This is a genomic window from Planosporangium thailandense, from assembly GCF_011947195.1.
Classification (GTDB): domain Bacteria; phylum Actinomycetota; class Actinomycetes; order Mycobacteriales; family Micromonosporaceae; genus Planosporangium; species Planosporangium thailandense.
The window spans coordinates 57,672-170,210 of sequence record NZ_JAATVY010000009.1; the positions used below are offsets into that span (position 1 = coordinate 57,672).

The following is a 112,539-nucleotide window of genomic DNA, read 5'->3' on the forward strand; positions in this document are numbered from 1 at the left end:
GCTCGCCGGGCTCGCCACGACGATGTACCTCAAACGCCGGGCCACCCGGCGCGCGCGTGAGGAGGCCGATCGCACACAGCCGGAGGAGAAGACGACCGTCGGCTGACGATCGCACTCCCGATCGGCGTCACTGACCGTAAGCACCCGCGACATCGGCCCGGCGAATGATCCGTCACGGCGCCGCAGTGCGTACGCTCGCCATGGCCCGTTCCCGACCGCTGGAGTCACGTTTGTCCGCCCCTGTTTCCGACTCCGACCCCATCCGCCAGTCCGAGATCGACAACGAGCAACGGTACGTCGACCGGGTGTACACCCGCCTCGACGAACTGCGCCGGACCGTCGCCGAGGCGGAGAAGAGCGGCTACAGCCTGGCGCGGGTGGGCACGTACGGCGCGCTGGTCGAGCGCGACGCCATGGTGTTCCACGCGGCGCGCCGCCGGCACGCGCTGGAGGCGGAGTACGAGGGCCTGGTGTTCGGCCGCCTCGACCTGGGCCCGGACGCGCGCCGCAGCGACGAGTACCAGAGCCCCGTGGAGCCGGCGGTGCCCGGCGGCGAGGTCCGCTACATCGGCCGTCTCGGCCTGCGCGACGAGGCGCACGAGTCGCTGCTGGTCGACTGGCGCGCGCCGGCCGCCGCCCCGTTCTACCGCGCCACGCCCACCGACCGGATGGGCGTGGTCCGCCGGCGTACCCTCCGCAGCTCCGGAGAGACCGTCCTCGACGTAGAGGACGACCTGCTCGACCCGGCGGCCGCACCGGACACCATGCCGGTCATCGGCGACGGCGCGCTGCTCGCGACGCTCAGCCGGGCCACCGGCCGCGGCATGCGCGACATCGTCGCCACGATCCAGCGCGAACAGGACGAGGCGATCCGCTCCCCCGCCCTCGGCGTGACGATCGTGCGCGGCGGCCCCGGCACCGGCAAGACGGCGGTCGCGCTGCACCGGGCGGCGTACCTGCTGTACTCCGACCGCAACCGGTTCGAAAGCGGCGGGGTGCTGGTCATCGGGCCGTCGGAGGTGTTCGTCTCCTACGTCAGCCGGGTGCTGCCCTCGCTCGGCGAGGACACCGTGACCCTGCGGTCGCTGGGCCAGGTCGTCGAGAAGGTCAACGCCAGCCGTCAGGACCGCGCCGGGATCGCCGCGGTGAAGGGCTCGCTGCGGATGACCCGGGTACTGGCGCGCGCGGCGCGGGACGCGGTGCCGGGCTCGCCCGACCGGCTGCGGGTGCTCTACCGGGGACAGCTGCTCGAACTGGGCCGTCGGGCCCTCGACGAGGCGCGCCGCGCGATCCTCGTGCCGGGCGCCAAGCGCAACGCGGTGCGCCCGAAAGCCGCCGGGTACCTGCTGGACGCGCTGTGGCGGCAGAGCATGGGGCTGTTGCCGGCGCACCGGCAGCAGCCCCGGGAGGAGTTCGCCACCGAGATCGCCGAGCGCAGCGAGTTCATCCGGTTCATGGGCGCGTGGTGGCCGGTGGTGACCCCGCAGGCGGTCCTGGGCTGGCTGGCCGAGCCGGGACGGCTGCGCCGGTACGGCGACGGGATCCTGTCGCGCGGCGAGATCGATCGGCTGGCGGCCGCGTACGCGAAGTCCGGGGGTGAGTGGACGGTGGCGGATGTGGCGCTGCTCGATGAGCTGGACGACCTTCTGGGCGGGCCGCCCGCGCGCAAAAAGCCCCGTAAAGATCCTTTCCATGTCGTCGACGGCATCCGGGAGGTCACCACGTACGCCGACCGGATGGCCGCGGCGCGCGCGGTGGAGCGGGAGCGGCCCGAGGACTACCGCGACTACGCCCACGTCGTGGTGGACGAGGCGCAGGACGTCTCCCCCATGCAGTGGCGGATGATCGGGCGGCGCGGCCGGCATGCGAGCTGGACGATCGTCGGCGACCCGGCCCAGGCGGCGTGGCCCGACGCGGCCGAGGCCGCCCGCGCGATGGACGCGGCGGTCGGGTCGCGGCGGCGGCACGAGTACACGCTCACCACCAACTACCGCAACGCCGCCGAGATCTTCGAGCTGGCGGCGGCCGTGATCCGGCGGGCCGAGCCGGGGATCGAGCTGCCCACGGCGGTCCGCCGGTCGGGCGTCCGGCCGATCGACCGCGCGGTGGCGGCGGCCGAGTTGGCGGCGGCCACCCGCGCCGCGACCGTCGACGTGCTCGCGGAGGTCGCCGGCACGGTCGGCGTGATCGCGTCGATGGCCACCCGGGACGAGGTCGCGGGCTGGCTCGGCGGGGTCGACTCCGACCGGCTGCAGGTGGTGGGCAGCCTGGAGGCCAAGGGCATGGAGTACGACGGCGTGGTCGTCGTCGAACCCGCGGCGATCCGGGCGGAGGGGCGTTCCGGCGTACGCACGCTCTACGTGGCCCTGTCGCGGGCCACCCAGCGGCTGGTCACGGTCGGTACCGACGACTCCTGGCGGCCCTGACCCCACCCCCATGATCACGGAAACTTTTCCGTGCCGGAACGCGTAAAAGTTTCCGTGATCATGGGTACCGTTGACTTATGTTGACTTGTGCGCGGATACGTTCGAAGCTGTAGACATGCTCGCGCAGCAGCGACAGTCGGCGATCCTGGACCTCGTCCGGCGCCAGGGCGGCGTGCGGGTCAGCCAGCTGGTCCGGAAGTTCGGCGTCTCGGACATGACGATCCGCCGCGACCTGGAGGCGCTCGCCGAGCGCGGGCTGGTCGACAAGGTGCACGGCGGCGCCACGGTCGCCGCCCCCGGCTCGACCGAGGAGCCCGGCTTCGACGCGAAATCGGTCCGTCAGCGCGCCGAGAAGGCCGCGATCGCGGCCCGGGCGGCGCAACTGGTCGAGCCGGGCACGGCGGTCGCACTGTCGGCCGGCACCACCACCGCCGCGCTCGCCGCGCTCCTGCTCGACGTGCCCGGCCTGACCGTGGTGACCAACTCGATCCCGGTCGCCGACGCGCTCTACCGCTCCGGCCGCTCCGACCAGACGGTGGTCGTCACCGGCGGGATCCGCACCCCCTCGGACGCGCTCGCCGGCCCGGTCGCCGAGGCCGCGATCGCCTCGCTGAACGTGGATGTGCTGTTCCTCGGGGTACACGGGATGAGTCCGCGCACCGGGTTCACCACGCCCAACCTGATGGAGGCGGGCACCAACCGGCTGCTGGTCGCCGCCGCCCGCCGGTTGGTCGTCCTCGCCGACCACACCAAGTGGGAGACCGTGGGCATCGCCACGATCGCGCCCCTGGAGGACGCGGACGTACTGGTCACCGACTCGCGCCTGCCGGCCGAGGCGCGGGCACAACTGAGTGAACGCATCGGCGAGGTCATCGTCGCCGATGTGCCGGGAGAGCAAGAGTGAAACGCACCGTCACGCACCTGGCCGACGGCCGGGAACTCATCTACTTCGACGACCGCGACGACGCCGTACGCGACGCGCGGGACCGGCGCGAACTGCCACCGCCGCCGCCCGCCTCGGAGATCCGTTACGACCCGATCCTCGACGAGTGGGTCGCGATCGCCGCCCACCGGCAGACCCGTACGTTCCTGCCGCCGTCCGACGAATGTCCACTGTGCCCGTCCACACCGACCCGGTCCAGCGAGATCCCCGCGGCCGACTACGACGTGGTCGTGTTCGAAAACCGGTTCCCGTCGTTCTCCCATCGCGCGGGAGACCTCGAATCCGTCTCGGGGCTGACCGAGGTCAGGCACGGCTGCGGCCGGTGCGAGGTGGTGTGCTTCACCTCCGACCACAACTCGTCGTTCGCGTCGCTGACGCCATCCCGCGTGCGACTGGTGCTGGAAGCGTGGGCCGACCGGACGGCCGAACTGAGCGCGCTGCCCGACGTCGAGCAGGTGTTCTGCTTCGAAAACCGGGGCGAGGCGATCGGGGTCACCCTGCACCACCCGCACGGGCAGATCTACGCGTACCCGTTCGTCACGCCGCGCACCCGGATGATGCTTTCGTCCGCGCGGCGGCATACGGATGGAAATCTGTTCGCCGACGTGCTCGCCGCCGAGCGCGCGGCCGGCGAGCGGGTGGTGGTGGAGAACGAGCACTGGACGGCGATCGTGCCCGCGACCGCCCGCTGGCCGTACGAGATCCACCTGTACCCGCGCCGCCAGGTGCCCGACATCCCGGCCCTGTCGAGTGCGGAGCGGGACGCGTTCGGCCCGGTGTACCTGGAGGTGCTGCGTCGCCTCGACGGGCTGTTCGGCTTCCCGATGCCCTACATCGCGGCGTGGTACCAGGCCCCCGTGCGCGTCGACCGGGACCTCGCCTACCTGCACCTGCAGGTGTTCAGCAGCCAGCGGGCGCCCGGCAAGCTCAAGTACCTGGCCGGCTCGGAGTCCGCGATGGGCGTGTTCATCAACGACGTACGGCCCGAGCAGGCCGCCCAGCGACTGCGGGAGGTGGCGCTGTGACCCCGGCGCAGCGTGCTTCGCGACTCTTCGGCGAGCGGTTCGACGCCGCGCCGGCGGCGGTGTGGGCCGCGCCCGGGCGGGCCAACCTCATCGGCGAGCACACCGACTACAACGCCGGATACGTGCTCCCCTTCGCCCTCCCCCAGGTGACCGCGGCGGCCGTGGCGCCGGCGGACGACGGCTGGACGGTCTGCTCCGAGGGGCACGACGGGACCGTCTCGTTCGGCCCGGAGAATCTGTCGCCCGGCGGCGTGAGCGACTGGGCCGCGTACGTCGCCGGAGTCGTGTGGGCGCTGAACGAAGCGGGCGTGAAGGTACCGCCGGCGCGGATCGCCATCGCCAGCGACGTACCCATCGGCGCCGGCCTGTCGTCCTCGGCCGCGATGGAGTGCGCCGTCCTGGCGGCGCTGGTCGACCTCGGCGGCGCCACCCTGCCGGCCCAGTACCAGGCCCGGCTCGCCCAGCGCGCCGAGAACGAGTTCGTGGGCGCGCCCACCGGCATCATGGACCAGTCGGCCGCCACGCTGTCGCGGGCCGGGCAGGCGCTCTTCCTCGACTGCCGCACCCTCGCCGTCGAACACATCCCGTTCGACGTCGCCGCGGCCGGGCTCGCGGTGCTGGTCGTCAACACCAACGCGCCGCACCGGCACGTCGACGGCGAGTACGCCGACCGCCGGGCGGTCTGCGAAGCCTCCGCGCGGACGTTGCGCGTACCGGCCCTGCGGGACGTCTCCGTGGCCGGACTGCCCGACGCGCTGGGCCGCCTGGACGAGGTCGCGGCGCGGCGGGTGCGCCACATCGTCACCGAGAACCAGCGGGTGCTCGACACCGTGAAGATCCTGCGCACCGGCGACATCGCCGCCATCGGGCCGCTGTTGACCGCCTCGCACGACTCGATGCGGGACGACTTCGAGATCACCGTGCCGGAGGTCGACACCGCCGTGTCGGCGGCGCTGAAGGCGGGGGCGTACGGGGCCCGGATGACCGGCGGCGGGTTCGGCGGCTGCGTGCTCGCGCTCGTGGACGCGGCCGACGCGGACGCCGTGGCGTCGGCGGTGGCGTCGGCCTTCGAGGCGGCCGGTTTCGCGCCGCCGGACTCGTTCGTGGTCGCGCCGAGCCAGGGCGCGTACCGCGCGCTTTAACTTCGCGATCTTGGACACTTACGGGGGCTATAGCCCTCCTAAGTGTCCAAGATCGCGTGGGATCAACACTCGCCGTCGGCGATGACGTAGTAGTCGGGCCCGGTCTGCCTGAGGGTGTGGACGACGAGCGTGTTCCACAGTCCCATGGGCTGGTCGGAGCCGTTGGCGTACACGTACCCGAGGCTCTGGTGGGCCCGGCCGGCGGCCGTCTGGCGGTAGTTGTCCGCGGTGAAGCACGGCTGCGGGGACGAGGTCGGGCTGGCGGTCGGCGACGGGGTCGGCGGGGTCGGACCGGGCGCCGGTGACCCGCCGTCGAGACCGAAGAACTTCGCGGTGTGGTAGCTGGAGCAGATGTAGTCGAGGTAGTACTGCGCGGCGGCGCCGCACTGGTCGACACCTGACCCGGGGTGGACGGCCAGGCCGTGCTTCATGCCGGAGATCTCGTACGTCTCGACGGCCGGTGTCCCGTGGGCGTCGTTGTAGATGCTCAACGTGGTGCCGCCGGGCAGCGACTGCCGGCTGGACGGCGTCTGACCGATGCCCCACACGTTGGTCCACTGGTCGCGGGACTCGGCCATCGCCACCGGCGCGACCATGGTGTCGGCGGTGCCCTGCCAGATCGCGACCCTCGGCCACGGCCCGTGGTAGCCGGGGTAGGAGCCGCGCACGAGGTCACCCCACTGCTGCGGGGTCTTGTTGTTGGTGTTGGCCGTGGTACAGCTCGTACCCATGATGCCGCTGGTGGAGCACTGCGCCGGCGGGCCGGAGTCGATCGATCCGGCGGCGAACACGTCCGGGTAGTCCGCGAGCAGGTCGGAGGTCATGCCGGCGCCGGCGGACAGCCCGGTGACATAGACCCGGTTCGGATCCACGCCGTAGTGGGAGATCGCATACTGCACCATCTGGTAGATCGACAGGGCCTCGCCGTTACCCCGGGTGTCGTTGGACGGCGTGCCCCAGTCGAAGCAGTTCATGATGGGACTGGTCATGGACGGCTGCTCGGGGAAGACGAGCGCGAACCCCCACAGGTCGGCGTACTTGGGCCAGCCGGAGTGGCTGTAGTAGTCGTTGGCGGACTGCGTGCAGCCGTGCAGCGCCACCACGAGGGGCGCGTGCGCGGGCAGGTTGGCCGGCAGGTAGCTGTACATGTTCAGCGCTCCCGGATTCGTCCCGAATCCGGTTGTCCGGGTGAGGCCACCGGCGGCCCGGGCCGGGTGCGCGGTCAGTGGGATGGCCGCGGCCACCGCGGCGGCGACGGCAACGGCGAGGGCGGCTGTGGCGAGGCGAGGTCTACGCATCGGTGCGCTCCCACGGGGATCAATATGTGACGGCTGTCACACGATGTCATCCCAGGTTAGGAGCGCATATTGATTAATGGAAATGTCTCGCTAACACACAACGTACCTTCAGGAAACGTGGACGTGACCACAGGGAACGTGCTGACCGCCATCCCGGCCGGGCGGGTGACGCTGTCGGACCGACGAACGCAGCGCCGCTGGTCGGTCGAGCTCGCCCCGTACCAGCTCGCGGCGTTCCCGGTCACCCAGGCGCAGTACGCGCAGGTCACCGGCGAGCAGCCGAGCGCGTCCCGGGGAGACCGGCTACCCGTCGAAGGCGTCTCCTGGTGGGACGCGGTCCGGTTCTGCAACGCCCTGTCCCGGCGCGACGGCCTCACTCCCGCGTACGACCTCCACGCCGACGGCGAGGGCGTCGAGTGGGACACCTCCGCCGACGGGTACCGGTTGCCGACCGAGGCCGAATGGGAGTACGCCTGCCGCGCCGGCACGACGGGCCCGCGCTGAGCTCAGCCGCGCAGGATCCCGGCGATGGCCGCCACGACCATGTCGATCTCCTCGGGCGTGACGACGAGCGGCGGGGCGAGGCGGATCGTCGAGCCGTGGGTGTCCTTGGCCAGGATCCCGCGCTCCGCGAGCCGCTCACACGCCTGCCGCCCGGTCATCAGGTCGGGGTCGATGTCCACACCGGCCCACAGACCCCGGCCGCGGACCGCGGTGACGCCGTGCCCGACGAGCGCGCGGAGGCCCTCGTGCAGCCGCTCACCCAGCTCCCGTGCGCGCTGCTGGTACTCCCCGGTCTCCAGGAGGGCGATGACGGCGCGGCCGACCGCGCACGCGAGCGGGTTGCCGCCGAAGGTGGAGCCGTGCTCGCCGGGGCGCAGCAGGCCCAGCACGGCCTGGCTCGACGCGACCGCGGACACCGGCACGACACCGCCGCCCAGCGCCTTGCCCAGCACGTACATGTCGGGCTTGACGCCCTCGTGCTCGCAGGCGAACGTGGCGCCGGTGCGACCTAGCCCGGACTGCACCTCGTCGGCGATCATCAGGACGTTGCGCTCGGTGCACAGCCGGCGGATGCCGGGCAGGTAGTCCGCCGGCGGCACGAGGACGCCGGCCTCACCCTGGATCGGCTCGACGAGTACCGCGACGGTGGTGTCGTCGATGGCGGCCGCCATCGCCGCCAGGTCGCCGTAGGGAACGACCTTGAACCCCGGCGTGTACGGGCCGAAGTCGCGGCGGGCGTCCGGGTCGGTGGAGAAGCTGATGATCGTGGTGGTGCGCCCGTGGAAGTTGTTCTCGGCCACCACGATCGTGGCCTGCCCGTCGGGTACGCCCTTGGCGCGGTACCCCCACTTGCGGGCGACCTTGATCGCGGTCTCGACCGCCTCGGCGCCGGTGTTCATGGGCAGCACCAGGTCCATGCCGGTCAGCTTCGCCAGCTCGCGGCAGAACGGGCCGAACTGGTCGTGCAGGAACGCGCGGCTGGTGAGCGTGACCCGGTCGAGCTGTTCCCGGGCGGCGCCGATCAGCGCCGGGTGCCGGTGACCGAAGTTCAGGGCGGAGTAGCCGGCGAGGCAGTCCAGGTACCGGCGCCCGTCGACGTCGGTCACCCACGCACCCTCGGCGTCGGCGACGACCACCGGCAGCGGGTGGTAGTTGTGCGCGGTCCAGCGCTCGGCCTCGGCGACCGCCTCGGTCGTGAAGTCAGGGACGACAGCCGTCATCGGGCGCACCTCCTTCGTCCAGCGCTTGGCCACGCTCCGGCTTTGCGCAGTTCCGACAAGTGCCGGGAAGAGGCAATTTTCACTCACCGCACAGGCCGGGCTGGTGCCCGGTCGCTCATTCCCCGCCATTCCGCTCGAATGTAAGGGCGCTGAGCAGCCGATGACCATGATGTCGCCTTGCGCGTTCACGGCGATTTGTTGCGTAGATTGGCGCCTGACGCAACGTTGTTGCGCACAGACCCGCTGGAGCGACTCAGCTCATCTGCCGCCAGTGGGGACTGTCGTTAAGCAGGCCACGGACGCACTCCAGCGCGGCGTCCTCATCGGCGTACTCGTACCACCGGCTGCGCCCCTCGGCGCCACCCTCGCGCGCCTCCACCAGCCATCGGCCGCCATCTTCGTACACGTACACGTCCTGCCGGGCCAGTCGGCCCCAGGTCCCGTTCCACCAGTGCTTACGTCGTTCCATTCGATCATTCGAACATACGTACTATCCACTTCGCAGGCGGCGAACGGGTGAATGTGATCAACCCGAGGGCATCGAACCGGTCAGGCGGGCACGAACCGCCCGGTCTCACGCCGGGAGCGGCCGCCGGATGATGGAAGACCGCATCGACACCCGGCACCCGCGTGGCCCGCTCGCACCCCCCGCCACAAGCGGTCAGACAGCGGGCAGGTTCCGCTGGTCACCGGGAACGGGAGGAGTACAAACGGTGTGAGAACAGGCGCCACCGGGTATCTGCATCAGGGTCCCGGTCGGCCACGGATGAGTGGGCCGACCCGACCAATAGGAGCCTGCGATGCCTCTTACTGAGGATCAACAGCCGCTCATACAGACGTTGAAACGGGTGGCATACCACCTCAAGCAGATGAACGTTCCGTTCGCGCTGGCGGGCAGCTTCGCGGTTTACGCCCGCGGCGGTGGCGGCTGTGACCACGACGTGGACTTTCTGATCAAGGAGGAGGACGCGGACCGGGTGCTCACCGGTCTGGTCGAGGTCGGCTTCCGCGCCGAGATCCCGCCCGAGGGTTGGCTGGTCAAGGTCTACGACGAGGACCGCCTCGTCGATCTGATCTACTCCCCCGTCCAGCGCCCGGTCACCGACGAGACCCTCGCCGACACCGACATCCTGTCGGTCAACGCCTGCCACATGCCGGTGCTCTCCGCGACCGAACTGATGATCCACAAGCTGCTCTCGATGGGGCCGCACTACTGCGACCTCTCCAAAGCACTACCCGTTGCCCAATCCATGCGCGAGCAGATCGACTGGGCCCGGGTCGAACGCGAAACGGCGCACTCCCCCTACGCGCAGGCGTTCATGGTGCTGCTGGACCGACTGAACGTGGTGTCGCTGGCGGAGATCAACTCGGCCACCGAGCGCCGGGCGCAGCTCAAGGAGGTGTCGGGATGAAAACCAGAACCGACGTGTACAAGGAAAGCCAGATGCAGCGGGTGCTGACCGAGGACGAACGGGTCTCGGAGCAGGGCATCCGGGTCAGCCGCCTGGAGGAGAACACCTTCGCCCTGTCCGGCGAGGTGGCGAGCTCCAAGCGCCGGGAAGTCATCGAGCAGGTGGTGGCCGAGAAGTTCCCCGATCTGACCGTGGAGTACGACCTCGGCATCACGCGCGTGCACGAGCCGGACGAGGTGGAGGAAGTGTGAGCTCAGCACCAAGCTCCGACCGACCCGCCAACTGCGTACGGGTGGCCGCGGTCGGCGACGTACACATCGACGAGAACGTGCTGGGTCGGTTTCGTCCGGCGCTGGAGCGCATCGGCGAGAAGGCCGACGTGCTGCTGCTCGCCGGCGATCTGACCCGGCACGGCACCGGCGACGAGGCGCGGTGCGTGGCCACCGAGTTCGCCGACCTGTCCGTACCCGTGGTCGCCGTGCTCGGCAACCACGACTACCACTCCGACGCCCAGGACGAGATCACGAAGATCCTCGAGGACAGCGGGATCACGGTCCTCGAACGTTCCGGGGTCGTCTTCGACTGCTTCGGGATCAGGCTGGGCATCGCCGGCGCGAAGGGTTTCGGCGGAGGGTTCGCCGGCAGATGCGGCAGCGAGTTCGGCGAGCCGGAGATGAAGGCGTTCATCCGGCACACCCGGACCATCGCCGAGGAGCTGGGCACGGCGCTGCACGACCTGGACTGTGACGTCCGGATCGCGCTCACCCACTACGCGCCCACACCCGAGACCCTGCTCGGCGAACCGCTGGAGATCTACCCGTTCCTCGGGTCGTACCTGCTGGGCGAGGTGGTCGACGAGGTGTGCCCGGCGCTCGCCGTACACGGTCACGCGCACGCCGGCACCGAGCGCGGCGTCACGCCGGGCGGGGTGCACGTGCGTAACGTCGCGCACCCGGTGATCAAGCAGGCGTACAGCGTGTACCAGATCGCAGGGCAGCCGGCCGCGGCGTAGCCGGCGGTCAGGCGTCGTCGGCGAGCAGGCCGCTGCGCAGCGCGGCGAGCGCGTGCGACAGCAGCCGCGACACGTGCATCTGCGAGATGCCGACCTCGGCGGCGATCTGCGACTGCGTCATGTTGCCGAAGAACCGCAGCGCGATGATCCGCTGTTCCCGGTGCGGCAGCCGTGCGATCAGGGGGCGCAGCGCCTCCCGGTCCTCGACCCCCTCCAGCCGGTGATCGACGTCGCCCATCAGATCGACCAGCTCGGTGTCGGACTCGTCGCCCGCCACCGGCGCCTGCAGCGACAGCGCCCGGTAGGCGTGCGCGGCGTCGAGCGCCTCGACCACGTCCTCTTCCCGTACCCGCAGGTGGGCGGCCAGGTCGGCGACGGTCGGCGACCGGCCGAGCCGCTGCGCCAGCGCACCGGTCGCCCGGGCGACTTCCAGCCGCAGCTCCTGCACCCGGCGCGGGACGCGCACGTCCCAGCCCTTGTCGCGGAAATGGCGCTTGAGCTCGCCCACGATCATTGGGATGGCGTAGCTGCTGAACGCTGCTCCGCGGCTCGCGTCGTAACCGTCGACCGACTTGACGAGGGCCAGGTTGGCGACCTGGACCAGGTCGTCGACGGGCTCGCCCCGGTTGCGGAAGCGCCCGGCCAGGTACTCGGCCAACGGCAGGTACAGCTCGATGAGCCGTTCGCGCAGCCGGGCCCGGTCGGGGCAGTCGGCGGGCAGGTCGGCCAGCCGCGTCAACAGCGCCCGGCCCCGGTCGTCAGTGTCCGTACCGGTGCGCGCCCGCTCGACCGGCGCGGCGACCGTCTCCCCGGATGTCGCCGCAGTGGTGCCTGTGTCGTGGCTGATGGTGGCCGTCACGTTCGCCCCCCGTCCAACCAGGCCGAGGCTGCCGCGACGAGTGCCTCCGGTGGGGGACGCTCGACGGTCAATCAGCAGTCATCATTCGGCGCGGTTCAACATTTAGTCCGAGTGGAGCTCATCCGTTCAGACGATGAAACGCCCCGACCGTACCTCTGGTCACGGGTCTGGGAAAGATTGATTGCCGACGTTCACCCGGAATCCCCACTGAGCAGCGCCAGGACCGCCTGCTCGGCCTGCTCGCGGGCGACGAACCCGTCGGCGTCCCCGGGCAGTGCCGTCAGCGCGGGCGCGATGGTCTCGCCGGCGTGGTACAGGTCGATCACCCGCGGATAGACATACGAGGCCTTCGCCACCGCCGGCGTGTTGCCCAGGTGCTCCGACACCTCCCGGACGGCGCGGGTCACCGCCCGTTTCCGGGCCGTCGTCGACTTCGCGCCGAGCGCCTCCGGGCTGGCCAGCGTCACCGCCGCGAGGACCGTCGCGTGCCAGGTCCGGAAGTCCTTGGCGCTGATGTCGCAGTCGGTGGCCTCCTTGAGGTACGCGTTGATGTCGGCGCTGCGCACATCGCGCCACGGTCCGCGCGCCCCGTCCCGGTAGCCGAGCAGCTCGGGGTTGGGGTCCGGCCGCTTGAGCAGAGCCTTCACGACCGGGGCGACCTCGTCGTCTTCGATGCGCACGGCGCGCTCGACGCCGCCCTTGGCCGGGTACCGGAACTCCATCCTGGCGCCCCGCACGCTCACGTGGTCGCGCTGCAGCGTCGCCAGCCCGTACGTCGGCTCGCCCGAGCCCGAGTCCGCGGCGGCGTAGGCCTCCCCGCCGATCCGGAAGACGCCCCGGTCGAGCAGGCGGACCGCGGCCGCCAGGACCCGGTTGCGGGTCAGGCCCCGGCCGGCCAGATCCTCGGCGACCCGCTTGCGCAACTGCGGCAGATGATCGCCGACGATCAGGACGTGCTCGAACTTCTCCGCGTCGCGCTTGGCCCGCCACACGTCGTGGTACCGGTACTGCCGCCGGCCCGCCTGGTCGGTGCCGACCGCCTGGATGTGCCCGCGCGGGTCCGGGCAGATCCACACGTCCCGCCAGGCTGGCGGGATCGCCAGCGACCGGATGCGCCCCAGCTCGTCCGGGTCGGTGATCGGCTCGCCGTCGAGGTCGTGGTAGCTGAACCCCTTGCCGCGCCGGCAACGGGTGTACCCGGCCCGGTTGGGATCAGATCGCCGCAGCCGCATCGCGTACGTCACCCGGGCGCGCGGTCAGCACCGTCGTGAGCTCGTCACCGGCGGCGGCCGCCAGCTGGGCGCAGGCCGCCTCGTAGACCTCGTCCACCCCGATCCGCTCCAGCCCCTGCGGGCCGCGCCACAGCACCGTGTGCCGCCGCCGCGGCGGCGGTCCCCACAGCGCCGGCGACACCGGCCCGAACAGCAGCACCGAGCGGGTGCCGTACGCCGTGGCCAGGTGCGCGACGCCGGTGTCACCGCAGATGAGCAGCCGGGCGTGCGCGATGAGCGCGGCGAGCGCGCCGAGGTCGGTACGCCCGGCGAGCACCGCGGCGGGCGGCAGGCCGGCCGCCGCCGCCAGCTCGTGCGCGTCGGCGGCCTCCCCGGGCGAGCCCGAGATCAGGACGCGGTGCCCGGCGGCCGCCAGCCGGCGCGCCACGGCCGCGAAGCGCGGCACCGGCCAGCGTCGCTCCGGCCCGCTCGCGCCCGGGTGCACGACGACCGCGCCGGCCCACTCGGGCACCGGCGGCGGCGCCTCCAGCCCGAGATCGCACGCGTCGGCCGGGATGCCGTGCGCGTGCAGCAGCCGGCACCAGCGGACCCGCTCGGCCTCGTTGTCGGCCCACTCCGGGCCGTCCGGCCAGCCGGCCTCGGGTCGGGCGTACCCGATGAACCGGACCGGATCGGTGGCCAGCAGCGCCCGGTGGCTCTGCGGCCCCCGGCCGTGCAGGTTGACGGCGATGTCCGGCCGGGGCCCCGACCAGCGGAGCTCGTCGATCGGCTCGCGGACGAACGACCCGGTCGGGAAGATCCGGTCCACCGCGCCTACGCCCGAGACCAACGGTGTGAGGGCGGCCGGCGCGGCGAGGACCAGTTCGTGGCGCGGAAACGCGCGCCGCAGAGCGCGCAGGCTCGGTACGACCGTCGCCAGGTCGCCGATGCCCAGCGCCCGCAGCGCCAGCAGGACGGGCTTCACGGGTATGACGACTCCACCTCGGAGCAGACGATCATTTCGCGTACCGAGCAGCCGGGCGGCTGGGACAGCGCGAACATGACCGCGCGGGCCGTGTTCGCCGGGTCGTTGAGCGGCGCGTCCGGCCCCGGCTTGTACTTGTCGTCGCGGGTGTCGAAGAACGCGGTCTTCATGCCGCCCGGGATGAGCAGCGTGACGTTGACCTCGCCGGACAGCTCCGCGGCGAGCGCCCGGGTGAAGCCGACGACGCCGAACTTCGAGGCGCAGTACGCGGTCGCGTCGCCGACGGCCTTGATGCCGAGCGTCGAGGCGACCGTGACGATCGAGCCGTGGCTGCGCTTGAGCGCCGGCAGAGCGGCCCGGACGACGGCAGCGGTACCGAAGAGGTTGATGGCGACGATGCGCTCCCAGTCCGCGCCGGAGATGCCCGACAGCGGCGCCGGAATGTCCATACCGGCCGCGGTGACGACCCCGGTGATCGTGCCCGCCTGCTCGATGAGCTGCTCGGTCGCGCGCTCGGCGGCGCGGGTGTCGCTCAGGTCGACCGCGACGTAGGGCACGTCCTCCGCCGGGGGCTTGAGGTCCAGCACGTACGGGGTGCCGCCCGCCTCGCGGACCGCGGACACGATCGCCGCGCCGAGGCCGCTGGCGCCACCTGTCACGATCACCGAACCTGTCATGCGCTCCTCCTTCGTGCTCAAATGATCACCGCCGAGGCGGGATCGTTCGTGCGTTCGTGCAGCTCGGGGCAGAGCGAGAGCACTCCCCCGGCGGCGACGTACGCGGTTGCGGCGGTCACCGCGGTGGTGACGGCCTCGATGGTCGACGAGCCTTCCGACAGCGATGCGAGGGCCGCGCTGGCGAACCGGTCGCCGGCGCCGCAGCTGTCACCCTGTGCGCTGAACGGGGTGGGCACCAGCAGCGGTGGGTTCACGCCGTCGGAGAGGACCGCGCCCCGCTCGTCGAGCGTGACCACGACGGCGCCGGCTCCCCAGTACCGGCGCAGCCGCACGGCCATCCCGGCCGCCTGCGCGAGGTCGCTTGTCTTGGCGTCGCCGCGCACCGCATGGCCGTTGCCGTTGGCGTGTCCGGTACCGGAAGCGGCGTGCCCGTTGCCGGGAGCGGCGTGCCCGTTGCCGTTCGCACGGCCGTTGGTGTGCCCGTTGCCGGGAGCGGCGTGCCCGTTGCCGTTCGCACGGGCGTTGGCGTGCCCGTTACCGGAAGCGGGGTGCCCGTTGCCGTTCGCACGGCCGTTGTCGCCGACGTGCGCGTAGCCGCCGTCCGGCTGATACTGGTGCAGAGCCGCGATCAGCGGCCACTCCCCGCTCGGCGCGCCGCCCGGGTTGGCCGACGCGAAGCCGGCGGCCTCCGCGCGGTTCGGCGTCACCAGGCGGGTCGCGGGCACCGGCTGGCCGCCCCGCGGATGCGGATCCCAGACCAGCGGTACACAGTGGGCGCGCTCGGTCAGCGCGGCCCGGATCTGGGGGTGGGCGCACACACCCCGCCCGTAGTCGCTGGCGAGGATCGCGCCGGCGGACCGGATCGCCTCGATCGCCTCGGGCGGCGCGGTACCGATCTCACTCGGTCCGCTGCCCCGGTCGAGCCTCATCAACAGGTGCCCGCCGGCACGTAGCCGGATCTTCTCCGGGGTGGGGCCGAGCAGCGGCAGCTCGACCAGGCGTACGCCGGCGCGGGCGAGCAGCTCACGGATCCGGTCCCCGGCGCGGTCGGCGCTGACGGCGGCGACCAGCACCACCTCACGCGGGGTGCGGCGCGGCTCGGTGTGGCCCGGTGGGCCGCTCGCGGCCGCGGAGGCCGTGAACAGCGCGGCGAGCCCCGCGCCGCCGGGACGGTCGAGCACCTCGGTCTCGTCGAACACCGGCACCGGCGCCTCCGGGCACAGCCGCTCGACCCGCCCGAGCACCTCGCGGTCGAGCAGCACGTCGCCGACGACCACCAGGGGCGCCCGGCTCACCGCCGCGCTCCCCGGCCGATCCGCCGCCCGGCACGGATCTCGGTGGCGGGCAGCGCGGCTTCGATCTGCTCACAGAGCACATGCACGGCGACCAGATGCAGCTCCTGCGCGGTCTGCGAGTCGCAGGGGATCGCGAGTACGTCGTCGCAACACATTCCGAGGGGGTTGGGTAGGGGGCCGGTCATGGCCCAGGAGGTGATGTCGAGTTCCCGCGCGGCGGCCGCGGCCGCCAGCAGGTTCTTGCTGCGGCCGCTCGTCGAGATCAGCACGAGGACGTCGCCCGGCCGGCCGTGCGCCTGCACCTGCCGGGCGAAGACGTGCTCGTAGCCGTAGTCGTTGCCGATCGCGGTCAGGCTCGACGTCTCGGCGGAAAGGGCGATCGCCGAGTACGCCGGCCGGTCGTCACGCAGCTTGCCGACCAGCTCGGCCGACAGGTGCTGCGCCTCCGCGGCGCTGCCGCCGTTGCCGGCCACGAGCAGCCGGCCGCCCGCCACCAGTACCTCGGCCAGGTGCTCGCCCCAGCGCGCGAGCCGGGGCGCCTCGGCCCGGAACAGCTCCACGGCCTCGGCCAGCCGGTCCAGCTTCGCGTCGACCGTCGACCGTCGCCACACCGTGTCGAGCTGGCGGTCGACGGCCGGGTCGACGCCGAGTACGGCCGGTTTACCGTCGTGACCGTCGGCGTCGTCGGCGCTTCCACTACGTGATTCGTTACCGGACAACAAGGTCATGAGGAGACCTCCGTCAGCGCTCCACCGGCGGCGATCGGTTCACCGGTGACCGAGGCGTACACGCGCTCGATGTCGGCGGCGGTGCGTTCCCACGTGTACCGCGAGCGCACCCGGTCGACAGCGGCGCTCGCGTAGCTCATCCGGCGCACCTCGTCGCCGAGCACCGAGCGCAGCGCGGCCGCCAGCCGCCGGATGTCGCGCGGCGGCACCAGCACCCCGGTCACCCCGTCGATGACGCTTTCGGCGAGCCCGCCCACCGCGTACGCGACGACCGGCACGCCGCACGCCATCGCTTCCAGCGGGGTCAGGCCGAACGGCTCGTACCACGGGGCGCAGGCGACCACGTCGGCCGACCGGTACCAGTCCGCCATGTCCTCCTTCGGCACGCAGCCGACGATGCGGACCCGGTCGGCGACGCCGCGCTTCTCCGCCAGCCGCCGCAGCTGGGTCACCATCGGCTCGCGGTCCAGCTCGCCCGGCTGCGGCCCGCCCAACAGCACCAGCTCGGCCTCGGGCACCAGGTACAGCGCCTGGATCAGGTCGGCGAAGCCCTTGCGTTCGACCATCCGCCCGACACTCAGGATCCGCGGCCGCCCACCCGGGGAGCGCTCCGCGCGCGGGCCGGTCGGGCTGAACCGGTCGGTGTTGACGCCGCTGGGCACGATCTGGATCGACGCCCGCGGGATCCCCATCCGGCCCAGCTCCTCGACCTCTTCGGAGCATTGGGCGATGATCCGGTCGGCCAGGTGGCCCAGCTCGCGCTCCAGGCCCAGCCGGGTGTCCGGGCTGGTGTCCTTGGACCCCTGGTAGCGGCGCTTGATCGAGCCCAGCGCGTGGTAGGTGACCACGACCGGGATGCGGCTGGAGGAGGTCGCGGTGAGCGCCGCGAGGCCGCTCATCCAGAAGTGTGCGTGTACGACGTCGGGTGTGAAGTCCGGCGCGGTCCAGCGCGTCGCCATCCAGCGGCCGAACTCGCCCATGAACGGCAGCAGGTCGTCCTTGGGTACGAACGTGGCCGGCCCGGCCGGCACGTGCTCGACCAGGACCCCGTCGACGAACGGGACCACGTCGGGCAGGTCGGGATCGTCACGGCGGGTGTACACACGTACCTCGTGGCCACGGTTGGCGAGGGCGATCGCCAACTCGGCCACGTGCGTGTTCTGCCCTCCCGAGTCGACACCCCCGATCGCCGCCAGCGGACTGGCGTGCTCGGAAACCATCGCAATCCGCAGTCGCGTCACGAAGTTACCTCCTTCAGTAGCGCGTCCCAGTCGGCAAGAAATCGAGCCAGGCCGTACCTCTTCTGAGCGGCACGGCGGGCCACCTCACCGCAGCGGCGGGCAGCGTCGACGTCGGACGCGAGCCACCGGGCTCCCTCCACCAGCTCATCGACATTGGTTGACAGCACCCCCGCCCCCGGGGGCACGGCCATGACCGTTTCGGTCGTGGCCAGTACGACCACCGGCGCGCCGCAACTCATCGCCTCCAGCAGCGACAGCCCGAGCGAGGTCCAGCGGTGCGGGTGCAGGTACACCCGGCGCCGCGCGATCTCGGCGTGCATCGTCGCCTGCGGCGGATCGTCGACGACCGCCATCCGGTCGTCGGGCAGGCCCAGGCGCTCGGGCAGCCCGGTCACCTTCATGCCGTAAACGTCGACCGGCGCCACCTGGGTGAAGTGCGGCAGCAGGTCGGTGCCGGTCACCCGCCACCGCCGGATGGGCTCGTTGATCGCCGTCGCGATCCGCCGCAGCTCACCGGTCCAGATGGCGCCCGGATCCGGGATGCCGTGCTCGATGACCTCGGTACGGGTCGAGCCGTTGTCCCAGATCAGCTTGTTGTAGTGGGTGACGTGGACGAGCGTGACGTCGTCGCGGTCGGCCATCGGGTGGCGGTTGTTCGGCACGTCGCCCTGCTTGGGGGTGTTGTGCTCGACGAAGACGACCGGGACGTCGACGCCCGGCCGGCGACGCAGCCAGCGCTCCGCCAACTGCCACTCCTCCGGACGCTGCATCAGCACCACGTCCACGTCGGCGTGCGCCAGCGCCTCGGGTGACACCTCCCGCACGTTGTCGGGCCACGGGTACGTGCGCGCCCGACCGAGCCCGTACGGTCCCCGGTCCGGCGTCGTGGGCACGAGATAGTCGTGTCCACCCTGGACGAACGCTGTCGTCCAGGCGCCGTGCACGTGCCAGAGCAGGATCCTCAAACTCCACCGCCATTCCGTGCAGCATCACAGCGTGCTGTCAGGGCCTCCACCGCGGCGACCAGGTCTGCGGTCGCCACCTCGGACAGACAGGGGTGGCCGGGTACGGGGCACACCGCCGCGCGGGTGTCACGGCACGGGGCGTGCGCGTTGCCCAGCCGCCGGACCGGCACGCCGTACGGGTGCCAGCGCTCGTACGGCACGGTCGGGGCGAACAGGCTCACCACCGGGGTGCCGACGGCGGCGGCCAGGTGCGCCGGGCCGGTGTTGGCCACGACGACGCAGCGAGCCCGCTCGAGGACTGCCGCGAGCTGTGCCAGCGTGGTCCGGCCGCCGAGGTCCAGCCCCGCGTCCGCGGCGACGTAGCGGGTCAGGTCCCGTTCGCTCGGCGCGCCGGTGACGACGACCCGGTGACCGGCGGCGGCCAGCGCGGCCACGAAGTCGCGGCAGCGCTCCGGCGGGCAGGCGCGCGCGGGCACGCTCGCGCCCGGGTGGACGACGACGTAGTCGTCGGGAAGCTCCTCCTCGACGGTGGGCAGCGGACGCCGGAGACGCAACCGCCCGTCGTCGCCGGGCGGCAGCGCGAAGCCGGCGGCGCCCGCCAGCGACAGCGCCCGCTCGGCCTCCGGCAGGTTGTCGTCGAGGCCGCGGTGGCGTACGTCGAGCAGCGAGCCCGGGTAGTCCTCGGAGATCGCCGCGACGTACGGCACGCCGGCCAGGCGCAGCAGCAGCGCGAGCGGCAACGGGGACTGGTGGAACGAGGTGAAGATGACGGCCTTGTCGAACTGCCGGGCCTCGATGTCCTTGACCAGCGCGTCGATCTCGGAACTGTCGACCGGTGGCGGCTGCGGGTCGATCCACGGCACCCGCCAGTCGATGAGGTCGTCGACGCCGGGTAACAGGCGGGCCGCGTCGAGTCCGCGCGGCCCGCAGAGCAGTGTCGTGTACGACGCGCCGGCCGCCACCGCCCGGATGGCCGGTCCGGTGACCAGTACGTCGCCGACGGAGTCGCAGCGGGCGACGAGCACGCGTGGCCGGTGTGGCGACGCGGCGAGGATCCAGTCGACGGCGCCGGCGAGATCGGTGGCCACGACGGGCGCGGCGGCGATCTCCTCGGCCCGGGTCACGGGCGTCGGCACCAGTACGGTGGCGGCGCCGGCGGCCAGGCCGGCGGTGACGTCGGCGCCGATGTCGCCGATCATCACGCAGCGCTCGATCGGCACGCCGAGCGCGGCGGCGGCGGACCGGATCATGCCGGGGGCCGGCTTGCGGCAGTCGCAGGCCTCATCGGGGCCGTGCGGGCAGTAGTGCCAGGTGTCGAAGGGGCCGAGAAGCTCCTCGATCCGCGCGTTGACCCGCCGTACCTGCTCGTGGGTGAGCAGTCCGCGGGCGATCCCGGACTGGTTGCTGACCACGCCCAGGCGCAGCCCGGCGGCCCGCAGCCGGTCGAGCGCCTCCCGGGCGCCCGGTACCGGCCGTACCTGGTCGGGGTCGCCGTTGTAGGGCACGTCCAGAACCAACGTGCCGTCCCGGTCGAGGAGCGCTGCCGCGAAGCCTTGGCTCTGCAACACCCGACCCCCGCTCCCCGCCTGAAGTGCATACTTACGGCTAGCGCGACCCCCCGGGCCGCGCCTGATCGATGCCGACTACCTGTGCCGATGCACTACCCGCTGGCCGGTGCGGTAAACATCAATTCGGCGCGGGCGGCGGCGCCGGGCGCGTACCGACTGGTCGCGTCACCGGGCAGTGCGCTGTTACGGCGTTCGCGCGCCGATGAGGCACGATTGGTGGCCGCGGGCGGGCCCGCGAGCGGGCGACAGCGCCCGACGGACGGCCCGGTGCAGCCGTGGTGACCAGCGAGCGAACATGGGGGCGGGACCAGATGCGGGAGCGGCCGGACGAGCAGTGGCGCGACGCCGCCGGGCGGCGGGTGCCGGCCGGCGAAGCCCGCGTGCCGGAGCCGACGGAGGCCCCGGAGCCGGCGGGGGCGCTCGAGCCGGCGGAGGCGCTCGCCGCCGTCGTGGCGAAGCTGCGTACGGAGCTTGCGGGTGTCCGGACCGCGATGCGCAACCGGGCGGTGATCGAGCAGGCCAAGGGGGTCCTCGTCGAGCGGCTCGGCGTGACGCCCGACGAGGGCTTCGACCACCTGAAGCGGCTGTCCCAGCGCGCCAACGTCAAACTGGTCGAGGTCGCCGCGACGATCGTCGGCGCCACCTCCCCGGATCCGCGGGCCGCCCCGGTGACCGAGATCACCGACGAGCAGCTGCGCGCCCGCGCCGGCCGGTCCCGCGGCCGCAGCGACCCGGCCGCGGGCCGCCGGCCCAACCGGCCGGCCGCACGGAGCGCCCTGCAGGCCCAGCACCAGCTCATCAGCGCACGGATCGCCGCGTCGACGACGTTCGACGAGGCGGCCGAGGTCGTCGGCGCCGCCGAGGCGGGCTGGCCGCCGCCCGCAGCCGTGGTCATCACACTGCGGGAGCCGACCGGGGCGCACCGGTTCGTCGGCGGGTACGGGCCGGGCCTGCCGCACCGCGGCGGCTGGCAGCCGGTCCCGCCGCCGCTCGACACCGCGATCGCGGAAGCGACCAGGGACGGCGCGCCGTTGCTGGTCACCGACGACGGGAGGACCTCGGCCGCCTTCGCCGCGCCGCTGCTCGACGGTGAGCGGGTGATCGGCGCGCTCTGCCTGTCCTGGCCGGAACCGGTCGACCTGGACGCCGACACCCGCCGCTACCTGTCCGCGCTCGCCACGCCCGTCGCGAGCAAGGCGGTCGAACTCGCCGAGGAGCTGCCGCCGGAGGCGGGTGCCACCGGCGGGCCGGCCGACCCGGCGGCCTGGCTGCCGATCGTCGGGGAGACGGTGCCCGACCCCGTCGCGCTGCTGGCACCGGTACACGAGGACGGGCGGGTGGTCGACTTCCGGGTCGAGTACGCCAACGCGGCGGCGACGCGGCGGATCTCCCCCACCCGGATCGGCAACAATCCCACGCTGCTCACCATCTATCCCCGGCTCGGCAGCGAGCTGCTGCTCCCCCGCTTCGTCGAGCTGCTGCGCACCGGCCGGCCGCAGCGCCTCGGGCCGGTACGGCTGCGGTCGGCCACCGGCGACGGCGCGCCGACGACCCGGTTCCTGAGTGCGCACGCCAGCCTGGTCGGCGACCGGGTGGTCCTCGCCTGGCGGGTACACGACGAGGCCGAGCTGGTCCACGCCCAGCTGCTCGACGCCGAACGGATCGCCCGGATCGGCTCGTTCCGCTGGGAGCTGGACCGGGCCGAGCCGTACTGCTCGCCGCAGCTGTACCGGATGTTCCACGGCGACGAGCGGCCGCGTCCGATCGCGGTGGACGAGCTGTCCGGGTGCGTGTACTCCGACGACCTGCCGGCCGTCGAGGACGCCGTGCGCCGCACGCTGGTCGGCGGCGAGCAGCTGAGCTGGGAGTTCCGGGGGGCCGACCGGTTGGCCGGACGCCGGCTGCGGATCGTCGCCGAGCCGGAGCTCGACGGGACGGGCGCGGTCACGGCGATCCGGGGCACGGTCCAGGACGTCACCGAGGAACGTGCCATCGCCGACCGGCTGCGCCTGGCCGAGGAGGCGCTGACCGCGCAGCGCCTGCGGGTCGACGCGGAGCTGCGCGCGGCGCAGTCGCTGCACCGGGCGCTGATGCCGAGCGAGCCGGAGCTGGGGGCCACGGAGGGGCTGTGGGTCACCGGCCGCACGCGCTCCTCCCGCGGCGGCACCCGCGTCGACGGCAACTGGTACGACGCCTGCGCGCTGCCCGAGGGAGTCAGCCTGCTGGTGGTCGGGGACGTGGCCGGCACCGGGCTCGCGGCCATGACGACGGCGGCCCGGCTGCGGTACGCGATCCGCGCCTACGCCGCGCTGGACATGTCGCCGGGCCAGCTCCTCGCCTCGGTCAACACCCTGCTCTGCGCGCTGGAGCCGGAGCGCACCGCGACCCTGATGGTCGCCCGCTACGAGGCGAAGGAGCGCCGGCTGCGCTGGGCGGCGGCCGGGCAGGCGGCGCCGGTGCGCTACCGCCGGGACGGCGGGGCCGAACTGCTGCCGGGCCAGCTGGGGCTGCCGGTGGGCGTGCTGGCGGAGGCGACGTACTCCGACGCCACCGTCGACGTGGCGCCCGGTGACCGGCTGCTGCTGTACACCGACAGCCTCGTCGGCGCGCGCGGCACCGACCTGGTGAGCGCGCTCGACGTGCTGCTCGGTGCGGGCGCGCACGCCGGCCGCGACGACGTCGAGGCGGTCGTGTCCCATGTGGTCGGTTCGCTGCACGTCGGCGCGGACGCCGACATGGGCGCGATGCTGGTGCGGGTCGCCTGACCTCAGCCCAGCGCCAGGCGTACGGCCTCCTCGGGGCTGTCGGCCCACAGCACGCCGGCGAGCGGTCGGCCGGCGGCGTCGAGGACGCGCCACCCGCCGAGCGCGACCACGGGTACGCCGCCGCGCCGCATTGCCAGCGCCAACTCGCTGAGCGTGCCCCAGGAGCCGCCGACGACGATGACCGCGTCGGCGGACTGGACGAGGACCGCGTTGCGCGCCTCGCCCAGGTTGGTGACGACCGCTGCTGACAGGTACGGGTTCGCGTCGGTCCGGTCCGCCCCCGGCAGTACGCCGACGACCAGCCCGCCCGCGCGGCTGGCGCCGGCGGCGACCGCGGCCATGACGCCGGCCCCGCCGCCGCACAGCACGACCGCGCCCCGGTCGGCCAGCAGGGCGCCGATCCGCTCGGCGGCGGTCGCCTCCGCCGCCGTGCAGTCGGCCGGGCCGCAGACCGCCACCTGTACGCGTGGGCCGTTCTCGGGAGCCGCCACTACCACGATCGACCACCCCGCCCACGGCTGACATGCCGACACGTCGAGAGCGACTCGGTAGCGAAACGGTTGTACCGCACCGCTCGATCTTGCACCGAATGCACCATTCACTATCGTCGGGAACCATGGACAAAGTGGCCGCGGTCACGATGGACCGCATATCGTTATCCCCATATGAAAGCCAGGTCGCGCAGCGCCTGCAGTACGTGGTCGCCCAGGTGATGACCACGCATGCCGGCGCGCCCCAGGACGACGTCGTGCGGGTGCTCACCGAGCGGCTGCGCGGAATGGGCATCAACCCCAACCCGCGGGAGATCAGCCAGATCGCCGAGTCGATCGCCCAGCTGCCGAAATCCCGATGACCTCGCCGTCGGCGTACCCGGTGAGCTCCTCGAGGCTCGACACGTGCGCCGCGACGGCTGACGGCTCCGCGGAAGCGGCCGCGTGAGGCACGCGCTTCCAAGATCCGGGCAAAGAGTCACTCTTTGCTGGCTCAGCACCGCGGATGACGGCAATAAGTCACTTCTTGTGCGGCAAGTCACTTCTTGTGCGGCCGCGTCACCGATGGCGTGAAACCCGCCCTGCACGCCCCCCGCCGACGCGGGCCACGCCCGCGGCGCGCAGGTAGAGCCGCGGGTCCAGTTTTCCACAATCGACATCCTCGGCCCCGACCATCCGGTCGCGGGCCGAACGCGTACGGTCAGCCGGTGTCCGTCCGTGAGCTGGTCGTCCTCGGCACCGGCAGCCAGGTGCCCACCCGCCATCGCAACCACAACGGCTACCTGCTGCGCTGGGACGGCGAAGGGCTGCTGTTCGACCCGGGCGAGGGCACGCAGCGGCAGATGCTCTTCGCCGGCGTCTCCGCGAACGCGGTCACCCGGATCTGCCTGACCCATTTCCACGGCGACCACTGCCTCGGGGTGCCCGGCGTGGTGCAGCGGCTGTCCCTGGACCAGGTGCGGCACCCCGTCCGCGCGCACTACCCGGCCTCCGGGCGGGACTACTTCGCGCGGCTGCGCCACGCGAGCGTCTACCACGAGACCGCCGACCTGCGGGAGGAGCCGGTGTCGGGCGCGGAGTCGCTCGTCGCGACCGGTGACTTCGGCCGGCTGGAGGCCCGCCGCCTCGACCACCTCGTCGAGTCGTACGGGTACCGGCTGGTCGAGCCGGACGGGCGGCGGCTGCTGCCGGAGCGGCTGGCGGCGGCCGGCATCAGCGGCCCCCGGGTCGGCGAGCTCCAGCGGCGCGGCTCCCTCGATGGGATCGAGCTGGCCGACGTCAGCGAGGTGCGGCGGGGACAGCGGTTCGCGTTCGTCATGGACACCCGGCTGTGCGACGCCGTCTACGCCCTCGCCGAGGGGGCCGACCTGCTGGTCATCGAGTCGACCTTCCTGCACGCCGACGCCGCGCTCGCCGCCGAGTACGGGCACCTCACCGCCGCGCAGGCCGGACGCGTGGCGGCCGAGTCGGGGGTACGCCGGCTGGTCCTGACCCACTTCTCGCAGCGCTACACCGAGCCGGAGCGGTTCGCGGCGGAAGCGGCCGAGGCGTTCTCCGGCGAGGTGGTGGTGGCCGCCGACCTGGACCGGATCGCGGTCCCACCGCGCCGGCTCAGCCGAGGCTGAGCGCGGCGCCCACGAGCGTCGTGTACCAGGGCCCGTCGGTGAAGCCCGGCCCGGTCTCCTCGCCGATGTACAGGTCGATGTGCCGCCTGCCGCCGAGGCCGGGGGTGAACTCGTCGGTGATCGTCCAGTGGGCGCCGCGCAGCTTCGCGCACACGTCGGCCGGCGGCGCCGACCCATCGTCGACACGGCCGCAGTCGGCGATCGTGAACCGGGTGCCCGCCTTGAGGACGTCGGGGTCGGCCGCCGCCGACGCGAAGGGGCGCAGCGGCCGGCCGGCGGTGTCGCGCGGCGCGTCGTCGAGCCAGTACCCGGTGTCGTACGACCAGTTGAGGTACCGGCCGGCGGTGGTGCGGCCGGTGCCCTCGTCCCGGACGGCGGTGACGAAGTCGGCCGGGTACGTGCCGAGGTCGGAGCTGCCGTGCCGGCAGTCCAGGCGCGGGCATCCGGTGACCCGGGCGCCCGGCCCGGAGTGGTACTTCTCGACGGCCGTGTAGTAGACCGTCACCGTCCAGCCGGCGCTGCGCCCCTGCGTGGGCGCGGAGGCGGGCGCGGGCGGCCGGTCCGCACACGCCACCAACGCGGTCAGCGCCATCACCAGAAACCACAGCCGCAGCAGCACCTGGAGATCATCACACCGGCGCGCCGCCCGGGTGGCGGGTTCGGCGTCACTCGTTGGCGTGGATGTACCGCTCCGGGTCCTTGTCCCGGACCCGCAGCCCCATACCGCAGGGGTGCTCGCCGTAGAAGCGCAGCCACCGTGCCCCCAGCTCGGCGCGCAGTTCGAGGCTGGCGTGCTTGCGGAAGTCCGGCAGCGCCTCGTCCTCCTCCTCGGCGAGGTGCTCGCTGTTTTCGGTACGGGCCTGCCACACGGCGGCCCACCACTGGTCGGAGCCGACGGAGTGCTTCCTCGACTCGACGATCGCGTCCCGGATCTTGTTGTGGTCGCGGATCGCGTCTTCGGTCTCGTCCTCGGCGTCCGCGGGATCGCCGCGCTTGAGCAGGTGGGGGTAGAGGATCGCCTCCTCCGCCTCGGCGTGGATCTCGAGGTGGGCGGCCAACGGCTCCCACAGCGCCCGCAGCGCGTCGACGTCGTCCCCGGCGTCGTCGAGTCGGGCGAAGCCGCGGCGGAAGGCGTGGTGGTCGTCGAGGATCAGCGCGGTGATGTCGTCCATGACCGGTACCTACCACCGCCGACCCGTTTCTATTCATCGCCCTCTCCGCGCTTCCACGGATCGAAGTCGACCTCGAGCGCCTCCTGGGGTGGCCGCTCCGCCTCGGGGACGTGGCGCAGGTTGAGCCGGATGCGCGTCCAGGTGCTGCTACGGCCGCGCATCGAGTCGACGAGCACATCGGCCGGTTCGAGATAGGCCCAGACCTTCGGGTACCGGGCCTTCCAGCGCTCCAGGCCGGCGAGCGCCTCGTCCTTGCGGGCCGCCCGCGCGATCTCGATCAGCGGCGCGCTCGGCTGGCGGCGGCCGGGTGCCCGGGTGGGCCGGCCGGCCAGGCTGGCCTGGTGCGGCGGCAGCGGCGCGTCGTCGAGCCCCGCCGCCTTGTGCCGCGCCGCGAGGTCGAGCAGCGCGTCGAGGGAGCCGGCCGTGCCGTCGATCCCCTCCCACGGGTCGCCGACGCGGGCGTACCGGTCGGGCACGGTGTCCACGGTGAAAGCGGCTGGGTCGCAGTCGGGGACCTCGTCCCAGCTCAACGGCGTGGAAACCCGCCCGTCGGGGGTGGGCCGCACCGAGTACGCCGAGGTTGTGGTGCGGTCCTTGGCGTTCTGGTTGAAGTCGACGAAGACGCCGTGCCGCTCCTCCTTCCACCACCGGCTGGTCGCCAGGTCGGGTACGCGCTGCTCGATGTCGCGCGCGAGCGCGACGGCGGCCCGGCGGACCTCGGCGAACGTCCACCGCCGCTGGATACGGGCGTACACGTGCATGCCGCGCGAGCCGGACGTCTTCGGCCAGCCGGTCAGGCCCACGTCGGCGAGGGCCGCCCGGGCCACCAGCGCCACCCGCCGCACGTCGTCCCAGCTCACCCCGGGTACGGGATCGAGGTCGACGCGCAGCTCGTCGGGGTGGGAGAGGTCGTCGGCGCGGACCGGGTGCGGGTGGAGATCCACGCAGCCCAGGTTGACCACCCAGGCGAGCTGCCCGGCGTCGCGTACCACGATCTCCTCGGCGGTACGGCCCGACGGGAAGCGCAGCTCGACGGTCTCGATCCAGTCGGGGCGGGTCTGCGGCGCCCGCTTCTGGAAGAACGCCTCACCCTCGACGCCGTTGACGTACCGCTTGAGCGCCATCGGCCGGTCCCCGACGCCGCGTAGCGCGCCATCGGCGACCGCCAGGTAGTACCGGACCAGGTCGAGCTTGGTGCGGCCGGTCTGCGGAAAGAAGACCTTGTCGGGGTTGGTGACGGTCACCTCCCGGCCGGCGACCTCCAGGATCTCCTTACGGGCTGCCATACCCGGACGGTACACGTCACACCCGCGCCTCCAGACCCACGACGAGCAGCGGCGACGGACAGAGGTGCCGCCGCCGCGGCCGCCCGCCCGGCGGGACCCGCTCGGCCGCGGCCAGGTGGACCGGTACGTCGTCGACGCCGGTCGCCGCGAACTCCAGGACGTCGGCGCTGGCCTCGTCGACCCACTGGAGGTCGTCCACGACGACGAGCAGCGGGCGGGCCCGCGCGAGCGCCCGCCACAGGGCGACCAGCGCGCGCCGCACCTCGGCCGGCTCGACGCCGTCCCCGGCGCCCGCCGCCACCGCGGCCAGCAGTCGCCGGCCCGCCGCCGGTACCTGGTCGAACTGCTCGGGCGTCACCCGGCTCAACAAGTCCGCCAGGGCCGCGTACCGGGTACCCGCGCCGCGCTCGGCCGGGGTGCACCGCAGAACGCGCGACCGGGCCGCCGTGGCGGCGAGGGCGGCGAGCGCCGTGGACTTGCGCGCCCCGCTCGGTCCGTACAGCAGCACGCTGCCCCCGGAGCGCAGCCACTCCCCCGCGGTACGCAGCCGCTGCCGGCGGCTGTCGAGCCACTGGTCACGGTCGGTCTCGGAAGAAGCCTGTGGCGTCACAGTCACAGTCTCGTCGCGCTGAGTGCAGATCGGTCGGAGAACCCCCCGAAAGCGGTACCCCAACCAGCCATCTACCGGCAGAATCGCCATAAGTCGCGTCGACGTTCATCTCTTCGTACGCTGATATTGATCTGGGCTAAGGGACCGGCCGAGGACACGCAGCGAGGTGACGATGACGACCGTGGTTGTCGCAGTATCGGCGGTGGATGCGGTGGAATCCCCGGCCGAAGCGGCGACCGCGCTCGCCGACCTGGCCGTCGATCACGAGGTCGCGATGGTGTACGGGTACGACCCGGCGACGCCGTTCCGGCTGCACCGGTTGCTGCACGCCCTGCGTACCCGCCTGCCCCGGTTCCGGTTCGTGGCGGTGTTCGTCGACCCGCACCCGGACACCCGCCCGGTCGACTGCGACCTCCTGGGCGAGCTGGTGAACGACGGCGCGTTCGCGCTGGCCGTCGTACCCGCCCCGGATCCGACGGCGACGGCCGCGGCGGTCGCCGCGTGCCTGGCGGCGAACGCGGTGCTGCGGCTCGAGCACGACCGCGCGCGCGGCGTCCTGCTGCGGACCCTCGGCGAGCCGACCTCCCGACAGACCCTCGGCGAGCCGACCTCCCGATAGAACGAGGCAACCTCCCGATAGAACCCGCGAACACCGACAACGATCGGCGACGATGTGGGGAGTATTTCGTCGACCGTGGTCCGCCGCGTCGTGCGCGCCGGGCCGGGGAGGACAGGTCACCGTGCCCACCGAAGTCACGACGGTCCTGCTGGCCGGGTTCGTCGCGCTCGCCGTCACCACCGGCATCGGCGCGCTGATGTGGGATCAGATCCGCCGGGAACGCCAGCGGGAACTGGTCGCGGTGGGCCTGGCCCGCTCCCTCGAGCTGCACCGGACCCGGCTGGCGTCGTACCCGGCGGCCTTCGAGGCGATGGAGCCGCTGTCGACGCAGAACCGCGCCGTGCAGACCCCGGAGACAGCCGGCGCGGTGGCGCAGCGGCTGAACGTCTGGCTGTACTCGGTCGGCGGAATGTGCGCGGACGCCACCACGCGCGGCGCGCTCCTCGGCCTACGCGACAGCTGCGCCCGCTGGGCGGGCGTCGGGCAGCGGCCGCCCCAGCTGTACGAGTTCCGCAACCTCGCCGTCGCGTTCCTGCGCCACGACCTCGATTTGTCCGAACTGGACGCATCGGAGATCCGCCGCAACGTGACCCTGCTCGGCCGGTTGCGCGACGACCTGGACGCACTGGACAACCGGGCGGGCGACACGGGTTCCCGCCTGGACGCCGGCACCGCCGCCGGGTCGAGCTCGGCGGCCGGATCGGGCCCGGCGGCCGACGATCCACCGGGCCCGGCCTGGCTATCCGCGGGCATCTGAAATCCCGCTTAAATCTTCCTTGTATTTATCTCAGGCGATCGTCTAGATTCATCGCCGTAAATCAGCCACGCACCCCGTCAACCAGCAAAGACGCGCGATCGAACCGAGCCATGAAGATCAACTCGCGCTATTCCGCCTCGCTTGCACGGCCGTGATACTGCTCCTCGACGAAGCGCGGTGGCGCCGCTTCCCGACCATCGGAGCGGGCCCGCGACGTCACCTGGAGCGTCCCGACGAGCGGGGTGATGAGCACGTGAACAAGCGGGCACGCCCGGCCGGTTCGACCCGGGTACGCCCGGCCGACCCGACCCGGGCACGCCACGCCCACGCCGGTCGCACCGGCACGAGGCGGGCGCTCCATGCGCGTACCCGGCGGGCGCTGCACGCGGGCACGAGGCGGGCGCTCCACGCCCCTTCGAAGCTGGCGCGTCGCGCCCGTTCGACGCGGGCCGGTCGCGCCCTGTCGCGGCGGAAGCGGCTGCTCGGGGCGGCGATGGGGCTGGTCCTCGCGGCGGGGTTCGCCGCCGGCATCCGGAGCGCCGCGGCGACGGAAAACATCGATCCCGCGCTGCAGGCCCTCATCTCGCGACTGCCCGACCGCCATGCCGCCGGTGACCGGAGCGGACCGTTCGCCGACGACTTCGTCCGCATCACCGACGTTCCCGCGAACGCCCGCACCGGCCGCGCCGATCGAGGCCCGTCCACCGGCACCTTCGTCTCGGTCTGCGGCAACAACGCGAACGGCCACCGCAACGCGGACGACTTCATCGTCGCTCCCGGCGTGCGCGGTGGCGCGCACCAGGCGCAGGACTACGTCGGCAACGTCTCGACCGATCGCGCGTCGACGGACGACAGCCTCGCCGCCGCCGACACGACCTGCAAAGGCGGGGACAGGTCCGCCTACTTCTGGCCGGTGCTGCGCGCCCTGGGCGGGGCGGGCCAGGACGGCGCCTCCCCCGGCGCCGACCCCGACCGCAACACCGGCAGGATCCTGCGGCCCTCCTCGGTGCGGCTGGAGTTCCGCGGAAACGCCACGAGCACCGTACGGGCGATGCCGAAGTTCCTGCGCGCGCTGACCGGGAACGACCGGGCCACGTGGACGTGCACCGGGTTCGAGGACCGGACCACCGACCGGTACCCCGTCTGCCCCGGCGGCAGCCGGGTCGAGCGCATCCTCGACTTCCCCGGCTGCTGGGACGGCCACCACACCGACAGCCCCGACCACCGCTCGCACCTCGTCTTCCCCGAGGGCGACGGGTCCTGCCGGCAGAACACGGTCGCGGTGCCGCAACTGCGGGCGGTCCTCACGTACGACGTGCCGGCGAACTCGCTGTTCGCCCTGGACACCGCCCCCGACCGCAAGCACGACCCGCGCACCGACCACGCCGACTTCGCAAACGTCATGCCGAACTCCCTGATGAGGCTGGCCGTCGACTGCATCAACAACGGCCGTACCTGCGATGCGGACGGGCCGGTCCGGGTCGACCCCGCCCGCAGCGCACGCGGCGGCTCCGCTGACGCGTCCCGGGACGCACGCCGCAACCGGCCGGACCGGTCGGCGCCGGCCGCGCCCGCGCGTCAGCAGCCGCCCCAGACCCAGCCACCGGCCCAGACTCCACCGCCGGCCCAGACTCCACCGCCGGCCCAGCCTGACCGGGTTACGCCACCGGCGAAGCCGGCCGGTACACCGGGCACCGGGTCGCCCACCCACGCGCCACCGAACGCGGCCGGCGCGGCGCACGCGGCGACGGGACCGGGCAACGGGAACGGGAACGGGAACGGCCAGGGCAACGGGAACGGGAACGGGAACGGGAACGGCCAGGGCAACGGGAACGGCAACGGGAACGGCAACGGCAATGCCAACGCCCAGGGCAACGGCAACGGGAACGCGCAGGGTGGCGCCCCCGCCGCCGGCCTCGGTGATCTCCTCGGCCGCCTGCTGGGCGCGCTGCCGCTGCCGTTCGGGGGCCCCGGAAAGCCCGGCGACGCTCCGCCGGCCGGTGATGCGGCGTCGCCCTCGGACGCGCCGCCGGGACAGGTCGACGCCGCCGGGCGCCAGGTTGTCGAGCCTCCACTGGCCGACGCGCCACAGCGGGCCGGAACCGTCGGCGACGCGCCACCCGCGCCGAACGCCGCGGGCGGCACGCCGCCCGCCGGTACACCGAACCGAACCGCGACCGGCGCCCCGGCAGCGGCCGGCGGACGGCCGGCGGCCGTGGCAGCCGGGGAGCCCGTGGCCGGCCGGACGGCACCGTCGGCGAAGAGCAACCGGACGACGCTGTACGCCATCGGCGGGGTCGCCGTCCTCGCGCTCGTCGTCTGGTTCGGTCTGCTGATGCTGCGGCGCCGACGCCTTGTCGCGCCGGATGCTGGCTGAACGGCCGTGATCGGTGAAGACTCTCGTTAGCGAGGACGGACCCGTCTTCACTGATCCTGGCTGGAGGCCGGCATGTTCGTGGTGTGCGGAGAGGCGCTGATCGACCTCGTACCCGCAGGTCCCACCACCTGGCGCTCGGCGTACGGTGGCGGCCCGGCCAACACGGCCGTCGCGCTGGCCCGCCTCGGCACACCGGTCGCGCTGGCCTGCCGCCTGTCCGGCGACAACTTCGGGCGGCAACTGCGCCAGCACCTCGCCGAGAACGGGGTCGACCTCCGGCTGGCCGTCGCGGCCGGCGAGCCCACCACCCTCGCCGTCGTCGCCCTCGATGAACGCGGGCGCGCCGAGTACCAGTTCTACGTCGACGGCACCGCCGACTGGCAGTGGTCACCGGACGAGCTTCCGGGCGCGCTGCCGCCGGGTACCCGTGGCGTACACGTCGGGTCGCTCGCGAGCATCCTGGAGCCGGGCGCCGGGGTACTGCGCGAATGGGTCACCGCCCACCGCGACGACGCCGTGGTCGTCTACGACGTCAACGTCCGCACCGCGCTGCTCGGCGACCGGGAGGCCTACCTCCGCTCGGTCGGCGGGTGGCTCACCGCCGCCCACGTCGTGAAGGCCAGCGACGACGACCTGGCCTGGCTGTACCCGGACCGGGCCCCGCTCGACGTGGCGCGGGACTGGCTCGACGAGCACGATCTCTCGCTCGTACTGGTCACCGCCGGCCCGGACGGGGCGATCGCCGTACCGCGCGGCCAGGAGCCGCTGCACGTACCGGGGATCGATGTCGACGTGGTCGACACCGTCGGCGCCGGGGACACGTTCACGGCCGCCTTCCTCCACCGTGTCGATCTCCGGTCCGGCGGGTTCGACCGGTCGAGCCTGGCGTCGGCGATGCGGTTCGCGGTCGCGGCGGCGGCGCTGGCCTGTACCCGTGCCGGTGCGCAGCCGCCCACCCTCGACGAGGTGGAGAAGCTCCTCGCCGCCCAGTAGCGATCAGCCCTTGACGGGTACGACCGCGAGCACCGACAGCGCCTCGTTCACCTCGTCGAGGTCGAACCCGTCGCCGGCGGACGGGAGGGCCCGCCGACCGGCCACGCAGCGCGGGTACGCCACGCCCGGCTCGGCGGCCAGCACCGCCTCGACGAGGATCTCGTGCTGCCCGCCGTCGCCGGTGCCGTACGTGTAGCGGATGAGGTCGCGTACGCGCGGCGCCACGTCCGCCAGCCGTGCCGACTGCGCACTCCGGTGTCCCCGCCTGCGGTCGGCGACGCCGTACGTTCCGGCCGGTGTCCCGAACACCCAGGTGCAACCGTGCTCCCAGCCGAACGCCGACCGGATCGCGCCGTGCAGGCGACGCAGGGTCATGTCGGACGGCACCTCCAGCCGGCGCCAGACCGGTGGCCGCACACCCCGCAACGTGATCTTCACACGGTGCACGGTCGGGGCCGAGCCTCCGCGCGAAGGGCCACTCGTCGCGGTGCCGGCCCCGGGCAGCAGCGCCGTCCGCAACCGCAGCAGCTCCAGGTAGTCCCGGACGTCCTCGACCTGGTCGGGGCCGACCGGGCAGGGTGGCGCGGCGAGCGCGCGGTCGAGGATGGTGCGGGCCTCGCCGGGGTCATAGTCACGCACGTGCAGCCCGTACCGCTCGGCCGCGCGCTGGTAGTCCGCGCGCACCAGGTCCGGGTCATCGGTCGGCCAGCAGTCCCTGACCCCGCCGGCACGTTCGTGATCGATCAGTACGGCCAGGGCGTGCCGCTTGCGGCCGTACGCGAAGGTCACCACGAGGGCCTGCTGGGCGCCTTCGGCGTCGGTGTACCCGAAGCAGGGGCCGACCGCGGGCGCGCCGAGCCCTCGCACCCACGGCGGGTCCGGCACGCCGCTGACCGCGAGGTCGTCCGCGGCCTTCGCGGCCGTCGGCCGGCACTGTGGCGGCCCGACCACCGCGAGGACCCGCAGCATGGCCAGCGCCGCCGGTCCGCCGTGCTCGTGCGCCTGCGAGATCAGGCTCGACAGCAGTTCAGGTACGTCGTCACCGGCCGCCTCGCGCACCATCGCGAGGAACTCGAGCCCGGTCAGCTCCGCGCGCCACTGGTCGCAGCCCCGCTTGAGCAGCGGCTTCCACGTCGAGATCAACCCGGCCGTGGACTCTTCCCGCGACACCAGCAGCCCGGCCTCGACCAGGCGCTCCAGCAGCTTCTCCGTGCCGCCGGGCCGGTCGAGCGCCCGCAGCAGCTCGTCCTCCTGTACGCCGGCGGCAGCCAGCATCTCCAGCAGGTTGGCCAGGTCGCCGTCGTCGGGCGGTGGAAGGTCGTTGACCGTCGTGCGGTCGTTGACCGTCGTGCGGTCGCTGGACGTCGTGCGGCCGGCGTCGCCGGTGGGCCTGGTACGCCGGTTTCTGGCCACGAGGGTCATCGTGCCACGCGTCAGCGCGTCCGGCACATCATGATCCTGGAGGGTCCGCGGGGTCATGGGCCCGCAAACTCTCCAGGATCATGGAAGTTACTTGGTCATGAGCTGGGTGGCGACGGACCGGCACACCGCGCCCCCGTGCGCGAAGCCCAGGGATCCGGGGTAGCGCAGCATCACGGCGAGCACCCAGCCGTCACCGATCGCCAGACAGTTGACGTGCCAGAGCCCGTCGTCGTCGCGCAGCAGCCAGCCGTTCTTCATGGCCGTCGAGGCTGCGACGTCGGCGGGTAGCGCCTCGATGATGCCGAAACGGCCGTCCCCGCGTACGTGGCGCATCTCGTCCAGGATCCACCGCGTCCATTTCGGGCCGGCTGCCCGGCCGTCGGCGATGCAGGCGCCCATCCGTACCGCGTCGGGAGCGGTCATCACGGTGTTGCTCCACAGGCCCGGCACCGCGCTGGTGCCGGTCAGCCCGCAGATGCGGATCAGCCGCTGGATCGAGGCGGTGCTGCCGTTGAGGCGGTAGACGCGTTCGGCCGCGTCGTTGTCGCTGTCGCGGATCATGATGCTGAGGTCGCGCATCCGGGCCGCGGTCGGCTTCTCGCCGCGCTGCGCCGCCTGACGCAGGTAGTCGGACGCCAGCCACGCCTTCACCATGGACGCGGTGTCGCTGGTCGCGGTCGGGTTGTCCGAGCCGCTCACCTTCCCCGTCTTCGTGTTGAGCAGGGCCCACGAGTGGAAACCGGGCGTCGAGAAGGCGACCGGGCGCGGTCGCAGCAGCGGCTGCGGTCCGGCGGCCTCGGCGGCGGCGTCGGACGCCAGTCGGGCGGGGGTCGACGAGATCGGGACCAGCCGGTACGGCGAGATCAGCGCGAACAGCAGCAGACCCACGGTCACCGCCGCGCCGACGATGGCCGCCACCGGCATTCGCACCGTCGCCCTCCTCCTTCGTCCGCCGCCATCCGGTGGTACGTAGGAGATCGGCGCACGGTTCGAGACCGTGCGCCGATGACGGGTGTGGGTGCTGAGGTCGGGTCAGATGAGGCCCTGCGCGAGCATCGCCTCGGCGACCCGCCGGAAGCCGTCGATGTTGGCGCCCGCGACATAGTTGCCCGGCATCCCGTACTCCTCGGCCGTGGCGTAGCACCGGGCGTGGATGTCGCTCATGATCTCTTGGAGCTTCTGCTCCGACTGCAGGAACGTCCACGAGTCACGGCTGGCGTTCTGCTGCATCTCCAGCGCGCTGGCGGCCACTCCCCCGGCGTTGGCGGCCTTGCCCGGCGCGAACCGTACGCCGGCCTCACCGAACAGCCGGACCGCCTCCGGCGTGGTGGGCATGTTGGCACCCTCGACCACCAGGACGCAGCCGCCCTTCACGAGCGTGACCGCGTCCTCGGCGCTGATCTCGTTCTGCGTGGCGCAGGGGACGGCCACGTCGCACGGCACCTCCCACACGCTGCCGCCCGCCACGAAGGTGGCGTGTGGCCGCGACTGGACGTAGTCACCGAGCCGGCCCCGCTCCACCTCCTTGATCCGCTTGAGCAGCTCGACGTCGATCCCCTTCTCGTCGAGCAGGTAGCCGGACGAGTCGGAGCAGGCCACCGCCACGCCGCCGAGCTGCTGCACCTTCTCGATCGCGTAGATCGCGACGTTGCCCGAGCCGGAGACGACGATCCGCTTGCCGTCCAGGCTGTCCCCGGCGGCGCGCAGCATCTCCTGGGCGAAGAAGACACAGCCGTACCCGGTGGCTTCGCGGCGCACCTGCGCGCCCCCGTACGCCAGGCCCTTTCCGGTCAGTACGCCGGCGTCGTACCTGTTGGTGATGCGCCGGTACTGTCCGAACAGAAAGCCGATCTCCCGGCCGCCGACGCCGATGTCACCGGCCGGCACGTCGGTGGTCTCCCCGATGTGGCGGTGCAGCTCGGTCATGAACGACTGGCAGAAGCGCATCACCTCCCGATCCGAGCGGCCCTTGGGGTCGAAATCCGACCCGCCCTTGCCGCCGCCGATCGGCATGCCGGTCAACGCGTTCTTGAAGATCTGCTCGAACCCGAGGAACTTGACGATGCCCAGGTAGACCGAGGGGTGGAAGCGCAGGCCACCCTTGTACGGGCCCAGCGCGCTGTTGAACTCCACCCGGAAGCCCCGGTTGATGTGCACCACGCCGCGGTCGTCCTCCCACGGCACGCGAAAGATGATCTGCCGCTCCGGCTCGCAGATCCGCTCGACGATCTTCGCTTCGGCGTACTCGGGGTGTCTGGCCAGCGCCGGCTCGACGCTCTCGAGTACCTCGCGCACCGCCTGATGGAACTCCACCTCGCCGGGGTTGCGCGCTACGACGCGGTCGAAGATCGACTCGAGCTTCTCGCTTATGGCCACACGGTCCTCCGTAAGGGGCACAACAGGTCCGCGATATCCCGCGGCGGCACGATCGACGGCGAGCGGGTGCTGGTTCCATCCCCGACGATACCGGTGGATCATAGTTCACGCCGCGTAACCGTCGCGCACCCGCACATCAGTGACACCGGCACCGGCACCACCTTCCATCCAGCCACCGGCCGTCCGCCGCTCTCGCGAAGTTGGGTACGCACGGTGACCATGGACGGTTCGAACCGACCGACCTGCCCTGGCCGGCACCCGCCGGATCGTCGAGAAGATCTGGGACTACCACCTACCTGTCGCGGCGCGCCGGGAGGGACCCCACTCTGCCGCTCCTAACAGCGTTCATTCACCCGCGTACGTGCCGAAGCTCCAGTAGACGCCCTCGGGGTCGCGGACGGTGAAGCCCCGCGAACCGTAGTCCTCGTCGGCCAGCCCCTTCACGACGGTCGCGCCGGCCGCCACGGCCCGGGCGAACAGGGCGTCGGGTTCGTCGGGTGCGTCGGGTGCGTCGGTGACGACGTACACCGAGCCGACACCGGCGGGCAGGTCGGCGAGCACACTGTCGGGACGCGCGCTGCCGAGCATGACGCCGCCCCCGGCCGGCCAGCGCAGCTCGGCATGCGCGACAACATCGTCGTCGCCGTGGACGGCGGTCTCCTCGAAGCCGAACGCGTCGACGAGAAACCGGATGGCGGCGCGCGCGTCGGCGTACCGCAACGCGGGCCATACATTGGTCTGCTTGTCGGTCATGACGTCAGCCTGCCGGATCCGGACCGCTGGTGTCTTGTACAAATGTGAGCTCGTCGTCGGCGAGCCAGGTCGACGGCGCCACGCCCGCGAACTCCCGCCACTCTCGCACGAGGTGCGGCTGGTCGTAGTACCCGCACAGGGCGGCGACCCGGGCGAGCGTCGGCCGGCCGGGAGCGCGCAGCAGCCGCTTGGCCCGGTCGAAGCGGGCCACCCGCGCCGCCTCCTTCGGGCTCAACCCGAACTCGGCCGTGAACCGGGCGGTGAGATGCCGCCGGCTCCACCCGATCTCGGCGGCGAGGTCACCGACCCGCGTCGTACCGCCGGAGCCGACCGTGCGACGCCAGAGGTGCTCGAGGATCGGCGAGGCCGGCGCGGCCCGGTCGGTGCGCCGCGACAGCACCTCGTCGAGCACCGCGAACCGGCGCGGCCAGTCGACGGTCACCGCCATCCGCTCACGGAGCTCACGTGCGCCCGACCCCAGCAGCTCCTCCAGGCCGACGACGGCTGCCGCCACGCCGGCGGCCGGCAACCCGAGCAGGGCACGCGCTCCGGCGGGCGTGAGATCCAGCTGTACGCCGAACTGGTCGCCGTCGTGGGGCAACAGCACCGGCCTCGTGTGCAGCCCTCCGACGAGGGCGGCATGGCCGACCGGCGGCCGACCGGCGTCCATCGCGACCAGGGTGGGTTCGCCGAGGCTGACGACGACGGTGAGGTGGGGCGACGGCAGCCCCAGGTGCGTGCCCGGCCGGAACCCGGCGTACCGGTAGCCCAGGTACCGGCGCACGAACGGGCGCAACGCCGCGGCTGGCTGCCCGACGGCGGCGTCCACGGTGCCGGCTGCGCCCGTCACGCAAACGATCGTACGGCTACCGGTACACCGGTACCTGGTGCGTGCCCGTGATGTCGCTGTGGTCGAAGTACCGGGTGGAGCCGGTGACCAGCAGCCGGTAGTCGACCTGGCGTACGACGTCGCTCCAGGCCGACCGCACGCGCACCCGCCCGACCAGGCGGGTGCCGGCCGGCACCTTGAGCTGGATCCAGTTGACCAGGTCGGGCGACCGGCTGCTCGCGAGCAGCTGACCGGCGCCGTCGTAGAGCTCCAGCTCGATCCGGTCGTAGCGGGTGGTGTCCTGGAACAGGTCCGCCTCGGGTAGCGCCAGTACGGTCACGTACTGCGTGTCGTGCGAGGTGAAAGCGTAGTCGTCGTGGTCGCCGACCGCCGCGCTGCCGGCCACCATGAACGAGGTGTCGTTGTCGGTGAGCTGCTTGGCGTACCGCTCGGAGTACCGCTCGTACAGCTCGTACACCCGGGTGCCGGCGCCGAACGGCACCGCGTAGGTGCGTCGGGGTTCGGCGCTGCCGGCCGCCCGGTACACCCCGTCGGCGTCGGCCCGGTAGCCGTGCGCGCCCACCGGCCCCAGCGGGCCGAGCGGCCCCAACGGGCCCAGGGGCCCGAGCGGGCCGAGTACCGTCCAGACCCCACCCGCCTGCAGGTGCGTGGCGAAGTCCCCCATGGTCGGCAGCCGGGTCCGGTACGACTCGCCGAGCGGGCCGTCCGGGCCCAGCGGTCCCAGCCCGCTCATCGGGCCGCCGATCGAGGCGAGCCACGAGGCGTACCGGTCCCACGCCGCGTACCCGCTGATGTACTGCGACGGGTTCCACCACTCGTCGCCCACGGGCCCGAAGCGGCCCAGCGGCCCCCGTTCGCCGATCGGGCCGCCGTGGCCCAGCGGCCCGGTCGGCCCGAGGTAGTCCACCGGCCGGCGGCCGGCGATGGGCTCGTCGACCGGTGGGGCGACCGTACGCAGGTGTCCGGATTCGTCGGCGCGCAGCGCCTCGACGGAGTCCGCGCTGACGTACGTCCCGGTGGGCTCGGCAGCCGCCGGCCGGGTGGCGACGCCGGTGACGAGCGTGGCCGTGACGGCGACGGCCACAGCCATGGCAACCTGCCGACACCTGCGCTGGACGTGCACCGCGAACCCCCGTCGCCGCCGCGAGTAAGTACAGCGACAAGTTTAAATATGTCCTCGGCCGGGCTGAGGACCGCCCCGACCTCCACACGGTGGCCTGCCCGGGTGTCCTCGGCGTCGGCCGTCGCCTTGTTCAGGTCGGCCCTGGCGAGGAACCCGGCGTGACCGTAGCGGGTACCGCCGGCTGGGTCGAGTCTTCATGTACGCGCGTCTTCTCTTCGTCGATGCCGCCGACCGTCAGGGCTGTCCGGATAGCCTGTCGGCATCACCAGTGGCATGGGGAAGGACTGCGGTGAGCGACGAGCTCGAACGGGAGTGGTCCATAGGCGCAAACACCGCCGGCGGCGTTGTGGGCGCTCTGGTCGGCGCCGCATCGGCCCCGGTGCTGGGGCCGTTCGGCGTCGCGGCGGGAGCGCTGGCTGGCGCCCTGGCCGAGGACTACGTCACGCGCTACGCCGAGGATCGAGTGCGTCGTGTCCGGTCGATGGCTGCGGCAGCCGCAGAGGAAAAGGGGCTGACCGTCGACGACCTGGTAGCGGCGTCACTGGAGGATGAGCACAAGCGTGAACTTTTGGCGCGGGCCATCCAGGAGTCTGCTCGGGCGACTGAAGAGCATCAGATCATCGGCCTCGCTCGTGCGTTCGCGACCGGGGCGATTTCCGAGGACCGGGCCATCGTCGACGAATCAATGGTGGCATTGGAGACCATCGGTCAGCTTCGCGGGCCACACTGGCGCTTGGTCAGCATACTGATCCGTCCGTCCCCCTCAGGGGAGTCCGATCACATGAACTTCCGGAGCGGGAAGCCGTACGCACTCCCTTGGCTGCGCCGGGACATCATCGAGGAGGACCCCGGCCTGGCTCCCGTCATCGATTCGCTGATCGCCAAACTGCTTGGCTTGGGCATGATCGAGGATCGTGCCCACAACGTGAGTGACGGCCGACCTCGGTGGGCATTGACGGGGTTCGGTCACGCCTGCGCCGACTACATGCGCATCCTTGGCCACAATCAGGCAGCTTCGTGACGCTCGGCCCCGCCGACGTGGCCGCGTACTTGCCGTGGCCGGCCGGACATGGACGATTCCTTCGCAAGCGTTCCGGGTCAGGTCCGCGGGATCACGCGCGTGTGGCGCGTACGACGGGATGAGCGGGCTGCTGCGCGGTCACCGGCTGGCGGTCGGGACCGGTGTGACGGCGGGGGCGGTCATCCGTAGCGCGATGACGGCGTTCTGCGCGGCGAAGCTGACCGCCAAGGTGCACAGCAGGGCACCGAGGCTGGCGGCCTCCGGGTGGCCGGCCGCCCGGTCGACCAGGTAGAGCAGGCCACGGGCGACGAACAACGCGCCCCACAGCGCCAGCGTGAGCGTCGAGCCGCGCCGCCACCAGATGCCCTGCGGGTCCTGCCAGACCGCGATGGTGCGGCCGCGCCACATCCCGAGCGCGGCGGAGACGACCGCGCTCAATGCCAGCAGCGCGATGTCGGCAGCGTGGTGCCATACCGGCGCGGTCATGGTCCGGACCCCGAAGTAGGCGAGGACGAACGGCGCAAGCACGAGCAGCCGCGCCTTGACCCGCTGGAGCCGGATCTGCCTGGCCAGGATCCAGACGACGGCGGCGACGATCAGGACGAGGTCGGCGGCGGAGTTCACGGGCATCGGGGTCTCCTTGAAGGCTTGGGGGACGCTGAGAAACGGTAGGTGTGCCGGCCGGCTCAGACATCGGAGCGCAAGTGGAGATTGAATAGCGCGGGTCTCCACCCTGGGGTGGAGACGAACACCGGCGCACGTCAACCAGGCACCGATGGGCCCGTGGCGTCTCCGTCGCCGGCCCAGCGAATGCGACCGCCACCGGGAACCGCTCGGTTGCCCGGTACGAAGTGGCGCCCCCAGAACTGGACGAGCGCCCCGGACCGGGTGGCCTGGGGCGCTCGCCGTTGTTCGGTTCTGACCTCCGTCCTTCGAGGAGGCCGGGTGGTCATCGGCTGGATGTCACGGCACCGGCTTGCGGGCCAGCACGACGCGGACGGGAGGCCACATCATCGGGGTCGGGCGGCTGCGGGTCACGTCGACCAGGCCGGCTGCCCGCGCGTCGCGGGCGTACTGGTCGGTCTTGGCGAAGTCGATGATGGCGAGGCGTCCGCCGGGCCGGAGCACGCGGGCGGCGTGGGTGATCGTCGCGCGGCGCTTGTCCCGGTCGTGGATGTTGTGGATCGACAGGCACGCGAGTACCACATCGGCCGAGGCGTCGGGCAGGGGCAGCGCGCTGATGTCCCCGGTGACGACGCGGACCCGGTCGGCGACGCCGAGCGCCTCCGCGTTCGCCATGAACCGCTCCGGCCGGGAGCCCGCCTGGTCGACCGAGCGCCACAGGTCGACACCGGTCCCCGTACCGCGTGGCGTGCGCAGGGCCGCGCCGAGGAGCATCAGCCCGCGGCCCGTACCCAGGTCGACGACGTCCTCGTCGCCGCGCAACGCCAGGCGGTCGAGGACCCGGTCCCGCAGTACGATCTTGCCGCGCAGCGAGCTGTGCAGCATCGCGATCGCGGTCAGCCAGCCGAAGACGAAGAACGCGATGCCCGGACCCAGCAGGTGCGCTCGCGTGAAGGCCGTCAGCAGCAGGAAGACCGTGCCGAGCAGGCCCGCCGCCACGAAGCCGGCGACGACCGGCGGGGCGTCGATACCGTACGCGACCCTGCCGGCCGAACGCGCGCCGTCGGCGCCCGAGGGCACGCGGGCTGGATGGGACATGGTTCCTCACATCTGCCCCGCTGGAGCGGGACGGTCTCGACGGGCATCGGCGTCGCCGATGGCTGGCTGGGCGGCGAACCTCCGGCCGGCAGCCCCGCTCGGCTGGTCGGCGCCGGCCCGCCCGGCCAGCCGCCGGCCACGAAATTTACATGATCAACCAGGCGGGACAGGCGATCTCGTCCCACCCGGTCGCGCGATCCCGGCCGGCTGCGGGGTCGGATTTCGGTGTCCGGGACATCGGTCAGGCGGTGACGCGTCCGGTGCGGTAGGCGTAGCCGACCAGTGCGGCGCGGTCCCGACACCCGGTCTTGGCCAGCAGGTGATTGATGTGGGTCTTCACCGTCGCCTCCGAGACGAACAGCCGGGTGGCGATCTCGGCGTTGGAGTGACCCTCGGCGACCTCGATGAGCACCTCCACCTCGCGGCTGGTCAGCCCGTCGTCGACGGTGGTGGGAGCGTTCGGCTCGGTCACCCCCAGCTTCGCCCCGGCGGCCAGCGCCTCCAGCAGCCGCCGCTGCACGGACGGGTCGAGCTGGGCCTGGCCGGCGGCCACGGTCGTGATCGCCTGCTGGATCTCGTCGGCGCCGGCGTCTTTGGTCAGGAAGCCCCGGGCGCCCGCTTGCAGCGCGCGGAACACCCAGTCATCGTCGGCGTAGGTGGTCAGCACCACCACCCGGGCCCGCGAGCCACGCTCTACGAGCTGCCGGGTCGCCTCGACGCCGTCGACGGCGGGCATGTTCAGGTCCATCAGCACGATGTCCGGGTCGCCGGTGAGCGTCTGGCGGACCGCGTCCGCACCGTCGACCGCGGTACCGACCACCTCTATGCCGTCGAGCAGGCCGAGCAGCGTGGCCAGCCCGTCGCGCACGATCTTCTGGTCGTCGGCGATGAGCACCCGGATCGGGGGCGCGGCCGGCGGCTGGGACGTCATGAGCGTGCCTCCTGTGATTGCGGGGGAACCGGTCCCGCCGTGGCCGGGATCGGCATGGTGAGAGTGACCCGCCAGCCCTCGGCGGTCGGGCCGGCGTCGAGCCGGCCGCCGGCGAGCGCCGCGCGCTCGGCCAGCCCGGCCAGCCCGTAGCCGCCCGACGGCAGACCGGCGGTGACCCGGTCGCCGCCGGCGTCGGTGACCTGTGCGGTGAGGGCGGTGTCGGTCCAGGTGAGCGCGACGGTCACGGTGGCGCCGCGCCCGGCGTGCTTGGCCGCGTTGGTGAGGGCCTCCTGCACGGCCCGGTACACCGCGAGACCGGATTCGCTGGGCAGCGGCCGCGGCCTGCCGGTGACGGCCAGCATCACCGGCAGGCCGGACAGTCGGGTCTGCTCGATCAGGGCGGGCAGTTGCTCGGGGCCGGGCAGTGCCTCCCCGCGCAGGGTGGCCACCGCACGCTTGGCGTTGACCATGCCGTCGCGGGCCAGCCGCTGGGCGTTGATCACCTGCTCGGCCAGTCGCGGATCGGCGCCGGTGCGCTCGGCCAGCAGCCGCGCGCCCTCCAGCTGTACCGCCAGCCCGGACAGGGTGTGGGCCAACACGTCGTGCAGCTCGCGGGCCAGCCGGCCGCGCTCGGCCAGGACAGCGGCCTCCTCGCGCGCGGCCCGGGTGGCGGCCTCCTGCTCCAGCAGAGCCTGGGAATGGGTGTGCGCGTCACGGGACACCGCGGCGAAGGCCGCGGCCAGGTACAGGAAACCGGCTGCCGCGGCGAGATCGAGAACGGCGCCCAGCGGATGGGCACTGGCGCGGGCCTCGGCCCACCCCGCACCCAACATGATCACCGCGACGCCGGCCAGGCCCGGCCGCCGGGGTACACCGAAGCCCAGGCCGGCCATTGCCATGCAGGTCAGCACGATGCCCGGGCCCGATGGGTGCAGCGCGTCGACCGCGGCCCCGGCCAGCCCGGTGCCGACCAGCGCAGCGGTCAGCACAGGCACCGCGGTGACCCGGGGCAGCAGCGCCAGACACCACAGCGCCAGGCCGGCGACGGTGACGGCGACGGTGGCGACGCCCGCCACCGGCCCGGCGGGCAGCCCGGCGGCCACCGTGGCGACCGCCACGGCACCCACGGTGGCCCACCCGGCCAGGCGTACCAGGCCGTGCAGATCGGACGCGGCCACGGACGGCCCACCGTCACGAGCGCTGGTCGGCCGGCGCAGCCGGAGCCGGGCGCTCATCGGGTGGCCGTCATCGCCAGCGCCGGGGCGGCCGGCGGCCGGGAGTACGTCTGGCACCCGGCGGCGGTACCCGGTACGGCCAAGCGCGAATCGGTGGTCATGGGACCCTCCTCGGCGAGTGTCGCCGGACGTTCGAACAGCAAGGGGAAAACGGTAGCCAGCAGGCTTGGTAACGCCGACGGCGGTCGGCCGGCGCGGGCATTCGGATGCTCTCCTTCACGAGGACGGGCACGGCTCCACTGCGAGGCACCACTCCTGGTCACCAGACCGTAGGCAGCGTGCCGGGGCAGCCACATCGGCGCCGGGGTGGATCACGGTTGGCGGTGTCCACCCACGGGTGGAGACCACACCGACGGCGAGATCCACTCACACGCCGATGGCCAGCGTCCGCATCGCTCCTAGCGTCGATACCGACCCGATCGAACCCCTGCGGAGGTATCCGATGAGCACCACTCAGTACCTGCTCAACGCCGGCCTGCTGGCCTTCGTCCTGTGGTCCAACCTGGGCACCAGGACGATCACCCGCTCCCGGTTCGCCCTGCCGCTGCTGCTGGTCGCGATCGCCGGCGTCGTCTTCCTGCGCGATGTACCCACCGCCGGCAACGACGTCGGCCTCGAGGTGGCCGGCGCGGCCGCCGGCATCGTGCTGGGGCTGATCGCCGCGGCACTGGTCCGAGTCGACAGGGACGCCACGGGTCGTCTGGTCATGCGCGCCGGCGCCGCGTACGCCGCCCTGTGGGTCGCCGTCATCGGTGGCCGGATGCTTTTCGCCTACGGCGCCGAGCACTGGTTTCCCGCTGCTATCGGACGCTTCTCGATCGCCCACCAGATCACCGGCGCCGACGCCTGGACCGCCGCGTTCGTGCTGATGGCGCTGTGCATGGTGCTAGCCCGGGTCGCCGCCTCCGGTGTGCTGACCGCGCGGGCCGCCCGCCGTCCCGTCCCCGCCATGGCCTGACGAAACCCCTACCGATCACACCCCGGCGTCGTCCCTGCCGTCGTCCCTGACCAAGGAGTGTCCCGTGACCCTGCTCTCCGCCGCCTCCCCGCGCCGCGTCGCCCTCGCCTTCGGCGCCGCCGATATCGCGCTCACCGTCGCCGGGGCGTTCGGCGTGGCCGCACTGTTCCCGGCCGCGTCGGCGTGGACCGCGCGCCTGGTCGTCGTGCTGGCGCTGGCCGCCGCGGTGACCGCGCTGCTGGCCGCCACCCGCGGGTGGCGGATGGCCGGATTCACCACGGCAGTGCGTGCGCCCGGGCTGCTGTGGCTACCCGCGGCGGTCGCGCTGGTGCCGCTGGTCGGCGGGGTGCAGCTACCCGGCGCCGGGCTGCTGGCCGTGCTCGTGGCCGGGTACGCCGCCACCGGGTTCGTCGAGGAAGCCCTGTTCCGCGGAGTCATCCTCGGCGTGCTGCGCCCGACCGGGGTGCGGCCGGCGGTGCTGGTCTCCTCGGCGCTGTTCGCCGCGGCGCACCTGCCGAACATGCTCTTCGGACAGGCCCCGGCGATCACCCTCGCCCAAGCCGTGGGCACCTTCTGCTTCGGCGTCGGCTACGCCGCGCTGCGGCTGCGCACCGGCAGCGTGTGGCCGCTGATGACCCTGCATTTCCTCACCGATCTGCTGCTGCGCGTGGACGCGCTTCCGGCCTGGGCGCACTGGACGGCGATGGTCGGCGGCGACACCCTGCTGCTGGTCTATGGGCTGGTGCTGCTGCGCGGCAGGGAGCGCACGGCCTCCCGCGTCGATGTCGGACACCCGGCCGCGTTCTCCGCGCAGCCCGCCGACGCCTGACCAGCCGCCTCGGCCTGCCACGGCGACCGACTCCCCCACGAGCCGCCCGGCCGCCGTCCTGCCCCTGCCCCGTGCCCGTCTGCCGCTGAAGCCCACCCACGTCACCCGTTCCAGAAGAAAGGCCTGTCCGTGACCGCGCCCGTGCACCCGCCGACCCGGCATCCGCGCCGCTGGTGGACCCTCGCCGTCCTGTGCCTGTCGCTGTTCATCGCGACGCTGGACAACACCGTCCTCAACGTCGCCATCCCGCACCTGGTGCACGACCTGGACCTGACAGCTGCGCAGACCCAGTGGGTCGTGGACGCCTACTCGCTGGTCTTCGCCGGCCTGTTGCTGACTGCCGGGTCGCTGTCGGACCGGCTCGGTCGCCGCAAGGGCCTGCTGCTCGGCCTCGTGCTCTTCGGCGGCGCGTCGGTCGCCGCCGCGTTCACCGGCGCCGCGACCACCCTGATCGTCTGCCGTGGCCTCATGGGCATCGGAGGGGCGTTCCTGATGCCGGGAACGTTGAGCATCCTGGTGCACGTCTTCGACGACACCGAGCGGCCGAAGGCGATCGGCATCTGGGGCGGCACCTCCGCCCTCGGCGTGGCCGCCGGTCCCATCCTCGGCGGGCTGCTGGTCACCCACTTCTGGTGGGGCTCGGTGTTCCTCGTCAACGCCCCCGTCGTCGCCCTCGCACTGATCGGGGCGCTGCTGCTGGTGCCCGAGTCCCGCAACCCGAACGCGAGCCGGCCCGACGTCGTCGGCGCCGCGCTGGCGACCACGGGCATCGTCGCCGCGGTGTGGACGGTCATCGGTGCACCCGAGCACGGCTGGACCTCCACCCGGGTGCTGACCGCGACCGGGATCGCCGTCGCCGCGCTGGCCGCGTTCATCGGCTGGGAGCGACACACGGCCACCCCGATGCTGAACCTGGCGCTGCTGCGAAACCGCCGCTTCGCCGGTGCCGGCGGGGTCGGCGTGCTACTGCTGTTCGCCCTCGCCGGCACCAGCTTCGGCCTCACCCAGTACCTGCAGCTGGTGCTCGGGTTCAGCCCGCTGGCGGCGGGGCTGGGCACCCTTCCCGTCGCCGTCGCGATCGGGCTCACCGCGCCGATCGCCCCCCAGCTGGCCCGCAGAATCGGTGGCGGCGCCGTCGTCGCGGCCGGACTTCTGCTGATGGCCGCCGGGCTCACCACACTGGCGGCGCTGACCTCCACCGACTCCTACGCCCCGGTACTCATCGGCGGACTGATGGTCGGAGCGGGCATGGGCACCGCGATGGCCCCGGCCAGCGCCGCACTGATGGGATCGCTGCCGCGCGAACACGCCGGCGTCGGCTCGGCGCTCAACGACACCCTGCAGGAGCTCGGTGCCGCGCTCGGCGTCGCCGTCCTCGGCACCGTGCTCTCCGCCGTCTACCGCTCCCACCTGCCGGCAATGGCGCCGGTGGCAGCCCGGGAATCGCTGGCCGGCGCCCTGAGCGTGGGCGACCCGGCCGTCACCGGACCCGCCCGGGCCGCGTTCGACGTCGCGCTGACCCGCGGATTGCTCGTTGCTGCGGTCTGCGCGCTGGCCGGCGCCATCGTCGGCTGGCGGGCGTTGCGCACCCGTACCGCCGCATCGGCCACAGGCGCCCCGCTCACCGGAGCCCCATCCACCGCCGTTGGCGCTGCCGCCGGGGTGGCGGAGCTGACACAGACCGCCGCCGGCTGACCGTACGATGTCGACGACCCGCCCGCCGGAACCACCCGCATTCCAGCAGCTCACGGGCCTGTCGTGACGGTTCCGCCGATACCTGGGCGGGTGGCCCGACGCCACCGTGCGACATGATTCGCGTGCCAGCGGTACCTCTGCGGGCTGGACAGCCTGCGAAGCCGCTGACGTTCGTCCGCCGCCGCACGGCGGCGCTGACGAGGCCACCCCCGCATCAGTATCCGGGTTTGACGAGTCCACACTCGTAGGCGAAGACGACGGCTTGGATTCGGTCGCGCAGGCCCAGTTTGGCGAGGACGCGGGTGACGTGGGTCTTGACCGTCGCCTCGCTCAGGTAAAGCTCCGCACCGATCTCGGCATTGGAGCGACCGCGGGCGATGAGCCCCAGCACCTCGAGTTCGCGTGGGGTCAGCGCCTCGAGTCCGGCGGGGCGGCCGGTGCCCGGCCGCGGGCGCCGAACGTACTCCTCGATCATTCGCCGGGTGATCTCCGGTGCCAGCAGCGCCTCGCCCGCGGCGACCGTACGGGTGGCCCCGGCCAGCTCGCGTGGCGGTGCGCTCTTGAGCAGGAAGCCGCTCGCCCCGGCGCGCAGCGCCTGATAGACGTACTCGTCCTCATCGAATGTGGTGAGGATGAGTACCCGCGCCGGGCAGCGGCCGCCCTCCAGTAGGCGACGCGTCGCCTCGATCCCGTCCATGCGCGGCATGCGGATGTCCATCAGGATGACGTCGGGCAGCAGCGTGAGCGCCTTGTCGATGGCCTCCATGCCGTCGGCCGCCTCGCCGACCACCTCGATGTCGTCCTGACCATCCAGAATGGAGTGGAAACCGCCGCGCACGAGGGCCTGGTCGTCGACGAGTAGGACGCGGATCATCGCTGGGCCGCCTGCAGCGGCAACCGCGCCGTCACGGTGAAGCCCGCCCCAGGCGCGGCTGCCGTCTCGAGCGTGCCGCCGTAGAGCCCGACCCGTTCGTGCATCCCGATGAGGCCGTGCCCGACCCGGTTCGCGCCGGCGCCGCCCGAACCGCCGGTCGGCCCGGTGTCCCGGACGCTCACCCGTACGGACTGATCGTCGTAGTGCAACACGACGTGCGCGGTGGTCGGCGCCGCGTGCTTGAGCGCGTTGGTGAGCGCCTCCTGCACGATCCGGTAGACGGTCAGATCCACGCCGGGTGGCAGCGGCCGGGCCGAGCCCTCCACGGTGAGTTCGACCGGCAGACCGATCTCGGCCATGTGGTCGACGAGGTCGGCCAGGTCCGCCGTCCCCGGCTGCGGCTTGAGCGCGAGCCGGGCCCGTTCTCCGCGCAGCAGGCCGAGCATCCGCCGGAGTTCGCCGACCGCCTGCCGTCCGGTGTCCTGGATCGACTGCAGTGGCGCTCGAGCCTGCTGCGGGTCGCGGTCGAGCAGGTCCTCGGCGGCACCCGCCTGGACCACCATGACGCTGACGCAGTGGGCCACGATGTCGTGCAACTCGCGCGCGATGCGAGCGCGTTCCTCGGCAAGCGCGGCACCGATCGCCTCCTCGCGCTCGGCTTCCAATTGCTGCGCGCGGGCGCGGTCGTCGGACTGGCTGCGGGCGCGAGCACGCAGCACCCGGCCGGCGACGAGGCACACCGCCACCGGCACCCCTACGAACGGGAGGTTGCCGACGGTGCCGGACTCCGGGTTGCGCAGGAACACGACGACCACGGCGGTCACGATCGCGGCCACGCCGATAACGGCCCGCGCCCGTTCACTGTGCCGGGCCACCGAGTACGTGGCGACCAGGATCGGCAGCATGTCGCCCCACAGCGTCACCGTCAGCGGCGTGACCAGCATCGGCCCGGCGATCGCGACCGCGACGATCACGGCAGTGGCCAGCGGCGTCACCCGGCGCAGCGCCAGCACCGCCGTCGCCACCAGGGTGGAGGCGGCCACGGCCGGCATCGGCCCGTAGGGTGTCGAGTTGTCGAGCTGGAACACGAGATTGATCTGGGCGAAGACGGCTATCGCGATCGCGAACAGCGCGTCGGGCAGCACGCCCGCCGGCCGGCGCCGCAGCCATGCGCGCGTCTCCGACTCCACCCGCGCCCCGGAATGGCTCCCCGCCTGGGCCTGCACCGGCGCCGTCAACTGCATCACATCGGCAAGTTACCGGCAGTCGGGCCTGCGCGGCGTCATCCGCAGGTCGCATTTCCAGTCGCTCGGCCGCGACCGGGGTATGACCCGGTGCCGACCGCGGCACGACGACGCCACGGGTCCGCAGGGCCGACGCTGAGGACGCGCCGCCGACGGGCGGCAATCACACGCAGCGCAGAGCGCTGCATCTCGTGGAGGAAGCCATGACCATGAACGTGAGGCGCCTTGGCGGATGGGCGCTCATCGTCGGCACGATCGTCGCGGCGGTGGGCTACCTCGCCGCCAACCTGCTCGCGCCGGGCAGCGGCGAAGAGGTGTTTCGCTACCAGTACTGGCCGCTGTTCGAGTTGATCGCGCTGATCGGGGACGTCATCATCGCGCTGGGGCTGCCGGTGATCCTGACCTTCGCGGGACGCGCGCCGAAGCTGCACATCATCGGCTACACCGGCATCTTCGCCGCGCTGGTGATGCTCAACGTCGGCGAGGGCACGACCGAGGCGTTCGTCAAGCCGTACCTGGTCGATCACGGCGGTATCCCCGCAGAGGAACCGGCCGGCTTCGCAGCCTTCGGGGGCGTCGCGCTACTGGCCCTGGTCGTCGGCTCGATCTGCCTCGGCATCGCCATCCTCAGGGCCCGGACGCTGCCATGGTGGATCGGGGCCGCGATGATCGTCTCGTGCATCGGCGGCGCCCTCGGGCTGCCCGGGGCCTGGTTCCTGCTGCCGGACTGCATCTTCTTCGCAACGCTGTTCGCCATCGGCACCTTCGCCGTGCGGGGGCGTACGGAGCGTGCTTCCGCGACGATCGAGCAGGCAGTGGTCAGCCCAGCGGGGTGATCCTTACCGCCCCGGCGGTCGCGCCTGTTCGCCCCGACATCGACGGGCCTGCCCTCCTCGCTGGCGTTGCGATGCCCGGCCGACGCCGGACGTCTCGAACCAGCGAGGAGGGCCGCCACGGTGATGGCTGGCGCAACGCAAGGTCCTTTCGCCACGGCTTCGCCTGCCAGCCCTCAGCACGCTACGGAAGGCCGAACAACCTTCGATCAACCATGGCGTGCAAAGCAGACGAAATCTCGATGGTGGGCAATCCGGTCGAGGACCGCGGTGTGGTCACCCAATGACGGCAACGGTGAAGGCGAGTGCGGTTGTGGCCCAGGCGAGCAGGCCGTGGCCGCTTTCGGCGAGTCGCGGATAGGTCCAGGCCGGCGGCCCGCCAGCCTCGGGCGTGGGCCGGCCACGGCGGTGGGCACGGTGCCACGGCACGGCCAGGACCGTGCCGATCAGAGTGGTGAACAGCAGCTGCACGGCCGCGGCCCAGGCGAGTATTCGGACGCCGGTCGCCAGATGCAGTGCCCAGGGGATGCCGCTGGCCGTGCCCAGGGTGAAGTTGGCGATCAACGTCACCAGGTAACCGCTGGCCACACCCTCGTCGTGCAGCCCGTCACGGCGGACGAACATCGCGAGCATCCGCGCCCCGGTGACCTCGGTGGCCAGCCACAGCGCCAGCACCGCCCACGGCATCACGTCACACCTCCCTACCGGCACCGTCACCAGAGCGGTTGCGCCCGGCAGCCTCGCGCGACTCGTAGCCTTCCGCCTGGGTGTCCTCGTCGGCCACCCGCACTCCATAGCGGTAGGAAATCCTGGCACCCAACCCGACTCAGGCGATCTGCCGTAGGTCGTTGCCGTAGTCGAAGATGATCCGCATCCGGGCACCCAGCGCTCGTGCGTACCGGCTCAAGGTAGCCACCTCGTTGACGTCGAGGTCACCGTTCTCGATCTGACTGATCCGGCCGGGTGAGACGCCCATGATCTCGGCGACCTGACGTTGGGTCAGCCCCAACCGCTTGCGCTCCTCGGCGAGGTGGTAAGCGCTGGCCCACGCTTCCGTGCGGGCCCTCTCTGCGGCGAGGGCCTCATCGTCCCCGTCGTGCAGCTCGGCGCGGATGTCGTCCCAGTCGTGGAACTCGGTCATGAGCCCTCCCTCCGTTTCCTCTCCACGGCTAACCAAGTGTCGTATGCGGCTTCCGCCATCGGGATCGCCGTCTTGTACCAGCGTGTCCAATCGCCCGCCTCGTTCCCGGCCACCAGCAGGACCGCCTGCGACCACGGGTCGAAGACGAACAGCACCCGGATCGCCGCGGCCTGAGCGCTGTGCGATACCAGCTTGAACGCTCACCGACCAGCAGCGCTGTGCGCCGAATCCTCTGCTGTCGCCTGGAGCGATCGCTGCAGTCCACACCCTAGCCAGCTCACACACGGTGGACTAACCTCTTAGCTAAGGAGGTGCCGCATGACGAGCGACGCCGCAGCGCAGTTCAACATCCACGACGCCAAGACCAATCTGTCTCGCATCATCGACCGGGTGGAACACGGCGAAGAGATCGTCATCAGCCGGGCGGGCACTCCGGTCGCGAAAGTCATCCCACTGAACCGCAAGGTGCATCGCAGCGGGCGCGGGTCACTGCGCGGGAAGCTCCTCGCGACGGAGGATTGGGACTCGCCCGAAGTGAACGAGACCATCGCACTCGACTTCGGCTTGGCGCAGTGAGACTTCTCCTGGACACCCACGTCATCCTCGGGTGGCTGACTGACGATCCCACGCTGTCGGACGAGATCAAGAGTTCGATCGACAGCGAGCCGAACATCTATGTCAGTCCCGCCACCATCTGGGAGATCGCGATCAAGCAGACGCTCGGCAAGCTCAAGGGGCCGATCGACCTACCGGAACGAATCCGCGACTGTGGATTCACCGAGCTGCCGATCAGGTCGCCGCACGCCATTGCCGCAGGCCGGCTCCCGATGATCCATCGCGATCCCTTCGACCGGATGCTGGTGGCACAGGCGCAGTGTGAGGACCTGACCCTGGTGACCAGGGATCCCGAAATCCAGAAGTACGAGGTTTCCGTCCTCGCGGCGTGACCAGAGCCGATGCCGCTATCCAACAGCAACTGCAGCCGCACGATGCAACCACGTGACGACGCCAGGCGAGTCAAGCCACTGGTGGGGCGGGTGGGACTCGAACCCACGACCGGAGGATTATGAGTCCTCTGCTCTAACCGGCTGAGCTACCGCCCCGGCGGGCACAGCTTACCGAGCCGCCCCTGCGCACGTGCACCCACAGCCTTCGCCGCGCGGGTCGCCCCCCTGACGACGATCGCCCGCCGGATGCGGCGGGCGATCGGGTTGGTGGCTCCCCCGTTTGGACTCGAACCAAAAACCTGCCGGTTAACAGCCGGCTGCTCTGCCAATTGAGCTACGGGGGACCGCTGTCGACCTTGCTGGGCGACGCGACAAGAGTACACAACGATTCGGGGGTTCGCGCTACCGGGTTGCCGAAACACGCCGGGAGGAAGTTGAACGAGCCCTTGGAGCCCACTACCCACCGACAAATCGCCCATAGCGCTTCCGTCCGGGCCGCGCGTGTAGAGGCAGGGCCAGACGGGTACAGAAATAGGCACACGCGGGCGGGCGCGAGCGGTCCAGCGCGGACCCACATGTGCTTCGCGTAGAAGGAGGAGGTCGCTATGCGCGGCAAGCTGATGTTCCTCGCTGGCCTCGGAGCCGGGTTCGTGCTCGGTTCGCGGGCGGGGCGGGAGAAGTATGAGGAGCTGGTCCAGACAGCCCGCAAGGTGCGGGAAAACCCGACGGTCCAGGAGGCCGCCGGAGTCGTCCAGGAGCAGGCCAACAAGATCGTCTCCGGCGGCAAGGAGAAGCTGAGCAACAGCAAGCTGGCCGACACCAAGGTCGGCGAGAAGTTGATCAGCGCGATGGAGACCGAGCCGGGCACCCGGACGGAGCGCACCGAATCGCTGGCCACGGCTGGCGCACGGTCCACCGGCACGACGGGCACGACCACCGGCACCGGCACCACCGGCACGACGACGACCGGCAGTGCCACGACGACGCCGCGGACCCCTGGCTCCAACACCACGACGACGACCGGCGAGGCCGCCACCACCGCCGGTGGCGCCACCACCACGCCGAGGCCCGGCGGCACCACCCCGCGTGGTCGCTGAGCCTGACGAACACCGGTTACGGGTGGTCCCGCTGACAGCGGGACCACCCGTAACCGCATTCAGCGTCATCTGCAGAGCAGACGTCCCATGCGGCGGCCGGCGATCGTCAGGCCGACCGACGCGAGCGCGACCAGGTATGCCGTGTGGCCGAGCAGGCCCCAGTTCAGCGTGCCGGTAGTCAATCCGCGCAACAGCTCCACGCCGTGGTAGAGCGGGGTCACCTGCACCAGGACCTGCACGCCCCACGGGTACGAGTCGGCCGGGGCGAACGTGCCGGAGAACAGGAACAGGGCGAACTGCACCACCATGACGTAGTCGAAGTCCTGCCAGCTGCGCACGTACGTGGCGACGGCCATGCCCAGGCCACCGAAGGCGAAGCCGACGATCACGGTCGCCGGGAACGCCACGAGGGCCCAGCCGACCGTCGTCAATTGCATGCCGACCATCATCACGAGGAAGGCGAGCGAGTAGCTCGAGCCGCGCACGAGGCCCCACATCAGCTCGCCGAGCGCCACCTCGAACGGCTGGACGGGCGTGGCGAGCACGGCGTCGTAGAGCCGCATGTACCTCATCTTCCCGACCATGTTCATCGCCTCGGTCAACGCGCCGTTCATCGCCGAGGCGGCCAGCATCGCGGGCGCGACGAACGCCGCGTACGAGATCGTGCGACCGTCGGGCAGCGTGAAGGTCTTGATCAGCGCGCCGACGCCGAGGCCGATGGAGAGCAGGTAGAGCACCGGCTCGAAGAAGCCCGAGACGAGAGCCCACCAGTACCCGAAATGGCGGGCGGCCGCCACGTTGCGTCCGGTGACGGCGGCCGCGCGCCGCACGCGCGCGTCGGCGCGGGCGGCCAGGCGTGGCAACAGGAGGGTGACCATCGCCTCTCCCCTCAGTCCGCGAGCCGGCGACGGAAGCGGTGCGTCGCGAGCAGGTATCCGACCACGCTCCACACGGCCAGGTAGCCGAGGTGGGCCCACACGCCCCACGCGGTGGCCGTGCCGAGCGTCGCCGCGCGGCTCAGCTCCACGCCGTGCCACAGCGGCGAGACGTACGCCAGGATCCGGGCCCACAGCGGCAGGGACCCGACGGGGAAGAACACCCCGGCGAACAGCGTCATGGGGATGACCGCGACGCGCAGGAGCACCGCGAACAGGCCCTCGGTGCTGATGCTGGCGCTGTAGGCGAACACGGGCGCCGCCGTGGCGAGCCCGACCAGCACCGCCACCGGCAGCGCGGCGGGGGCCCATGCCGAGTGCAGCGTGCCGAACAGGCCCATCACGACCAGGAAGCCGGCCGCCGACAGCCCGACGCGCAGGAGGACGTATCCGATGTGCCCGCGCACCATGTCGGTCACGCGTACCGGGGTGGCCTGCATCGCGTGGTACATCCGGTGCCATTTGAAGCCCGAGTACACCGGCCAGGTCGACTCCCCCACGGCGATCTGCAACGCCGTCGAGGCGAGCAGCCCCGGCGCGATGAAGTCGACGTACCGCACGCTCAAGCCCCCGGCCCGGTCGACGTAACCGCCGACCGTGAAGCCCATGGCCAGCAGGAACAGCACCGGCAGCAGGAACGAGCTGAGCACCGAGCCGCGCCAGGTGCGCCGGTAGGCCACGAGCTGATGCTCGAAGACCGCGTACGTCGGGCGGATCATCGTCAGTCCACCAGCGTCCGGCCGGTCAGGTGCAGGAACACGTCTTCGAGGCCGCTGCGGCGCACGAGGACGCTGGAGGGCCGCAGCGCGCGGTCGGCGACGGCGGCCACGGCGAGGTCGCCGTCGGCGGCGTAGAGCAGGATCCGGTCGGGCAGCAGCTCGAGCCGCTCTCCGATCCCCTCGAGCTTGCCGACGTAGGTGTCCAGCGCGGCCTCGGCGAAGCGCAGCTCGACGACCTCCCGGGTGGAGTAGCGCTCGATCAGCTGCCGGGGCGAGCCCTCCGCCACGATCTTCCCGCCGTCCATGACGACGAGCCGGTCGCACAACTGCTCCGCCTCGTCCATGTAGTGGGTGGTGAGCACGAGGGTCACCCCGCGCTGCTTGAGCTGGAACAGCCGCTCCCACACCAGGTGGCGGGCCTGCGGGTCGAGGCCGGTCGTCGGCTCGTCGAGCAGCACGATCGCGGGCTCGTTGACCAGCGCCCGGGCGATCGTGAGACGTCGTTTCATGCCGCCCGACAGCGGCTCCACCGTGTCGTCGGCCCGCTCGGTCAGCTGGACGAACTCGATCAGCTCGTCCGCGCGCTGCCGGGCGACCTTGCGCGGGATGCCGAAGTACCGCGCGTACACGATGAGGTTTTCCCGGACGGTCAGCTCGGGGTCGAGCGAGTCCTGCTGCGGGCAGACCCCCAGCCGGGCGCGGATGGCGGACCCGGCGCGCACCGGGTCCATGCCGAGCACCCGCAGCGTGCCGCCGGTGGGCGGGGACACGCAGCCGATCATGCGCATCGTGGAGGACTTGCCGGCGCCGTTGGGGCCGAGGAACCCGAAGGCCTCGCCGGCGCGGACCTCGAGGTCGATACCGGCGACCGCGGTGAAGTCTCCGAAGCGCTTCACCAGGCCATGGGCGGCGATGAGTGGCTCTGCGACCGACACCTTCGGACCCTAACCCGGCCGTACGACAGAACCGCCACCGATTAACGCTAGTGCTTTGACGACAAACGTTGGCCGGGTTCTGTCGGAACCGTGTGATGGGGTGTGGTCCATGCCACCACCGGGCACCGCGACCTGGTCGCGGCCGCCACCATCGCCACCCGCACCCCGGGCGGCGCAGCCACCACCACCGAGGTTGTGTCGCCGGGGGTGGTCACGCACCGTCGAGCCGGCCGACACCTACCCGGTCGAGGCCGCGCCCGGCGTGACCCCCGCCGTCCGGATCAACGGACGGCGACGCGGGTCGGTTGGCCAGCGGTGGCCCGCCCCACCACCAGCGTGGGGAGTCGCTCGACCACATCCCGTGGCGAGGATCCACCACATGCCACCGGCAAACCCGGTGAACGTCAGTGGACGCCGCACTAGAGGCTGGACCGGCCGTACTCGACGAGCTCGGCGGTGAGCGTCGCGATCTCGGGCCCGCCCGGGTCCACCCCTTCGTCGTAGCGCACCGTCCAGCGCAGCCCGTTCACGCCGGGTACCCGGCGGGCCACCACCCGTACTCCCCCGCCGCCCGGTAACGGGTGGTGCTGGGTGTACGCGATCGACTTCGTCACGCGGGCGTGCACCTGCGCCGGTACCTGATCCGGTTCGAGCAGCGTGTGCACCACGGCCGGCCGGTCGGCCACGATGACGTACCCCTCGCCGGCGCCGACCTCGCCGGCCGGGACCAGTCCGAGCTGGCGGCCCGACCAGGTGGCCTTGTGGACCTCGTGCCAGCCCAGCCGCTCCTGCGCGCCGGGCAGCCAGATCCCGTACGTGGTCAGCACCACCACATCCTGACCGGTCGGCGCCCAGGCGACGATCCGCTCGTCGCCTTCGAGCTTCGGGCGCTGCTCGGTCGGCAGTTTCCGGCGTCGGAACAGTGCCACTACAGACCTCCCGCCGCCTGGTTGCGCAGCGCTTGTGCGTGCTGTTCGAGCGACACCAGCTCACCGAACAGCCGCATGTACTCATCCACATTGGTCACCGGGTTGAGCCGCTGCAGCTTCGACTTGAGATCGGCGATCGCGCGGGTCGCCGAGGGCAGTTGCAGCCGGGCGAGCATGATCGTCACGTACCTCGGGTCGGGCTCACCGGCCAGGTGCAGCGGCTCGACGGCCAGTTCGGCGACGAGCGCCTTCGCGGCGAGGTCGTCGCAGCAGTCCCGGACCTGGTCGACCCAGCCCACCCCGTCGGTCGCGGTGGCCGCCCCACCGGCTTCGGCGATCGCCGTCCGGAGGGCCGCGTGCACCGGGTGGGCGTACGCCCCGGCGTCGACCTCGTCGAACATCGGTCCGGCGAGCACCGGGCACTGCAGCGCCAGCTTCAACGCCTCCCGTTCGACCGTCCGTTGGGGACTGTCGGCGTCCGGCTCGCGGGCGGCCCGCCGGGGCGCCGCCGCGACCGGCTCCTCACCGCGAGCGGCCTGCGCGACGAACCGCTGTACCGTCTCGATCTCCATGCCCAGGTCACCGGCGAGCTTGCGGCTGTACTCCGGCCGCAGCGCCCGGTCTTTGATCTTCGCGACGAGCGGCGCGGTGGCCCGCAGCGCCGCGACCCGCCCCTCGGCGGTGTCGAGGTCGTAGCGCGAGAGCACCGAGCGCAGCGCGAAGGCCAGCAGCGGTTCCCGGCGCGCGACCAGGTCCCGTACGGCGACGTCGCCCTTTGCCAGGCGAAGCTCGCAGGGGTCCATGTTGTCGGGGCTGACCGCGATGAAGGTCTGCGCGACGAACCGCTGGTCGTCCTCGAACGCCCGCAGCGCCGCCTTCTGGCCGGCCGCGTCGCCGTCGAACGTAAAGATGATCTCCCCGCGGTAGGCGTCGGTGTCCATCAGCAGCCGGCGCAGCACGCCGATGTGGTCGGCGCCGAAGGCGGTGCCGCAGGTGGCCACCGCGGTCGGTACGCCGGCGAGATGGCAGGACATCACGTCGGTGTACCCCTCGACGATCACCGCCCGGCCCTGCTTGGCGATCTCCCGCTTGGCCAGGTCGATGCCGTAGAGCACGTGCGATTTCTTGTAGATCGGCGTCTCGGGGGTGTTGAGGTACTTCGGACCGTCGTCGTCGTCGAAGAGCTTGCGCGCGCCGAAGCCGATGACGTCGCCGGAGATCTCCTTGATCGGCCACAGCAACCGGCGGCGGAACCGGTCGATGAGGCTGCCGGAGCGCGCCTCCCGCGACAGCCCCGCCGTGACCAGCTCCTCGCCGGTGAAGCCGCGCTGCCGCAGATGCCGGGTCAGCAGGTCCCAGCCGTCCGGGGCGAACCCGCAGCCGTAACGCTCCGCCGCGGCGCGGTCGAACCCGCGCTCGGCCAGGAACTCGCGGGCCGGCCGCGCGCCGCGGGTACCCAGCTGCTCGGCGTAGAAGCGGGCCGCCTCGGCGTGCGCGGCGATCAGGCGTTGCTTCTGGCCGGTCTGGCGTACCGGCGCCGGCCCGGCCTCCTCGTAGCGCAGCTGCACGCCGGCCCGGCCGGCCAGCCGCTCGATCGCCTCCGCGAACGTCAGGTGGTCGATCTCCATGACGAAGTTGATGGCGTCGCCGCCCGCGCCACAGCCGAAGCAGTGGTAGAAGCCCCGGGTCGGGGTGACGTTGAACGACGGCGACTTCTCGTCGTGGAAGGGGCACAGGCCCTTGAGGTTGCCCCCACCGGCCGGTTTGAGCGTCACATGCTCGGAGATCACGTCGACGATGGAGGTCCGCTCACGTACCAGCGCGATGTCCTCATCCCGAATCCGCCCTGCCAACGCGCGCGTCCCCCCTCTCGTCGGATACATCCTGCCTGACCGCCTCCCCACGGTAGTCGCCGGTCGGCAGCCGACCGGCCGGCGTGCGCCGGCCTGTTAGCGTGCGCGACCAGTAGATCAACGGCGGGGGTGGACGGATGAGCACGCCGATGAGGCCCGACGAGCCGTGCCGGCGCGGCCGCTGGCCACGGCTGGTCCGCAGGTTCGCGCCGCTCGGACTGGCCCTGGCGCTCCTGCTCCTGGCGCCCACGATCTGGCTGCGGCTGGCGTCCCTGGGGCACATCCACGATCAGGGCAGGGCGCCGGTGGCCATCGTGTTCGGCGCGCAGTTGGCCCCGGGCGGCACACAGCCGATGCCGTTCCTGCGGGGCCGGCTCGACACCGCCGTCGACCTGGTCCGCAGCGGGCGGGCGAAGGCCGTGCTGGTCTCGGGCGACGCGCACGGCGGGTCCGGCGACGAGGTGACGGCGATGAGCCGCTATCTCGTCGCACACGGCGTGCCCGCGCACCGGATCGTGGTCGACGGGTACGGCCTGGACAGCTACGACACCTGCCGGCGGGCGCACGACGTGTACGGGGTGCGCCGGGCGCTGCTGGTCAGCCAGGGGTTCCACCTGCCGCGCGCCGTGTCGCTGTGCCGCTCGCTCGGCATCGACGCCGACGGCGTGGCCGCCGGGTGTCGCGGCTGCCAGACGGTCACGATCGCGTACAACACGGCTCGCGAGATCGCCGCGGCGTGGAAGGCCGTCTACGACCGGGTCAGCGACCGCCCGCCGGCCGTGGTCTCGCCGGCGAACCAGCAGCTCACGGCGGCGTTGCAAGGCTAGGTCAGCGGAAGTATTGCCACTTTTTAGACATTCCCCGTCAAGCCGGGCGCCAGCCTGCCGATGAGTCCACCCGGCAACCAACGCGCCACGGACAACCGCACGACGTCCGGACAGGCCCCGACGGGCCGGCGCGCAGCAAGTGAGAGGAACAAATGAACGCCGCGGCACGCTTCGACCAACGGAAGGAGCGTCCCAGCGGCGCTCCCCTCCGAGGACTGCACTTCTTCGACAACCTGGGTATCCGCACCCGCATCTTCGCGATCGTCGCCGTCCTCGCTCTCGGCATCGCCGTCGTGGCCGTGGCCGCCACCGTGGGCAGCAACACCGTCAACAAGCGCCAGGCGGAGTGGAGCCGCGCGATCGCCGTCGAGCAGAGCGTGGACCAGGGTCGGTACAACCTGCTCTGGCTCGCCAACTGGCAGAACATCACCGCGTGGAAGGCCCGGACCGAGGGCGGCGCCGCCGCGGCGGCCGAGGGCGGCGACAACCTGAAGAACTACCAGGACGGCGTGCAGGGCTTCGAGAAGAACATCTTCGGGCTGAACCCCTCCCAACTGACGCCCCAGGGCCGGACCAGCCTGAGCCGCATCCGCCAGCAGTGGGACAGCTACCTCGACTACAACAACCAGATCTTCGCGCTCTGGCGGTCGGGCAAGCTCGACGAAGGTGACGCCGTCTCCGCAGGCCCCAAGTGGAACATCTTCTTCGACATCTCCACCTCGCTGGACAAGCTGCGCGCCTCCGTGCAGGGTCAGGTCGCGGCGAGCAGGACCGCGATCGAGAGCACCCGTACGTCGACGAGCCGGACCACGATGCTGGTCGCCGCGCTCGCCATCCTGATCGGCGGCGGCCTCGCGTGGCTGGTCTCGGGCCGTCTGATCGCCGGACTGCTGCGGGTGCGGCACGGCCTGGCCCAGCTGGCGGGCGGCAACCTCGCCGTGGCCGTTCCGGTGAGCTCGCGCGACGAGTCCGGGCAGATGGCCGAGGCGCTGAACACCGCGGTGCGGAACATGGCCGGCATGGTCAGCGGAATCACGGCGACCGCGCAGACGCTGTCGACCGCCGCCGACGAGATGAACGCCTCGGCCCATGACATCGCCACCTCGGCGGAAGAGGCCAGCACCCAGGCGGGAGTCGTGGCCACCGCGGCCGAGGAGGTCTCGCGCAGCGTCCAGACGGTCGCCACCGGCAGCGAGGAGATGGGGGCCTCCATCCGCGAGATCGCACACAACGCGAACGAGGCCGCGCGCGTAGCGTCCCAGGCGGTCAAGGTGGCCGGGCAGACCCACGAGACGGTCGCGAAGCTCGGTGACTCCTCGGCGGAGATCGGAAACGTGGTGAAGCTGATCACCTCGATCGCGGAGCAGACCAACCTGCTCGCGCTGAACGCCACCATCGAGGCGGCCCGGGCCGGCGAGGCCGGCCGGGGCTTCGCGGTCGTCGCGAACGAGGTGAAGGAACTGGCCCAGGAGACGGCGCGGGCCACCGAGGACATCTCCCGCCGGGTCGTCGCGATCCAGTCGGACACCTCGGGAGTGGTCGAAGCGATCGGGGAGATCTCTCAGATCATCAACCACATCAACGAGTACCAGACCACGATCGCGTCGGCCGTGGAGGAGCAGACGGCCACCACGAGCGAGATCAACCGCAGCGTGACCGAGGCGGCGTCCGGTTCCGGGCAGATCGCGGCCAACATCACCACGGTCGCTTCGGCGACCGCCGCGACGACGACGGGCGCGACGCGCAGCCGCCGGACCTCGGCCGAACTGGCCCGGCTCTCCAACGATCTCAGCGCGATGGTCTCGGAGTTCACCCTGTAGCCGGGATTCGCGGCCAGATCTTGGGGAGTTCGACTCGCATACGGTGTCGAACTCCCCAAGATCCACGCCGTTCAGCCGATGAGCCGCCGGTGCCATTCGACGGCGGCCGGATCGGTCAGGCTCGCCACCTGGTCGATCACAACCCGCAGCCGTCCCGCGTCGTCGCCCGCGGCCCGCCAGCGCGGGGCGAAAGCCCGGTCGAGCGCATCGGGCGCGCGTACCGTGAGCGCCGCCACCAGCTCCCGCAGGATCTCCTGCTGCCGGTCGCGCCAGGCCGCCACCGGGCCGCGTCGCATCACGTACCGCAGCGCGATGCCTTTGAGCAGCGCGCACTCGGCCCGCATCCGCGGGGGCACCTCGAGGTCGCACGCGTACCGCCGCAGCGGAGCGTCACCGTGCCGCTCGCGGGTGGCCGTCACCGCACCGGCGACGAAGCGCCCGGTGAGCACACTGGTCACCCGCTTGAGCCCGACCTGGGCGGCATGGCTGCCGTCGTACTCCTCGAGCGGGTCGAACAGCGGGTTGGCGAGCACCTCCGCGAGGACGACCTCCAGGTCCGCCGCCGACTCGGTGGAGTAGCTCGCGGCGACGTCGGCGCAGAGCGCGGCCCGCTCGCCCGCGTCGCGACGCAACTGCCGGAACGGGACGTAGCCGCCGTACACGCCGTCCTCGACGTCGTGCACCGAGTACGCCACGTCATCGGCCCAGTCCATCACCTGGGCCTCCAGGCAGCGGCGCTGCTCGGGGGCGCGGTCACGCAGCCAGTCGAACACCGCCACGTCGTCGGCGTACACGCCGAACTTGCGCATTCCGGGGCGGCGCGGCCACGGGTACTTGGAGACGGCGTCGAGGCTCGCCCGGGTCAGGTTGAGCCCGGCCGACTCTCCGTCCCCGTCGAGAATCTTGGCTTCGAGCCGGGTGAGCACGCGCAGCGTCTGCGCATTGCCCTCGAACCCGCCGCAGGCCTGTGCGACGGAGTCGAGGGCGTCCTCGCCGGTGTGGCCGAACGGGGGGTGCCCGAGATCGTGCGCGAGCCCGGCGGTGTCGACGATGTCGGGGTCACACCCCAGCCGCTCCCCCATCTCCCGCGCGATCTGGGCGACCTCCAGGGAGTGGGTCAGCCGGGTACGCAGGAACTCGTCACTGCCGGCCGTGTGCACCTGCGTCTTCGTCGCGAGCCGCCGGAAGGCCGCCGAGTGCAGCACCCGGGCCCGGTCCCGCTGGAACGGGCTGCGCCAACCGGCGTCGACCGGCCGCGAAGGGTCCTTGGCCGTCTCCCGGACGTACCGCTCGGCGCCATGATCGTTCACTCCCCGAGCCTAACGGCGAGGTGCGACACCGGGAGCAGTCTCGCCGTCAGGGGACGCTTCGCGCTCGGGAACGGCCTCGGCCGGCGGGGGCGGCTGGTGCATGGTCGCGATCGTCGGGGTGATGACCACCTTGACGGCCGCCGCGATCGGGATCGACATCAGCGCGCCGACGACGCCGAGGACGCTCCCGCCGAGCAGCGCGACCAGCAGGACGGCCACCGAGGGCATGTCGACCGTGTTGCGCAGCACCCGTGGCGCGATGAGGTAGTTCTCCACCTGCTGGTACACGACGAAGAACACCAGCACGACGACGCCGGCCGGCCAGACGTCGACCGTGATGATGGTGACCAGGACTCCGATCGCGGCGCCCAGGGTGGCGCCGACGAGCGGGATCAGGTCGGTGATCGCCACGGTGACGGCGAGCGGGAGCGCGAACGGCACCCGCATCAGGCTCAGGCACATGAAGGTGGAGACCCCGGCGAACAGGGAGATGATCAGGTTTCCGATCATGTACGCGCCGACCTTGTCCACCACCACGTTGATGATGTCGGCGACCTGCGGACGGCGCCGGTGCGGGAACAGGCGGACCAGGCCGCGGCGCATCCGCGGCATGTCGACCATGAAGTAGATGGTCAGCACCAGCACGGTGACCGTGGACAGCAGCGCGCCGAGGAACTGCTGTACGAAGCTGACGGCGCTGCCCGCGATCCGGGTCGGCAGGTCCGCGGCGAGCGCGCTGAGGCGATCGGTGATGTGGTACCGGTCGCTGAGCTCCCGGAACGTCCTCGACTCGGCCGGGAGGTCACGCAGGTAGCCCGGCAGGTTGGAGAACAGCTTGCCGCCCTGCTCCACCAGCGGCGGCACGATCGACCAGATGAACACGCCGAAGAGCGCCAGGACGAACACGGTCACCAGGGTGACCGCGGCCGGCCGGCCCAGCCCTTTGCGGACCAGCCAGCGCACCGCGGGGTCGAGGCTGACCGCGATGAACAGCGAGATCGTCACCAGAACGAGGAGGCTGCGCACCGCGTAGAGGGCGTACCCGCCCAGCAGCACCACTCCGACGCCGAGCGTGGCCGCCACCGCCCACCGGAACACCAGGCCGGGCGACACCCGCCGGGGGCTGGGGTCCGGGGCGGCTGTCTCGTCGACACCGGCCGCGCCCACCGGCTCGCCGTCCCCGGCCGGGGTCTTCGCTTCCAACGCCGTCATCGCGCTTCCAGGGCCGTCATGGCCTCACGATGCCAGTCGGCGTCACGTGCGCGCAAAGCCGCGTTCGGTTCACCGCGCCACATCCAGTACGCCGTTGTCGTCGCGGCGCCAACGGCGGCCCAGCACGTCGTTGAAGCAGATCTCGACCCGCATCTCGGCCGAGGGCAGGAGCTTGATCGAGCCGTCCTTGTTGAACCGGGACGGGTCCGGCGTGCCGATGTGGGCCTCCTCGTCGAACCCGGCGAAGATCTGGGGCTCGTCGGAGGGCGGCACGATGTGCACGCGCCGGATCGCGCTCCAGGCCGCGCCTTCGTCCCGGTACGTGATCTCCACGTTGTAGACGGGCATCGGCGACGAGTTGCGGATCGCCGCTCCGACCACGCCGCGCTCGATCGCCTTCTGGAAGGTCTCGCGTTCGCTGATCGGCCAGGCCGCGACGAGCGTGGCCTGCGCGCGTTCGCGCGCCTCCCGCCGGGCCTCGTCGGCGCGGTCGGCGGCGGCGGCCGCGGTGACGAACGCGGCGTACGCCCACCGGGCGGCCAGGGCAGCGAGGACGAGCGCACCGAGCGAGATCACGACGAGAGCCCAGGAGGGCACATCACCCCAGTCCAACATGGGGCGAAACTAGCAAAATGCCCTAAATGCGTGGGCCAACTTCACGACAATCGGCGAGCGTTGCGCGCCACCCGCGGGTACGCCGCCGACGGCGCGGGTACGCCGCTGACGGCCCCGGTACGCCGCTGACGGCTCCGGTACGCCGCTCACGACTACTGCCCGCGGGCGCGGAGAACGCAGAACTCGTTGCCCTCGGGGTCGGCCAGCACGACCCAGTCCGCCTCGTCGCCCTGCCCGATGTCGACCTGGCGGGCGCCCATGTCGACCAGGCGCTCCACCTCTGCCTCCTGGTCGTCCGGGCTCAGGTCGAGGTGCAGCCGGTTCTTGCCGTCCTTGACCTCCCACACCCGGTTGAACAGCAGCTGCGGGTAGACGTCCGCGGCCGGGCCGATCACGACCTCGTCGAGATCCTCCCGCAGCAGCCGGTAGTCGAGCACCTCCGCCCACCAGCGGCCGAGCCGCCCAGGGTCGACCGCATCGACGACCACCGTGTGCCACCGGCTACTCATCCGTCAACCCCCTTGCTGGCCCGGCGCGACGCCGTTGGATCACCCTACGCCGGGCTACACCCGGGCCAGCAAGACCTGGATGGCCGCCGGTCAGCGGCTGTCCGAGCCCTCCGACGCGACCGCGGCCCGTCCCGCCTCGAGCCGGGCCACCGGCACCCGGAACGGCGAGCAGGAGACGTAGTCCAGGCCGGCCTCGTGGAAGAAGTGCACCGAGTCCGGGTCGCCGCCGTGCTCGCCGCAGACGCCGAGCTGCAGGTCGGGCCGGGCGGCCCGACCTTCCTTCGCGGCGAGGCGCACCAGCCGCCCGACGCCGTCCCGGTCGATCGACTCGAACGGCGAGACGCCGAAGATGCCCAGCTCCAGGTACCGGGAGAAGAACGCGGCCTCGACGTCGTCGCGCGAGAAGCCCCACGTCATCTGGGTCAGGTCGTTGGTACCGAAGGAGAAGAACTCGGCGGCCTGGGCGATCTGGCCGGCGTTCAGGGCGGCGCGCGGCAGCTCGATCATGGTGCCGATCATCACGGGTACCTCGACCCCGGCCTTGGTGAAGACGTCGTGCAGCACCTTCTCGGCCTCCGCGCGTACGGTCTCCAGCTCCTGCACGGCGCCGACCAGCGGCACCATGATCTCCGGGTGCGGGTCGCAGCCCTCCTGACGGCACTGCGCGGCGGCTTCGGCGATCGCCCGGATCTGCATCGCGAACAGGCCGGGGATCACCAGGCCGAGGCGTACGCCGCGCAGGCCCAGCATCGGGTTCTGCTCGTGCATCCGGCGGACCGCGACCAGCATCACGCCGTCCTTGCCCGGGTCCTTGCCGGTCGCCTCGGCGACCGCCACCTTCGCCGCCAGGTCCTCCAGACCGGGCAGGAACTCGTGCAACGGCGGGTCGATCAGGCGCACGACCACGGGCTGCCCGTCCATCGCCCGGAAGATCTCCAGGAAGTCAGCCCGCTGCAGCGGCAGCAACGCGTCCAGCGCCGCCTGCCGGTCGGCGTCGGTCTCGGCGAGGATCAACCGCTCGACCAGCTCCCGCCGGTCGCCGAGGAACATGTGCTCGGTACGGCACAGGCCGATGCCCTGGGCACCGAAGCGGCGCGCCCGGGAGGCGTCCTCGCCGGTGTCGGCGTTCGTCCACACGCCCAACCGGCGGACGGAGTCGGCGCGGGTGATGATCCGGTGCACGGCGGCGACCAACGGATCGCACTCCGGCTCGACCTTGCCCTCGAAGTACTGCACGACCGGCGACGGCTGCACCGGCACCTCGCCGAGGTAGATCTTGCCGGTGGTGCCGTCGATCGAGACGACGTCGCCCTCGGACACGGTCTGGCCGTTGACGGTGAACTTCCGGCCCTCGACGTCGACGTCGAGCGCCTCGGCGCCGCACACGCAGGTCTTGCCCATGCCGCGCGCCACCACCGCGGCGTGCGAGGTCTTGCCGCCCCGGCTGGTCAGCACCCCCTGCGCGGCGATCATGCCGGGCAGGTCGTCCGGGTTGGTCTCCCGGCGTACCAGAATGACCTTCTCGCCCTTCGCCCCGAGCTCGGCGGCGCGGTGCGAGTCGAACACCGCCGTGCCGACCGCGGCGCCGGGCGAGGCCGCCACGCCCTTGGCGACCGGCCGGTACTCGCCGTCGGTGGCGAACGTCGGGAACATCAGCTGCGCGAGCTGGGCGCCGTTGACCCGGTTGAGCGCCTCGTCGAGGTCGATGACGCCCTCGTCGACGAGCTGGGTTGCGATGACGAACGCGGCGGCCGCCGTCCGCTTGCCGACCCGGGTCTGCAGCATCCACAGCTTGCCGCGCTCGATGGTGAACTCGATGTCGCACAGGTCCTTGTAGTGGCCCTCCAGGGTGGCCATGATCCGCATCAGCTCGTCGAAGCTGGCCTTGTCGATGCGCTCCAGCTCCTGCAGCGGGACGGTGTTGCGGATGCCGGCGACGACGTCCTCACCCTGGGCGTTCTGCAGGTAGTCGCCGTACACGCCCTGCTCGCCGGTTGCCGGGTCGCGGGTGAACGCGACGCCGGTACCCGAGTCGGCGCCGAGGTTGCCGAACACCATGGCCACCACGTTGACGGCGGTGCCCAGGTCGGCGGGGATGCGCTCCTGGCGGCGGTACAGCACGGCCCGGTCGGAGTTCCAGGAGTTGAAGACCGCCTGGATGGCCAGCGTGAGCTGCTCGCGGGGATCCTGCGGGAAGTCGCGCCCGGTGTGCTCGGAGAAGATCTTCTTGTACTCGTCGACCAGCGCCCGCAGATCGCCGGCGTCCAGGTCGAGGTCGTTGTGGGTGTTCTTGGCCCGTTTGGCGGCCTCCAGCGCGGCTTCGAACGCCTCGCCCGGCACCTCGCAGACGGTCTTGCCGAACATCTGGATCAGGCGGCGGTAGGAGTCCCAGGCGAACCGCTCATTGCCGCCGGCCTGACTGGCCAGCCCCTGCACGCTGGCATCGGTGAGCCCGACGTTGAGAACCGTCTCCATCATGCCGGGCATCGAGAACTTGGCACCGGAACGGACCGAGACCAGCAGCGGATCGTCGCTGTCGCCGAGGCGCTTGCCCATCTTTTCCTCCAGGGCGCGCAGGTGCTGGCTCACCTCCTCGGCCAGTCCCTGCGGTTCGGCGCCGTCGGCCAGGTAGGCCCGGCACGCCTCGGTGCTGATGGTGAAGCCCGGAGGCACCGGCAGGCCGAGGTTCGTCATCTCGGCCAGGTTGGCGCCCTTCCCCCCGAGCAGGTCCTTGAGGTCCTTGTTTCCCTCTTCGAAGTCGTATACGTACTTCGCGGTCGACTGCTGCTGCGCCACGATTACCTCCCGGGACCCACCGATGACAGGGATATCCGCTGTGCTGCCTACTACCCAGTAGGGCGCGTGCCGGAACGGACAGCCGGACGTGTGGCGTCAGGCTAAATGCGCGCGAACGATCTTGGGGAGAGCCAAGTGACGCGTCACATACTGTTGCTTTTTGAGCAGTCCGAATGCGTTTCGGGAAGCGCTCCCATGCGCATGAACACGCATCAAATTCCAGATTTAGCGGCGATGCCGTGATTTGCATTACGGGCGTCACAATGACCATTCGACAAGCCGTCGAACTGAATACCGGGCCTTTCCGCGCGGCCCCTCGTCACAACCTTGGACCTCAGCCGGTTATCAGCGGCACACGGGTCCAGGATCCCGAAGCGCGGACCGGTGGCCGGCCCCACACCGGCCACCGGTCCGCCCGTCGGGTGCAGATCGGGTGCGGATCGAGGGCGGCTTCATAACCGGCACGAACCTGCCGATCCAGACAAATGTGGAGGATCAGCAAACCGCACGGCTCCGCCGCTGGTGGCGCTCCGCCCGCGCGTACGCCGTCCTGACGGCGGTGGTCGGCGTCTCCGGCTCACTCGCCGGCGCGGCCGCCCTCGCCGGCGCCGACCGGGAGGCCGGTCGCCAGGCCACGTCGCGCCGCGTCGAGCTGGCCCGGCGCGCGGTCACCGACGAACTCCAGCGCTACCTCGACACCGTCCGGCTGGTCGCCGGGGCGGCGGGCACCCAGCCGGCGCTCAGCCGCGACGCCTACCTCGAGCTGACCCAGCCGCTGGTGGACGCGAAACTCGTCGGCGCCACCGACGTCGCCTACGTCGTACCCGCCACCGACGAGCAGGTCGCCGCCGCACAGCGGCAGTGGCGCACCCGCGGTGTACCCGATCTCCAACTGCACCCGGTCGGCAGCGCGCGCGAGCACTTCTTCACCGTCTTCGACCGGCCGCTCGACGGCGCCGGCCCGCCGGTGACCGGCGAGGACCTGTCACAGTCGGCCGAACCCGCCGCCGCGCTGGACGAGTCGCGTCGCGGCGGCGTCGCCACCCTGTCCCGGCCGTACGTGCCGCTACGCGACCGCGGTCTGCCCGCCAACCGCCGGCAGTTGTCGTTCACCCTGGCCGCGCCCGTGCTGAGACCGTCGGACGCGGGCGGCGCCGGGCCGTTCGTCGGCTGGATCCTCATCGAACTGCGTGCGCCTGCTCTCCTCGGCACCATCCTGCGCGGCTCGCCGGATCAGGCCGACGGCCTGCGTGCCGCCGCGCTCTACGCCACCGACGCCGACGGCCACGAGGTACGCGTCGCCGGCCTGAGCCGCGGCCCGGCCGGTCGCTCGGACGTACGGCAGGACGTGGACATGCCGGTCGCCCGACGGATATGGACGCTGCGCGCCACCGTGGCGTCGCCCGGCGCGGGCGGCGCGCCGCTCTGGGTCGCCGGCGGCGGCAGCCTGCTCACCGTCGTGCTCGCCGTACTCGTCGCCGCACTCGTCACCGTCCGCGACCGCGCCCGCAGCCACGTGCTGCGCACGACCGGTCAGCTCGAAGCCGACCTCGCCCGCCGGAAGCTCGTCGAGGCCCAACTGCACCACGCCAACCAGGCCCTCGCCGAGCAGCAGAACTACTTCGCCGCGCTGCTCGACTCGCTCGACATCGTCGTGGTCGCCTGCGACAACGACGGCGAGGTGACGTTGAAGAACGCGTACGCGCGCCGGCTGGGCGGGCCCGCGACCCTCACCCACCTCGACGGCACGCCGCTGCGCGACGACGAGCTACCGCTGGAACGCGCGCTGCGCGCGGGTCGGGTCGACGGAGTCGAGGTGCTCTACCAGGGGTCCGACCAGTGGCCACGCACCATGATCGTCCACGGGCAGGCGCTGTCCGCCACCGACGGCAGCCGCATCGGCGCCGTCATGACCGGGTACGACATCACCGAACTGCGCGACCACGAACGAGAACTGACCGGCTTCGCCGCGATCGCGGCGCACGACCTCAAGGCGCCGCTGGCAGTGATCGCCGCCTACACCGAACTGCTGGCGGCCGACAGCACCGGCGAAGCGGCCGAACTGCTCGAGCGCATCAACGCCGGGGTCGGCCGGATGCGCGCCCTCATCGACGACCTGCTGGCCTACGCGAGCGCCCGCGACGCCGTCCTCGACTCGGTCACTGTGGACCTTCGCGAGGTGGTGGCCGACGTCGTCACCGCCCGTACCGATCACCTGCGCCTGACCCCCGACGAGCGGTTCCCCGACATCTACGTCGGGCCGCTGCCGGCCGTGTACGCCGACGAGGCGATGGTGCGCCAGCTCGTGGACAACCTGGTCGGCAACGCCCTGAAGTACGTGCCCCCCGGCAAGGCCGCGCGGGTGGACATCACCGGCACCGAAGACGACGGATGGGTACGGGTGGAGATCGCTGACCGGGGCATCGGCATCCCGGCCGCGGAGCGGGCCGCCGTGTTCACCCCGTTCCACCGGGTGCAGACCGACCACGCGTACGGCGGGACCGGCCTCGGCCTCGCGATCTGCCAGCGCATCGTGGACCGCCACGGCGGCCAGATCGGAGTGACGGCCAACCTCGGCGGCGGCAGCCGCTTCTTCTTCACGCTGCCGGCCGCGATCAAGTCGCCCGACCGGCCCGTCGCCGCCCGGGTGTCCGCTCCCGGTCAGCTGCCGTCAGCCGCCTGAGTCGGCCAGCTCCGCGCCGTCCGGCACGCCGTCGGCGTCCGGGTCGTCCAGCCAACCCTCGGGCAGCGCCACCTTGCCCGGCGAGTTCGTACGACCGCGCGGCTGACCGAGCGTCTCGCGCGGGTACGGCGCGGCCGGGTCGAGCTTACCGAGCAGGTCGTCCAGCTCCATCAGACTGCTGATCATCGCGAGCCGCTGGCGCAGCTCGCTGCCGACCGGGAAGCCCTTCAGGTACCACGCGACGTGCTTGCGGAAGTCGGCGCAGCCGTGCGGCTCGTCCCCCACCCACTCCACCAGCAGCTCGGCGTGGCGGCGCATGGTCGCCGCGACCTCGCCGAGGTTCGGCAGGACCCGCTCCGGGCGTCCGTCGAACGCGGCGGTGAGGTCGGCGAACAGCCACGGACGGCCCAGGCAGCCGCGCCCGACGACCACACCGTCGGCCCCCGTCTGTTCGACCATCCGCAGGGCGTCGTCGGCCTCCCAGATGTCGCCGTTGCCCAGCACCGGGATCTCCAGCGCCGCCTTGAGATCGGCGATCGCGTCCCAGTCGGCGCGGCCGGAGTAGCGCTGGGCCGCCGTCCTGCCGTGCAGCGCCACCGCCGCCACCCCGGCCTCCTGGGCGATCAGACCCGCCCGCACGTACGTCAGGTGGTCGTCGTCGATGCCCTTGCGCATCTTGACGGTGACCGGCACGTGCTCTGCCGCCTCGACCGCGCCCCTGACGATCCGCTCGAAGAGGCGGTGCCGCCACGGCAGCGCCGAGCCGCCGCCCTTGCGGGTGACCTTGGGCACCGGGCAGCCGAAGTTGAGGTCGATGTGGTCGGCCAGGTTCTCGTCGACGACCATGCGCACCGCCCGGGCCACGATCTCCGGGTCGATGCCGTACAGCTGGAGGCTGCGCGGGCGCTCGTCGGCCGAGAACGCGAGCATCCGCATCGTCTTCGGGTTGCGCTCGACCAGGGCCCGCGTGGTGACCATCTCGCACACGTACAGGCCGGCCCCGTGCTCGCGGCACAGCTTGCGGAACGCGATGTTGGTGATGCCGGCCATCGGGGCCAGCACCACGGGCGGCCACACCTCGTAAGGGCCCAGGCGCAGAGATTTCACGCCGTCAAGCTTGCCATGATCGTCACGGTTCCCGGCGTGGTGCGGTCGGCTCGCCGCCGCCGGCGTCCGCGGAGCGCCGCGGCCCCCACCCGATCAGCGAGGTCCGCGGCGCCCACCCGGTATTCGGAACTACTTCTTGACGATCTGGATGTTGTGCTGGTCCACGACGGTGCGGCAGGTGTCCGCGCAGACCTGCAGCTGCGCCGAACCGAACGCCACGCCCGTGCGGAAGGGCTTCTGGGTCGGGGTCACCGCCACCTTGAAGCCCTGCGCGGAGCCGGTGCACTGCTCGATGGAGGTCGAAGCCTGGCCACTCGCGATCGCGTTGCCGACGTTCTCGGTGACCGCCACCGTCAGGTACGCGAACGAGCCGGGCCGGCAGGCGACACTGACCGGGGCGAACACCACCGCGCCCTTCGCGTCGAGCGTCGCCGTCGAACCCAGCTTGACCGCCTGCACCGGCGGCGATTGCGACTGGACGGCGACGGCGGCACCGGCCGGTACGGCGTACGCGAGCGCCGCGCCGACCCCGATGGCGGCGATGGCCGCGATCTGGATCCGGGGACGAGGTCGGATCATCACTTCTCCTTCTGTCCGGGAGGGGTTGGTTCTTCGCTGGTGGCGGCCGCGGCGAGCCCGATGAACAGGCCGGCGGCGAGCGGCAGGACCGCGATGTGCCACAGGAAGTCGAAGCCGCTGTGAACGGCGAGCGCGGCGAGCGCCGCGACGGCACCGGCCCTGATCCCCGGCCGGTGGGCGTGGGCGCGACCGCGGCGGATGGTCACCACCACCGCGGCGAGCAGGACGGCGAGCAGGAGCAGCCCGACCGCGCCGAGGTCGACGAGGATCTGCAGGTACTCGTCGTGGGCGTACAGCGCGACCGCTCCGGTGCCGTCCGGGGTGGTCCAGAACAGGGCCGAGCGCCCGATTCCGGTGCCGGCGAGGGGGTGCGAAGCGGCGAGTTCGAGCGCGGCGCGGGCCCCACCCGACCGTCCGGAGGAGTCGAGATTCCCCCGGCTGGCGAGCACCGCCTTCAGGTAGCCCGCGTGCGCCTGGGTCGCCGCCGCGGCGGCGACCAGGGCCAGCGCCCCGGTCAACGTCGCCGCGCGGTACCGGCCCGGCAGCCGGGGCGCACCGATCGCGACGACCGCGCCGACGAGCAGGCCGGCGACGGCGAGCGCCGGGTGCGCAACGGCGGTGGCCGGAAACGACGGGGCGAGCGCCCCGACGGCGACGACCGCGCCGAGGGCCGGCGGGGCGGCGGCGCGGACGGTGGCGCGTACGCCGACCCCGACCGTCAGCACCACGAACCCGGCCAGCAGCGCGATCAGGCCGGCCCGGCTCAGGGCGGCGCCGACGCCCACGAGCAGCAGGTACGCGCCCCCGGCGAGGGGCGCCGAGCGCGGCCGGGCGGCCAGCAGGGCCACCGCGAGCAGCGCGAGCGGCACCAGCAGCGCCGCCGCCGCGTTGGGATAGGTGAGCGTGGCGGCGCCGCGCCAGAGCCGGTGCTCGACGAGCACCGCGAACCGGGGCAGCCGCCACGCCACCCCGGCCCAGGCGATGATCGCGACCAGCGCGCCGACGCCGAGTACCGCCTCGGCACACCGCTCCCGCTGTACCGCGCTCGTCCGGCTCAGTACCAACGGCGCGGCGGCCAGGCACCCGAGGGTGGCCACGGCACCGATCGCGGCGGGAAATCCGCCGGCGGTCGCCGCGCGGGTGAGGCTCCACGCGGCGAGCGCGACGCAGCCGTGCACCAGCGGCCCGGCATCCCCGCGCGACGGCGGCCGGGCCGCCAGCGCCAGCACGAGGGCGACCGCCACCAGCGCGGTGAGCAGAATCCGTCCGGCCGCGTAGTAGCCGCCCTGCGCCACCACGCCGGCGGCGAGCGCGGCGAGGAGCGCGGCGACGTGCGCCGGTGTCGTCGTGGACGCCCCGGTGACGACCGCGCCATCCGGCGTCCGCGCAGCGACGGCTCGCATCTTTCCCCCGTGATACATGTGAATCTGACGATCAATGTACGGGGTACACGCGCGAGGACGATCACCGGTTGCGTCGCCTATCCGACACCGGCACCCGACGCGAGGCGATCCGACGGGCAAACGGAAGGGCCCCGCCCACGCCGAACAGACCGGCGGGCGGGGCCCTCGTTCAAACGATCAGCAGGGAGGCAGTCGGTCCAGCAGGTAACGCTCGACGTTGTCCAGCGGGATCCGCTCCTGGGTCATCGTGTCGCGGTCGCGGATGGTCACGGCGTTGTCGTTGAGCGTGTCGAAGTCGACCGTCACGCAGTACGGGGTGCCGATCTCGTCCTGCCGCCGGTAGCGACGACCGATCGCCTGCGAGTCGTCGAACTCCACGCTCCACCGCTTGCGCAGGTCGGCCGCGAGTCCACGGGCCTTGGGTGACAGTTCGGGGTTACGCGAGAGCGGGAGCACCGCGACCTTGACCGGGGCGAGCCGCGGGTCGAAGCGCATCACCGTGCGCTTGTCGACGCCGCCCTTGGTGTTGGGGGCGGTGTCCTCGTCGTACGCCTCGAGCAGGAACGCCAGCACCGCCCGGGTGAGGCCGGCGGCGGGCTCGATCACGTACGGGAACCAGCGCTCGCCCTTCTCCTGGTCGAAGTAGGTCAGGTCGACGCCGGAGTGCTCGGCGTGCGTACGGAGGTCGAAGTCGGTGCGGTTGGCGATGCCTTCCAGCTCGGAGAACTCGCTGCCGCCGAAGCGGAACCGGTACTCGATGTCGACCGTGCGCTTCGAGTAGTGCGAGAGCTTCTCCTTGGGGTGCTCGTAGAAGCGCAGGTTCTGCTCGGACAGGCCGAGGTCGCGGTACCAGTTCCAGCGCTCGCTCAGCCAGTACTCGTGCCACTTCTCGTCGGTGCCCGGCTCGACGAAGTACTCCATCTCCATCTGCTCGAACTCGCGCGTACGGAAGATGAAGTTGCCCGGGGTGATCTCATTGCGGAAGCTCTTGCCGACCTGGGCGATGCCGAACGGCGGCTTCTTGCGCGCCGACGTCTCGACGTTCTTGTAGTTGACGAAGATGCCCTGAGCGGTCTCCGGCCGCAGGTAGTGCAGGCCTTCCTCGCTCTCCACCGGGCCGAGGTAGGTCTTCATCAGGCCGTTGAACATCCGCGGCTCGGTGAAGGTGCCCTTGTTGCCGCAGTTGGGGCAGTTGATCTCGCCGAGGTCGGCCGGCGGCCGGCCGTGCTTCTCCTCGAACGCCTCTTCGAGATGGTCGGCCCGGAAGCGCTTGTGGCAGGACTGGCACTCGGTGAGCGGGTCGACGAACTCGTTCACGTGACCGGACGCCTCCCACACCGGGCGGGCGAGGATGACGGCCGAGTCGAGGCCGACGATGTCGTCGCGCTGCTGCACCATGGTCTTCCACCACTGGCGGCGGACGTTGTCCTTGAGCTCCACACCGAGCGGCCCGTAGTCCCAGGCCGACCGGGTACCGCCGTAGATCTCGCTGGACGGATAGACGAAGCCGCGGCGCTTTGCGAGGCTGACGACGGATTCGATGCGGTCAGCGGCCATCTCGATGAGTCCTCCTACGAACGTCGGATCCGACGCGTGGCTCGTGCCGGTCGCCGAGGAAGGCCGGCGGACCAGAATGATCAAGAGCCAGTCAAGCGTACGGGTGCCGCCGACCGGCCGGCACCAACATTAACGCGCGTGCCGTCGTCGGAACCCGCCTACCCCGGACCCGGTCAGGTACCCCGGCAGATCCGTAGCTCCGACCCGCCGGGCTCCTGTCTCAGCTCGAAGGTCCGCAGGGCCGCGCTGCCGTCCTCGTACCGGACGTCGACCGGCACGATGATCGCGTTGCCGATCTGCACCTGGTGGATGTCGTAGCCGACCGGGCGGGGGCGCCGCTCCTGCACCTGCGCGAACTGGGTCGACGTGACGCGACCCTTCAGGTCGGAGCACAGGTACGAGTAGGCGGTGTCGTACTCGCCGTTCTCGAGCGCATCGAGGTAGCCGCGTACCACCTTGGTCGCGTCCGCCTGGATCTGCCGACTGGTGCCGACCGCGAGCAGCCCGAAGCCGGCGATGCCGCCCACGCAGCACAGGATGAGCACGAGCGCGCCGATGCCGAGCCCGATCCACAGGCCGCGCCGGTTCCGGTCGGCCGGTGGTGCGGTGAACGGCGGCGTGACCCCCGGCCCCTGCGGAGGCGGCGGGGCGCCCTCGCCACCGGGGCCACTGGGACCGCCGGGACCACCGGGGCCAACGGGACCGCCGGCCGCGCCCGGTCCGAAACCCGGGTCCGGCCCGTACGGGGATCCGGCGGGTGCACTCATGGTCGTGATCGTAGTGCGGGGCCGTCGGCCCGGTCGCTGCCGGCGACCACCACCTCGCCGCCCGGCTCGGCGGCGGCGAGCACCTCGAACGCGGACGGCTCGTTGAGCGCCTCCGCGAGCAGCGGCGTGGCGTACAGCTTCACCTCGTACGACGACAGGGCCCGCCGGTACGCCCCGACGGACTCCCACGCCGTGACCATGGTCCACGTGTCGGGCTCGTCGACGGCGCGGGCGAGTTGTCCGCTCACGTACCCCGGCCGGGCGGCGAGCGCGGCGAGCGCCGTGTGGGCGCGTTCCAGGAACGGATCGGGATCGTCAACCACGAACCGGGTCACCACCAGCACGGCCGCCTCCACGCGGGAAAGTAAGGTACGACCTTGAGAATACGGAGGTGCGATGGTGCCGACGCGTGGCACACAGGTCCTACTGGCGCGCCTGAGTCAGCTCAACCCCACGACGGTCTTCCTGAGCACGGCCGCACTGGTGATCATCGGCCTGTTCGCGCCCCGACCGGTCGGCGGCATCCTGCTACTGATGCTGGCCGCCGGGCTGGCGGCCCTACTGTCGGTCACGTGGCGGCTCGGCACGCCCCGCACCCGGACGGCACGGCTGGCGATCCTCGCCCTGCTGGTGGTTCTCGCGATCATCCGCCTCGCGTGAGCGATCATCCGCCCCGCGCGGGCGGCCGTCCTGCCGTCCGCCGCGACCGACCCGCCGTTCGGCTCCCGTGAGCAGCCGTCCCCACCGACGTGTCACCCGTCAGAACCATCGGAACCGATGCGATTTTGACAATGATTGTCATTAGCAGTCAGAGTAGTGGCGTGCTTCGCTCCTGTACCGCCCTCCTCACCGCGGTGGCCGCGGTCGCCACGACCTGTCTACTCACCGGCTGCGGCGCCGGTCCGGCACCGGCCGCGGCCGACGGCAAGATGACGGTGGTCGCCGCGTTCTACCCGCTTCAGTTCGCGACCGAGCAGGTGGGCGGCGACCGCGTCACCGTGACAAACCTCGTGAAGCCGGGCGCGGAGCCACACGATCTCGAGTTGCAGCCCTCGCAGATGGCCGACCTGGAACGCGCCGACCTCGTGGTGTACCTGCGCGGCATGCAGCCCGCCGTCGACGCCGCGGTGGACCAGAACGCCACGAAGAGCGCGCTCGACACGTCGACCGTCACGCCCCTGCGGGACGCCCCGGCCGGCTCCGAGGATCTGGGCAGGGATCCCCATATCTGGCTCGACCCGACCCGCCTGGCCGCCGTCGCGGACACGATCGCCAACCGACTGGCCGCGCTCGACCCGGCGCACTCCGCCGCCATCCGAGCCCGCGCGGCGGCCCTGCGTACGCGCCTGGAGGCGCTGGACCGGGAGTACGCCACCGGCCTCGCGCACTGCCAGCGACACGAGATCGTGACCAGCCACGCCGCGTTCGGTTACCTCGCGACGCGCTACAACCTGACCCAGGTCCCCATCACCGGCCTCGCCCCCGACGAGGAGGCCACGCCGCGCCACCTCAGCGAGGCGGCCAGCCTGGCGCGGCGGTACCACGCCACGACGATCTTCTTCGAGTCACTGGTCAGCCCGAAGATCGCCGAAACGGTCGCCCGGGAGATCGGCGCCAAGGCCGAGGTGCTCGACCCGGTCGAGGGCATCGAGCCGGGCTCCTCCGACGACTACTTCTCGGTGATGCACGCCAACCTCACCACCCTGCGTACCGCATTGGACTGCTCATGACAGCAACTGACCTGGACCTGCCCGAACCCGTTGTCGCGGCCGAGGGCATCGTGGCCGCGTACGGTGGCCGCCCGGTGCTGCACGGCGTCACGCTGCGGGTCGCGGCCGGCGAGGTTGTGGCGATCCTGGGCGCCAACGGCTCCGGCAAGTCCACCCTGACCAGGTCCGTCCTCGGCCTGCTCCAGCCGCGTCGAGGCGAGATCCGGCTGTTCGGCACCCCGCTGCGCCGGTTCCGTGACTGGCACCGCATCGGATACGTACCGCAGCGGCTGGACGCGGGCGGCGGCGTGCCCGCGACCGTCCGCGAGGTGGTCGCCTCGGGTCGGCTGGCCCGGCGCGGCTTCCTGGGCCGTAACCGCCCGGCCGACCGGGAGGCGGTCTCCGCCGCGCTGGCCGACGTCGGGCTCACCGACCGCGCCGGCGACCCGGTACGCACCCTGTCGGGAGGGCAGCAGCAGCGTGTACTCATCGCGCGCGCCCTGGCCGGCGAGCCCGACCTGCTCGTCCTCGACGAGCCCACGGCCGGCGTCGACGCCGCCAGCCAGGAGGCGTTCGCGGCGACGCTGCACCGGTTCGTCGGGCGCGGCGGCACGGTCCTGCTGGTCGCGCACGAACTGGGACCGCTCGCGCCGCTCATCAGCCGCGCCGTGGTCGTGCACCACGGCGAGATCGTCCACAGCGGGCCGGTACCCGAGCCGGCGGGCCACCACGCCGCCCCCGACCACGACCACGTGCATCCGCACGCGCCGTACGACCGGCCCGGCATCTGGGACGCCCCGTGACCGACGGACGTCCCGGCACCGACGGACGCCCCAGCACCGACGTACTTCCCCTGCCCGGCGCACCCGAGGAACAGCTGTGAATCTCTTCGCCTACGACTTCATGATCCGGGCCTTCATCGGGGCCGTGATCACCGGCCTCGCGGCGCCCGCGATCGGGATCTACCTGGTGCAGCGGCGGCTGTCGCTGATCGGCGACGGGCTCGGACACGTCGCCCTCACCGGCGTCGGGCTGGGCCTGCTCACCCGTACCTCACCGGTGTTCATGGCGGTGCTGGTGGCGGCGGTCGGCGCGGTCGCGGTCGAGCTGGTCCGCGAACGGGGCAAGGCCTCCGGCGACGTGGCCCTGGCGATCCTGTTCTACGGCGGCATCTCGGGCGGCGTCGTGCTGGTCAACATGTCGTCGGCGCAGAGCAGTCGCAGCCTCACGTCGTACCTGTTCGGATCGCCCCTGACCACCTCGACCGGCGACCTGGTCGTGATCGGCGCGCTCGGGGCCGTCGTGCTCGCCATCGCGCTGCTGCTCCGCCCGTGGCTGTTCGCGGTGTCCCACGACGAGGAGTACGCGCGCGTGGCCGGCCTGCCGATCCGCCTGCTCAACATCACGCTGGCCGTCGTCACCGCGGTGACCGTGACCGCCGCGATGCGCACGGTCGGCCTGCTGCTGGTCAGCGCGCTCATGGTCGTACCGGTGGCGACCGCCCAGCAGGTCACCCGCGGCTTCAACGCGACGATGCACCTCGCGATGGTCCTCGGCGTCGGCGCCGCGGTCGTCGGCATGGTGGTCTCGGCACAGCTCGACACCGCCTCCGGCGCGACGATCGTCCTGCTCGCGATCGCGGCGTTCATCGTGGTCACCATCGGCGCGGGCGCGGTCCGCCGGGGCCGGGCCCACCCGCCCGTACCCGCGCAGCCGGCTGAAGCCGAACCGCATGAGGTCGTGCTGGACCGCTGATACCGTGACACGCGTGGCAACCGACGGGTACGAGGCCGCGGGAGAGCTGCTCCGCGCGCTCGCCGCGCCGCTGCGCATCGGCATCGTCACCGAGCTGTCCGGCGGCGCCCGCTGCGTGCATGAGCTGGTCGAAGCGCTCGGCGCGCCGCAGCCACTGGTCTCCCAGCATCTACGGGTGTTGCGCGGCGCCGGGATCGTGCGGGGTCTGCGACGAGGGCGGGAGATCGCCTACTCATTGACCGACGAGCACGTGGCGCACATCGTCGCGGATGCCGTCAGCCATAGCCGGGAGGCCCGGGTGGGCATGAACGAAGGCGGTGCGCCGTGACGAACCCGGCACCGCGCAACACGCGGCAGCGCGGCGCGGTCAGCGCGCTGCTGGCCGAGGTCGAAGGCTTCCACAGCGCCCAGGAGCTGCACGCCATGCTGCGCACGCGGGGCGACACCGTGGGCCTGACGACCGTGTACCGGACGCTGATGGCCCTGGCGGACGCCGGCGAGATCGACGTGATGCAGACCCCGAGCGGGGAGAACCTGTACCGGCGCTGCAGCGACGGCCACCATCACCACCTGGTGTGCCGGTCCTGCGGCCGGACCGTCGAGGTGCTCGGTCCGGCCGTGGAGAGCTGGGCGGAGAAGGTGGCCGCGCAGCACGGGTACGCCGACGTGAGCCACACCCTGGAGATCTTCGGTACCTGCCCGGCCTGCAAGGGCTAGGCGCGATCCCGGGGAGCGACCCGGCGGCGTACGTCGGCTACCTCCGAGGGCCCCTGCTGCCACCGCGCGACCCAGTCGCCGTCGTCCGGTGCGGGCACGACGCCCTCTTCGAGCCAGGCGTACCGGCCGGCGACGACCCGCTTGGCCGCGATCACGTCCAGGTCGTCGGTGTTGTCCCAGAGGTCGGTGAAGAGCCGTTCCACCCTCGCCTGAGCCTGCTGGCAGAACAGGTCGGCCAGCTCCAACTCCTCGGCGCGCCCCGAGGTGTGTGCCTTCACGCAGGCGGCGGACATCGCGTACAGCTCCGCGCCGATGTCCACGATGCGGCCGAGGAACGCCTGCTTGCGCTCCATCTTGCCCTGCCAGCGCGCCATGGCGTAGAAGGTCTCCCGCGCCGTCTTGCGCGACGAGCGCTCGACGAACCGCAGGTGCCGGGCGAGCGGCCCGAACGCCGCGTACGCCGACGGCGCCTGGCCGCGGCCGACCACGAGCGTCGGCAACCAGCGGGCGTAGAAGCCGCCGGCGCGGGCTGCTGCCTTGGCCTTGCGTCCGAGCGCCGCCTCCGGGTCGATGATGTCGCCGGCCACCGACAGGTGCGCGTCGACCGCCTCCCGCGCGATGAACAGGTGCATGATCTCGGTCGAGCCCTCGAAGATCCGGTTGATCCGGAGGTCGCGCAGCAACTGCTCGGCCGCGATCGGCCGCTCCCCGCGCGCGGCGAGCGAGTCCGCGGTCTCGTATCCGCGACCGCCCCGGATCTGGACCAGCTCGTCGGCGACCTGCCAGGCCAGCTCGCTGGCGTACAGCTTGGCCAGCGCCGCCTCGATGCGGATGTCGTTGCGGTCGTCGTCGGCCAGCCGGCACGACAGCTCCAGCATGGCCTCCATGCCGTACGCGGAAGCCGCGATGAACGCGATCTTCTTGGCGATGGCCTCGTGCCGGGCGACCGGCAGCCCCCACTGGACGCGCTCGTCGGCCCACTCCCGGGCCACGCCGAGGCACCACTTGGCCGCGCCGACGCACATGGCCGGCAGCGACAGGCGGCCGGTGTTGAGCGTCGTCAGGGCGATCTTGAGCCCCTGCCCCTCGCGGCCGATGACGTTCTCCGCCGGTACCCGCACGTCGTGGAACCGGGTGACGCTGTTTTCCAGGCCGCGCAGCCCCATGAAGGCGTTGCGGCGCTCGACCGTGATACCCGGGGCGTCGCCCTCCACCACGAACGCGGTGATCCCGCCGCGGTGCCCCTCGCTCGGCGGCACCTGGGCCATCACCACGAGCAGGGTCGCGAGCGTGCCGTTGGTGGCCCACAGCTTCACGCCGTTGAGCAGGTAGCCGCCGTCGCCGGTCGGCGTCGCCGTGGTGGACAGCCGGGCCGGGTCGGAGCCGACGTCGGGCTCGGTGAGCAGGAACGCCGAGATCTCACCGGCGGCCAGGCGCGGCAGGAAGCGCTGCTTCTGCTCGTCGGTGCCGAACAGCTTGAGCGGCTGCGGGACGCCGATCGACTGGTGGGCCGACAGCAGCGCGCCGATCGCCGGGCTGGCCGAGCCGGCCAGCATGAGCGCCCGGCAGTAGTCCCAGTGGGACAGCCCGAGCCCGCCGTACTTGGAGTCGATCTTCATGCCGAACGCGCCGAGGTCGGCCAGGCCCGCCAGCACGTCGTCGGGGATCAGGGCGTCGCGCTCGATCTGCGCGCCGTCGACCTTGCTGGTCAGGAACTCGCGCAGGCGCTCGATGAAGTCCGGCGCGCCGGCAGACCGCTCGGTGTCCGACCGCGGTGGTGGATTGATCAGATCAAGCTGGAACCGACCCAGGAACAGCTCCTTGCCGAAGCTGGGCTTGCGCCACTCCGCCTCGCGGGCGGCCTCGGCGACCTGCCTGGCCTGCCGCTCGGAAACCTGGGTCGGACCGCCGTCGGGCGCGTTCGCCGCCGACTGGCTGCGGGTCGTCGTCATGGCCACCCCCTCGCGGGTACGGGAGCCTTGCACGTACCTGACAGGCTACCCGCCGGTATTACCCGCCGGTAGGAGTTCATACACGCAGATCATGACAAGACCCGGTCGAGAACCGCGCCCGCGACCGCCGCCGGAGCCTCGTCGGCCATCCAGTGGCTGACCCCGGTCAGCTCCACGAAGCGGTACTCCCCCGTCACCTCAGCCGCGCACCGGCGCGCCGCGGCCCGGCCGACCGCCACGTCGCCGGTGCTCCACACGTACGTCGTCGGCACGCCCACCCGACCGACGCCGCCGCGCAGGATCCGCACGGCCCGGTACCAGTTGAGCGCCCCGGTGAGCGCGCCCGGCTGGCGCATCGGTTCCACGTACCGGTCGACCGCCGCCGCGTCGAGCCCGGCGTCGGCGAAGATCCCGCGCAGCAGCTTCGCGTCGTCGCGCAGCAGCACCTCCTCGGCCTTCCCCGCACGGCGGAACAGCAGGATGTACCGCGAACGGCGCAGCTGGTCGAAGCTGGTGAGCAGGGCGTGGGCGTACGCCCGCGGGTGCGGCACGGACAGCGCCGTCACGGTCCGCACCCGGTCCGGGTGGCGCGCGGCCAACCCCCAGGCCACGATCGCGCCCCAGTCGTGGCCGACGACGTGGGCGCGGTCGACCCCGAGGGCGTCGAGAACGGCCACGGCGTCGGCGACGCACTCGCCCTGCGCGTACGCCCCGACCGCGGCCGGCCGCGCGCCGGGCGAGTAGCCGCGCTGGTCGGGCGCGATCGTGCGCACGCCGGCGGCGTGCAGCACCGGCGCAACCTCGGCCCACATCGTCGCGTTCTGCGGGAAGCCGTGCAGCAGCAGGACGGGCGTGCCGTCGGCGGGGCCGTCGACGGTCACGTGGAAGCGCAGTCCGCGCGCGTCGATCTCCATGTCAGGACTCGTACTCCTCGGTCGGCGCCGCCACCCGCTCCAGGTCGACGACGTCGAGGTACGGGATGGTCTCGCCGTTGACGTCGTCGGCGACCGACCGGCGGGTGTACCGGCCGGTGACCGCGAGCCACGTATCGGGCTCCAGGTCGGCCGGCACGTCACCGGCGAGGCCCACCTTGACCGGGCGGGCGTCGGCGGCGCAGCAGGACAGGACCATGCGGGCCAGGTACGGTGCGCCGTCGGCGCCCTTGACCACGAAGCCCGTGAGCCGCACCTTCCGGTCACCGAGCGACCGGCCCGCGTCGAACACCGCCCGGCTGGCGTAGTCGAGCACGCCGATCCGTGCCGGGTCGCCGGCCGGCAGCGGCGGGAAGTCCGAAACCCGGGTCAGCGCGGTCCCGGTGCGGTTGGCCGCGTACGAACCGAGCGCCGGCGGGGCGACCAGCAGCAGCGCGAACACCGGCAGGAGGAGCAGCCAGCCGGCCCGCGGCCCGTGCTCGTGGTCGTGCCCGTCCTGGCCCCGGCCGCCGCGGAACTCGTACCGGAGCGTCACGACCGCGGCGAGGACCAGCAGCACCCCGGCGGCGATCAGGAACGGCCGCAGCCCCTGCTTGACGTAGCGCAGGTACAGGTCGGTGAGGCTGCTGCGCAGCACCGCGCCGCCGACCAGCAGCAGCACGACGGCCTGGGCCTGGCGGTTCACCGCAGCACCGCCCCGACCGTGACCGCCACCACGACCGCGAGCCCGAAGGTGGCCGGGGCGAACCGGGTGGCGAACCGCCGGCCGAACGTCCCGGCCTGCATGGCGAACAGCTTCAGATCGATCATCGGCCCGACGACCAGGAAAGCCAGCTTGGCGGTCAGCGAGAAGTCGCGCAGCGAGGCGGCCACGAACGCGTCGGCCTCCGAACAGACGGACAGCACCACCGCCAGCACCGCCAGGGTCAGCACGCCGAGCGCCGGGTCGTGGCCGAGCGCGCGCAGCCACCGCTGCGGCACGAACACGTTGATCGTCGCGGCCGCCATCGCGCCCAGCACGAGGTAGCCACCGGCGTGCATCACGTCGTGCCGGACCGCCGCCCAGAACGCCGCCCACCTGCTCATCCCGTCCAGTTCCGGCCGGTGCGGCAGCCTGATCCACTCCGACCGGCCGAGCGCCAGCCACAGCCAGCCCATCGCGCACGCGGTGATCAGACTCGCCAGCCCCCGCGCCACCACCATCATCGGCCGGCCGGGGAACGCGACCGCCGTGGCGGTCAGCACGATCGGGTTGATCGCGGGGGCGGACAGCAGGAACGCCAGCGCGGCCGCCGGGGTCACCCCGCGCCGTACCAGCGCTCCCGCGATCGGCACCGAGCCGCACTCGCAGCCCGGCAGCACCACCCCGGCCGCGCTGGCGACCGGTACGGCCAGGGCCGGATGCCGCGGCAGCGCCCGGGCGAAGAACGACGCCGGCACGAACACCGCGATCACCGCGGACAGCACCACTCCGAACACCAGGAACGGGATCGCCTGCGTCAGCACCGACACGAAGACGGTGGTCCAGGTCTGCGATCCGGGCGTCGACAACAGCCGGCTCAGCGGCGCCCGGAACACCACGACGAGCACGAGGACGGCCGCGAGGACCTCGACCGAGCCGACCCGGCCGCGCAGCCCGCCCCGGACCGCCGGCTGTGCGCTGTCTCCAGCTGCCACGTGGTGGTCCCTTCTCCTGCCGCGGGGCCGGGCGGACGCCGCCAGCCTACCGGCCGACGGCCCACTTCGGACGACCCTGACCCATCGATAGGGCTACGGGGTCTTACGGCAGGTCAGGGCCGCTGCTAACGTCTATGCCACAACTTCACATCCGACAGGGGAGCGCACAGCGCTGAGAGTGCGGCCACGCCGCAGACCCTTGAACCTGATCTGGGTAATGCCAGCGCAGGAAGCTCGGTCAGACTCCGCGTAGCGCCATGCCCGCCGGGCGGCGGGCATGGCGTGCGTCTTCTCCTGGTTCGCGAGTTTGAACTGGGAGGTATCTCAATGAATTTCCGGTGGCGCACCGTCGACATCGTCGTCGCGTCGGTCATCGCCGTCGCCTTCGGCGTCGTCTTCTGGGCCTGGGACCTGCTCTACAACGGCCCGTTCAAGGCCATCCCGCTGCCCGGCCAGGCCATCCTGTACGGCGTCTGGCTGGTCCCCGCCGTGCTCGGCGCGCTCGTCATCCGCAAGCCGGGTGCCGCCATCTACACCGAACTGGTCGCGGCCGTCATCTCCGCGCTGCTGGGCAACGCCTGGGGCGCCACGGTCGTCCCGGAGGGGCTCCTGGAGGGGCTCGGCGCCGAGATCGTGTTCCTGGTGCTGCTGTACCGCTCGTTCGGCCTGGTCACCTCGCTGATCGCCGGGGCTGCGGCCGGCGCCGCGGCCGGCATCTTCGACGCGTTCGCGTTCTACCCCGGATACTCGTGGGCGAGCTTCCGACTGCCTTACGTCGCGCTCGCCGCGCTGAGCTCACTGGTGATCGCGGGCGGTGGCGGCTGGGCGCTGACCAAGGCCCTCGCCCAGGCCGGCGCGCTGGACCGCTTCCCCTCCGGACGCGAACGGGCGACGGTCTGAGCACGTTAGAGCTTCGCGGCTTCGGCTGGCGCCACGCCGGGCGCAAGGCCTGGGCGGTACGCGGCGTCGACCTGCGCGTCGAGCACGGTGAGCGGGTGCTCCTGCTCGGCCCCTCCGGGGCGGGCAAGAGCACCCTGCTCGCCGCGGCCGCCGGTCTACTGCCTCAGGACTCCGGCGAGCAGGAAGGCCACGTCACCGTCGACGGTCGGGATGCCCGAGCGGCCCGCGACCGGGTCGGCATCGTGTTCCAGGACCCGCAGACCCAGCTCGTGATGGCCCGCGCCGGCGACGACGTCGCGTTCGGCCTGGAGAACCGGGGCGTACCGCCGGCCGAGATCTGGCCCCGGGTCGACGCGGCGCTGACGCGCGTCGGGTTCCCGTACGGGCGCGACCGGCACACCGGCGCACTGTCCGGCGGCGAGCAGCAACGGCTGGCCCTCGCCGGCGTCCTCGCGCTCGCCCCCGGGCTGCTGCTGCTCGACGAGCCGACCGCCAACCTCGACCCGGCCGGCGCGGCGCAGGTCCGCGAGGTGCTCGCCACCCTGGACACCACGGTGGTCCTCGTCGAACACCGCGTCGCCGACGTCGTGCCCCTTGTGGACCGGGTGGTGGTCCTGTCCCCCGGCGGCGGGGTGGTGGCCGACGGCGTACCGGAGACGGTGTTCGCCGAGCACGGCGCCGCGCTCGCGGCACAGGGCGTGTGGGTACCCGGCGTCGCGCCGTCGCAGCGGCGGGCGGGACGCGCACCCGGCGAGGTCGCGCTGTCCGGGCAGGGGCTGACCCGGCGGCACCCCGGAGCCGACCGGGCCGCGCTGTCCGGTGTGGACGTGGAGGTACGCCGGGGTGAGGTGCTCGCCGTCCTCGGCGCCAACGGCTCCGGCAAGTCGACCCTCGCCCTGCTGCTCGGCGGGCTGCTGCGGCCGACCGGCGGGCGGGTCGTGGCAGCCGCCGACCCGGCCGTGCCGCCGCACCGGTGGCGGGCCGCCACGCTCGCCCGCCGGATCGGCTCGGTATTCCAGAACCCCGAGCACCAGTTCGTCACCAACCGGGTACGCGACGAGCTGGCCCTCGGCCCACGGCGGGTCGGCCGGGACCCGGTGCCGATCGTCGACGAGCTGCTCGCCCGGCTGCGCCTGGACCGGCTGGCCGCCGCGAACCCGTACACCCTCTCCGGCGGCGAACAGCGGCGCCTGTCCGTCGCGACGGCGCTGGCGACCGCGCCGGAGGTGCTCGTGTTCGACGAGCCGACCTTCGGCCAGGACCTGCGCACCTGGCGGGAGCTGGTCGATCTGCTGGCCGAGCTGCGCGACGCCGGCCGTGCCATCGTGACGGTCACCCACGACGGCGACCTGGTCGACGCCGTCGCCGACCGGCACGTGCTCCTGTCTCATGATCCTGAAGGATTTTCCGTGCTCCAACACGGAAAATCCTTCAGGATCACGGAGGGGAAGCCGGCATGAGGCTCGCGGAACCCCTCGCCGACACCGACGCTCCCTTGGCCCGGCGCAACCCCACCGCGAAGGTCGCGGCCGGCGTGCTGCTCGCGTTCGCGCTGCTGGCATCGGTCGACCCGGTGGCCCCGGCGGTCGCGATCGGGCTCGAGCTCGCTGGTACGCCGCTGTTCGGCGTCCGGTACCGGGTCCTGGCCCGCAGGTGCTGGCCGCTCCTGGTGAGTGCGGTGGCGGTGTTCGGGTTCACACTGGTCTTCACCACCCACCGAGCCGGCACGGCGCTGCTGCACGTCGGGCCGCTGGCCGTCACCGGCGACACCCTCGTCGCAGCAGCCGGCCTGGCCCTGCGACTCGTCGCCGTGGCGCTGCCCGGGCTCGTCGTGTTCGCCACCACCGACCCGACCGACCTGGCCGACTCGCTCATCCAACAGGTACGCGTACCGCCGCGCTTCGCGATCGGCGCGCTGGCGGCGTTCCGCATGATCCCGCTGCTGGCCGACGAGTGGGAACTGCTGACGCTGGCCCGGCGGGCCCGCGGGATCGACGCCGGACGTAACCCGATCGCCCGGCTGCGGCTGTTCGCCTCGACGGCGTTCGCGCTGCTCGTCGGGGCGATCCGGCGCGGTACCCGGCTCGCGACCGCGATGGACGCCCGCGGCTTCGACACGGGTGTGCCCCGGTCGGTCGCCCGGCCTCAGCGGTTCGGGCTCGCCGACGTGGCGCTGATCGCCGGCGCGCTCGGCGTCGGCGCGGTCGCGATCGGGGCCAGCGTCGTCAGCGGCGCGTTCCGGCCGCTGCTGTGACCGGTCAGGTGGCCAGCGACGCCGCCTCCGGGGACACCGGGTTGGGCAGGGCGCCGCCGTAGCGGCGGTCCCGCTGCGCGTACAGCTCACAGGCGTACCAGAGGTGGCGGCGGTCGAAATCGGGCCACAGGGTGTCGAGCGAGACGAACTCCGCGTACGCGGTCTGCCAGATCATGAAGTTGGAGATGCGCTGCTCGCCGGAGGAGCGGACGAGCAGGTCCACCTCGGGCAGGTCAGGCTCGTCGAGGTAGCGCGCGAAGACCTTCTCGTTGATCTTGTCGGGCTTGAGCCGGCCCGCCGCCACGTCCTCGGCCAGCTTCGCCGCCGCATCGGCGATCTCGGCCCGTCCGCCGTAGTTGACGCACATGGTGAACGTCAGCGCGGTGTTGTGGCGGGTCAGCTGCTCGGCGTACTCCAGCTCGCTGATCACGCTGCGCCACAGCCGGGGCCGGCGCCCCGCCCAGCGCACCCGGATGCCCATCTCGTGGAACTCGTCGCGCCGCCGGTGGATGACGTCGCGGTTGAAGTTCATGAGGAAGCGCACCTCGTCAGGCGAGCGCTTCCAGTTCTCCGTCGAGAACGCGTACGCACTGACGTACTTGATGCCCATCTCCAGCGCGCCCTCGATCACGTCGAAGAGCGCCGCCTCGCCGGCGGTGTGGCCCGCCGTGCGCGGCAGGCCCCGCTGCTTGGCCCACCGTCCGTTGCCGTCCATGATGATCGCCACGTGCTGCGGCACGACCTCCGGCGGCAGGGCCGGCGGGCGCGCCCCGGACGGGTGCGGTGACGGGGGGCGGTAGGCGGTGCTGCGGCGAATCACGCGGGTCCTCTCAGCGTTCGACCAATGGCAGCGAGCGTAGCCCGCGCTCGAGATGCCACTGCAGATGCGCGGCGACCAGGCCGCTGGCCTCCTTGCGCGGGCCGGGGTCGCTCGCATCGGCGACCTCCCAGTCCCCCTCGGTGAGAGCCGTCATCAGCGCGAGCGTGGCCGGCGCGGGGCGGGCGGCGCCGGGCGGGCGGCAGTCGGGGCAGACACAGCCCCCCGCCGGTACGGAGAACGCCCGGTGCTCGCCCTTGGTGCCGCAGACGGCGCACTCCCGCAGCGCCGGGGCCCACCCGGCGATCGCGGCGGCCCGCAGCAGGTACGCGTCGAGCACCAGCGACGTCGGGTGCGAACCGTCGGCCAGGGTCCGCAGCGCGCCGATCGTCAGCAGGTACAGCCGCAGCGACGGGTCGTGCTCGACCGGGGTGAGCCGCTCGGCGGTCTCGGCGATCGCGCTGGCGACGGTGTAGCGGGAGTAGTCGCCCACCAGCCGCTTGCCGTACAGGTCCAGCCCCTCCACCTGGCTGATGACGTGCAGGCTGCGCCCCTCGATCCACTGCACGTCGATGTGACCGAACGGCTCCAGGCGGGCGCCGAACCGCGACGAGGTACGCCGTACTCCCTTCGCGACCGCGCGGATCCGGCCGTGGCGCCGGGTCAGCAGCGTGACGATCCGGTCCGACTCACCCAGCTTCTGCACGCGCAGCACCACCGCTTCGTCGCGGGTGAGCTTGCCACGGAAACCGGTCACCAGACCATCCTGCCTGGTTCCGCCGATCTTGGGGTAGCGGCGCCGGCCTGATCACCCGTGAGAAGCCGGCCTGATCACCCGTGAGAAGGGTCGACGTGCGTGAGCCTGACGCCCCGCCACCGACCGGCGACGAACAGGCCGACCCCTGCCAGCAGCAGGCCGACCCCGGCGGACAACGCGAGCAGCACGGCCGCGGGCAGGCCGGTGACGGGCAGCCAGTTCGGTCCGCCGCCGAGCGGTGAGCCGGGCACCGTCCCGGTCTCCGTGCCGAAGTCACCCTCGAGAGTCAGGTCGAGGGTGAATCCGAGCCGGTCGGTCTGGGTTTCGTTGCCGGACTGGATCGGCAGCCGGACCGCCAGGCGCAGGACGCGCCGTTCATGGGCGGCGAGCAGGGCGCCGGCGACCACGCCGCGCCGGAGACTGGCGAACGCGCCCTGCCAGATCGGCGTGTACGGGCCGGCGGAGTCACGGGCGACGTCGAGGGAGACGACGACCTCGGAGCCGAGCTCACCCTGACCGGGACCGCAGCCGTTGTCGACGAGCCGCTCGGCGCGGGTGCAGCCGTTGTCGTCGTCGCGCACGTCGGTCGCGGTGATGGTCAGCCGGGCCGGCGCGTCGGAGTCGTTGCGCACCGCCACCGTGCCGGCGTCCGACCGCCCGGGCGCGAACCCCGTGGTCTCCAGCAGCGCCGCTCGCGGCCGCCCGGCGAGGTCGCGGGGCGTTTCGACGATCAGGTGGCTGGACGCCGCCGCAGCGGTACCGGCGGCGACACCGGGCCCGACGACCCCCGCCGCGACGAGGACGAACGCGGCGAACAGCGGACGCGGCACGTTCATGGCGTCGGACCGTTCTGCTCGTTGGGGAGCGCGCCGGTGGCGGCGGGCGGGTCGGAGGGCTGCGCTACCGGCGCCGTGCTCTGTGTCGCGGCCGGACCCGGTGGGGGCACCGGGGCCGTTGATGAGGCGGCCGGCGGCACCGCTGACGGCGCATTCGACGGAGCCCCTCCGGACGGCGCTGGTACCGGTGTGCTGCCGACCACCGACCGGGCCACGGGCGCCGGGGCGGGCTGTGGTGCGGGCGCCAGACCCGCGACGTGCCGCGCGTAGAGGCGGAGCGTCACCTCGCATCCGGTGACGGCGGTCGTCGCGGCGCTGACGACGCACACGTCGTGGCCCGGTCCGCCGTCGATCCGTTCGACGCCGGGGCCCGCCACGATGCAGTCGTCGCCGGCGCCACCGCGCAGCACGGTAGCGGCGCCCAGCCCGACGATCAGGTCGTTCTCCGGCCCGCCGGTGAGGGTCTCCGCGTGCTTCGTACCGGTGATGACCGTGGGGTACCGCCTGCCTTCGCAGATCTCGGGTGGCTCCCGCAGCGAACTCCAGGCCTGTGCGGTCACCGTGTTGCCGCGCAGGGTGACGGAGTCGGCGAAGCCGCCGGAGTAACCGCCGGCCGCCGCCACTCCCATCGGAAGCAGCGAACCGGCGACGAGGCAGCAGGCCCCGGCGACCACCAGCGTGTACCTAGACAACGCCGCCCCCGACCTGAGCTTGCGCCCGCGCGCCGTCGGCTGCCGGCCGGTTGGCCGCGGCCCGCCGGTCGCGCCAGGCGCCGACGAGCTGGAACAGCGCGTACCCGATCAGACCGGCGACGGCCACGGACAGCACCGTCGAGCGATTGCCGACCGAGTTCCGGACGAAACCGAGGTAGGGGACGTGGAACCACACCTTGCCACGGATCGCGGTCGACGGTACCGGGTCGATGTCGGCGCCCCGGTTGGCGTCGCCCTTGGTGGTGAAGGTGACCGGGGTGGTCTGCTCGTTGACCGCCACGATCCGGTGGGTGACGTACTCGGCCTTACCCGCGGTCCGCTGGTAGGTCACCACGTCACCGATCCGCAGCGTGCCCGCGTCCACCGGGCGGATGACCACCACCGAGCCGGGCTGGATCGTCGGGGTCATGCTGCCGGTGAGCACGGTCAGCGCCGCGCCGTGGACAGCTCGCGGCAGCACCGCCACGACCGCCAACGCGGCCAGGACCGCGCCGAGAAAGGCGAACAGGAGGGTACGCACGCCCCACCGGGCGGCGATCTGCAGCTTCTTCGTCATCGGACCCTCTCGGGCTTCCTCCGTGGTCGACGGGCACGTCAGCGCGGTGGGCGGGGCCGGACCGGCCCCGCCCACCGATGCGTCAGACCTGGGACAGGTCGAAGCGGATGTCGAACGACAGCGAGTCGCCCTGCGCGACGTTGTCGTTGGCGTTCGCGCCGGACACCTGGTTGCTCGGGTCGTGCGGCCAGTACGCCGACAGGCCGATGCAGACGCCCTCACCGGGAGACAGCACCAGCGGGGAGTTGCTGTTGGGCTCCTTGAGCGTGTACGTCTTCCCGTTGGCGGTGTCGAGGTCGCCCTGGTTGCTCGCCCAGAACGCGTTGTAGCCGCCCTGCCCCGGGTACGTGGCGCAGGTCTTGGAGTCCTTGACCTCCGGGTAGTACGAGCTCTGGACGTTCAGGATGTGCGACAGCTCGCCCTTGTCGTTGGGGTCGCCGCAGGTCGGGTCGGCGACCACCTCGGAGTTGCTGCTGCAGCCGTTCTCCTGGTTCTGCAGGTTGCTGATGGTGATCGAAAGGTTGCCGTCAGGCACGGACTGGCCGTCGTTGCTGGCGATCCAGATCATGCGCTGGCCAGTCATGCCCGGAGCGAGCTTGCCCCAGCTGATCGGCACCGCACCCGTGGTACCGGTCTGGTCGTTCAGGTCGAGCTTGAGGAAGCCCGCACCGATCGAGTTGTTGTTGATGGTGCCGAAGTCCGACCACGCGGCGAGGGTGCTGCCGCCACCGATGAGGCCGATCGCCGCCACCCCGGCGAGCGCTGCCTTGACCAGCTTCTTGTTCACGGTTCTCCTTCTCCCATGGATCACACCCCGCCACCGCGGAACGGTGTGCGCGAGGTGGAGGTACGGCGACGGACCGCCGCAGGGGGAAGCGTGGCGCTGGCCCAGGACCCGGCTCATCGTCAATATTGATGAACCGGGCCCGTGCGGGCGGCGGGAGGGCGGAGAGAAACCGTTGGCACGACAGAAAAACCGGCCGCCCGGAGGAGAAGACCGTCCCGGCGGACGGGTACCTACAGCCAGCCGGCGGTGCGCGCCTTCGCCACGGCGGCCAGCTGCGACTTGACGTCGAGCTTGGTGAGTACGGCGCGCACCTGCGTGCGCACGGTGGCCTCGGACACGAAGCGCTCGCGGGCGATCGCCTCGACGGACTTGCCCTCACCCAGCGCCACCAGGACGTTGCGCTCGCGCTCCGACAGCCGCTGCAGGGGTATGAGCAGCCGCGCCTGCTCCGATCGGTACCGGCGCAGCTCGGTGAGCAGGTCGTCGCGCTCGCCGGGGGCCAGCACGGGCTGCCCCGCCGCAGCGACCAGGGCGCGGTCGAGGAGCGTCTCGAAGGGCGCGGACTTGTGGACGAAACCCACCGCCCCGGCCTCGACCGTCGCCGCGAGCCGGTAGCGGTCGGCGATGCCGCTGACGACCAGTACCACGTTGCCGGCGTCGACCAGCGGGCCGATGAGATCGGTACCGTCACCCAGGCGCCGGCCGAGATCGAGGTCGAGGAGCACGAGGGCGGGTGGGCCGGCTGCGACCTGGGCCAGCAGGCGCTCCCGGCTGTCCAGTTGGGCGATCTCCACGGTGAGCCCCTCGGCCCGCAGCGCCAGCCCGAGGCTCTGCGCGAGCAGCGCATGGTCCTCCACGATGACGACGCGAGCGGTCATCGGCGCCCGCTCTCCGCGCCCGCTGCCGTGGTCAGGCGCTCGCTGGGCGCCACCGGCAAGGTCAGGAAGAACCTCGCACCGCCGCCGCGCCGGCCGTGTACCTCGATCGTGCCGCCCTGTTCGGCCATCAGCCGGCGGGCGACGTACAGTCCGAGGCCGGCTCCCGGAGTGACCTCGCTGCCGGCGCCCCGGGCGCCGCGCGCGAACACCGCCTCCCGTTCCAGGACGGGCACCCCGGGCCCCCGGTCCTCCACCAGTAGGCACAGGTCCGATCCGGACCGCCAGGAGCGGATCGCCACGTCGCTGCCGGGTGCGTACCGGCGGGTGTTGACCAGCAGTTGCTGCACGACGGTCGCGAGGTCCGCCGGACGGCCGTACCCGCGGACGGGCGTCAGGGTCGGCTCGATCACCAGCCCGTTCTCCCTCTCGGTGGTGATGACGGGCGCCAGGGCCTCCGCGAGCGTGAACTCCACGATCGGCTTCCCGCTGTCCGCCTCGACGAGGTACTGGAGCCGACCGAGCTCGTCAACGATGGCTTTGAGCAGGTCATGGCGCCGGCCGTGGTCGAGCCGCCCATCGTACCGGTCGAGTGTGCCGGTGGCGGCGCGTAGCGCGGCGACAGCGGAGCGCAGGTCGTGCACCTGCTCCTCGCGTCGCCGCTTCTCGGCGTTCAGGTGGTCCTCGGTCTCGCGCAGCGCGCTGGTGACCGACCGGAGCCGGTTGCCTTCGGTGACGAACACCTCGAACAACCCCCTGGCCGCACCCCCGAGGGCGATGGCCGCCGCGCCCACCTGCAGCGTCGCGGCACAGGTCAACCACGCCTGCCCGGCGAGGACGGAAACGGCGCGGGTGACGCCCGCGGCGGCCACCAGCCCGACCCAGGCGGCGGTCCACCCGTGTACGGGCCGCTGCCGGTCCGTACACGTGCGCAGGTGGCTGATCGCGACCGCGCTCCACGCAGCGGCCATCCCGAGCTCCACCAGCACCGCCATGCCGGCCGGCGGATCCAGGTCCAGTTGAGCGAACTGATGCAGGCAGACGAAGACGACGTCGAGCGACAGCGCGGGCGCGAGGACCACCCCGGAGACGAACCAGGGCCGGAGCCCGGCGTCCACCGCCGGCGCCCGCACGGCCAGGCAGAGCAGGGCGATCGTCGCGCCCGTCGCGACCAGCCGGGTCAGCGGGGTCAGCTCCACCGCGAACTCCGTGCGGTAGATGAGCTCCGCGGCGAGGTCACGGGGAAAGCCGAGGCTGCCGAAGACGACGAGCGCCGCGCCGTCGAAGGCGGCCGTCCCCTCGCCGGTCAGGCGCCACCGCGCCATCCGGGCCAGTCCCGCCGCGAAGAACATCGCGACGGCCACCGACCGGATCACGTGACCGACGTTGTAGAGCGCCGACGGCTCACCGGCGACCGCGGCGAAGATCAGAACGCCGACGCCGACGCCCCCGACAACGGCAAATGTCCGGACTATCGCCCCTCGACTGATCTGTTCGCCGTCGGCCTTTATGGCGGCCTGCGGGCTGTTTTCCTCGTAATATTCCCCTGCATGGATTCGATATCCATCCACGACCGCGAGTCTGCCCGCTGCGGTCCGCGTACCGGCAGGTACGCTTCGGCGGGCCTCAGGGCCGTACGTCCAAAATCACCATCGGTCGCCCGGTCACCTTAAAAGCCCAGCTTGCGCAGCTGTTTCGGGTCGCGCTGCCAGTCCTTGGCCACCCGTACGTGCAGGTCCAGATAGACCCGGGCGCCCAGCAGCTCCTCGATCTGGGCCCGGGCCCGGCTGCCGACCTCCTTGAGCCGGCCGCCGCCCGCGCCGATCACGATCGCCTTCTGGCTCGGGCGCTCCACGTAGATGTCGGCGTACACCTTGGTGACCCGTTCCTCCGGGATCACCTCCTCCACCAGCACCGCGATGGAGTGCGGCAGCTCCTCACGGACGCCTTCGAGGGCCGACTCCCGGATCATCTCGGCCATGAGCACGTGCTCCGGCTCGTCAGTGATCATGTGATCGGGGTAGAGCTGCGGCGACTCGGGCAGGTAGCGCGCCATCACGTCGGTGAGGACATCGACCTGCTCACCGGAGACCGCGCTGACCGGCACGATCTCGGCGAACTCCCCCAGCTCGCCGACCTGCGCCAGCTGACGCGCGAGCCGCGCCCGGTCGACCAGGTCGATCTTGGTGACAACGGCGATGACGGTCGCCTTGAGCGAGCCGATCTCGCCGGCGATGAACCGGTCGCCCCGGCCGATCTCCTCGTTCGCCGGCAGGCACAGGCCGATCACGTCGACCTCGCTCCACGTCTCCCGTACGAGGTCGTTGAGCCGCTCACCGAGCAGCGTGCGCGGCCGGTGCAGCCCCGGCGTGTCGACCAGGACGAGCTGGGAGTCCGGGCGGTGCACCACGCCGCGGACGACGTGCCGGGTGGTCTGCGGCCGGTTGGACGTGATGGCGATCTTCTGGCCGACCAGCGCGTTGGTCAGCGTGGACTTACCGGCGTTCGGCCGCCCCACGAAGCAGGCGAAGCCCGCACGGTACTCGCTCACTCTTCCTCCGCTACTCGGTGACGGCCGCTACTCGGTGACGGCGCCGAGCACGGTGCCGTCGGGGGCGGCGAGGTAGACCGGCGCATCCACGGCCAGATCACGCACTGTAGCGAGTCCGGCGCCGTCGAGCGTGGACGCCTCGGTGACCACGGCCGCCGCCTCCAGCTTGGCCGCCCCGGCCGACACCGCGTTGGCCACCGCGAGCTGGAGCGCCGTGAGCGTGAGCGACGGCAGGACGATGCTCGCCGCGGCGTACGTGCGGCCGTCGCCGTCGCGTACGGCCGCGCCTTCAACGGCCCCGGTGCGCGCCCGCGCCGCTCGGGCGAGCGTGACCAGCTTGGCGTCCTCGGGGGTGAGCTGTTCAGACATCGGCTGGCTGCCTCTCCTCGTGTCGATCCGGCTCCGCCGCCCGGTCTGCGTCCTCGATGCGGCGTACGAGCACCGTATCGATCCGGTTCCGGCGGCCGGTCGTGCCCTCCGCGATCAGCCGCAGGCCCGCCACGTCGGCGCCCGAACCCGGGATCGGCACCCGGCCCAGCGCCTGCGCGAGCAGGCCGGCGACCGTCTCCACCTCGTCGGTCGGCAGTTCGGTGTCGAACAGCTCGCCCAGGTCCTCGATCGGTAGCCGGGCGGTGACCCGGATGGCGCCGTCCGGCAGGCGCTCGACCGGCGGGCGCTCGGCCACGTCGTACTCGTCGGTGATCTCGCCGACGATCTCCTCGAGGATGTCCTCGATCGTGACGAGGCCCGCGGTGCCGCCGTACTCGTCGACCACGACGGCGATGTGGGTGCGCGCGGACTGCATCTCGCGCAGCAGGTCGTCGACCGGCTTGGACTCGGGCACGTACGTCGCGCCGCGCATCACCTCGGAGACCGGCCGCTCGGCCGCCGCCGGGTCGCTGCCGGCGGTGCGCCGCACGAGATCCTTGAGGTAGACGATGCCCAGGACGTCGTCGACGTTCTCGCCGATCACCGGCATGCGGGAGAAGCCGCTGCGCATCGCCAGCGCCAGGGCCTGGCGCAGCGTCTTGTGCGACTCGATCCACACCATCTCGGTACGCGGCACCATGACCTCGCGCGCGATCGTATGGCCCAGTTCGAACACCGAGTGGATCATCTCGCGTTCGCCGTGCTCCACCACGCCCCGCTGCTCGGCGAGGTCGACCAGCTCACGCAGCTCCACGGTGGTCGCGAACGGACCCTCCCGGTATCCGCGACCCGGCGTGACCAGGTTGCCGATGCCGATCAGCAGCGAGGCGAGCGGACCGAGCGCCCGCCCCAGCCAGCGCACCAGCGGCGCGGTGATCCGGCCCACCCGGTACGCGTGCTGCCGGCCGATCGTCCGTGGCCCCACCCCGACCACGACGTAGCTGACCAGCGTCATGGAGCCGGCGGTGATGAGCGCCGCGCGCCAGCCGGGCCCCAGCTCGTGGGCCAGCACCAGCGCGACGATCGTGGTGGCGGTCAGCTCACAGGCCAGTCGCAGCAGGAGGAGCAGGTTGATGTGGCGCGGCGCGTCGGAGGCGACCGCGTGGAGAGTGCGGGCACCCCGGACACCCTCGCGCGCCATCTCGGCCGCCCGCGCCGGCGACACGGCGCCGAGGGCGGCGTCGGTCATCGCGAAGATGCCCGCCAGCACCACCAGGCACACCGCGGTGACGACGAGAGTGACCGGATGCATCACTGTTTCCCGGCGGCGCGCCAGCTTTCGAGCAGCCGGGCCTGGAGTCCGAACATCTCGCGCTCCTCGTCCGGCTCGGCGTGGTCGTACCCGAGAAGGTGCAGCGCGCCGTGCACGGTCAGCAGCGCCAGTTCGTCCGCGGTGCTGTGCCCGGCCCCGGACGCCTGCCTGGCGGCGACCTCCGGGCAGAGGACGATGTCGCCGAGCAGCGCCGGCTCGTTGCCCGACTCGCCGGGGCCGTGGTCGACGCTCCCCTCGTCCATCGGGAAGGCGAGCACGTCGGTCGGCCCCTCACCGTCCATCCACCGATGGTTGAGCTCGGTCATGTACTCCACGTCGACGAGCAGGATCGACAGCTCGGCGAGCGGGTTGACACCCATCTCGTCGAGCGCGTGCCGCGCGACGGCGAGGATTTCGTCGGAGTCGACCTCGACTCCGGACTCGTTGGCGATCTCGATGGACATTCGACCTCAAGGGTTCAGCGTCGCCGGCCGGAGCGGCCTTGAGCAGCGCGGTTGGGCACGGCGTGGACATTACCGTCAGCCTGCTGGGCGGCGTCGTAACGCGCGTACGCGTCGACGATGTCGGTGACCAGCCGGTGGCGCACCACGTCGGTGCTGCCCAGCTGGGCGAAGTGCACGTCCTCGAGGCCCTCGAGGATGTCGCGGACGACCCGCAGGCCGCTCGTGGTGCCGCCGGGCAGGTCGACCTGGGTGACGTCACCGGTCACCACGATCTTGGAACCGAAGCCGAGCCGGGTCAGGAACATCTTCATCTGCTCGGGCGTCGTGTTCTGCGCCTCGTCGAGGATGATGAACGCGTCGTTGAGCGTACGGCCGCGCATGTACGCCAGCGGCGCCACCTCGATCGTGCCCGCCTGCATCAGCCGCGGGATCGACTCGGGGTCGATCATGTCGTGCAGCGCGTCGTAGAGCGGGCGCAGGTACGGGTCGATCTTCTCGTAGAGCGTCCCCGGCAGGAAGCCCAGCCGCTCCCCCGCCTCCACGGCGGGGCGGGTCAGAATGATCCGGTTGACCTGCTTGGCCTGGAGCGACTGCACAGCCTTCGCCATCGCCAGGTAGGTCTTACCGGTGCCGGCCGGGCCGATGCCGAAGACGATCGTGTGCTGGTCTATCGCGTCGACGTAGCGCTTCTGGCCCAGGGTCTTGGGCCGGATCGTACGACCGCGTCGGGACAGGATGTTGAGTGTGAGAACCTCGGCGGGTCGTTCGGCGGTGCCCTCTTCCAGCATGCCTACGGTCCGCCGAACAGCGTCAGCGGTCAGTGTCTCGCCTTTCTCGATCAGCTCGAGCAGCTCCGCGAAGATGCGCTCGGCCAGCGCGTTGTCGGCAGGGGCACCCGTAATGGTGATCTCGTTTCCCCGCACGTGCACGTCACTTGCGACTGAGCGTTCGACCAGGCGGAGCAGCTCGTCACGGGTGCCGAGCAACCGGACCATCGTGTGCGGGTCCTCGACCGTGATCTTCGTCTGCGCCCGCAGATGCTCGGCGGGCGCACCGCTCACCGCGGGGGAAGGAATCTGCGTCATAGGTCGGCCTACGGGCCTTACGACACCTGCTCTCGCGCTCTGCGGCGCGTTGCTGGCACGCCGCGCCTGAAGCTGTCTGGGTACTCCATGGTATCGGGCGATCCCGACGACGGCTCACGCGATTTACCCCGTGCGTACTTGTTCACGCTGGAGGGATACACCGTTATGCATGTGCACCCGCACGGCCGGTAAAGAACTGGTGAACAAGACTCTTGTGAATAGGCCCGCGTGCCGGTAGACCTGTCCCGGTGAAGGTCCGCCCCGCCTTATCCGTCGCCCTGCTGGCCATGGTCGCCGCATGTGCGCCGGACAGTTCTGATGCACATCCGGTCACCTCCCAGACCCGGAGCGCGCACGGGTCGGTGGGCACCATCGTCGAGACGCTCCCGGTAGCCGACGGGGCGAACGCGATGGCGTTCGACGGCCGGTACCTCTGGGTCGCCGGTGCCGGCGGCGCGGTCAGCCAGGTCGACACCACGATCGGCCAGGTGATCCGCACGGTCAAGCTCGGCGGTCACCCCGACGGCGTCACCGTCAGCCCGGAAGGCGTGTGGGTCGCCGACAGCGCCGGCGGCACCGTGACCCGCCTCGACCTCGGCTCCGGCCGGATCCTGGCGACGGTCAAGGTCGGCCCCGCCCCGGTCTCGTTCGCCCAGATCGACCGCGACCTGTGGGTGTTCAGCCAGTCGGACGCGCGGGCCCGCGTGGTCGACCCGCGCGCCGGTCGGGTCTCCCGTACGGTGGGCCTGCCGGGGCCGGCCGGTGGTGACGGTGCCGTCGCCGGGGGCGCGATCTGGATGCCGGACACGCTGGGCACCAGCCAGTCGGTGTGGCGCCTCGACCCCGCCTCCGGGCAGGTCACCACCCAGGTCAAGACCGGTCCGCACCCGGCGGCCATCGTGTTCGGCTTCAGCGCGGCCTGGGTTACCCACGACGAGGGGGTCAGCCGGATCGACCCGACGGCCGGCCGCGAGACGACCCGGGTCGCCAACCTCGGCCACCAGACCTCCGGCATCGCCGTGACCACGGACGCGGTCTGGGTGACCAGCCCCACCGACAACCGGCTGTCGAAGATCGACCCGACGACCAATGCCGCGGTCGCCTCGCTCGACGTGTGCGGCCTGCCCGGCCCGGTCGCCGTCGTGGGCGACGACGTCTGGGTCGCGTGCCGCGACACCGGCATGCTCGTACAGGTGCACCCCGGCTGAACCACCCCCGGCCGGTCGCCTACCGTGGCGGGCCATGAGATCAGTGCTGGTGACAGGTGGCTCGCGCGGCATCGGCCGGGCCGTGGTCCGGGCCTTCGCGGAACACGGCGACCGGGTGGCCATCCACCACCGCGCCTCGGCCGACCTGGCCGAGCGGCTCCGCGCCGAGCTGCCCGGCACCGGCCACCTCGTGGTCTCCGGTGACGTCGCCGACCCGGAAGCCGTCCGGCGCTTCGTCGACGAGGCCGCCGACGCCTTCGGCGGCCTGGACGTCGTCGTCAACAACGCCGCCGTGTTCCCCCGCCACCCGATCACGGAGACGGCGTACGAAGAGTGGCAGGAGGCCTGGCGGCACACGCTCGCGGTCAACCTGGTCGGCCCGGCCAACGTGGCCTGGTGCGCGCTCCGGCACATGCGCCGCGGCGGTCGGATCGTCAACGTGTCGTCGCGCGGGGCGTTCCGCGGCGAGCCCGGGCAGCCCGCGTACGGGGCGAGCAAGGCCGGCCTGAACTCCCTGACGCAGTCCCTGGCCCGGGCTCTCGGGCCGCACGGCATCGCGGTGACGGCCGTGGCGCCCGGCTTCGTCGAGACCGACATGACCAATGAGCATCTGAAGTCGCCGCGCGGCGACGAGATCCGGGCGCAGAGCCCGTTCAACCGGGTCGCGCAGCCCGACGAGATCGCGGCCGCGGTGCGCTACCTCGCCTCACCCGAGGCGGAGTGGGCCAGCGGCGCGGTCCTGGACCTCAACGGGGCCTCTTACCTGCGTTAGTTCCCTGGATCTTGGACACTTAGCGGGCCAATAACCCCGCCAGGTGTCCAAGATCGCCGAAGAGCGGATCACCAACGGCCGAGCCGCACCGACAGCGCGGCGAGCGCGGCCACGCCGGCCGTCGACGTACGCAGCACCTCCGGCCCGAGCCGGACCGCGACCGCGCCGGCCGCCACCAGCGCGGCCAACTCCTCGGGCGCGACGCCACCCTCGGGCCCCACGACGAGCGTCAGCTCGCCGTCCGCCGGCAGGTCGACCTTTGACAGCGGGGTCTCCGCCTCCTCGTGCAGCACCAGAGTCGGCCCCGGACGGCGGGCCAGCGCCGCGGTGCTCAGCGGCGCGGACACCTCCGGTACCCACGGACGGCGAGCCTGCTTGGCCGCCTCGCGGACGGTGGCCCGCCAGCGCTGCAACGGTCGGTCGTCCTTCCAGCGGGCGACCGAGCGCGCGGCCGCCCACGGCACGATCCCGTCGACGCCGACCTCGGTCATCGCCTGCACGGCCAGCTCGCCCCGGTCCCCCTTGGCGATGCCCTGCGCGACGACGAGCCGGGGCGCGGGCGGTGGAACGTACCCGCGGCCGGTGATCGTCACGTCGAGGACGCCGCGGCCGACGGTCGTGACGGTCGCGCTGGCCGTGCCGCCGCGACCATCGCCGAGCAGGAGCTCCTCCCCGACGCGCAGCCGTTGGACCGTCGCGGCGTGGTGCCCCTCGGGGCCGTCGAGCCGGAACTCGTCACCGTCCGGCAGCGCGTCGACGAGGAAGAGCGGAAAGCTCACGCGTGTCCGTTGAAGGCGTCGCGCATCCGCGAGAAGAAGCCGCCCTGCTTGGACAGTTCGGCGACCTCCTCGCCCCGGGAGCGCGCGAACTCGCGCAGGATGCGCTCCTGCTCGGGGTCGAGCTTGGTCGGCGTCCGCACGTCGAGGTGCACGAACAGGTCGCCACGGCCGGCGCCGCGCAGGTGCGGCACGCCCTTGGCGCGGATCCGGAGCGTGGCGCCCGGCTGGGTACCGGCCTTGACGTCGACGTTCTCCTCGCCGTCGAGCGTCTTGATGGTCAGCCGGGTGCCGAGCGCGGCCGCCGTCATCGGCACGGTCACGCGGCAGTGCAGGTCGTCGCCCTTGCGCGAGTACACGTCGTGCGGCCGCTCGTGGATCTCCACGTACAGGTCACCGGGCGGTCCACCGCCGGGCCCGACCTCGCCCTGCTGGGCCAGCCGGATCCGCATGCCGTCCTCGACGCCGGCCGGGATCTTGACGGTCAGCGTGCGCCGGGTGCGGACGCGGCCGTCGCCACCGCAGGTCTGGCAGGGGTGCGGGATGATCGTGCCGTACCCCTGGCAGGCCGCGCACGGCCGGGCGGACACGACCTGACCGAGGAACGTGCGCTGCACCGACTGCACCTCGCCGCGGCCGCCGCAGACGTCGCAGGTGGTGGGGTGGGTGCCGGGCGCGGTCCCCGCGCCGGAGCAGGTGGTGCACAGCACCGCCGTGTCGACGGTGATCGGCGTCTCCACGCCGAAGGCGGTCTCCTGCAGATCCAGCTCCAGCCGCAGGATCGCGTCCGCGCCGGGCCGTACCCGGGGACGCGGCCCGCGGGCGGCGGAGGTGCCGAAGAACGCGTCCATGATGTCCTGGAAACCGACGAACGGGCCGCCCGCGCCGGGGCCGGGGGCGCCGCCACCGGGAGCGAGGGGGTCCCCGCCGAGATCCACGATCTCCCGCTTCGCCGGGTCGGACAGCACCTCGTACGCGGCGTTGATGTCCTTGAACTTCTCCTGCGCCGCCGGGTCCGGATTCACGTCCGGGTGGTACTCGCGCGCCAGCTTCCGGTAGGCGCGCTTGATCTCGTCGGCGGAGGCGTCCCGACGTACACCCAGGATCCCGTAGTAGTCCTTGTTGGCCACGTGCGTCCTTATGCCCTCGCTCTTTGCGCCTTCTGGATCAGCTGTATCAACTCTGTGCGAGCAGATCGCCAACGTAGCGTGCCACCGCACGTACCGCCGCGATCGTGCCGGGGTAGTCCATCCGGGTCGGCCCCAGCACACCCATGCCGCCCACGACAATCGTGCCCGGCCCGTACCCGGTGCTCACCACGGAGGTGCCCCGGAGGTCCTCGATCTCGTTCTCGTCACCGATGAGCACCCGGGTGCCGCTCGGCTCGACCTCACCGAACAGCTTGAGGAGCACGACCTCCTCCTCGAGCGCCTCGAGGATGGGCCGCAGCGCGCCCTGGAAGTCCACCAGGCCCCGCGCCAGGTTGGCGGTGCCGGCGAGCGCGATGCGCTCCTCCTTGCGCTCCACGAGCGTCTCCAGCAGCACGGTGGACAGGGCGGTCATCGCCGGTCGCAGCAGCCGCGGCACCTCGTCCCGCAACTGCTCGACGAGGGGCGGGGTGTCGGTGAGCAGGCTTCCGTTGAGCTTTTCGTTGATCGTGCGACGCAGATCGGCGACGTCGTCGGCACCGAGCGTATCGGGCAACTCCACGAGACGCTGGTCGACGCGCCCGGTGTCGGCGATCATCACCAGCATGAGCCGGGTGGTCGACAACGGCACGAGTTCGAGGTGGCGCACCCGCGAGCGCGACAGGCTCGGGTACTGCACGATGGCGACCTGTCGGGTGAGCTGCGCCAGGAGGCGTACGGTGCGGTGCACGACGTCGTCGAGGTCGACCGCGCCGAACATGAACCGCTCGATCGCACGGCGCTCGGCCGGCGACAGCGGCTTGACCCGGCTGAGCCGGTCGACGAAGAGGCGGTAACCACGGTCGGTGGGCACCCGGCCGGCGCTGGTGTGCGGCTGGCGGATGTAGCCCTCCTCCTCCAGCACGGCCATGTCGTTGCGGACCGTGGCCGGAGAGACCCGCAGGTTGTGCCGCTCGACGAGGGCCTTGCTACCCACCGGTTCCTGCGTCGCCACGTAGTCCTCGACGATGGCGCGCAGGACATCCAACTTACGATCGTCGAGAGCCATAGCTGCACCTCCCGTCGGGTCAGTGGCCGCCCCGACGGGTCGGCTGGCACTCCGGATACGTGAGTGCCAGTCTAGCGCCGCGGATGAGCGCGGCGCGATGGTTCTTTTGCCCCGATTACACCACATACAGTGCGCTTCGTTACCACCCGACCGGACCATCGAGCCACGGCTGAATGTCGACGAAGGAGTCGCATGTTGCCGCTACCGCCATTTGGTCGATGCCCCTACCGTGACGCACATGACTGAAGCACCTCGCCCTTCCGGGGACGGCACCGACGCCACCCCGGGTCCCGACCCCAACGCCGTGCCACCGCCACCTCCGTCCGCGGCGCCCGGCGGGGGCTATTCCCAGACTCCTCCCCCGCCCCCGCCGGGCGCTGGTCACGGCTGGCCGCCCGGCGCGTACCCGCCCGGCCCCGGCACCGGCGCCCCGCCGCCCGGGTACGCGAGCAGCGACGACAAGACCTGGGCGCTCATCGCGCACTTCGGCGGCGCGGTCGGCGCGTTCATCGGCGGCGGCGTGCTCGGCTTCGTCGGCCCGCTGATCGCCTACCTGGCGAAGGGGCAGCAGTCGCCCACGGTCCGCGCCCACGCGATCGCCGCGCTGAACTTCCAGATCCTCTGGTCGATCATCGCGCTCGTCGGCGCGGTGCTGTCCTGCATCGGCATCGGCGTGATCATCCTCGCGGCGGCCGCGATCATCGAGATCATCTTCGGTGTCATCGCCGGCGTGAAGGCCAACGAAGGGCAGCTCTACCGGTACCCGATGTCGGCCAACTTCATCAAGTGAACCTCCCGACGCAGGTCTCGGGGAGTTTGACATCGAACAAGGTGTCAACCTCCCCAAGATCTCTCAGGGCAGGAGATCCCGGACGACCGCGTCGGCCAGCAGCCGGCCCCGCAACGTGAGCACGGCTCGGCCGGCGGCGAACGGCTCCACGGCCAGCAGCCCGTCACCGACCGCCCGCCGCGCCGCGGCCCGGCCGGCGTCATCCAACGTCGAAAGCGGCAGCCCGGACGACAGGCGCAGCCGAAGCATCACGTGCTCGGTACGCCGCTCCGCGGGCGTCAACCGCTCCCGTGCCTGAGCCGGGGACTCACCGGCCGCCAGGCGGCCGGCGTACGCCGCCGGATGCTTCACGTTCCACCAGCGCACCCCGCCGACGTGGCTGTGCGCGCCGGGGCCGAGCCCCCACCAGTCGCCGCCCGCCCAGTACAGCAGGTTGTGCCGGCACCGGGCCGCCTCGTCCCGGGCCCAGTTCGACACCTCGTACCAGCCGAAACCGGCCGCCGTCAGCGCCGCCTCGGCGGCCAGGTACCGGTCGGCGGCCACGTCGTCGTCCGGGTACGGCAGCTCACCCCGCCGCATCCGGGCCGCCATCCGGGTGCCGTCCTCCACGATCAGGGCGTACGCGCTGACGTGATCCACGCCCGCGTCCACCACGGCCCGCAGCGACGACGCGAAGTCGTCGGCCGACTCGCCCGGCGTGCCGTAGATCAGGTCCAGGTTGACGTGGTCGAAGCCGGCCGCGCGGGCCTCGACCGCCGCCGCGGCGGCGCGGCCCGGCGTGTGCCGGCGGTCGAGCACCCGCAGCACGTGCGGCGCCGCCGACTGCATCCCGAGCGAGATGCGGTTGTACCCGGCCGCCCGCAGCGCCCGCAGCGACGCCGGATCGACCGACTCCGGGTTGGCCTCGGTGGTCACCTCCGCGTCCGCGGCCAGCCCCCAGGTGGAGTCGATCGCCTTGAGGATCCGGCCCAGCTCACCGGCGTCCAACAAGGTCGGCGTACCGCCGCCCACGAACACCGTGTCCACGGTACGTCCACCGCCCAGGACCCGGTCGGCGAGCGCCAGTTCGGACAGGACGGCCTCGACGTAGCCGTCGCGTACCACGCCCTCGCCCGGCGCGTACGTGTTGAAGTCGCAGTAGCCGCAGCGGCTCGCGCAGAACGGCACGTGCACGTACACGCCGAAGCCGGCGCTGTTGTCAGCGGTCAGCGCGGACGGCGGCAAGGCACCGTCGACCGGCACCGGCTCACCTTCTGGAAGTACCCCGGGCATGCCGTCTAGTGTGCCCGCATGCCTGAGCTTGTCCGGTCGGAGACCGTCCGGGGGGTCGCCACGGTGACCCTCGACAGTCCGCACAACCGCAACGCGCTGTCCTCGGCGCTCATCGAGCAGCTGCTCGCGGCGTTACGGGCCGCCGAATCCGACGCCGCGGTACGCGCCGTGGTGCTCAGCCACACCGGCCCGGTCTTCTGCTCCGGGGCCGACCTCAAGGAGACCGCCGCGGCCCTGGCCAGCGGCGGCTCGACCCCGCCCGCGGGCCGGCTGGGTGAGGTGCTGTCGGCGATCTGGAACAGCGCCAAGCCCGTCGTGGCCCGGGTGGCGGGGCCCGCGCGCGCCGGCGGCCTGGGACTCGTCGCGGCCGCGGACATCGCCATCTGCGCGGACGAGGCCACGTTCGCCTTCTCGGAGGTACGCATCGGGGTGATTCCCGCGGTGATCTCGGCCACCGTGCTGCCCCGCCTCGCGCCGCGCGCGGCCGCGGAGCTGTACCTGACCGGCGAGGTCTTCGACGGCGCGCGAGCTGCCGCGATCGGGCTGGTGAGCGCGTCCGTGCCGGCGGACGAGCTGGACGCGGCCGTCGCGCGCCACACCGACGCGCTCGTACGCGGGGCGCCCGGCGCGCTCGCCGGTGCGAAGCGCCTGCTCCACCGCGGCGGCGACATCGACGCCGACCTCGCCGCCCTCACCGAGCTGTCGATCCACCACTTCGGTTCGCCCGAAGGCCTGGAGGGCGTACGCGCGTTCCGCGAGAAGCGCGACGCGAACTGGGTGCCACGAGGCTGAGCCGTTTTCCGGTTCGTCCGATCGGATCTGGGTATTCGCAGCGCCCCGTACCCTGGAGGCGTCGATCGGTGGGGGTGACCGTGCGGATTCGAACGGCTCTGACCACCGTGATGGTGCTCGTCATTGCCATCACGGTAGGTGCTGTGCTGCTCGTGGAACGGGTCAGCAAGCAATTGCCGTTACGGCTGCCGAACGCGCGGGCCTGCGTCGTCGACGGCGACGGCGGCGAGATCTCGCTCGACGCCGACCAGATGGCGAACGCCGCGACCGTCGCCGCCGTGGGCCTCAGCCGGCACGTGCCGCAGCAGGCGATCACCGTCGCGCTCGCGACCGCGTGGCAGGAGTCGAAGCTGCGCAACCTCAACGGCGGCGACCGGGACTCGATCGGGCTGTTCCAGCAGCGGCCCAGCCAGGGCTGGGGCACCCCGGCACAGATCCACGACGCGAGATACGCCGCCCGCGCCTTCTACAGCGCGCTGCTGAAGATCGATGGCTGGCAGGGCATGCGCGTGACCGACGCCGCGCAGGCGGTCCAGCGCAGCGCCCACCCCGAGGCGTACGAGAAGTGGGCCGACCGGGCCGAATCGCTGGCGAGGGCGCTGACCGGCGAGACGGTCGGCGCGGTGGCGTGCACCGTGACCGGCGAGCCGGCCATGCGCGGACCGGCCGCCGCCGCGGAGCTGGCTGTTGAGCTGAGGCGGGACTGGGGCGACACGACCGACACCGTGACCTCCGACAACCTGCCCGGCGTGGCGGTGCCCGTCCGGGATGCGCGCGCCGGCTGGCAGTACGCGCACTGGCTCGTGGCGTACGCCAAGGATCGCGGGATCAAGCGGGTCCGTTTCACCAACCGGGAGTGGACCGCCAAGAGCGGGTCGTGGACGAGGGTCAGCGCGAGCGCCGACGACAGCAGCCGGGTGCTCGCCGAGGTCTACCGGGCGGTGTGAGGCGCTCTGCGCGTGACAAAACGGCGGGCCCCCGGTACTTCCGTGACCGGGGGTCCGCCGTCTGCGGTGAAGCGTTCGATGGTGGGGCGTTAGATCGTGGTGTGGCGACGGCTGCCGATACCGGCGACCAGGGCCACGCCGACGGCCGCGAGAACCACCTGGATGATCAGTTCGATCCAGTCCACGCCGTTGGTGTGAGCCACGCCGAGCGCTGCGGCGATCGCGGTGCCGATGAACGCGGCGACAATGCCGATGACCATGGTCAGCCAGACCGGAATGTTCTGGCGGCCGGGCACGACGAGTCGACCTAGTGCACCGACGATCAGACCGACGATGATTGCGGTGATAATGCCGGTGATAGTCACGGTTTCCCTCCTTGACCGGGGGGCCTCGTTTCTTAAGACGTTCCAGTAATGCCCCGGCTTTCCGTTGCCGGTGTTGTGCCCACGCGCCGCGGGACTCAAACGCCCCGAAACAAAGGTTTCAATGCGGAACGGATAGCGAACCGCATTGGCGTGAATGCCGGTTTCAACCAGTCACGCAACGGGAACCAGCCGTACTCGAAGGTCAGGTGGCCCGAGAGTTGATCGTCACGGTGCGTAGACGCCCACGCCGGAACCACTCGAGTACGGACAGATCTTCGTTCTGACATTGGCGCCGGTCGACTGACATTGGCGCCGGTCGAGCTACCTGCCGGCCGACAGGAAATCCGTGGCGGCCCGGACAGCGGGCCGCCACGGAGGGCCTCAGCACCGGCCGCGGCTACTTCTTGGCGCCCTTGTCGGTGGGCGCGTCCGAGGTCGACAGCGCCGCGATGAACGCCTCCTGCGGCACCTCCACCCGGCCGACCATCTTCATCCGCCGCTTACCTTCCTTCTGCTTCTCCAGCAGCTTGCGCTTGCGGGTGATGTCACCGCCGTAGCATTTGGCGAGCACGTCCTTGCGGATCGCCCGGATCGTCTCCCGAGCGATGACCCGGCTGCCGATCGCCGCCTGGATGGGCACCTCGAACTGCTGGCGTGGAATCAGCTTCTGCAGCTTCGAGGCGATCGTCACGCCGTAGTTGTAGGCCTTGTCCTTGTGCACGATCGCGCTGAACGCGTCGACCGGCTCGCCGTGCAGCAGGATGTCCACCTTCACCAGGTCGGCCTCCTGCTCGCCGCTGGGCTCGTAGTCCAGCGACGCGTACCCCTTGGTGCGGCTCTTGAGCTGGTCGAAGAAGTCGAAAATGATCTCGGCGAGCGGGAGGGTGTAGCGCAGCTCCACCCGGTCGGCCGACAGGTAGTCCATGCCCTGCAGGTGACCCCGACGGCCCTGGCACAGCTCCATGACGGCGCCGACGTAGTCGTTGGGGGTCAGCACCGTGGCGCGCACGACCGGCTCGAACACGTGGCCGATCTTTCCCGCCGGGTACTCGCTCGGGTTGGTGACGAGGCGCTCGGTGCCGTCCTCCATGACGACCCGGTAGACCACGTTGGGCGACGTGGAGATGAGGTCCAGACCGAACTCGCGCTCCAGCCGCTCCCGGATGATCTCCAGGTGCAGCAGGCCGAGGAACCCGCAGCGGAAGCCGAAGCCCAGCGCCGCCGAGGTCTCCGGCTCGTACACCAGCGCGGCGTCGTTGAGCTTGAGCTTGTCGAGGGCGTCGCGCAGCAGCGGGTAGTCCGAGCCGTCGATCGGGTAGAGCCCGGAGTAGACCATCGGCTTGGGGTCGGAGTACCCGCCCAGCGGCTCGTCGGCCGGCCGGGCGTTGATCGTCACGGTGTCACCGACCCGGGACTGCCGGACGTCCTTCACCCCGGTGATCAGGTAGCCGACCTCGCCGACCCCCAGCGCCGACGACTTGATCGGCTCGGGCGAGATGACACCGAGCTCGAGCAGCTCGTGCGTTGCGCCGGTGGACATCATCCGGATCCGGTCACGCGCCTCGATCCTGCCGTCGACCACCCTGATGTACGTGATGACGCCCCGGTACACGTCGTACACCGAGTCGAAGATCATCGCCCGGGCCGGTGCGTCGGCGTCGCCCTTCGGCGGCGGCAGTTGCCGGACGATCTCGTCGAGCAGGTGCCCCACGCCCTCGCCGGTCTTACCCGACACCCGCAGGACCTCGTCGGGCTCGCAGCCGATGAGGTGGGCCAACTCCTCGGCGTACTTCTCCGGCTGCGCCGCCGGCAGGTCGATCTTGTTGAGCACGGGGATGATCTGCAGGTCGTTCTCGAGCGCGAGGTACAGGTTGGCCAGCGTCTGCGCCTCGATGCCCTGAGCCGCGTCGACCAGCAGCACCGCACCTTCACACGCGGCGAGCGACCGCGAGACCTCGTACGTGAAGTCGACGTGCCCGGGGGTGTCGATCATGTTCAGCACGCATGTCTCGCCGGCCCGGTCGCCCTCACGTACCTGCCAGGGCATCCGCACCGCCTGGCTCTTGATCGTGATGCCCCGCTCCCGCTCGATGTCCATGCGGTCCAGGTACTGGGCGCGCATCTGGCGGGCGTCGACCACCTCGGTCAGCTGCAGCATGCGGTCGGCGAGCGTCGACTTGCCGTGGTCGATATGGGCGATGATGCAGAAGTTGCGGATGGTGTCCGGGGGCGTCATCCCGGGCAGCAGAGCACCGGTCGGTGGCACGGTCGTCCGTTCGTGGGTAGTCGGGCGCTTACGTCGGCGGCCGACCCGTACGGTTGAAGGTGCCGGCCGCCTACTCCATGGTCCCATGCCGTCGGCCGTGACCGGCGCTCCCCGGCTGCCCGTCGTCGAACGGACAGCGGGCGACATCGCACCGACCACGGCCGACGCGACGTCGCTTCAGCGCCGCAGGCGCGCCAAGGTTACTGCCAGCGCCGGCAGGACGCACCCAAGGTTACCGACTGTTAGAGAAGGGCCCCTTCGTCGTGCAGCCAGTCGACGAAGCCGAGCGCGACGGCGGCGGCACAGTCGACCAGCTCGACCAGCAGGGCGTCATGCGCCCCCGACCCGAGCGGCACCTGCATTTCGGCGTAGATGGGCAGCTGTCCCCGATCGGTCGGGTCGCCGACGTACGCCTTGCAGAACCGCCGGCTGTGGTTCCACTCGTTGACCACCCGATACGACCGGTCGGCCCAGTCGGGCGGGACGGTGGTGTGCGGACGTGCCCGGATCACCAGGATCTCGTCGTCCGGCCCCTCCAGCGCGAACAACACCGCGTGTCGCTCCCACAGAGCGATCAACGTGCCGCTACCGTCTGTAAGGTAACGAATATCAAGCTTGTCCAGCGCCGCAGCGACCCGCTCCAAGGTCACCGGCGCCACGATCGCCGCCCGGTCCGCCGTGGCCGTGTTGCCCCCGGACCCGACCTGGGCCGAACCATCTGTCCGCGTGTCGGCCTGCCCAGCACGCTTCTGCCACCACGGCATAGACCCGTGCTCCCTGCTCCCCGTGCCTCGCTCCCCTGCGGATCCACAACCGTTTCTGTCAACACCCTCAACAGTGGTGGACCCGAGCCAACAAGTTACCCGTTCGGACGAGTTTCGGCAGCCCCGCACCGGGCCCGCGACGCTGATCGGAGGGGCGTGACCATCATCTCTTTGGATATATCAATTCGATGGGCCCCTGGCGGATGCGACTTCCAGCGCTTTCCTACCCAGCACTTATTGATCCAGATCGTCGCGGCGACCCGGGGGGCCTAACCCGCGACGCGCACCCCGAGACCCCGCTCAGGCCGATACCAAGCTGTGCCAAAAGCGCCCGCGAGACCGACCCAGCCGGGGGCCACCCGTACCTCGACTTCGCTACCCACGGTGGTTGACGGCCTTCCAGGCACGGTGGCGGGGCCTCCGGGCGCACCGGCCGCCGGGCCTCCGGGCGCACCGGCCGCCGGGCCTCCGGGCGCACCGGCCGCCGGGCCTCCGGGCGCACCGGCCGCCGGGCCGACGAACCCCATCCGCAGCACGGCCTGCACCAGCCGCTGCGGCAC

At 72.0% G+C, this 112,539-nt stretch carries 113 protein-coding genes, 2 tRNA genes, 1 pseudogene and 1 riboswitch (2 of these 117 running past the window's edge); of the genes and pseudogenes, 41 read left to right on the top strand and 75 right to left on the bottom strand.

The features are described 5' to 3' along the window. The 5 genes from HC031_RS14910 to galK form a co-directional block, all read left to right on the top strand. On the top strand, positions 1 to 106 hold the 3' end of the coding sequence (locus HC031_RS14910) for a VTT domain-containing protein (protein WP_167925905.1). The gene continues 548 nt to the left of window position 1, outside the view; 106 of the gene's 654 nt are visible here — the last part of the coding sequence; the start codon falls outside the window, past its left edge; it ends in the stop codon at positions 104 to 106. A 124-nt stretch (positions 107 to 230) separates the two neighbouring features. After that, the gene (locus tag HC031_RS14915; RefSeq protein ID WP_420813637.1) at positions 231 to 2,426 is read left to right on the top strand and encodes a HelD family protein; all 2,196 of its coding nucleotides are present in this window, start codon (positions 231 to 233) and stop codon (positions 2,424 to 2,426) included. 115 nt (positions 2,427 to 2,541) lie between these two features. Continuing rightward, on the top strand, positions 2,542 to 3,330 hold the full coding sequence (locus HC031_RS14920) for a DeoR/GlpR family DNA-binding transcription regulator (protein WP_167925907.1): 789 nt from the start codon (positions 2,542 to 2,544) through the stop codon (positions 3,328 to 3,330). After that, entirely contained in the window at positions 3,327 to 4,394 is a 1,068-nt protein-coding gene (galT, locus tag HC031_RS14925; protein WP_167925908.1) for a galactose-1-phosphate uridylyltransferase, read from the top strand. The genes HC031_RS14920 and galT overlap by 4 nt, the downstream gene beginning before the upstream one ends. Continuing rightward, positions 4,391 to 5,536 (top strand): galactokinase, encoded by a 1,146-nt coding sequence (gene galK, locus HC031_RS14930; RefSeq protein WP_167925909.1) that lies wholly within the window; start codon positions 4,391 to 4,393, stop codon positions 5,534 to 5,536. The genes galT and galK overlap by 4 nt, the downstream gene beginning before the upstream one ends. Positions 5,537 to 5,598: 62 nt before the next feature. Here the strand turns inward: galK and HC031_RS14935 are convergent, their stop codons facing one another. Then, positions 5,599 to 6,834: an extracellular catalytic domain type 1 short-chain-length polyhydroxyalkanoate depolymerase gene (locus tag HC031_RS14935; protein WP_167925910.1), complete on the bottom strand. Its 1,236-nt coding sequence runs from the start codon at positions 6,832 to 6,834 to the stop codon at positions 5,599 to 5,601. 117 nt (positions 6,835 to 6,951) lie between these two features. On the opposite strand from HC031_RS14935, the pseudogene HC031_RS14940 reads away from it, so the two are divergent. Next, positions 6,952 to 7,335: pseudogene (locus HC031_RS14940) on the top strand (formylglycine-generating enzyme family protein); the annotation flags it as partial. Positions 7,336 to 7,340: 5 nt separating this feature from the next. Here the strand turns inward: HC031_RS14940 and rocD are convergent. Both rocD and HC031_RS14950 read right to left on the bottom strand, forming a co-directional pair. After that, entirely contained in the window at positions 7,341 to 8,558 is a 1,218-nt protein-coding gene (gene rocD / locus HC031_RS14945) for an ornithine--oxo-acid transaminase (protein WP_167925911.1), read from the bottom strand. A 253-nt stretch (positions 8,559 to 8,811) separates the two neighbouring features. Further along, positions 8,812 to 9,027, bottom strand: coding sequence for a hypothetical protein (locus HC031_RS14950; protein ID WP_167925912.1), 216 nt, complete (start codon positions 9,025 to 9,027; stop codon positions 8,812 to 8,814). Between the two features lie 331 nt (positions 9,028 to 9,358). Here HC031_RS14950 and HC031_RS14955 point away from each other — a divergent pair, with 331 nt between their 5' ends. Genes HC031_RS14955 through HC031_RS14965 form a run of 3 tightly spaced genes read left to right on the top strand, consistent with a single transcriptional unit; the run spans position 9,359 to position 10,982 of the window. Further along, entirely contained in the window at positions 9,359 to 9,970 is a 612-nt protein-coding gene (locus tag HC031_RS14955; RefSeq protein ID WP_167925913.1) for a nucleotidyltransferase family protein, read from the top strand. Then, complete coding sequence (locus HC031_RS14960; protein ID WP_167925914.1) at positions 9,967 to 10,221, top strand: hypothetical protein; 255 nt, start codon at positions 9,967 to 9,969, stop codon at positions 10,219 to 10,221. Before HC031_RS14955 ends, HC031_RS14960 begins: the two co-directional genes overlap by 4 nt. Next, positions 10,218 to 10,982: a metallophosphoesterase gene (locus HC031_RS14965; RefSeq protein ID WP_167925915.1), complete on the top strand. Its 765-nt coding sequence runs from the start codon at positions 10,218 to 10,220 to the stop codon at positions 10,980 to 10,982. The genes HC031_RS14960 and HC031_RS14965 overlap by 4 nt, the downstream gene beginning before the upstream one ends. 7 nt (positions 10,983 to 10,989) lie before the next feature. Here HC031_RS14965 and HC031_RS14970 read toward each other — a convergent pair whose 3' ends face one another. The 9 genes from HC031_RS14970 to HC031_RS15010 all read right to left on the bottom strand — a co-directional run bounded on the left by HC031_RS14970 (position 10,990) and on the right by HC031_RS15010 (position 20,511). Next, on the bottom strand, positions 10,990 to 11,841 hold the full coding sequence (locus HC031_RS14970) for an RNA polymerase sigma factor SigF (protein ID WP_338090665.1): 852 nt from the start codon (positions 11,839 to 11,841) through the stop codon (positions 10,990 to 10,992). A gap of 191 nt (positions 11,842 to 12,032) precedes the next feature. After that, positions 12,033 to 13,073 (bottom strand): DNA topoisomerase IB, encoded by a 1,041-nt coding sequence (locus HC031_RS14975; RefSeq protein WP_167926022.1) that lies wholly within the window; start codon positions 13,071 to 13,073, stop codon positions 12,033 to 12,035. After that, positions 13,054 to 14,037 (bottom strand): glycosyltransferase family 9 protein, encoded by a 984-nt coding sequence (locus tag HC031_RS14980; protein WP_167925916.1) that lies wholly within the window; start codon positions 14,035 to 14,037, stop codon positions 13,054 to 13,056. Before HC031_RS14980 ends, HC031_RS14975 begins: the two co-directional genes overlap by 20 nt. Next, entirely contained in the window at positions 14,034 to 14,714 is a 681-nt protein-coding gene (locus tag HC031_RS14985) for an SDR family oxidoreductase (protein WP_167925917.1), read from the bottom strand. Before HC031_RS14985 ends, HC031_RS14980 begins: the two co-directional genes overlap by 4 nt. A 17-nt stretch (positions 14,715 to 14,731) precedes the next feature. Next, positions 14,732 to 16,009: a PfkB family carbohydrate kinase gene (locus HC031_RS32530; protein ID WP_205862762.1), complete on the bottom strand. Its 1,278-nt coding sequence runs from the start codon at positions 16,007 to 16,009 to the stop codon at positions 14,732 to 14,734. Beyond that, positions 16,006 to 16,737, bottom strand: coding sequence for a D-sedoheptulose-7-phosphate isomerase (locus tag HC031_RS14995; RefSeq protein ID WP_167925918.1), 732 nt, complete (start codon positions 16,735 to 16,737; stop codon positions 16,006 to 16,008). Before HC031_RS14995 ends, HC031_RS32530 begins: the two co-directional genes overlap by 4 nt. Next, positions 16,734 to 17,969: a glycosyltransferase gene (locus HC031_RS15000; RefSeq protein ID WP_167926024.1), complete on the bottom strand. Its 1,236-nt coding sequence runs from the start codon at positions 17,967 to 17,969 to the stop codon at positions 16,734 to 16,736. The genes HC031_RS14995 and HC031_RS15000 overlap by 4 nt, the downstream gene beginning before the upstream one ends. A 5-nt stretch (positions 17,970 to 17,974) precedes the next feature. Continuing rightward, entirely contained in the window at positions 17,975 to 18,943 is a 969-nt protein-coding gene (locus HC031_RS15005; RefSeq protein WP_167925919.1) for a glycosyltransferase, read from the bottom strand. Further along, the gene (locus HC031_RS15010) at positions 18,940 to 20,511 is read right to left on the bottom strand and encodes an HAD-IIIA family hydrolase (RefSeq protein WP_338090667.1); all 1,572 of its coding nucleotides are present in this window, start codon (positions 20,509 to 20,511) and stop codon (positions 18,940 to 18,942) included. Before HC031_RS15010 ends, HC031_RS15005 begins: the two co-directional genes overlap by 4 nt. A 275-nt stretch (positions 20,512 to 20,786) precedes the next feature. Here HC031_RS15010 and HC031_RS15015 point away from each other — a divergent pair, with 275 nt between their 5' ends. Further along, positions 20,787 to 23,276, top strand: a complete 2,490-nt coding sequence (locus tag HC031_RS15015) for a SpoIIE family protein phosphatase (protein ID WP_167925920.1) — start codon at positions 20,787 to 20,789, stop codon at positions 23,274 to 23,276. Positions 23,277 to 23,278: 2 nt separating this feature from the next. Here the strand turns inward: HC031_RS15015 and HC031_RS15020 are convergent, their stop codons facing one another. After that, positions 23,279 to 23,767: a TIGR00725 family protein gene (locus tag HC031_RS15020; RefSeq protein WP_167926026.1), complete on the bottom strand. Its 489-nt coding sequence runs from the start codon at positions 23,765 to 23,767 to the stop codon at positions 23,279 to 23,281. Positions 23,768 to 23,892: 125 nt separating this feature from the next. On the opposite strand from HC031_RS15020, the gene HC031_RS15025 reads away from it, so the two are divergent. Both HC031_RS15025 and HC031_RS15030 read left to right on the top strand, forming a co-directional pair. Further along, the gene (locus HC031_RS15025) at positions 23,893 to 24,129 is read left to right on the top strand and encodes a hypothetical protein (protein ID WP_167925921.1); all 237 of its coding nucleotides are present in this window, start codon (positions 23,893 to 23,895) and stop codon (positions 24,127 to 24,129) included. Between the two features lie 345 nt (positions 24,130 to 24,474). Further along, a complete protein-coding gene (locus tag HC031_RS15030) occupies positions 24,475 to 25,392 on the top strand; it encodes a ribonuclease Z (protein ID WP_167925922.1) in 918 nt (305 codons plus the stop codon). On the opposite strand, the gene HC031_RS15035 is transcribed toward HC031_RS15030, so the two are convergent. Genes HC031_RS15035 through HC031_RS15050 form a run of 4 tightly spaced genes read right to left on the bottom strand, consistent with a single transcriptional unit; the run spans position 25,379 to position 28,460 of the window. Then, entirely contained in the window at positions 25,379 to 26,011 is a 633-nt protein-coding gene (locus HC031_RS15035) for an RlpA-like double-psi beta-barrel domain-containing protein (protein WP_205862763.1), read from the bottom strand. The two genes, HC031_RS15030 and HC031_RS15035, sit on opposite strands and share 14 nt — an antisense overlap. Positions 26,012 to 26,057: 46 nt before the next feature. Next, positions 26,058 to 26,564, bottom strand: a complete 507-nt coding sequence (locus tag HC031_RS15040; protein WP_167925923.1) for a hemerythrin domain-containing protein — start codon at positions 26,562 to 26,564, stop codon at positions 26,058 to 26,060. A gap of 29 nt (positions 26,565 to 26,593) precedes the next feature. Further along, positions 26,594 to 27,850 (bottom strand): non-homologous end-joining DNA ligase, encoded by a 1,257-nt coding sequence (gene ligD / locus HC031_RS15045; RefSeq protein ID WP_167925924.1) that lies wholly within the window; start codon positions 27,848 to 27,850, stop codon positions 26,594 to 26,596. Positions 27,851 to 27,866: 16 nt separating this feature from the next. Then, the gene (locus HC031_RS15050; RefSeq protein WP_167925925.1) at positions 27,867 to 28,460 is read right to left on the bottom strand and encodes an AAA family ATPase; all 594 of its coding nucleotides are present in this window, start codon (positions 28,458 to 28,460) and stop codon (positions 27,867 to 27,869) included. Positions 28,461 to 28,632: 172 nt separating this feature from the next. On the opposite strand from HC031_RS15050, the gene HC031_RS15055 reads away from it, so the two are divergent. The 4 genes from HC031_RS15055 to HC031_RS15070 all read left to right on the top strand — a co-directional run bounded on the left by HC031_RS15055 (position 28,633) and on the right by HC031_RS15070 (position 33,206). Next, positions 28,633 to 29,079 (top strand): hypothetical protein, encoded by a 447-nt coding sequence (locus HC031_RS15055; RefSeq protein WP_167925926.1) that lies wholly within the window; start codon positions 28,633 to 28,635, stop codon positions 29,077 to 29,079. 121 nt (positions 29,080 to 29,200) lie between these two features. Continuing rightward, entirely contained in the window at positions 29,201 to 29,836 is a 636-nt protein-coding gene (locus tag HC031_RS15060) for a hypothetical protein (RefSeq protein ID WP_167925927.1), read from the top strand. A gap of 253 nt (positions 29,837 to 30,089) precedes the next feature. After that, positions 30,090 to 32,213 (top strand): DUF1996 domain-containing protein, encoded by a 2,124-nt coding sequence (locus tag HC031_RS32535; protein ID WP_205862764.1) that lies wholly within the window; start codon positions 30,090 to 30,092, stop codon positions 32,211 to 32,213. Between the two features lie 72 nt (positions 32,214 to 32,285). Then, positions 32,286 to 33,206, top strand: a complete 921-nt coding sequence (locus tag HC031_RS15070) for a carbohydrate kinase family protein (protein WP_167925928.1) — start codon at positions 32,286 to 32,288, stop codon at positions 33,204 to 33,206. Between the two features lie 3 nt (positions 33,207 to 33,209). On the opposite strand, the gene HC031_RS15075 is transcribed toward HC031_RS15070, so the two are convergent. From HC031_RS15075 to HC031_RS15100, 6 genes are all read right to left on the bottom strand, one after another. Then, positions 33,210 to 34,685 (bottom strand): plasmid pRiA4b ORF-3 family protein, encoded by a 1,476-nt coding sequence (locus HC031_RS15075; RefSeq protein ID WP_205862765.1) that lies wholly within the window; start codon positions 34,683 to 34,685, stop codon positions 33,210 to 33,212. Between the two features lie 30 nt (positions 34,686 to 34,715). Beyond that, on the bottom strand, positions 34,716 to 35,552 hold the full coding sequence (locus HC031_RS15080) for a serine hydrolase (RefSeq protein ID WP_338090678.1): 837 nt from the start codon (positions 35,550 to 35,552) through the stop codon (positions 34,716 to 34,718). Between the two features lie 108 nt (positions 35,553 to 35,660). Further along, positions 35,661 to 37,004 carry an NADP-specific glutamate dehydrogenase gene (gdhA, locus tag HC031_RS15085; RefSeq protein ID WP_167925931.1) on the bottom strand — a complete coding sequence of 448 codons (1,344 nt, stop codon included), beginning with the start codon at positions 37,002 to 37,004 and terminating at the stop codon, positions 35,661 to 35,663. 345 nt (positions 37,005 to 37,349) lie between these two features. Further along, the gene (locus HC031_RS15090; RefSeq protein WP_167925932.1) at positions 37,350 to 37,757 is read right to left on the bottom strand and encodes a VOC family protein; all 408 of its coding nucleotides are present in this window, start codon (positions 37,755 to 37,757) and stop codon (positions 37,350 to 37,352) included. A gap of 4 nt (positions 37,758 to 37,761) precedes the next feature. Then, on the bottom strand, positions 37,762 to 38,607 hold the full coding sequence (locus HC031_RS15095; protein ID WP_167925933.1) for a helix-turn-helix domain-containing protein: 846 nt from the start codon (positions 38,605 to 38,607) through the stop codon (positions 37,762 to 37,764). A gap of 16 nt (positions 38,608 to 38,623) precedes the next feature. Beyond that, positions 38,624 to 39,697 (bottom strand): hypothetical protein, encoded by a 1,074-nt coding sequence (locus HC031_RS15100; protein WP_167925934.1) that lies wholly within the window; start codon positions 39,695 to 39,697, stop codon positions 38,624 to 38,626. A gap of 322 nt (positions 39,698 to 40,019) precedes the next feature. Here HC031_RS15100 and HC031_RS15105 point away from each other — a divergent pair, with 322 nt between their 5' ends. After that, positions 40,020 to 40,751, top strand: coding sequence for a hypothetical protein (locus HC031_RS15105; RefSeq protein ID WP_240942526.1), 732 nt, complete (start codon positions 40,020 to 40,022; stop codon positions 40,749 to 40,751). 138 nt (positions 40,752 to 40,889) lie between these two features. Here HC031_RS15105 and HC031_RS15110 read toward each other — a convergent pair whose 3' ends face one another. From HC031_RS15110 to HC031_RS15125, 4 genes are all read right to left on the bottom strand, one after another. Next, positions 40,890 to 41,381 carry a hypothetical protein gene (locus tag HC031_RS15110; RefSeq protein WP_167925935.1) on the bottom strand — a complete coding sequence of 164 codons (492 nt, stop codon included), beginning with the start codon at positions 41,379 to 41,381 and terminating at the stop codon, positions 40,890 to 40,892. A 333-nt stretch (positions 41,382 to 41,714) separates the two neighbouring features. Then, a complete protein-coding gene (locus HC031_RS15115; RefSeq protein WP_167925936.1) occupies positions 41,715 to 42,473 on the bottom strand; it encodes a class I SAM-dependent methyltransferase in 759 nt (252 codons plus the stop codon). Between the two features lie 241 nt (positions 42,474 to 42,714). Next, entirely contained in the window at positions 42,715 to 43,404 is a 690-nt protein-coding gene (locus HC031_RS15120; RefSeq protein ID WP_167925937.1) for a response regulator, read from the bottom strand. Next, on the bottom strand, positions 43,401 to 44,639 hold the full coding sequence (locus tag HC031_RS15125; protein WP_167925938.1) for a sensor histidine kinase: 1,239 nt from the start codon (positions 44,637 to 44,639) through the stop codon (positions 43,401 to 43,403). Before HC031_RS15125 ends, HC031_RS15120 begins: the two co-directional genes overlap by 4 nt. Before the next feature lie 442 nt (positions 44,640 to 45,081). Here HC031_RS15125 and HC031_RS15130 point away from each other — a divergent pair, with 442 nt between their 5' ends. The 3 genes from HC031_RS15130 to HC031_RS15140 all read left to right on the top strand — a co-directional run bounded on the left by HC031_RS15130 (position 45,082) and on the right by HC031_RS15140 (position 48,121). Beyond that, the gene (locus HC031_RS15130) at positions 45,082 to 45,597 is read left to right on the top strand and encodes a CcdC protein domain-containing protein (RefSeq protein ID WP_167925939.1); all 516 of its coding nucleotides are present in this window, start codon (positions 45,082 to 45,084) and stop codon (positions 45,595 to 45,597) included. 64 nt (positions 45,598 to 45,661) lie between these two features. Further along, positions 45,662 to 46,426, top strand: coding sequence for a CPBP family glutamic-type intramembrane protease (locus HC031_RS15135; protein WP_167925940.1), 765 nt, complete (start codon positions 45,662 to 45,664; stop codon positions 46,424 to 46,426). Positions 46,427 to 46,555: 129 nt separating this feature from the next. Next, positions 46,556 to 48,121 carry a DHA2 family efflux MFS transporter permease subunit gene (locus HC031_RS15140; RefSeq protein WP_167925941.1) on the top strand — a complete coding sequence of 522 codons (1,566 nt, stop codon included), beginning with the start codon at positions 46,556 to 46,558 and terminating at the stop codon, positions 48,119 to 48,121. A 214-nt stretch (positions 48,122 to 48,335) separates the two neighbouring features. On the opposite strand, the gene HC031_RS15145 is transcribed toward HC031_RS15140, so the two are convergent. Continuing rightward, positions 48,336 to 48,995: a response regulator gene (locus HC031_RS15145; protein ID WP_167925942.1), complete on the bottom strand. Its 660-nt coding sequence runs from the start codon at positions 48,993 to 48,995 to the stop codon at positions 48,336 to 48,338. Next, a complete protein-coding gene (locus tag HC031_RS15150) occupies positions 48,992 to 50,239 on the bottom strand; it encodes a sensor histidine kinase (protein WP_240942552.1) in 1,248 nt (415 codons plus the stop codon). The genes HC031_RS15145 and HC031_RS15150 overlap by 4 nt, the downstream gene beginning before the upstream one ends. Before the next feature lie 203 nt (positions 50,240 to 50,442). Here HC031_RS15150 and HC031_RS15155 point away from each other — a divergent pair, with 203 nt between their 5' ends. Then, the gene (locus HC031_RS15155; RefSeq protein ID WP_167925944.1) at positions 50,443 to 51,075 is read left to right on the top strand and encodes a hypothetical protein; all 633 of its coding nucleotides are present in this window, start codon (positions 50,443 to 50,445) and stop codon (positions 51,073 to 51,075) included. A 273-nt stretch (positions 51,076 to 51,348) separates the two neighbouring features. Here the strand turns inward: HC031_RS15155 and HC031_RS15160 are convergent, their stop codons facing one another. From HC031_RS15160 to HC031_RS33910, 3 genes are all read right to left on the bottom strand, one after another. Then, the gene (locus tag HC031_RS15160) at positions 51,349 to 51,762 is read right to left on the bottom strand and encodes a hypothetical protein (RefSeq protein ID WP_167925945.1); all 414 of its coding nucleotides are present in this window, start codon (positions 51,760 to 51,762) and stop codon (positions 51,349 to 51,351) included. Positions 51,763 to 51,898: 136 nt separating this feature from the next. Continuing rightward, positions 51,899 to 52,213, bottom strand: coding sequence for a transcriptional regulator (locus HC031_RS15165; protein ID WP_167925946.1), 315 nt, complete (start codon positions 52,211 to 52,213; stop codon positions 51,899 to 51,901). After that, the gene (locus tag HC031_RS33910; RefSeq protein WP_167926028.1) at positions 52,210 to 52,404 is read right to left on the bottom strand and encodes a type II toxin-antitoxin system RelE/ParE family toxin; all 195 of its coding nucleotides are present in this window, start codon (positions 52,402 to 52,404) and stop codon (positions 52,210 to 52,212) included. Before HC031_RS33910 ends, HC031_RS15165 begins: the two co-directional genes overlap by 4 nt. Positions 52,405 to 52,531: 127 nt before the next feature. Here HC031_RS33910 and HC031_RS15175 point away from each other — a divergent pair, with 127 nt between their 5' ends. Both HC031_RS15175 and HC031_RS15180 read left to right on the top strand, forming a co-directional pair. Then, positions 52,532 to 52,789 (top strand): type II toxin-antitoxin system Phd/YefM family antitoxin, encoded by a 258-nt coding sequence (locus HC031_RS15175; RefSeq protein ID WP_167925947.1) that lies wholly within the window; start codon positions 52,532 to 52,534, stop codon positions 52,787 to 52,789. After that, complete coding sequence (locus tag HC031_RS15180; protein WP_167925948.1) at positions 52,786 to 53,160, top strand: PIN domain-containing protein; 375 nt, start codon at positions 52,786 to 52,788, stop codon at positions 53,158 to 53,160. Before HC031_RS15175 ends, HC031_RS15180 begins: the two co-directional genes overlap by 4 nt. A gap of 79 nt (positions 53,161 to 53,239) precedes the next feature. Here HC031_RS15180 and HC031_RS15185 read toward each other — a convergent pair. Both HC031_RS15185 and HC031_RS15190 read right to left on the bottom strand, forming a co-directional pair. Further along, positions 53,240 to 53,316, bottom strand: a tRNA-Ile gene (locus HC031_RS15185). Between the two features lie 112 nt (positions 53,317 to 53,428). Next, a tRNA-Asn gene (locus tag HC031_RS15190) sits at positions 53,429 to 53,504 on the bottom strand. A gap of 261 nt (positions 53,505 to 53,765) precedes the next feature. Between HC031_RS15190 and HC031_RS33130 the strand changes: the two genes are divergently transcribed. After that, a complete protein-coding gene (locus HC031_RS33130) occupies positions 53,766 to 54,257 on the top strand; it encodes a hypothetical protein (RefSeq protein WP_240942527.1) in 492 nt (163 codons plus the stop codon). A 65-nt stretch (positions 54,258 to 54,322) separates the two neighbouring features. Here the strand turns inward: HC031_RS33130 and HC031_RS15200 are convergent, their stop codons facing one another. The 5 genes from HC031_RS15200 to dnaG all read right to left on the bottom strand — a co-directional run bounded on the left by HC031_RS15200 (position 54,323) and on the right by dnaG (position 59,658). Further along, on the bottom strand, positions 54,323 to 55,135 hold the full coding sequence (locus tag HC031_RS15200; RefSeq protein WP_167925949.1) for an ABC transporter permease: 813 nt from the start codon (positions 55,133 to 55,135) through the stop codon (positions 54,323 to 54,325). 11 nt (positions 55,136 to 55,146) lie between these two features. Beyond that, positions 55,147 to 55,911 (bottom strand): ABC transporter permease, encoded by a 765-nt coding sequence (locus HC031_RS15205; protein ID WP_167925950.1) that lies wholly within the window; start codon positions 55,909 to 55,911, stop codon positions 55,147 to 55,149. Between the two features lie 2 nt (positions 55,912 to 55,913). Continuing rightward, complete coding sequence (locus tag HC031_RS15210) at positions 55,914 to 56,846, bottom strand: ATP-binding cassette domain-containing protein (RefSeq protein WP_167925951.1); 933 nt, start codon at positions 56,844 to 56,846, stop codon at positions 55,914 to 55,916. A 419-nt stretch (positions 56,847 to 57,265) separates the two neighbouring features. Then, positions 57,266 to 57,775 (bottom strand): hypothetical protein, encoded by a 510-nt coding sequence (locus HC031_RS15215; RefSeq protein WP_167925952.1) that lies wholly within the window; start codon positions 57,773 to 57,775, stop codon positions 57,266 to 57,268. Then, entirely contained in the window at positions 57,775 to 59,658 is a 1,884-nt protein-coding gene (dnaG, locus tag HC031_RS15220) for a DNA primase (protein WP_167925953.1), read from the bottom strand. Before dnaG ends, HC031_RS15215 begins: the two co-directional genes overlap by 1 nt. A gap of 107 nt (positions 59,659 to 59,765) precedes the next feature. Here dnaG and HC031_RS15225 point away from each other — a divergent pair, with 107 nt between their 5' ends. Together HC031_RS15225 and HC031_RS33135 are read left to right on the top strand one after the other, a co-directional pair. Next, complete coding sequence (locus tag HC031_RS15225) at positions 59,766 to 60,455, top strand: SanA/YdcF family protein (protein ID WP_167925954.1); 690 nt, start codon at positions 59,766 to 59,768, stop codon at positions 60,453 to 60,455. 152 nt (positions 60,456 to 60,607) lie between these two features. Next, entirely contained in the window at positions 60,608 to 62,275 is a 1,668-nt protein-coding gene (locus HC031_RS33135) for a methyl-accepting chemotaxis protein (protein ID WP_240942529.1), read from the top strand. Between the two features lie 71 nt (positions 62,276 to 62,346). Here HC031_RS33135 and HC031_RS15235 read toward each other — a convergent pair whose 3' ends face one another. The 5 genes from HC031_RS15235 to ppdK form a co-directional block, all read right to left on the bottom strand. Further along, positions 62,347 to 63,585 carry a deoxyguanosinetriphosphate triphosphohydrolase gene (locus tag HC031_RS15235; protein WP_167925955.1) on the bottom strand — a complete coding sequence of 413 codons (1,239 nt, stop codon included), beginning with the start codon at positions 63,583 to 63,585 and terminating at the stop codon, positions 62,347 to 62,349. A 9-nt stretch (positions 63,586 to 63,594) separates the two neighbouring features. Further along, positions 63,595 to 64,797 carry an AI-2E family transporter gene (locus HC031_RS15240; protein WP_167925956.1) on the bottom strand — a complete coding sequence of 401 codons (1,203 nt, stop codon included), beginning with the start codon at positions 64,795 to 64,797 and terminating at the stop codon, positions 63,595 to 63,597. A 69-nt stretch (positions 64,798 to 64,866) separates the two neighbouring features. Continuing rightward, positions 64,867 to 65,412 carry a hypothetical protein gene (locus tag HC031_RS15245; protein ID WP_167925957.1) on the bottom strand — a complete coding sequence of 182 codons (546 nt, stop codon included), beginning with the start codon at positions 65,410 to 65,412 and terminating at the stop codon, positions 64,867 to 64,869. A 152-nt stretch (positions 65,413 to 65,564) separates the two neighbouring features. Continuing rightward, positions 65,565 to 65,921, bottom strand: a complete 357-nt coding sequence (locus tag HC031_RS15250) for a VOC family protein (protein WP_167925958.1) — start codon at positions 65,919 to 65,921, stop codon at positions 65,565 to 65,567. A 90-nt stretch (positions 65,922 to 66,011) separates the two neighbouring features. Beyond that, positions 66,012 to 68,717, bottom strand: a complete 2,706-nt coding sequence (gene ppdK / locus HC031_RS15255; protein WP_338090668.1) for a pyruvate, phosphate dikinase — start codon at positions 68,715 to 68,717, stop codon at positions 66,012 to 66,014. Positions 68,718 to 69,204: 487 nt separating this feature from the next. Between ppdK and HC031_RS15260 the strand changes: the two genes are divergently transcribed. Then, on the top strand, positions 69,205 to 71,400 hold the full coding sequence (locus tag HC031_RS15260) for an ATP-binding protein (protein WP_167925959.1): 2,196 nt from the start codon (positions 69,205 to 69,207) through the stop codon (positions 71,398 to 71,400). Here HC031_RS15260 and dusB read toward each other — a convergent pair. The 6 genes from dusB to HC031_RS15290 all read right to left on the bottom strand — a co-directional run bounded on the left by dusB (position 71,389) and on the right by HC031_RS15290 (position 77,157). Further along, the gene (dusB, locus tag HC031_RS15265) at positions 71,389 to 72,507 is read right to left on the bottom strand and encodes a tRNA dihydrouridine synthase DusB (RefSeq protein WP_338090669.1); all 1,119 of its coding nucleotides are present in this window, start codon (positions 72,505 to 72,507) and stop codon (positions 71,389 to 71,391) included. The two genes, HC031_RS15260 and dusB, sit on opposite strands and share 12 nt — an antisense overlap. 129 nt (positions 72,508 to 72,636) lie before the next feature. Continuing rightward, complete coding sequence (locus HC031_RS15270) at positions 72,637 to 73,086, bottom strand: hypothetical protein (RefSeq protein ID WP_167925960.1); 450 nt, start codon at positions 73,084 to 73,086, stop codon at positions 72,637 to 72,639. Continuing rightward, the gene (locus tag HC031_RS15275) at positions 73,086 to 74,489 is read right to left on the bottom strand and encodes an O-antigen ligase family protein (RefSeq protein WP_167925961.1); all 1,404 of its coding nucleotides are present in this window, start codon (positions 74,487 to 74,489) and stop codon (positions 73,086 to 73,088) included. The genes HC031_RS15270 and HC031_RS15275 overlap by 1 nt, the downstream gene beginning before the upstream one ends. A 177-nt stretch (positions 74,490 to 74,666) precedes the next feature. Continuing rightward, the gene (locus HC031_RS15280; protein WP_167925962.1) at positions 74,667 to 76,046 is read right to left on the bottom strand and encodes a glycine--tRNA ligase; all 1,380 of its coding nucleotides are present in this window, start codon (positions 76,044 to 76,046) and stop codon (positions 74,667 to 74,669) included. Positions 76,047 to 76,219: 173 nt separating this feature from the next. Continuing rightward, positions 76,220 to 76,813: an Rv0361 family membrane protein gene (locus tag HC031_RS15285; protein WP_167925862.1), complete on the bottom strand. Its 594-nt coding sequence runs from the start codon at positions 76,811 to 76,813 to the stop codon at positions 76,220 to 76,222. Continuing rightward, entirely contained in the window at positions 76,810 to 77,157 is a 348-nt protein-coding gene (locus HC031_RS15290) for an antibiotic biosynthesis monooxygenase (RefSeq protein WP_167926032.1), read from the bottom strand. Before HC031_RS15290 ends, HC031_RS15285 begins: the two co-directional genes overlap by 4 nt. A 52-nt stretch (positions 77,158 to 77,209) precedes the next feature. On the opposite strand from HC031_RS15290, the gene HC031_RS15295 reads away from it, so the two are divergent. The 6 genes from HC031_RS15295 (at position 77,210) to HC031_RS15320 (ending at position 80,994) form a co-directional block, all read left to right on the top strand. After that, entirely contained in the window at positions 77,210 to 77,473 is a 264-nt protein-coding gene (locus tag HC031_RS15295; RefSeq protein WP_167925963.1) for a DUF6703 family protein, read from the top strand. 131 nt (positions 77,474 to 77,604) lie between these two features. Then, positions 77,605 to 78,543, top strand: coding sequence for a metal ABC transporter substrate-binding protein (locus tag HC031_RS15300; protein ID WP_167925964.1), 939 nt, complete (start codon positions 77,605 to 77,607; stop codon positions 78,541 to 78,543). Between the two features lie 17 nt (positions 78,544 to 78,560). Continuing rightward, positions 78,561 to 79,325, top strand: a complete 765-nt coding sequence (locus HC031_RS15305; RefSeq protein WP_420813641.1) for a metal ABC transporter ATP-binding protein — start codon at positions 78,561 to 78,563, stop codon at positions 79,323 to 79,325. Positions 79,326 to 79,401: 76 nt separating this feature from the next. Continuing rightward, on the top strand, positions 79,402 to 80,277 hold the full coding sequence (locus HC031_RS15310) for a metal ABC transporter permease (RefSeq protein ID WP_167925966.1): 876 nt from the start codon (positions 79,402 to 79,404) through the stop codon (positions 80,275 to 80,277). 13 nt (positions 80,278 to 80,290) lie between these two features. Then, positions 80,291 to 80,605 (top strand): ArsR/SmtB family transcription factor, encoded by a 315-nt coding sequence (locus tag HC031_RS15315; protein WP_420813638.1) that lies wholly within the window; start codon positions 80,291 to 80,293, stop codon positions 80,603 to 80,605. After that, complete coding sequence (locus HC031_RS15320; RefSeq protein ID WP_167925968.1) at positions 80,602 to 80,994, top strand: transcriptional repressor; 393 nt, start codon at positions 80,602 to 80,604, stop codon at positions 80,992 to 80,994. The genes HC031_RS15315 and HC031_RS15320 overlap by 4 nt, the downstream gene beginning before the upstream one ends. Here HC031_RS15320 and HC031_RS15325 read toward each other — a convergent pair. From HC031_RS15325 to HC031_RS15340, 4 genes are all read right to left on the bottom strand, one after another. Next, positions 80,991 to 82,946, bottom strand: a complete 1,956-nt coding sequence (locus HC031_RS15325) for an acyl-CoA dehydrogenase family protein (protein ID WP_167925969.1) — start codon at positions 82,944 to 82,946, stop codon at positions 80,991 to 80,993. The two genes, HC031_RS15320 and HC031_RS15325, sit on opposite strands and share 4 nt — an antisense overlap. An 89-nt stretch (positions 82,947 to 83,035) precedes the next feature. Then, positions 83,036 to 83,860 (bottom strand): alpha/beta fold hydrolase, encoded by an 825-nt coding sequence (locus HC031_RS15330; RefSeq protein ID WP_167925970.1) that lies wholly within the window; start codon positions 83,858 to 83,860, stop codon positions 83,036 to 83,038. 1 nt (position 83,861) lies between these two features. Next, a complete protein-coding gene (locus tag HC031_RS15335) occupies positions 83,862 to 84,563 on the bottom strand; it encodes a TIGR03943 family putative permease subunit (protein WP_167925971.1) in 702 nt (233 codons plus the stop codon). After that, the gene (locus tag HC031_RS15340; protein WP_338090671.1) at positions 84,560 to 85,555 is read right to left on the bottom strand and encodes a permease; all 996 of its coding nucleotides are present in this window, start codon (positions 85,553 to 85,555) and stop codon (positions 84,560 to 84,562) included. Before HC031_RS15340 ends, HC031_RS15335 begins: the two co-directional genes overlap by 4 nt. A gap of 146 nt (positions 85,556 to 85,701) precedes the next feature. Beyond that, a riboswitch (TPP riboswitch) is annotated at positions 85,702 to 85,805 on the top strand. Positions 85,806 to 85,882: 77 nt separating this feature from the next. Between HC031_RS15340 and HC031_RS15345 the strand changes: the two genes are divergently transcribed. The 3 genes from HC031_RS15345 to HC031_RS15355 are packed head-to-tail and all read left to right on the top strand — an operon-like array spanning position 85,883 to position 88,709. Continuing rightward, the gene (locus HC031_RS15345) at positions 85,883 to 86,455 is read left to right on the top strand and encodes an ECF transporter S component (RefSeq protein WP_167925972.1); all 573 of its coding nucleotides are present in this window, start codon (positions 85,883 to 85,885) and stop codon (positions 86,453 to 86,455) included. Continuing rightward, complete coding sequence (locus HC031_RS15350; RefSeq protein ID WP_167926034.1) at positions 86,452 to 87,915, top strand: ABC transporter ATP-binding protein; 1,464 nt, start codon at positions 86,452 to 86,454, stop codon at positions 87,913 to 87,915. The genes HC031_RS15345 and HC031_RS15350 overlap by 4 nt, the downstream gene beginning before the upstream one ends. Next, positions 87,912 to 88,709: an energy-coupling factor transporter transmembrane component T family protein gene (locus HC031_RS15355; RefSeq protein WP_167925973.1), complete on the top strand. Its 798-nt coding sequence runs from the start codon at positions 87,912 to 87,914 to the stop codon at positions 88,707 to 88,709. Before HC031_RS15350 ends, HC031_RS15355 begins: the two co-directional genes overlap by 4 nt. A gap of 4 nt (positions 88,710 to 88,713) precedes the next feature. Here the strand turns inward: HC031_RS15355 and HC031_RS15360 are convergent, their stop codons facing one another. From HC031_RS15360 to HC031_RS15420, 13 genes are all read right to left on the bottom strand, one after another. Continuing rightward, entirely contained in the window at positions 88,714 to 89,526 is an 813-nt protein-coding gene (locus HC031_RS15360; RefSeq protein ID WP_338090680.1) for an isoprenyl transferase, read from the bottom strand. A 13-nt stretch (positions 89,527 to 89,539) separates the two neighbouring features. Next, positions 89,540 to 90,286, bottom strand: coding sequence for a DNA repair protein RecO (gene recO / locus HC031_RS15365; protein WP_205862794.1), 747 nt, complete (start codon positions 90,284 to 90,286; stop codon positions 89,540 to 89,542). 71 nt (positions 90,287 to 90,357) lie between these two features. Next, complete coding sequence (locus HC031_RS15370) at positions 90,358 to 91,119, bottom strand: hypothetical protein (protein WP_167925976.1); 762 nt, start codon at positions 91,117 to 91,119, stop codon at positions 90,358 to 90,360. Continuing rightward, positions 91,116 to 91,811, bottom strand: a complete 696-nt coding sequence (locus tag HC031_RS15375; RefSeq protein ID WP_167925977.1) for a calcium-binding protein — start codon at positions 91,809 to 91,811, stop codon at positions 91,116 to 91,118. Before HC031_RS15375 ends, HC031_RS15370 begins: the two co-directional genes overlap by 4 nt. Then, a complete protein-coding gene (locus HC031_RS15380) occupies positions 91,804 to 92,388 on the bottom strand; it encodes a signal peptidase I (RefSeq protein WP_167925978.1) in 585 nt (194 codons plus the stop codon). The genes HC031_RS15375 and HC031_RS15380 overlap by 8 nt, the downstream gene beginning before the upstream one ends. Before the next feature lie 82 nt (positions 92,389 to 92,470). After that, positions 92,471 to 93,175, bottom strand: coding sequence for a SipW-dependent-type signal peptide-containing protein (locus HC031_RS15385; RefSeq protein WP_167925979.1), 705 nt, complete (start codon positions 93,173 to 93,175; stop codon positions 92,471 to 92,473). Positions 93,176 to 93,405: 230 nt separating this feature from the next. After that, positions 93,406 to 94,053: a response regulator transcription factor gene (locus HC031_RS15390; RefSeq protein WP_167925980.1), complete on the bottom strand. Its 648-nt coding sequence runs from the start codon at positions 94,051 to 94,053 to the stop codon at positions 93,406 to 93,408. After that, on the bottom strand, positions 94,050 to 95,621 hold the full coding sequence (locus HC031_RS34390) for an ATP-binding protein (protein WP_167925981.1): 1,572 nt from the start codon (positions 95,619 to 95,621) through the stop codon (positions 94,050 to 94,052). Before HC031_RS34390 ends, HC031_RS15390 begins: the two co-directional genes overlap by 4 nt. 98 nt (positions 95,622 to 95,719) lie before the next feature. Beyond that, complete coding sequence (gene era / locus HC031_RS15400; protein ID WP_167925982.1) at positions 95,720 to 96,601, bottom strand: GTPase Era; 882 nt, start codon at positions 96,599 to 96,601, stop codon at positions 95,720 to 95,722. Positions 96,602 to 96,628: 27 nt separating this feature from the next. Continuing rightward, positions 96,629 to 96,970: a cytidine deaminase gene (locus HC031_RS15405; RefSeq protein ID WP_167925983.1), complete on the bottom strand. Its 342-nt coding sequence runs from the start codon at positions 96,968 to 96,970 to the stop codon at positions 96,629 to 96,631. Next, entirely contained in the window at positions 96,963 to 98,282 is a 1,320-nt protein-coding gene (locus HC031_RS15410; protein WP_167925984.1) for a hemolysin family protein, read from the bottom strand. The genes HC031_RS15405 and HC031_RS15410 overlap by 8 nt, the downstream gene beginning before the upstream one ends. Next, positions 98,282 to 98,746 carry an rRNA maturation RNase YbeY gene (ybeY, locus tag HC031_RS15415; RefSeq protein WP_167925985.1) on the bottom strand — a complete coding sequence of 155 codons (465 nt, stop codon included), beginning with the start codon at positions 98,744 to 98,746 and terminating at the stop codon, positions 98,282 to 98,284. Before ybeY ends, HC031_RS15410 begins: the two co-directional genes overlap by 1 nt. 14 nt (positions 98,747 to 98,760) lie before the next feature. Then, positions 98,761 to 99,831, bottom strand: coding sequence for a PhoH family protein (locus tag HC031_RS15420; protein WP_205862768.1), 1,071 nt, complete (start codon positions 99,829 to 99,831; stop codon positions 98,761 to 98,763). Positions 99,832 to 100,079: 248 nt separating this feature from the next. Between HC031_RS15420 and HC031_RS15425 the strand changes: the two genes are divergently transcribed. Both HC031_RS15425 and HC031_RS15430 read left to right on the top strand, forming a co-directional pair. Then, complete coding sequence (locus tag HC031_RS15425; RefSeq protein WP_167925986.1) at positions 100,080 to 101,039, top strand: YncE family protein; 960 nt, start codon at positions 100,080 to 100,082, stop codon at positions 101,037 to 101,039. 34 nt (positions 101,040 to 101,073) lie between these two features. Next, a complete protein-coding gene (locus tag HC031_RS15430) occupies positions 101,074 to 101,811 on the top strand; it encodes an SDR family NAD(P)-dependent oxidoreductase (protein ID WP_167925987.1) in 738 nt (245 codons plus the stop codon). A gap of 68 nt (positions 101,812 to 101,879) precedes the next feature. On the opposite strand, the gene HC031_RS15435 is transcribed toward HC031_RS15430, so the two are convergent. The 3 genes from HC031_RS15435 to hrcA are packed head-to-tail and all read right to left on the bottom strand — an operon-like array spanning position 101,880 to position 104,783. Then, on the bottom strand, positions 101,880 to 102,590 hold the full coding sequence (locus HC031_RS15435; protein ID WP_167925988.1) for a 16S rRNA (uracil(1498)-N(3))-methyltransferase: 711 nt from the start codon (positions 102,588 to 102,590) through the stop codon (positions 101,880 to 101,882). Further along, positions 102,587 to 103,717, bottom strand: a complete 1,131-nt coding sequence (gene dnaJ / locus HC031_RS15440; protein WP_420813639.1) for a molecular chaperone DnaJ — start codon at positions 103,715 to 103,717, stop codon at positions 102,587 to 102,589. Before dnaJ ends, HC031_RS15435 begins: the two co-directional genes overlap by 4 nt. A gap of 46 nt (positions 103,718 to 103,763) precedes the next feature. After that, complete coding sequence (gene hrcA, locus HC031_RS15445) at positions 103,764 to 104,783, bottom strand: heat-inducible transcriptional repressor HrcA (protein WP_167925989.1); 1,020 nt, start codon at positions 104,781 to 104,783, stop codon at positions 103,764 to 103,766. A gap of 238 nt (positions 104,784 to 105,021) precedes the next feature. Here hrcA and HC031_RS15450 point away from each other — a divergent pair, with 238 nt between their 5' ends. Continuing rightward, positions 105,022 to 105,573 carry a DUF4870 domain-containing protein gene (locus HC031_RS15450; RefSeq protein WP_167925990.1) on the top strand — a complete coding sequence of 184 codons (552 nt, stop codon included), beginning with the start codon at positions 105,022 to 105,024 and terminating at the stop codon, positions 105,571 to 105,573. Between the two features lie 63 nt (positions 105,574 to 105,636). Here the strand turns inward: HC031_RS15450 and hemW are convergent, their stop codons facing one another. After that, positions 105,637 to 106,845, bottom strand: a complete 1,209-nt coding sequence (gene hemW / locus HC031_RS15455) for a radical SAM family heme chaperone HemW (protein WP_167925991.1) — start codon at positions 106,843 to 106,845, stop codon at positions 105,637 to 105,639. Between the two features lie 18 nt (positions 106,846 to 106,863). On the opposite strand from hemW, the gene HC031_RS15460 reads away from it, so the two are divergent. Next, positions 106,864 to 107,637, top strand: a complete 774-nt coding sequence (locus HC031_RS15460; RefSeq protein ID WP_167925992.1) for an enoyl-CoA hydratase-related protein — start codon at positions 106,864 to 106,866, stop codon at positions 107,635 to 107,637. 74 nt (positions 107,638 to 107,711) lie between these two features. Beyond that, positions 107,712 to 108,584 carry a hypothetical protein gene (locus tag HC031_RS15465; protein WP_338090681.1) on the top strand — a complete coding sequence of 291 codons (873 nt, stop codon included), beginning with the start codon at positions 107,712 to 107,714 and terminating at the stop codon, positions 108,582 to 108,584. An 89-nt stretch (positions 108,585 to 108,673) separates the two neighbouring features. Here the strand turns inward: HC031_RS15465 and HC031_RS15470 are convergent, their stop codons facing one another. The 4 genes from HC031_RS15470 to HC031_RS15485 all read right to left on the bottom strand — a co-directional run. Next, the gene (locus HC031_RS15470; RefSeq protein WP_167925993.1) at positions 108,674 to 108,949 is read right to left on the bottom strand and encodes a GlsB/YeaQ/YmgE family stress response membrane protein; all 276 of its coding nucleotides are present in this window, start codon (positions 108,947 to 108,949) and stop codon (positions 108,674 to 108,676) included. Between the two features lie 397 nt (positions 108,950 to 109,346). Continuing rightward, positions 109,347 to 111,215: a translation elongation factor 4 gene (gene lepA, locus HC031_RS15475; protein WP_167925994.1), complete on the bottom strand. Its 1,869-nt coding sequence runs from the start codon at positions 111,213 to 111,215 to the stop codon at positions 109,347 to 109,349. Positions 111,216 to 111,457: 242 nt separating this feature from the next. Next, the gene (locus tag HC031_RS15480; RefSeq protein WP_167925995.1) at positions 111,458 to 111,979 is read right to left on the bottom strand and encodes a type III secretion system chaperone family protein; all 522 of its coding nucleotides are present in this window, start codon (positions 111,977 to 111,979) and stop codon (positions 111,458 to 111,460) included. Positions 111,980 to 112,248: 269 nt separating this feature from the next. After that, positions 112,249 to 112,539 carry the end of a DUF8010 domain-containing protein gene (locus tag HC031_RS15485; protein ID WP_240942559.1) on the bottom strand. It continues 486 nt past the right edge of the window, so only the last 291 of its 777 coding nucleotides appear in the window; its start codon lies off the right edge, out of view; its stop codon occupies positions 112,249 to 112,251.

Excerpts from the sequence above, each read along its gene's own strand:
- HC031_RS14920 (WP_167925907.1), top strand. The coding sequence starts at position 2,542 with ATGCTCGCGCAGCAGCGACAGTCGGCGATCCTGGACCTCGTCCGGCGC.
- HC031_RS14935 (WP_167925910.1), bottom strand. The coding sequence starts at position 6,834 with ATGCGTAGACCTCGCCTCGCCACAGCCGCCCTCGCCGTTGCCGTCGCC.
- rocD (WP_167925911.1), bottom strand. The coding sequence starts at position 8,558 with ATGACGGCTGTCGTCCCTGACTTCACGACCGAGGCGGTCGCCGAGGCC.
- HC031_RS14950 (WP_167925912.1), bottom strand. The coding sequence starts at position 9,027 with ATGGAACGACGTAAGCACTGGTGGAACGGGACCTGGGGCCGACTGGCC.
- HC031_RS14955 (WP_167925913.1), top strand. The coding sequence starts at position 9,359 with ATGCCTCTTACTGAGGATCAACAGCCGCTCATACAGACGTTGAAACGG.
- HC031_RS14960 (WP_167925914.1), top strand. The coding sequence starts at position 9,967 with ATGAAAACCAGAACCGACGTGTACAAGGAAAGCCAGATGCAGCGGGTG.
- HC031_RS14975 (WP_167926022.1), bottom strand. The coding sequence starts at position 13,073 with ATGCGGCTGCGGCGATCTGATCCCAACCGGGCCGGGTACACCCGTTGC.
- HC031_RS14985 (WP_167925917.1), bottom strand. The coding sequence starts at position 14,714 with ATGACAGGTTCGGTGATCGTGACAGGTGGCGCCAGCGGCCTCGGCGCG.
- HC031_RS14995 (WP_167925918.1), bottom strand. The coding sequence starts at position 16,737 with ATGACCTTGTTGTCCGGTAACGAATCACGTAGTGGAAGCGCCGACGAC.
- HC031_RS15025 (WP_167925921.1), top strand. The coding sequence starts at position 23,893 with ATGGACAAAGTGGCCGCGGTCACGATGGACCGCATATCGTTATCCCCA.
- HC031_RS15040 (WP_167925923.1), bottom strand. The coding sequence starts at position 26,564 with ATGGACGACATCACCGCGCTGATCCTCGACGACCACCACGCCTTCCGC.
- ligD (WP_167925924.1), bottom strand. The coding sequence starts at position 27,850 with ATGGCAGCCCGTAAGGAGATCCTGGAGGTCGCCGGCCGGGAGGTGACC.
- HC031_RS15055 (WP_167925926.1), top strand. The coding sequence starts at position 28,633 with ATGACGACCGTGGTTGTCGCAGTATCGGCGGTGGATGCGGTGGAATCC.
- HC031_RS15070 (WP_167925928.1), top strand. The coding sequence starts at position 32,286 with ATGTTCGTGGTGTGCGGAGAGGCGCTGATCGACCTCGTACCCGCAGGT.
- HC031_RS15075 (WP_205862765.1), bottom strand. The coding sequence starts at position 34,685 with ATGACCCCGCGGACCCTCCAGGATCATGATGTGCCGGACGCGCTGACG.
- HC031_RS15080 (WP_338090678.1), bottom strand. The coding sequence starts at position 35,552 with ATGCCGGTGGCGGCCATCGTCGGCGCGGCGGTGACCGTGGGTCTGCTG.
- HC031_RS15090 (WP_167925932.1), bottom strand. The coding sequence starts at position 37,757 with ATGACCGACAAGCAGACCAATGTATGGCCCGCGTTGCGGTACGCCGAC.
- HC031_RS15100 (WP_167925934.1), bottom strand. The coding sequence starts at position 39,697 with ATGGCTGTGGCCGTCGCCGTCACGGCCACGCTCGTCACCGGCGTCGCC.
- HC031_RS15110 (WP_167925935.1), bottom strand. The coding sequence starts at position 41,381 with ATGCCCGTGAACTCCGCCGCCGACCTCGTCCTGATCGTCGCCGCCGTC.
- HC031_RS15115 (WP_167925936.1), bottom strand. The coding sequence starts at position 42,473 with ATGTCCCATCCAGCCCGCGTGCCCTCGGGCGCCGACGGCGCGCGTTCG.
- HC031_RS15120 (WP_167925937.1), bottom strand. The coding sequence starts at position 43,404 with ATGACGTCCCAGCCGCCGGCCGCGCCCCCGATCCGGGTGCTCATCGCC.
- HC031_RS15125 (WP_167925938.1), bottom strand. The coding sequence starts at position 44,639 with ATGAGCGCCCGGCTCCGGCTGCGCCGGCCGACCAGCGCTCGTGACGGT.
- HC031_RS15130 (WP_167925939.1), top strand. The coding sequence starts at position 45,082 with ATGAGCACCACTCAGTACCTGCTCAACGCCGGCCTGCTGGCCTTCGTC.
- HC031_RS15145 (WP_167925942.1), bottom strand. The coding sequence starts at position 48,995 with ATGATCCGCGTCCTACTCGTCGACGACCAGGCCCTCGTGCGCGGCGGT.
- HC031_RS15150 (WP_240942552.1), bottom strand. The coding sequence starts at position 50,239 with ATGCAGTTGACGGCGCCGGTGCAGGCCCAGGCGGGGAGCCATTCCGGG.
- HC031_RS15155 (WP_167925944.1), top strand. The coding sequence starts at position 50,443 with ATGACCATGAACGTGAGGCGCCTTGGCGGATGGGCGCTCATCGTCGGC.
- HC031_RS15165 (WP_167925946.1), bottom strand. The coding sequence starts at position 52,213 with ATGACCGAGTTCCACGACTGGGACGACATCCGCGCCGAGCTGCACGAC.
- HC031_RS15175 (WP_167925947.1), top strand. The coding sequence starts at position 52,532 with ATGACGAGCGACGCCGCAGCGCAGTTCAACATCCACGACGCCAAGACC.
- HC031_RS33130 (WP_240942527.1), top strand. The coding sequence starts at position 53,766 with ATGCGCGGCAAGCTGATGTTCCTCGCTGGCCTCGGAGCCGGGTTCGTG.
- HC031_RS15200 (WP_167925949.1), bottom strand. The coding sequence starts at position 55,135 with ATGGTCACCCTCCTGTTGCCACGCCTGGCCGCCCGCGCCGACGCGCGC.
- HC031_RS15205 (WP_167925950.1), bottom strand. The coding sequence starts at position 55,911 with ATGATCCGCCCGACGTACGCGGTCTTCGAGCATCAGCTCGTGGCCTAC.
- dnaG (WP_167925953.1), bottom strand. The coding sequence starts at position 59,658 with ATGTATCCGACGAGAGGGGGGACGCGCGCGTTGGCAGGGCGGATTCGG.
- HC031_RS15225 (WP_167925954.1), top strand. The coding sequence starts at position 59,766 with ATGAGCACGCCGATGAGGCCCGACGAGCCGTGCCGGCGCGGCCGCTGG.
- HC031_RS33135 (WP_240942529.1), top strand. The coding sequence starts at position 60,608 with ATGAACGCCGCGGCACGCTTCGACCAACGGAAGGAGCGTCCCAGCGGC.
- HC031_RS15240 (WP_167925956.1), bottom strand. The coding sequence starts at position 64,797 with ATGACGGCGTTGGAAGCGAAGACCCCGGCCGGGGACGGCGAGCCGGTG.
- HC031_RS15245 (WP_167925957.1), bottom strand. The coding sequence starts at position 65,412 with ATGTTGGACTGGGGTGATGTGCCCTCCTGGGCTCTCGTCGTGATCTCG.
- HC031_RS15250 (WP_167925958.1), bottom strand. The coding sequence starts at position 65,921 with ATGAGTAGCCGGTGGCACACGGTGGTCGTCGATGCGGTCGACCCTGGG.
- HC031_RS15270 (WP_167925960.1), bottom strand. The coding sequence starts at position 73,086 with ATGATCCGACCTCGTCCCCGGATCCAGATCGCGGCCATCGCCGCCATC.
- HC031_RS15275 (WP_167925961.1), bottom strand. The coding sequence starts at position 74,489 with ATGCGAGCCGTCGCTGCGCGGACGCCGGATGGCGCGGTCGTCACCGGG.
- HC031_RS15280 (WP_167925962.1), bottom strand. The coding sequence starts at position 76,046 with ATGGCCGCTGACCGCATCGAATCCGTCGTCAGCCTCGCAAAGCGCCGC.
- HC031_RS15285 (WP_167925862.1), bottom strand. The coding sequence starts at position 76,813 with ATGAGTGCACCCGCCGGATCCCCGTACGGGCCGGACCCGGGTTTCGGA.
- HC031_RS15295 (WP_167925963.1), top strand. The coding sequence starts at position 77,210 with ATGGTGCCGACGCGTGGCACACAGGTCCTACTGGCGCGCCTGAGTCAG.
- HC031_RS15300 (WP_167925964.1), top strand. The coding sequence starts at position 77,605 with ATGATTGTCATTAGCAGTCAGAGTAGTGGCGTGCTTCGCTCCTGTACC.
- HC031_RS15325 (WP_167925969.1), bottom strand. The coding sequence starts at position 82,946 with ATGACGACGACCCGCAGCCAGTCGGCGGCGAACGCGCCCGACGGCGGT.
- HC031_RS15330 (WP_167925970.1), bottom strand. The coding sequence starts at position 83,860 with ATGGAGATCGACGCGCGCGGACTGCGCTTCCACGTGACCGTCGACGGC.
- HC031_RS15345 (WP_167925972.1), top strand. The coding sequence starts at position 85,883 with ATGAATTTCCGGTGGCGCACCGTCGACATCGTCGTCGCGTCGGTCATC.
- HC031_RS15355 (WP_167925973.1), top strand. The coding sequence starts at position 87,912 with ATGAGGCTCGCGGAACCCCTCGCCGACACCGACGCTCCCTTGGCCCGG.
- HC031_RS15370 (WP_167925976.1), bottom strand. The coding sequence starts at position 91,119 with ATGAACGTGCCGCGTCCGCTGTTCGCCGCGTTCGTCCTCGTCGCGGCG.
- HC031_RS15380 (WP_167925978.1), bottom strand. The coding sequence starts at position 92,388 with ATGACGAAGAAGCTGCAGATCGCCGCCCGGTGGGGCGTGCGTACCCTC.
- HC031_RS15390 (WP_167925980.1), bottom strand. The coding sequence starts at position 94,053 with ATGACCGCTCGCGTCGTCATCGTGGAGGACCATGCGCTGCTCGCGCAG.
- HC031_RS15405 (WP_167925983.1), bottom strand. The coding sequence starts at position 96,970 with ATGTCTGAACAGCTCACCCCCGAGGACGCCAAGCTGGTCACGCTCGCC.
- HC031_RS15410 (WP_167925984.1), bottom strand. The coding sequence starts at position 98,282 with ATGCATCCGGTCACTCTCGTCGTCACCGCGGTGTGCCTGGTGGTGCTG.
- ybeY (WP_167925985.1), bottom strand. The coding sequence starts at position 98,746 with ATGTCCATCGAGATCGCCAACGAGTCCGGAGTCGAGGTCGACTCCGAC.
- HC031_RS15420 (WP_205862768.1), bottom strand. The coding sequence starts at position 99,831 with ATGACGCAGATTCCTTCCCCCGCGGTGAGCGGTGCGCCCGCCGAGCAT.
- HC031_RS15430 (WP_167925987.1), top strand. The coding sequence starts at position 101,074 with ATGAGATCAGTGCTGGTGACAGGTGGCTCGCGCGGCATCGGCCGGGCC.
- hrcA (WP_167925989.1), bottom strand. The coding sequence starts at position 104,783 with ATGGCTCTCGACGATCGTAAGTTGGATGTCCTGCGCGCCATCGTCGAG.
- HC031_RS15450 (WP_167925990.1), top strand. The coding sequence starts at position 105,022 with ATGACTGAAGCACCTCGCCCTTCCGGGGACGGCACCGACGCCACCCCG.
- hemW (WP_167925991.1), bottom strand. The coding sequence starts at position 106,845 with ATGCCCGGGGTACTTCCAGAAGGTGAGCCGGTGCCGGTCGACGGTGCC.
- HC031_RS15460 (WP_167925992.1), top strand. The coding sequence starts at position 106,864 with ATGCCTGAGCTTGTCCGGTCGGAGACCGTCCGGGGGGTCGCCACGGTG.
- HC031_RS15480 (WP_167925995.1), bottom strand. The coding sequence starts at position 111,979 with ATGCCGTGGTGGCAGAAGCGTGCTGGGCAGGCCGACACGCGGACAGAT.